Consider the following 115,343-nt stretch of genomic DNA (forward strand, 5'->3'; position numbering starts at 1 on the left):
AGCCAAAAGATTAAAATTTAAAGTGGATCATTTAGACTTTAAAGAAGGAACTTTTATTATCGATAATGAAGCAGCAACGATGTTAGATTTTAAAAACAGCAAATCAACTTACTACAATTATATCCTTTCAATATTGCCTAAAAACATTTACAACAGCGAGGAAAGCCCAATTTATACTGAATTAAAAAAATTAAAATTAAGATATGGTATAAAAGAAGATGATTTTAATATAAAAAAGGAAAATCAGCTAGTTGTAATTACAGCTCTAAATGAACCTTTAATTTTAAAAAAATATAAGGCCTACTTATCTGAATCGGAAGTTGGCGAAAATGATGTTATTGACGACGGAAAAGTTTATCACTCGCCTGATCATAAAGTTAGAATATTTGTATTCGAAGGGGAATCGTGCGGAGCACATTGTAACACCTATTACAAATCTTTTATTCATTTTAATCTTGACAAGAAAATTCCAAATTCTTTAGAGGCAGATTTTTTTCCAATTGATGCTATTTTAAAACTCAATAATGACAGCTATTTAGTTTTACAAACTGGTGTTGATGGCGGGGGTATAGATATAAATGAGAATAAAACAGCAACGCTCATACAATTTAAAAATGAAAAGATTAACATTGGAAAAACGTATGTTCTTCCTGATTTGCCTACATCAGAAAAATTAAAGAGCGTAAGTATTATCAGAGATACAATGTCTGAAGACGAAAAAAATAAAAATTATTTCTTAAAATTTGATTCAAAAACAAATATTTTAGAATATAAATACTGGAGATACATGAACGATGAGAAAACAAAGAAAAAGGTTTACTCAGGAAAATTTATTTTTGATGGAGATTCTTTCCGGATTCTCTAAAAAATATAGCCAAACATCAAATTAGTTAAACCACTCTTAATAAGAGAATACTATCTTTTTAATTCAATTTACCATTCCCATTATTCCATATCAATGATGCTTCTCTATTACAACCGCCAAAATAATTACCTAAAATATAAATAGTTTTTTCTTTGTGACTAATTTTCAAGATAATTGGAAAATTAGCAAGTTCGAATGTTTTAAAAGATAAGGAAGATTTTATTTTTCCTGCTTTGTTTATTTCGCTTAAATCTAATATTTTTTTTAAACTACTATTTAGTTCATCATTTTTTGCATCAATTATTTCATTAGCATATTGTTCCATAATAATTCCTCCAGTTTCATTAATTTTTTGAAAAAGATAATGATTTGGATTGTTTAGATTTTCTTTAACCATAACTTTGCTATAAAATTTTTCTTGTAATAATTCTTTTGAAACCGGGAAAATTTCATAGTCAAATTCTTCAATTTCTACTCCATTAAGAGTATATATATTGAATATTAGTATTCCTCCACCGCAAGCTTGTGAAAATCCATTTTGAGAAATTAAGATTACAACAAATAAAATCCATTTAATCATCTTTTTCATTTTAGTTTTGATTTTTATTTGGCATTGGCCATAACTTATTTATATGTTTTACAAAGCCATCCAAGTTTGGGTAGATATGCACGATAAATTTTACAATTTATTTGTTTTCAAATATATATTTTTTTCACTACAAACTGTCTAAAGGACATTAACTTTGATAGATGCTTTTTAGCACTTATACGAGTGGCTATACATAGAAAAATTAAGATGCACATGCTAAAATATTGTAATAATCCAAGATAATCTGGTTAGATATTTGAATGCTTCCCGCTACTAAAGAAAAACACCACTTGAAAAAGATGGTGTTTTTTTATTTAAAATCTTAACAGCTTGTCTGGCTCATATCCGCCGCAGCGGACACAGATTCGAGTCCTGTTCCCGCTACTAAAGTAAAGCTTCAGAAAAATCTGGTTTTTTTGTTTTCTAGACTTTCTCTAAAACTTTTTATATTCGTTGTGTTGAATTATTCCACAGAATGCAAATTAAACCCAACGTATTCAGCTCCTTACTTTTTCACTTTATAATTTCTCATTTCTATTCCAAGTCCGTGATCTCCTTCAAATGTAGAATTGAAACAAATTCCAAAATAACCTTCTTCTATTTTTCCTGCCATATGAATTGCTTTTGGTTTTATCATTAAATCGATAATTTGAGCATCATTATTCATTGGATTAGGATATTTAATATCATCTTCAAATTCATTCAAATAATCGTTCCACAGAAATGTGTAATAATCAAAAATACCTTTTCGGATGTCTTCTATAAATGATTCTTGATTTTTAAGAATATATTCAATTGTTGATTTATGGGTTTCTGAAATCTCTTCATTATCAATTATTAATTGACAATTATCACAATTAAAAATTCTAATTGGCAATCTGCACACTAATTGATCATCACTAATTCCGAAGTTTGGATACGTATAATTTTCCCAAATATATTGACTTGGATATTCTCTTCTATGCCATTCAGCAAATATCTCTTGTGTGCCCATTTATAGTTTTTAAAGTTTGGATTAAATTGTTTTCTAGATTAAAAAATATCAGACCACTATTTTATTTCCAATTCTGTTTCAGTATGCATCACACACGCCCATTTGTTATTTTCTTTAATCCAAGTAGAAGTACATACACATTTTATAGGCGCTTTTTGACTTTGATCAACTATTTCAAAATCGAGACGATATCCTATTACGGCAGTATTTTCAGCAATTAGGTTTTCTTTTACATCATAAATGTTCAGCACTTTTATTTTATTGGTCTGTCCAGAGTCAAACATATTTTTGAACTCAGCTTCGCTGATACTTTGAATACCGTTTTTTCCAGCAACTATACAAGGAAAGAGTGTCAGATTTCTTACCGTTTCATAGTCATTATTTTCAACGCCGTGCCAGTATTTTTTTTCCAATTCTATAATTTGTCCTTCCATATTATCTTGTTGTTAATTAGACATTTCACAAATTTCACATTAATATTGAAATAAAGCCGCTCTTTTAACATAGATTTAATTCAAGCTCCTTACTTACAAATCAGGTTTTGGCCCTTTTGAAATAATAGATCTCATCACCCCAGGAAACCATCTTTGCAACCATACGGCAAGTTTGCCGTGTCCCGTGAAGATGTAATTTCTTTTTCGTTTTAAAATAGCCTCTACCATCACTTTTGCAGCTTTATCAGTAGGCCACATTAAGTTTGAAGGTCGAGGATCTGACTGTTCAGGATGCCAAGTTCCGTCATTGTCAATTCGTGCAATTTCAGAAACTACAAATCCGGGATGCATCGTAGTACAACTCACGCTTGTCCCCATTAATTCAATCTGCAAAGTTTGGCCAATAGAGTTTACAGCAGCTTTCGAAGCACCGTATGCGCCCACATTAGGATTAGGAAGATATGCGCCTACGCTTCCAACCAAACCAATTCGTCCTTTGTTTTTCTTTAAATGTGGCAGTGCGTATTTTACCGTGAGAGCTAATCCCGTAACATTACCCTGCAATTGCCTGTTCCAATCCTTGGCTGTTAGGTTTTCGATACTTCCAAAAACGCCAAAACCAGCATTGGCGACAACCACATCCAAACGCCTCCACTCTTTAATAATTTGTTGGACGGCATTTTCAATAAAGGTTTCTTCCATTATGTCACACGGAACTACCAATGCCTCTCCGCCTGAATCTCTAATCGTGTCTGCAACTTCATCTAACAGTTCTTTACGTCTTGACGAAAGAACTACTTTATATCCTAACCTGCTCCACTCAAAAGCCATCGATTTTCCAATGCCAGATGAAGCTCCAGTTATCCATATTACTTCTTCTTTTGCTTTTGTCATTTTTGCAAGATTTATCTCAAAGATATAACTTATTCATTATAAATTACATAAGACAAAATCAGATTTTTTTATACTTATACGTTCACAAGAAGGATGTTTCGCAATAGCTATTGAATGGAATGCATTAGAAACTTTTTTTTGCTTGATTAAATTTACTACCACAAAACTCTATATTCATTATTGAGCTTATTTAGGTTTAACATTTTGAATTTAGAAATTAAATAGTAAATTAGCTACATATCTTCCTCGCCTTTAAACATTTGTGCATTTATAGTTTCATAAAAAACATAATCTAAGTTTAATGCTACTAGATAAACAAAACAACACCCGTTTAATTACATTTATAGATACCGAAATCGACTCGACTAAAGGTAAGGTTCTTGATATAGGTGCAATTAAAGAAGATGGCAATCGTTTCCACAAAGCATCTTTAAGCGATTTTACCCACTTTTTGAAAGGAAGCGAATATATCTGTGGACACAACATCTTAAATCACGATATTAAATATATAGGAAAAACAATTATTGACGCCAGAATTTCCACTTTTAATATTATTGATACCTTGTATCTTTCTCCATTATTATTTCCAACAAAGCCTTATCATGCACTATTAAAAGATGACAAACTTCAGACAGAAGACAAAAACAATCCTTTAAACGATTCAATCAAAGCCCGAGATTTATTCAATAGTGAAGTTGCTGCTTTTTGGCAAATTGATAAGACACTTAAAGATATTTTTTATCTCCTTTTAAATCATACAAATGAGTTCGGAGCCTTCTTCCGATTTATAAACCATAAAAACACAAGCTTTGATACAGAAGCTCAAATTAGATTAAAATTCCACGGTGAAATTTGTGAAAAGTCAGATTTAACCAAAATAATCTCTGAACATCCTATTGAATTGGCCTTTTGCCTGTCACTCATTAATTCATTTATCACCCATAAAAAAGTTCACTCCATTACACCTCCATGGGTTCTTAAAAACTATCCTGAAGTGGAACGTATAATGCTGTCATTACGAAACAAACCTTGCACAACTGGTTGTAGTTACTGCGATAATGCATTGAATATCTACAGGGGACTAAAAAAGTTTTTTGGTTTTGATTCTTATCGAACTTATGGTAGCGAACCGCTTCAGGAAAAAGCTGTCAAAGCCGCTATTAACAACAAGTCGGTACTGGCGGTTTTCCCAACGGGCGGCGGAAAATCAATTACATTTCAGGTTCCAGCACTCATGAGTGCTGAAAATTCTAAAGGATTGACAATTGTAATTTCTCCACTTCAGTCCTTAATGAAAGATCAGGTAGACAACCTTGAGAAAAATGGAATAACAGAAGCAGTCACCATTAACGGATTATTAGATCCCATTGAAAGAGCCAAATCATTGGAAAGAATTGAAGAGGGCTCTGCCTCTATTCTGTATATTTCACCTGAATCGCTACGCTCAAAAACTATCGAAAGACTAATTTTAGGCAGGAAAGTTTCTCGATTTGTAATTGATGAAGCGCACTGTTTTTCATCATGGGGACAAGATTTCAGAGTTGACTATTTGTATATTGGTGATTTTATAAAGCTAATTCAGGAAAAGAAAAACCTTGAAGATGCAATACCAGTATCATGTTTTACTGCAACCGCCAAACAAAAGGTAATTGAAGATATACGAGAATATTTTAGCGAAAAGCTATCGCTGGATCTTGAAGTTTTCACTTCCAAAGCATCAAGGACTAATCTTCAATATAAAGTTTTTGAAAAACAAAATGAAGAAGAAAAATATTTGACCCTCCGAGATTTAATCGAAGAAAAAAACTGCCCAACAATTATCTATACATCCAGAACACTCAAAGCTTATAAACTTGCCGAGCAGTTAGCTAAAGACGGTTTTAACGCAAAACCATATCATGGCAAAATGGATAAAAAAGAGAAAACTGAGAACCAAAATGCTTTTCTAAATGGTGACACGCAAATTATGGTGGCCACATCTGCATTTGGTATGGGAGTAGACAAAAAAGATGTGGGCTTGGTTATTCATTATGAAATTTCAGATTCACTTGAAAACTATGTACAAGAAGCAGGGCGCGCTGGAAGAGATGAAAATATTTCTGCTGATTGTTTTGTGCTTTTTAATGAAGAAGACCTCAGTAAACACTTTATTCTGCTAAATCAGACCAAACTTTCCATTAAGGAAATCCAACAAATATGGAAAGCCATAAAGGATATTACAAAATTTCGTTCTAAAGTATCCAATTCCGCATTGGAAATTGCACGAAAAGCGGGCTGGGATGACAGTGTTGTAGAAATAGAAACCCGTGTAACCACCGCAATTGCAGCTCTTGAAGATGCAGGGTATTTAAAACGCGGACAGAATACCCCTAAAGTATTTGCTAACAGCATCCTATCTAAAAACACACAAGAAGCTATTGACAAAATAAACTCTTCAACAAAATTTGAAGAAAAACAAAAAGAACAAGGAGTACGTATTATAAAAAAATTATTTTCAAGCAAAAACAGAAAGGAAACCAACAGTGAAGCTGCCGAGTCACGAGTAGACTATATTAGTGACCATTTAGGTATTGTGAGAGAAGAGGTAATCAATATAATTAATCTCTTACGCGATGAAAAAATTCTTGCAGATGCAAAAGATTTGACTGCATTTATAAAAAAAGCAGATAATAAAAACCGCTCTCTTGCCATTGTAGAAACATACAGTAAAATTGAAAACTTTTTACTTTCGACTCTAAAACAAGAAGAAAGCATTTTTCATTTGAAAGAATTAAATGAGGAGGCTGAAAAAAAGGGCTGTGAAGGCATAAACCTCAATAAACTAAAAACGATACTTAACTTTTGGTCTATTAAAAACTCCATTAAAAGAAAATATTTAGAACATTCTAAAAATCATATTACCATAGTTTGTCTTCAAAGTAAAGAGCAACTAAAAGACAAACTTGAAAAGCGTCATGAGCTTGCAACCTTTATCATTGAATTTCTTTATGACAAAACTATTCCCGAAACAATAAAAGACCAAGCAGATAGAGATGAAATCTTAGTAGAGTTTTCTGTGCACGAACTAAAGATCGCTTATGATAACAGTTCCAGTCTTTTCAAAAAAGAAATAAACATCGATGATATTGAAGATACACTGTTTTATCTTTCGCGAATTGATGCAATAAAAATTGAAGGAGGCTTTCTGGTCGTTTATAATGGTTTAAGCATTGAACGAACGGAACAGGATAACAAAAAGCGCTACACGAAAGACGATTATCAAAAGCTCAATCAGTTTTATGAAAGCAAAGTTCAGCAAATCCACATTGTAGGCGAATATGCCCAGAGAATGATTACTGATTATAAAAATGCACTACAATTTGTCGAAGATTATTTCCAACTAAATTATGGTTCATTTCTGAACAAGTATTTTAAAGGCAGCGAGAGACAGAATGAAATTAAACGGAATATTACTCCTGCAAAATTCAAACAGCTCTTTGGGGAACTTTCGCCAACACAACTAAAAATTATAAAAGACAATGAAACACAGCATATAGTTGTTGCCGCTGGCCCTGGTAGTGGAAAAACAAAAGTGCTAGTCCATAAACTGGCTTCACTCCTTTTAATGGAAGATGTTAAACATGAGCAATTGCTAATGCTTACATTTTCAAGAGCCGCCGCCATCGAATTTAAAAAGCGTCTGCTAAAACTGATTGGTAATGCCGCCAACTTTATTGAAATTAAAACTTTCCACTCTTACTGTTTTGATCTTTTGGGCAAAGTTGGCACTTTAGAAAAATCAACGGATATTTTAAACATTACGGTCGAAAGAATTAAAAATGGCGATGTTGAGGCTAGTAAAATTACCAAAACGGTTTTAGTAATTGACGAAGCTCAGGATATGAATGCAGATGAGTTTGCTCTTATTAATGCATTGATAGAGCAAAACGAAGAATTGCGGGTTATTGCTGTAGGAGATGATGATCAAAATATTTATGAGTTTAGAGGAGCGAGTTCTAAATACCTGGAACAATTCATTTACGATAACAAAGCAATAAAACATGAGTTAATAGAAAATTACCGCAGTAAAAGCAACCTGGTCACATTTTCGAATCAATTCGTACAGCAAATTCAACACCGCCTGAAAGAAACACCAATCATTGCTAACCAAACTGACAATGGAAAAATCAAAATTATTAGATACCAAAGTCACAATCTAATTACGCCGCTTGTTACCGATATCACTAATACAGATCTTTCTGGAACTACATGTGTCATTACAAAAACTAATGAGGAAGCAGCAAAAGTTACAGGATTACTTTTAAAAAATGGCATTACGGCAAAACTAATACAATCTAATGATGGCTTTAATTTATGCAATCTTGTTGAAGTTAGGTTTTTATTGAATAAAATAGATGTAGGAGCTAATATTTACATAATCAGTGATGAAATTTGGGACAATGCTAAACGAGAATTAATTAACACTTTCCGCAGTAGTAATAAATTGGAGATTTGTCTAAACATCATCAAAGATTTTGAAATTACAAATCCTTATAAGAAATACAAATCTGATTTAGAAGTTTTAATACGTGAATCTAAACTGGAAGACTTTTACAATGAAAATGGCGAAACAATTTTTGTATCAACCATTCATAAAGCCAAAGGAAAAGAGTTTGACAATATATTCCTGTTGCTGGAAAATTTTAATGTCGCTACAGACGAAACCAAACGGCAATTATATGTCGCAATGACAAGAGCTAAACGCAACATGCGCATCCATTTAAATGCTGACTATCTCAATCACTTGACCGCAGAAAATCTGGAACGAATAAGCAATTTTGAAATTTATAATGCCCCTGATAAAATTACAGTACATGCCACTTTTAAAGATATCTGGCTAGACTATTTCATTAATAGACAGGTTCTAATTTCCCAACTAACATGCGGGGAAACATTACATATTAAAGAAGATGAATGCTTCAATTCAAACGGACAATCTATACTGAAATTCTCAAAGTTATTTATTAAAAAAATTGAAGAAATGAAAGCAAAACATTATGAGTTAAAAAGTGCCAATGTAAATTTCATATTATACTGGCTTAAAGAAGGCGCTTCACAGGAAATCAAAATAATTCTACCCGAGCTTTATTTTGAAATTATTGATGACAAGCAAAAATAAACATAAAAAATAGCCGATGAAGCTTCCTACTGTCTTAACCATCTTTTTAAATTATACACTTCAACGTGCCTATGCTTAAAAAAAGCATAAAAATATTCTTTCAAATACAAAATCACTCAATATTTACAAAAAATATTTCCCATTAAAAAAAACAAACCATTTCTTCGCATACATACAAAACAACAAATTATTAATCAAACAAATACAAACACATTAACTCGATTAAAGCTCAAAAAACGATCATCTAAAACAATCTCCAATCAAAAAAAATCAAAAAGTTTTTTCAAAAAAGCTTTGTACATCTCAAAAATAGTTGCATTTTTGCACCCGCAATAGCAAAGCAGGTCCGTTCGTCTATCGGTTAGGACGCCAGGTTTTCATCCTGGTAAGGGGGGTTCGATTCCCCCACGGACTACTTACTAAGACAAAAGCTTCAGAGAAATCTGGAGCTTTTTTTGTTTATATTTACTCCGTTAAATGTTTTAAAAGAAGACAATCAAAAAAATCAACCCAAATCTTAAAATGAAACACAAATTAATAGCCCTTTTATTTGTATTCGCCTCTGCAAATATGTTTGGACAAGCGCCCGACAGCAAAACAAATTACACCAACAGCAAATTGCCCGCAGAAGAAGCTGTTACCAATAAGTCTTTAAAACCCCTAAAAAAGATTTCTCTAGACGACACTTCTATGTTAATTTACGATTACGATGGCTCTCTTTTTTCATGGGATCTAGAAGTAGAAAGTATTGTTTGGACTGTAAAAGCCTCAGATGCTCATACTGAAATGTGCGCCAATAAAATAACCCTACACGACGGAGTTGTTTTTATTCCGTTTATTAATGGCGAAATTTATGCAGTAGATAACGGAACAGGCACTATTTTCTGGAAATCAAGATTAGGAAACATTACAGACCAAATTGTTCTAAAAGACCAGACTCCGATTATAGCTAATGGAAAACTTTTTATAACCGCACAAAATCAAAATCAGAGCAGCAATTTATACGCTTTGGATTTAAAAGATGGAAGCTTGGCTTGGAACTACAAATTAGACACTCCAAACAACGATATTGAGCCACTTTATTTCGACAATAAGATCTTTACTCAAAGCGGAACAAATGTGTATTGTTTTGAAGCTAATACAGGAAAATTGCTTTACCAAAAAAGCTTTGACGAAACCATGACTGGAAAACCTGTTACCGATGGCGAAAGTGTTTTTATTGCTGGCGATAAGAATTGGCTGTATGCTTTAAAACCGAATAGCCTAGATGTGTTATGGCAGTTTAAAATAGAAGAAAATCAGAATAATGTAAAAGAGCGTATAGTATGCCACGACAAAAAACTATATTTTGCAGCACAAGGTCCAGAGGTTTCATCTATTTATGCTGTTGATTCTAAAACAGGAACTCAGCTTTGGAAAACAGATTTTAAAGGCGACAAGGTCCAATACATCGTTAAAGAAGTAGATAATCTTTGGGGATATACTCTTAACAAAAAACTTTTTGAATTGGATTTATCAAATGGTGAAATAGCTTTTGAAGAAAAACTAACCACTTTGCCTATTTCAAACATTGAATTTCCTGCCGATGACAACCTACTTTACTATTATTGCGATGCAGGCTTAATTCAATTTGATTTAAAAGAAAAAGACGAAAACGTATACTATATGCGAACTTCACTTAAAGATGATCCTTATAGCGCTTATTTGAAGATTATTCGATAATAGCTTCTCGCTTTTAGAAATAAAAAAAGACCATTTTTTCAAATGGTCTTTTTTTATCCTCTTTTGAGAAAAAATTACGCTCTAAACAAAGCATATTTATTGTAGTTGTACAAAACTTTATCATAAGGAACATAAAGTGAAACTATTTTCTCTGATGATTCATTGAATGTGATTCCGTTGTGTTTTCTGAACAAGTAGATTTCTCTTAAGCAATTAGAAAGACTTTGGTGAATTTCGCTTGTAAAAGTTGGAAGTTTTTTATCGCCAACCAAAAGATCAATCTGATAGTTTGAACTGCTTTTTGACAAGTTGTTTCCAATAATTCTAATTGTAAAAGTGGTTGGTTTTCCGTACTGCTCACCTTGATATTGTAGTGTCATGATTTCTTCTTATTAAGTAGTTAGTAATACCGCTGATTAATCGGTTTTTGGTTCTCCGGATACTTTTATTAAAGTTATAAAAATTTAGACAAACATAAAAAATTCAATTCTAAATTAAATGTTATTTTTTTTCAAAAGACGAAACCTCTAGAAACCATAAAACCGTAACATAGTTACGGTTTTGGCAATTAACTAAATATATTTAATCAACTTGTTTAACGAGTGTAAAATTCATTCATAAGCATCGATTAATTTTGGGTAAACTATTGTAATTTATTTTCTTGGTTTATTTCTAATAAAAACGGATTTCCGTTTTCGTCCATCATTGTCACATTTAAAGCATCTAATAAAGCTATCTTTTTAGAAACTTCGCCTGTAAATTTATTGTATGAAAGATTCAATTCTTCCAAATTGCTAAGCTTTTCAATTTCTTGCGGAATATCGCCTGTAAAATCATTATTAAACAAACTAAAATTCTGCAATGCATTCCAATTAATAATTTCGTTTGTCAAATTTCCTGACAGCTTATTATCGTTTAAAAGCAAAACTTTTAATCCCGAAATTTTATAAATAGACACAGGCAGTTTTCCATTAATTTCGTTATTAAAAACAGCTAAAATTTCTAGCTGGTTCAGTTTTCCAATCTCCGACGGAAGCTCTCCTGAAATAGCATTCGCAAAAAGCTCCAGATCTCTTAATTTTCCCAATTGGCAAATAGAAGCCGGAATTACGCCAGACAACTTGTTATTGGCAATATTCAGCAATTCTAATTCTTTCAGATTAAAAATAGAAGAAGACAAGCTTCCTTCAATTTTATTCTTTTCCAGATTGAGCGATTCTAAATTTACAAGATCATACAGCGCTTCAGGCAATTCTCCTTTCAGATTATTATTTGCCAAATTCAACGCAACTACTTTTCCATTTTCAGCTTTAACACCGTACCAGGTAGAAACAGACAGACTTAAGTCCCATTTGTTTTTCCATTGCAAACCATTTGTTGCATGATACAGTTTTATAAGCGCTTCTTTTTCTTTATCCGAAACGGTATCTGCCAAAACACTTAGTGAAAAAGCAAATATTAATGAAAAGGTAATTAAAATTTTCATAACAGATTTGGGATTTGTTATTAGTGTAAAATTATACAATTCATAGCTATAATACACTAAATATCGCTAAACTGTTGATAAAATTTTAACTGGTAAGATTTTGACTACTTTTTATTATTTTAAAAAACCTGCATTTTTTTTGATTACATTTGATCAACTAATTCTAAAAACCTCACATTATGCAAATTAACTTCGTTGCATTATTCATTGCAGCCATTACCACACTCGTAACCGGTTTTATCTGGTACAGCCCAAAAGTATTCGGAACTATCTGGATGAAAGAAAATAATCTTACTCAAGAAGAGCTAAGAAAAGGAAATATGCTTAAAATTTTCGGACTAACGTACGTTTTTTCCTTAATGATTACCATGACATTAATGTCTTTAACCATTCATCAGTCTGGCGCAATCGGAATGGTTGGCGGGCCGCCTTTAATAGATAGCGCAAAACCTTCATTTGCTGCTTTTATGGCAGATTACGGAATGGCATATAGAACTTTCAAACATGGTGCGCTTCACGGTTTTATGTCGGGACTATTTTTTGCATTTCCACTAATTGGAATTAATGGCTTGTTTGAAAGAAAATCTTGGAAATATATTTTCATTCATGCAGGATATTGGATTCTAACCTTGACTCTTATGGGTGGAATCATTTGCGGATTTGCTTAAATAACAATACATCAAAAACCCGTTTGAAAAAGTAACCTCAAACGGGTTTTTCTTAATAATAACCTAAAGCAGTTTAGTTATTATAAATATTACCTAATTTTGAAGAAATTAGCTCACACTTTTGAATACAACATATTCTTTCCAGATTTACAAAAGCGCATCATTACTGCCTGTAGAATGGAACTCGCTTGCTGCAAATAATATCTTTTTGACACGAGAATATCTCGAAGTGCTGGAAAACTCTTGCCCAGTAAATATGACCTGCCATTTCATTGGACTTTTTGAAGAAAAAAAACTAATTGGAATTGTTTTAACACAATTCTTATTTGCAGAAAAACTTGAGTCTTTTGGAGAGCGCGATAAATGCTTAAAAACTTCTGTTCGTAATTTTGCTTTAAAGAATTTTGCTTCGCATGTTTTATTCGTCGGAAACAATATGCTTACAGGACAAAATGCTTTTATTTTTGACCAATCAACCAACGAATCTAAAGCAATAAAAACACTTCATAAAGCAATTAATCAGCTAAAAAAAGATTTAAAAGAAAGCGGAAGAAAAGTTCACATTACAAGCATAAAAGATTTTACTGCAAAAGAAATCGAACCGCTTCAAGCTGAATTCAAAAACAATTACACCTTTTCTACCCAGCCCAATATGATTTTTGAAATCAATGAAAATTGGAAAACTGAACAGGATTATATTGATGCTTTGTCAAAAAAATATCGCGACCAATACAAACGTGCACGAAAAAAATCGGAAGAAATTGTAAAAAAGCAAATGTCACTTTCTGATATTAGACAATATGAAGACGTTATTTATAACCTTTATTTTCACGTTGCCAAAAATGCGCCTTTCAATACTTTTTTCTTAGCTCGCAACCACTTTAGCTTTTTTAAAGAAATAATGGTAGACAACTTTCTTCTATACGGTTATTTCTTGGATGAAAAACTAATCGGCTTCAATACTTTAATCAAAAATGGCGAAGTAATGGACACGTACTTTTTGGGTTATGACGAAAGCATTCAGCGCGAGAAAATGCTGTATTTAAATATGCTTTACGACATGATTGCATATTCTATCAAGAAAGGTTTCCGTGAAATCGTCTTTGCCAGAACCGCTCTTGAAATCAAAAGTTCTGTTGGTGCAAAACCTGTAAAAATGTTTGGTTTAATTACACACAGCAATGCTTTGATCAACCATAACATTTCTAGATTTTTCAATTATTTGGAACCCAAAACAGAATGGCAGGAGCGTAATCCGTTTAAATAAAAAATGCGTCGCTCCGCTGGAGCTTTTTTGTTTTACAGCTAATTTTTCTATAAACATTTCGCTCTTCCAGAGCTAAAAAAACTCCGTTAGGAGCAACATATTTGTAGAAAAGGTATGATTCACAAGTCCTAAAAGCTCCAGCACAGCGACATAATTCACAACACCAATATTTCTTCAATAAAATCACGGCACCGCAATTTTCATTTGCTTATGCAAAATATCAATTTCCAACGAAGTCTGCGCTCCACAATATTCTCCATCAATCTGAAAACTAACCGGATAATCGGTTTTTATTTGAGCTTTATTGGTTGAAATAATGACAATGTCATCAGAATCAATTGGCATGTTTCCGGTAATTATTTTTCCGATTAAAAGCAGATCGAGACTTTTTAAAATCACCAGCTCAAACTTTCCATCATTCATCGCGCCATTAGGATTAATGATTACGCCTGTTCCGTATTTCTGCGAATTTGCAATTACAATCATTCTCGCTACATATTTCACCGTTTTGTTATTGGCAGAGATAGTTGCAACAAAAGGTTCTTCAGATTCTTTGAGCGTTGTAAAAGCCTGGAGCGCATAACCCCAAAATCCTCGAACATCACTTTGCTCGTAGTTTTTGACCAGATTTGCGTTTAAACCAAGATCACTTAAATGAATGCTTTTTTTGCCGTTGATGCAAATCATATCCATTTCGATATAATGGTGCAAAAAGGCTATTTTAAGGTTCTCCTCTATTTCATCGGGAAGATTTAAGTCTACCGAAAGTCCGTTTGCAGAACCTGCTGGCAAAATCCCAATTATAACATCTTGCTCTTCTACAGCTTCGGCTACCATTTTTATGGTTCCGTCACCTCCCGCTACAATAATACGTTCTGGAGCAGATTCATTATACAAAGATTGTATTGCTCTTAAATCATTTTTCCCAGTTGTTTCATACACTTTCAGATCGAAATGATTGGTTGTCGCAAACTCTTCGACAGCATCAATCAAATCAGATTTATCCAAGTCTCCAGAAATAGGATTTACAACAAACAAAATATTCTTTTTCAAAATTTTACTTTTAAAACCAATTAAATTGAGTAAATTACAGTTACATAAATATACGTAATTAATGAAACCAATTCTACAATTATATCGCGGTTATGCAAATGAACAAGAGTTAATTGTAATGGGGCACGTTTTAAAAAGGGAAAACAAGTACAATTTTGAAAAAAGGAAATTAAAAAATGCCACTTCTATTCTCCGATTGTTCAGAATAAAAACCATTAAAAATTTTGATGTTTACCTGCATTACAATAACGAAGTCATTCACACCAAAACCTTAGATGATGGTTATTTTAATTTCTGTATTCCATTAGAAAAAGAAACTCATTTTGGATGGATGCCTTATGAAGTAAGCATTAAGCAACAAAACAACACCATAACCTGTAAAGGCAGTTTTATTAGGCCTCATAAAGGCAAACTAGGAATCATTTCAGACATCGATGATACTTTTTTGATTTCACACACCAATAATTTCTTTCGAAAACTTTATATCTTATTATTTAAAAATGTAAATGACCGAAAAGTATTCAAAGATGTTGTATCTCACTATCAAGCTCTAAGTTCTGCAGGAAGAGACAACGTAGAAGAGGTAAATGCTTTTTTTTACATTTCTAGCAGCGAATGGAATTTATACCGATTTATTGCCAAATTCACACGAATTAACAAGCTGCCAAAAGCGGTTTTTCTACTAAAGGATATTAAACGCGGCATCACCGATTTCTTTATGAGCGGAAGAGGAAATCACGATCATAAATTTGAGAAAATCAAGCATGTAGTTGAATTCTACCCTACTTTAAAATATGTTTTAATGGGCGACGATTCTCAACATGACCCAAAACTATACGAAAGAATCTGCAAAATTTTCCCCGTTACTGTAGTTGCCGTTTATATTAGACAAACCGGAAAATCTCAAAAAAAAGAAGTCAAAAAGATTCTAAATAATTTAGAAAACTTAAATGTTTCGGTTTGCTATTTTAAAGAGAGCAGCAAAGCGATTGAACATTCTCGATCTATTGGGATTATTAAGTAGTTTGTTTCAAGTTTCAAGTTTCAAGTTTCAAGTTTCAAGTTTCAAGTTTCAAGTTTCAAGTTTTGAACTGAATGACGGTTTTACCGCAAAGCACGCTAAGTTTTTTTGACCTTGAGGCTTTATAAAACGCAAAGTTCGCAAAGCTTTATCAACAGATAGCTTTGCGAACTTTGTACATTGTAAATGCAAACTATAAAAACTTAGCGTGCTTTGCGGTAAAAATTACTTGTCAAGATAAAACTTGAAACTTGAAACAAAAAAACTATGCATTAAAACTATCAATCTCTTCTGAAACAACTTCCCAGTCGATTAATAATTGCTCTAAATCTTGTTTCTTTTTATTGTAAGCCGTAAAAAATGAAGCATCTTCGATGTGTTTATCATAATTAGTTTCAAGCATTTTATCGTCATGCTGGATTTGCTTTTCTAACTGCTGAATCTGGCTTTCAATTTTACTTAACTTGTTCTGAAGTGCCTTTCCCTTTTTCTGATCTTCATAAGATACTTTTGCAACTTCTTTTTCTTTTGGAGCTTCTTTTTTCACAACATCCTTCTTCTCTACTTCACGCATGTTTTCAAGATTGCGCTGTTCTAAGAAGAAGTTGATATCTCCAAGATATTCTTTAATTTTTTGATCTTTAAATTCGTAAACGATATTTGACATTCCTTGAAGAAAATCCCTGTCGTGAGAAACCAATAATAAAGTTCCGCCGAATTTTTGAAGCGCGGCCTTTAAAACGTTTTTAGATTTAATATCCAAGTGGTTCGTAGGCTCATCCATCAGCAAAACGTTAATTGGCTGCAATAATAGCTTACAAAGCGCCAAACGGTTACGTTCACCTCCAGAAAGTACTTTTACTTTTTTCTCAACATCATCACCGCGGAATAAAAAAGAACCCAACATATCACGAACTTTCATACGATTTGTGTCCGTTGCTGCATCTTCCATTGTTTGAAGCAAAGTAATCTCTCCGTCAAGATATTCAGCCTGATTTTGAGCAAAATATCCTAATTGTACATTGTGCCCTAATTTGATATTTCCTTGGTATTCAAATTCGTTTACCAATGCTTTAATGAAAGTTGACTTTCCTTGTCCATTTTGCCCAACAAAAGCAATTTTACTTCCTCTTTCAACCAGTAAACTAATATCTTTAAGAATCGTTTTGTCTCCGTAAGCTTTTGTTACATGTTCAGCCTCGATAACTACTTTTCCTGGTTCTTTAGAAACTGGGAAAGAGATATTCATTACCGAATTATCATCTTCATCGACTTCGATTCTTTCTACTTTATCTAATTTTTTAATTAACGATTGCGCCATTGAAGCTTTTGAAGCTTTTGCACGGAATTTCTCGATTAATTTTTCTGTTTCTTCAATCTTCTTCTGCTGATTCTTTTGAGTTGCCAATTGCTTCTCGCGAATTTCATGACGCAGTTCTAAATATTGTGTATAAGGCTTATTGAAGTCGTATGCTTTTCCTAAAGAAATCTCAATTGTTCTGTTGGTAACATTATCCAAGAACATTTTATCGTGCGACACGATTACCACAACTCCAGGATAATTGCGAAGGAAATTCTCTAACCAAATAATACTTTCTATATCTAAGTGGTTGGTTGGCTCATCCAGAAGCAATACATCGTTCGATTGCAATAATAATTTAGCTAATTCGATACGCATTCTCCATCCTCCAGAAAATGTTTCGGTTTGGTTATTAAAAACTTCTCTTTTAAAACCAAGACCTAAAAGAATTTTCTCTGTATCTCCAACATAATTATAACCTCCAAGAAGATCAAAACGGTGTGTGTAATCAGATAGATCTTCTATAATTTGTCCGTATTCTTCACTTTCATAATCGGTTCTGGTAACCAATTGATGATTGATTTCTTCAAGCTTTTTTTCTACAATTTTAATTTCTGTAAAAGCCTCATACGCTTCTTCCAAAACCGTTCTTCCGTGTTCAAAATCAATATCCTGACGAAGGAATCCCATTTTGATATCTTTCTCTTGCGAAATAACTCCTGAGTCTGGTTTAAAATCGCCTGCTAACATTTTTAGCATTGTAGATTTACCTGCTCCGTTTTTACCAACAAGACCTACGCGGTCGCCAGCACCCAAACGAAAAGTAACTTCTTCAAATAAATAGGTTCCTCCAAAAGAAACGGAAAGATTGTGTATATTAAGCATAATGTATTGCTGTAAATGTAAAGGCTAGAAAACCTTCTTTATTCATTAAATAAATAAACTGTAAACAAGCGAATTATCCTGTTACAATTTTGAAAGTGCAAAAGTATAACTTTTAATCGAAGTTTTTGTACTGAAAAACAATAGCTTTTGCAAATTCCAAAATAAAAATCGGATTGAAAATTCTATTAAATTTTCAATCCGATTTTTTTAATCTTTATTCTTTTTTAAGTTTTAAAAAACTTTTAAAATTAAGCTTCTTTAGGTTCTGGCATTAAAATCGAAGCCATAACAGAGATTAAAAGTACGCCTCCAATTACCAATAAAGAATAAATAGATTCTATATGATAGAATGGAGAAATAATCATTTTTATTCCGATGAAGGACAAAATAATTGCCAAACCGTATTGCAATTTACTAAACAGGTGAATAAAATTATCTAGTAAAAAGAATAACGCTCTAAGTCCTAAAATGGCAAAAATATTAGATGTATAAAGAATGAATGGGTCACTTGAGATTGCAAAAATTGCAGGAATCGAATCTACCGCAAACAATAAATCTGTAAACTCAATTACCGCTACAACTACCAAGAGTGGTGTTGCTAATTTTTTTCCGTTTTCTATTGTAAAAAATTTATCTCCATCATATTTATCGCTTACGCTAAAGAACTTTCTAATCAATCTTGCTCCTCTTGTATTATTGTAATCTTCTTCATCGTCATCATCTCCAGAAGACCACGATTTAACACCTGCATAAACCAAGAACAAACCAAAAGCAGTCATAATTAAGTTTATATCATACTTAAATCCTTCGAATCCAACTAAACTTAGAAGTTTATTTAAATATGTTAATTCGATTAAGAAAGCACCAGAGAAAATGAATATTGCTCTAAGTACCAATGCTCCAATGATTCCCCAAAACAATACTTTATGTTTGTTCTGATTAGCAACGTCAAAAAACTTAAATACTAAAATAAACACGAATAGGTTATCTACAGAAAGTGCTTTTTCGATCCAATATGCTGATTGAAATTCGTAGAATTTAGCTGCCCCTGCAAAATAGTACACTAAACCACTAAAAATCATTGCTAAACTGATCCAAACTAATGACCAAGTTACAGCTTCTTTATTTGTTACTACATGACTTTTTTTGTTGAAGATTCCTAAATCCAACAATAGCATAATGACTACTGCAACCGCAAAAACGATAATTAAACCGGGGTGTTCTGAAAAGATTGGGTGTTGATTCATTTTAGATATTAATTAAGTTAAAATTTTAAAATTATGTATTAGCCATTGTTACCATGATAACTCTTCCTCCTTCTTCATTAGAAAGAAGTATTTTTTTTTCGTGAGTAAGTTCAACCATTGTTCCAATTGGAATTTCCTTATCCTCGGTTAAATCTTTGAGTGAAGTCAGTTTTTGATTGACCAATACCCACTTGCCATTAAAAAAAGTAAAATAACCTACTGGAACTTTATACTGCGGTGCTAATTTTTCATTTCTGACCACATTACGATTAACGTGCCATTGAAACAAATATTGATCATTGTAAACCATTAACCTATGGTTTTCAGGCTTCCAAGTCGTTTCCTGAAATTGATAATATAAATCCAAAATAGGAAGCGTACCTTGATGAGCCGTACCACAAAAAGGGCATTTTGGCGTATTTGTATTGTCGAAAACATACCATTTTTGCTCACAAGTTGGGTTATGACATTTCTGCATCAAATCGGTTGTTTTTAATAATGCTATTTCCCACTCTTCAGCATTCGGACGTTGCATCGGATTGTGTAATCCATCAACAAAAACTTTATCAAATAATGTTTTTAAATAAGGCCCTGTGATTGTATAAGGCAATTTAGTTATATCTGCCCAAGGCAAATCCCATTTAGAAACTTGATTGAGTTTAGGTCTATTCATGTCATCTGTTGGATGTTCAATAAACATAGCCTTCTCTCCCATCGACAATAAATCATCTTTTTCGGTATCCAAATCGTGTACCTTTCCTCCTTTTAATGGGTGCCTGTGTAACAAAAACATATAAATCAAGACAGGTAAAGCATGCAGATCTGTAAGCCTGCTTGGCAGTTTTCTGTTTGGATCATTTTTATCTAAATGTTTTGTTGAGAGTACTTCTGGAGCAATAAATTCTGCTGTACCAATTACTTCTGCTGGAAATAAACCTGGTACAACCAAACCGTCAAGATCTATCATACAAGCTGATCTTTCTATTGGATCTATCAATACATTATTATATGACAAATCTGAATGGGCAAGTCCCATTGCATGCATTTTCTTTACTCCTCTTGAAAGATTGACACAAACCTGAAAATAACTTAACCAATCTCCTAATTCTGAACTGGCAATTCTAAGCGGAAAGTGCGGATTTCTAAACTTTGCACCTGCAAACCATTTTCCGTTTTTTTCCTTGCCTTGAATTAATTCACTTGTTTGATATCCTTTTCTAAAAAAGAATTTTGGTTTATAAAGAGGTACAATTATTCCTGTAAGATTATTATGTTCTATAACATCTGTCGGCCATCTGAAAACTTCATTCAAATAATATTCTCCAGCCTCTCCGTTTTGAATTTGCGTGTAATATTTATTGGTAATTTTTTGAAGCCTTTCTTTTTGATTAAAGTCTAATTTATCTCTAAAAATAGCGACAACATATCTTTTATCTGGACTGAAATAAACATCTTTCACTCCACCACGCATAGGCTCGCCGTTATCAACAAATTGATACGTTTTTGATGGGTCGTTTATTGATTTTACTGTAACAGTACTCATATTTAGTAAATTATAGCAAGGGTTCTGTCATCATGATTTCCCGGACTCCAGAAATCCATCCATTTTAGAAGCTGTCCTGCAATATCATCATTTTCATTTTCAAAATCAATTTTTGAATTGTCCTCATTATTCCCTTTTAAATCTGACAAAAATTGATTCCAATTTTCTATTTTTTCTAGATTGGCTTCAACAACAAACTTTGGATCATAAATTCCGTCAGTCATTAACATCAAATAAGAGAAATCCTCTACTAATTTAAATCCGAAACGAGAAGAAAGTTTATCACTCTGAAAAATTTCAGGCATTGTAATAAATCTTGTTCCACCGCCAAATTCACCGACATCAATTGTATTCATTAATGAAATTTGTGTTAAATCTCTGTTCAGCAAACCGATCGGGCAATCACCAACTCCAAAAGTTAAAACTGCGTAACCGAAATCATATTTTTTTACCAAAGCAAAAATCAAAGTAGCATGAAATTTTTTCAACTCCTCATTATTCGCGATTGCAAATTCTTCAATTGTCTGATTTACAAAATGAGCCGCTTTTAATAAAGCGTTGTATACAAAATGACTTATTTTTTTTGATGATTCCGGATCTGTCTTTTGGTAATGATTGAATAAGATTTCGTCAAATTCTTTTAAATTTTCCTTCTCTAAATTTTCTTCAAAATATTCAACCAAAGTATTGCAAGCCAGTTGTGAGCCTTTTCTGGATAAAGCCGCTGAGCCCGCTCCATCAGAAACTGCTAAAACGCTCCATCCGTTGGTTGTGAAATTTTTGAAAGCAAAATCATCTTCTCTAAAAGAACCTACATTTGCATGACTGCGCCCACGTTTAGAAGCTGCAACAATTTTTTTATCTAAAAAAGAACTAGAAATTGCAACATTATCTTCCTTTGCAAAAGAAGCATTTTGATCACTTTCTAAATTCTTCCAAAGCGATTTTGGATCAGGGTTAATGATAACAGTCATAACTTTTTCATTGAAAGAAGATTCTTCAGATTCACCTTCAATTTTAAAAAGCAGTTTTATTTTTAAATCACCGCTTATTTCCGGATTTCCCGAAATAAGTTTTTTTTCATCATCAAATGAAAGTCCGGTATTTTCTAAATTTTCGATTTTATATTCTGAAAAATCATTCCAGCCTAATTGTGAAAAATCAATTTTTGCTTCGTACGGCTTATTAACTGTACCATTTGGCAGAAAAACAGATTGATTCGTAATATCATCTATTCGATTTATTAACTCCCAATTTTGCATAATCATCTGCTGTTTTTCCTTAATTATTTTTACTGCTGTTATATTCGTTTCATTAGTAATAAAATCTTCAAAAAGCGATTGTTTGCTTCTTGGAATATCGATTTTATTCTGGAATAAAAAAGACTGAAGATATCTTTTGGTCTCTTCCATGCGTATTATCCTTGTGTTCTGTTTACATCAAAACCACCTTCTCCATATCCGTAAGAACCTTGATTATTGCACCAAGGACAAGTGCTTACTTGCTCATCTCCAATGCAATGTATTTTTTCGCAAACGCACACTGCAAAAGCAATTTGATTTCCACAACATGGACATGTTGGGGCGCCAAATAATTCCTCTGTATTTACTTTATTATTAAAACTACTATTGTCTGCGAGTTCAAAATAATTATTATCTACCTGATAAGCACCAACCAGTTTGTAGTTTTTAGAAGCCAATTCAATTCCTGCATAAATAGATGGCGCAATATTTTTGCGGTATTTCATCAAATAAGGTCTTTTTGTGTTTTGACATTTTCCGCTTAAAACGACATAATTATCATCAACATATTGCTTATTTGGAGTTTCTTTTGTTAGGTCAATTTTAGAAAGTGTTTCTCCATCTAATTTTGCCAATTCAAAACCAGATGAATTATTTTCAACGCTGATACTGCTTGTTTTAATAGAATCTGTCACCCATTTAAAAAACTCTTTGTACGATTGTACATTAGTATTTTTAAAATGAAGCACGTTTTCTGTTAACTCGCCTAATAATTTTGTATCTGTTTCATTTCCAAACGAAACCGCAATTAGGTTAGCTGTTCTCTGCCAATTATTTTTCCATTCATTTATTGCTGCCTGAGTATCATCTGTTGGAACTCCGTCGGTAAATAAAAATACTATTGGTTTCCAATCTCCTTTTACTTCATAAGTCGTTTTAACGATATTACTTCTCAATTCATACATCAGATGGCCTAATCCTTTGCTTAGTGATGTTCCGCTTCCTATTGGAAATTTAGGCGGATAAAAACTCACTATTTCCTGTAAAGGCACCAATGTTTTAGGCTGACCTGCAAAAACTATAATGGATACATAAACTGTTTCCAACGCATGCGGATCTGTTTTTAACGCCTGAATTATAGTTGCTAATCCTTCTTCAACCTGTTGGATTGGCTCTCCAACCATTGACTCTGAAATATCAATTAAAAAATATATCGGTAATCTTCTCATTTTAAAGGAATTTTAATAGCATTAAAAAAATAATTAATAGTACAATTTGCGTCATATCCACCGCAAGTCCAACACCAACCTGAAAAGGCTTCACAAAGGATTTGAGGAAATTAAATATGGGAGAAAATATACTATTGAAAAAATCAAAAATTGTTTTGTATTGAGGATTTAATTTGTCTTTATATGGCAATAATTTAGAATAAAAAAATAATGCAATAATCAGAATTTCAATAAGAAATTTAAGTGAGGACATTATGAAATTACATTTATTAATTCGTTTGCTATTTCCTTAAAAACTAATTCTTCATCGGCATTTATTTTCTTTGATCCATATACAGAAACGCCATTATTTACAGTCATAAAATTGATTGAAAAAGCAGCACCATAACATTTATTCAAACTATTATACGGAATACCATGCATTACTTTTACGTACATGCAATTATGACGTACAATAGCATCCTGTATATAAAAATTAGTCTGTCCGTAATTATTTAGCAAAGCGTGACGTGCTTTTTCAATAGAAAAACCATTAATTCCGGCAGTTTTATAACAAATATTTAAACTGTCAATATTCATGTTTTCTAATTTTTCCTCTGGTGTAAATTCATGGACAACTTCATAAGTTACGTCTCTATAAGAACTTCTACCATTATCATTGCCATAAGAGGATTCATTAATTTTTTGAACAATATGTACAATTAAACTAATAACTGTTATCAAAGTACCTAGTATTTCCATAACTATATCACAACCGTTATTTCACTTGGAGGTGGTGGCAACGTTACGCTTTCTCCTGTTCCTTGGCTTTTGTTTCCTTGTTCGATAGTTTCAGAAACCCATTTAAAAAACTGCTTTAAAGTCGAACTATCAGCCGAATCTAAATGAACTACACTATCTGTAAGCTCTTTTAGAATACTGTCGTTTGCCATATGACCAGCCGCACAACCCACAACAGCTCCAAAATTCAATGCTTTTATTTCTTGAATTTTTTCTCTGTAAAACTGAATATCTGAAGGTTTTCCATCTGTAAAAACAAAAAGTAATGGTTTCCAGTCTCCCTTTTGGGTTGCAGATCCTGTTATAACTTCTCTTTTTACCTTTTGAATGACAAAATCTAAACCTGCACCTGTATTTGTAGGGCCGCTTTGCGGACAAGTTATTTCTGGAAGCTGAAAATGAACCAATTCTGTCAAAGGAACTATTTCTTTTACTTCTCTGTCAAAAGTTATAATACTTATCCAAAGCGAGTCTAATGCCTGTGCATCTGATCTTAAAGTATTAATCATCCCACTCAAAGCATTGTTAAGCGCTTGAATAGGTTCGCCATACATTGATCCGGATGTGTCTAATAAAAAATATACTGGTAATCTTCTCATACAACTTTCAAAAACAAGTAAATAATCGTTTAATCCTAAATTATTTTATAGCAGTTTCTTTTGATTTTTATAAAACAAAAGAACTCCCCCACCTCTAAAATTAAACTACGATGTTCAATTCAGATGGCGGCGGAGGCAATTCTTTTACATTTGTAAATTCCCTGCCTAAATCTTCAATTTTAGTTGAAGTTACTCCAATTGAAGCCGTTACCCATTGAAAAAACTTGCCAATACTAGAACTGTCTGCATTTTCAAGACTCACTACTGTATCTGTAATTTGCTTTAAAACATTGGTATCTGCACCTCCACCGGCTGCACATGCAACTGTGAAAGCTGTTTTTACTTTTTTAAATTCTGCAAGACCGCTTTCCCAATGATCCGTCGGAACTCCGTCAGTCATAATAAATACTAATGGTTTCCAATCTCCTTTTTGCTCTGTTGTTGTTTTAGCAACTTCAGTTTCTATCTTGGCTGCTGTTAATTTCAATGCTTCTCCGAAGGCAGTAACTCCACTAGCTTTAATATCTATCATTTGAAAAGAAGCCAAATCGGTTAATGGAATTATTTGCTGCGCAGTCGTATCAAAAGTAATCACGCTTAAATAAGCGGTTTCAATTGCTTGCGGATTTTGACGCAATGAACTAATCATCATTTGTACGCCATTTTTAACAGCTTCGATTGGTTCTCCAGTCATTGAACCAGATGTGTCTAATAATAAATATACAGGCAGTCTTCTCATAGTGTATTATTTATACAGGAATATTATAAGTAGGAGCTTCGGCAGCTCTATTTCCTTCATTAGAACTTTCAACTCCATCAATATTGTAAGTACTTGTATTAGCTTCTGGATCGTGCTGTCCTAGATGATTCATTATTTCCTGAGTCAAATCTTTACCACCACAAATGTGATGATACATAGAACCAATCGTATAAATTGGTCCCCATGGAAATCCCCACCATCCAATGAAAAAGTTCAGCAAAACATACCCGTAAGAATACTTAAAAGTATTTTCATCTGGTCTGATAAAATAAATATCAGAGCTTCTTTTTAAAGTCGCTACTAGAAATGAAACAGTATATGGAAATATTACAAATTTTCCACCTTGATCAACTAGGTCTCTTACCTGAGAAACTCTAAGTCCTTCAATGTTTTTAATTTGCATTATAGGTAAGATTTTACAATTTTATGAATCGTTTGTCCTAAAAATGTATCATCTGTTGGATCTCCAATTGCACTAAATTTCCATTCTCCATTGCGTTTGTACAATTTCGCCATAATAATGGAACGCTTATTTACGTATTGACTTTCTGCGGCTACATTATAAGAAGCAAACTCAGAAACTACTCTTGTTGGAGTTCCTTCGTACATTCTGATTTTTGCATAAGGAATCTGAGAGAAATCCTCTTTGCCTGCATTATTTAAAAAGAAAAATATCTGACTTACTTTAGCATCAACTTTAGAAAGGTCAACAGTAATAATTTCATTATCCAAACCATCGTCTCCACCCGTATCTCCTGCAAGATCATCTCCAGTATGTTTTAAAGCACCATCAGCACTTACAAGTTTTCCTTTTGGCAAACCAAATTGCTGTAATACTTCTACTCTATACAAAGGAGAATATAAATGATCGCATAATTTATTTTGATCATCAATTAAAACACAGCTTAAATCTAAGTCAATGTCTATTACATTTTTTGATAAGCCTAAGAAACCTTTTGTTTCAATTGCTCCCCAGTTTACTCCAATACAGAAGTTGGTTAATGTTTCACCCGTTGTTTTTCTTAAATCAATTTTTTGACCTTTGGTTAAGTTAATTGCCATTTGAGTTAATGTTTAAAATTAATTATATTTATTTAAGTAATCTTGTAAACCGCCTTTCATTCCAATTCCAACAGCTTCAAATTTCCACTCATCATTCCTTTTATAAATTCTTCCAAACTCTACAGCAGTTTCTATAGAAAAATCTTCATCAAGTTCATACTTTACTAACTCTACGTTAGATTCGTCTAAAATTCTAATAAATGAATTTCTGATCTGCCCAAAATTTTGTCTTTTTGTGTCTGCATGATGAATTGTAACCACAAAACAGATTTCAAAAACATCTGGAGAAATTTTAGACAAATCGATATAAATTTTTTCATCATCTCCGTCACCATCTCCGGTTAAATTATCTCCTACATGAGCAACCGCCTGATCTGGAGATTTTAAATTATTGTAATAAATAAAATGATTGTCATTTGGAATTTTTCCATTTGCACCAACTAAAAAAACCGAAGCGTCCAAATCAAAACTCGATCCAGTGTTGCTTGAATTGCTATCCCATCCTAATCCTACTGTAAATTTAGGAGCAGCTATACTTTGTCTCTGCCCTTTTTCTAAGTTAATTGCCATTTTATTTTTTTAATTAATATTAATATTTAACATTGTTTTTAAGATATTTGTCTGTTCATCAACATTCTGTAATTCGTCCAGAAAATCAACTGATGAAATCTTTTCATGATATTCTTGCAACACTTCCAATACATTTTCTGGCAATGTTGTTTTTATGGTACTGAGCTCATTTTTAAGTTCAGCATTTTTATTTTTAAGTCCTTTTATAATAATTTGTTTTGAAGAATCATTTTTAGAAAGATCAATTCCTTTCACTGCTTCTTCATTTAGAAAATAGAATGCTTTTTCGTTTGCGACAAAAACAAATTTATCGTTAGAATCCCTAAACTCATAAATTTCTATTATCTCATTGTTACAAACCAATCCGCAAGAGAACTTAATTTTAAAATTCAAAATATTTAACCGTCCTAAAAGTTTTCTTTCAAATTTAGCATGTGCATTTTCATAAACACTTTTGTTAAACTGCGAAAGCTTTTCGTATTGATCGATTGTTATCTCTCTGTAATATTCTGCCTGAATGCTTTGTGAAAAAGTCAAATAATCATTCCAGTTAAAAAAAACATCTTTGTCTGAAACAAATAACTGATAGAGTTCTTCTATCTTCCTTGACATATTCTGTGCATGCAATTGCAGTTGTTTTGCCAGTTTTGTTTCTCCAATTTCTTGTTTTAGCTTTGATAAAATATCTTCGTTTATATATATTTCATCCGAAATCAAAACATACTGCTGTTCTTTTGATTTTTTAATTTTTTGAAACAACGCTATAAGACTATCTGTATACTGAATATGAAACAATTCCAGTTTATTTATATCCAATATTCGGTTATTTTGAAAGAGCGTATGAATGATTTTTGTCCGTACCAAAACCCCGACAAGATCCTTGTGATTAAAGAAATTGGCTAGCAATTCTAAAATCACAAGTTTTCTATTACTTTCTTTTATTATCTGAAGATATCTATCCTCTTCTTCTTGCATTTATGTTGTTTCAAAAAAAATTTATTCTCTCAATAGTCTAGCTAACAACGCCTTTTTTCAATTCTTGCTCAAGGCTTTGTAAACCTGCATCAAGCTGTCTTCTGGTTTCTGTACCTTGCTCGTGAATTTGTTTCACTTCTGTCAGAGTATCAATTAAAGATTTTGTTGTCATTTTTAGAGTTTCAAGAGAAACGATTGTGTTTTCATTTTCTTTAGCCACTTCGATACTATTTTGTTTTAGCATTTCTGCATTTTTCTGTAAAATAGTATTTGTAGTTTCTGACACTCTTCTCTGTACTTCAATATTCTGTTTTTGTCTTTGTAAAGCAACCGCCAGTGTTAATTGATTTTTCCAAACCGGCAATGTTGTAGTCAAAATTGACTGTGCTTTCTCTGCAATTGAAGTATTGTTGTTTTGAACTACTCGAATTTGCGCCAAAGATTGCAACAAAATAAAACGTACAATTTTCATATCGGCAAGACGCTTGTCTAATCGATTTATGAAAGTTCTTTTGTCAGAAATCTGATAATCCTGATATTGTGCACTGTTTCCTTCCATTACTGCCAGTTCTTCGTTTAGTTCTTTAAAACGAATTTGTCCTGCAATAATATGTTTTTCCATTTCTTTGATAAGATTCACATTACCGTCAAACATTGTTTGAAGCGCACTGTTGTCTTTCACAGAATTGATCATTCCTGCTTTCACTTTATTACTGATTTTTTCAATATTTACAGTAATTCTGTCATATTCCTGGAATAACTTTTTTACATCAGTAATCAGTTTGTTAAGTAATGGAATTTTTGATAGAAATCTTTTAAATGGACTTTGTTCTAACTGATCAACATCTACATAATTTAGTTCTGTCAATAAATCATTAATCAGAGTTCCAACTTCTCCTGAATTGTAAGTTCTTACATTTGTTAAAAAAGTATCACTTTGTTTAGCTATAGAATTTTGAATATCAGCACCATAATTAAGAATTGAATTGACATCATTCTCATTCAATTGGTTCGAAATACTCTTATAACTATTTACTTCTGCTTCGGTAATTGAAGTTAAATTTACATTTCCGTCTTTATCAATCAAAGCAGTATTCTCTTGAGTAACTAATTGATTTTCCATAAATTTTTATAGATAATTCTCTTGAATTGTAACAATTGTTTGTTCTAGTTTTTTATCGTTTGTTGGCACACCAACTGCGCTAAACTTCCAATCGTCGTTTCTTTTATAAAAAACTCCTAAAACCATAGATACATTACCCGCAAAAGAAGCATCGTTTGCAACATCATAACGTGCGAATTCCTGACTTACACGCGTTGGAGTTCCTTCATATATTCTGATAGAAGCAAAAGGAATATCTTTAAAATCCTGACCTCTAAAACTATTTATAAAAAATGCAACATGACTTGCCGAAGGCGTTAACTGAGAAAAATCTAAAGTAATTACTTCGTTATCCAGACCGTCGTCACCGCTTAAATCTCCAGTTAAATCATCTCCGCTGTGTTTGATTGCACGGTCACTAGAGATTAAATTTCTAAAATTTACAGAATCAATATGATTTTTTTTATCATCATAAACTGCACAGCTAGCATCTAAATCTACTGCTTCTTTTTTTGTGCCGAAGAATCCTTTTTTCTCAATTGCTCCCCAATTTACACCTACACAAATATTTACTAATTTTGAACCGTTACTTTTTTCAAGATTAATACGTTGTCCTTTTTCTAAATTAATTGCCATCTTTACTATCTTAGTTATATTTATTTAAATAATCTTCTAATCCGCCTTTCATTCCAACACCCATCGCTTCAAATTTCCATTGACCGTCTTTGTCGTAAATTCTTCCGAATTCAACAGCAGTTTCAATCGAGAAATCTTCTTCTAATTCGTACTTAACCATTTCAGCATTGTTAGAGTCGTCAACAATACGAATGAACGAATTACGAACTTGTCCAAAATTTTGTTTTCTTCCCTCAGCATCATGAATGGTAACAACAATACAAATTTCTTTAACAGCACTATTAATCTTAGTTAAGTCTATTTTAATTTGCTCATCATCGCCATCTCCATCACCTGTTAAGTTATCTCCTGTATGAATAACAGACTCGTCCGGAGCTTTTAGGTTATTGTAAAAGATAAAATGAGAATCAGATAATATTTTACCATTTGCACCAACAATAAAAGCCGAAGCATCAAGATCGAAACTAGAACCTGTGCTGCTGTTATTGGTATCCCATCCTAAACCAATTGTAAATTTGGGTGCATTTATGTTTTCTCTTTGTCCTTTTTGCAAATTAATAGCCATAATCTAATCTATTTTTATTACGTTAATATTGTTTTTGTATTCTAAAATCTGATGATAATTATTACTTATCGCAAGGTGAAATAGTTCATTGCTTTTTTTTCTGGAAATATTAGAAATTAAATAAGCAAACTGTTTATCATCAAGACTTAATATAAATTTCACAATTCTAGTATTGTACTGAAAATCGTCGCTATTGATAATAGAAACTATATCTTCTACATTTTTAACCGCAAAGTAATTATAATGATTTTCAATTTTTGGATGAATTTCTTTGTTTGTCAGCTCTGCGTAGTAAACAAAAAGAAAATCTCCGTTAACATTATATTGGTCTAGAATTTTATTCACTGTATGTTCGTGGCTTCCTGTTATTTTAATGTCATCTACAAAAATGCATAGCTTTCCTTCAACAAAATTGCGATCTATGTAATAGGTATCATTTGATATCAATTTTACTCTTTGTTCAAAATCTAAGTTGCCATAATCAGTAACATAAGTCTGATTTCTATAAATTTTAGATTCGATACAGGCTTTTTTACCATTCCTAAATAAAAAGCTATTTAGCTCCTTTTTGAAATAGTAGCATAGAAAATTTGATGCTGTGGGAATAGATAAATAAGGACTTGGCAGAATAACAATATCTTTATCAGATAATAGTAAGTCTCTATTTTCTTCGGCAAATCCATCGAAAAGGTCTTCTGCAAATTTCTCTGCATAGAATTTATCTCCAAATTTAAATCTGCTGTATTCTGCTTCTTCAAAAGGACAACTGTCCTGGTCAGTAATTTTATGTAAGCTGTAACTTTTGTTCACTTTTATATTTTTAGTAGATGTGCATTAAAACCAAATTGCATTGCCCCATTGTAATCTGCAATACCATTATCTCCTATATGCAAAACATCCTTTTTATCTATCTTTTTATATTTATTGACTTCATCGAATACTAACTGAAAAATAGCCTTATTTGGCTTTGAGAACCCTACTTCATCAGAATAAATTTGAAATTTGAAATATTCTGCTAAATCATAATACTCTAGTAATTTTCTTAAAACCTTTCCTTTTATAAATGCGGTATTGCTCAAAATACTAATTGATTTATCCTGATTTGTAATCTCTTTAAATACTTTCTGTATATCAGGATAAATTAAAACAGGCTTGTAGTTCAAAAACAATTCTTCTGTCTGTTTATAGAACTCAAATAAACGATTTGTGTCATTCTTTTCAAGATCAACATCTAAAGCTGATAAAATGAGGTAATATATTTCGTAAGTATCAATGTTTGATCCTGTTTTTTCGTTAATACTATTACATAAAACATCGTAATACCTTACTACTTCGTTTACTTTGCCAATTCCGTGTCCTATTTCAAAAAATTCCTTAAATAATAAGTTTCTTTTTTGTTTAAATTCTGGATTTGATTTTATTAATGTAAGCCACAAATCAAAAGAAAGATGGCTGTAATTTTGATAATTAATTTTCAAACTTTTACATTTAAAACTTGCGTTGTGAACTAGAAAAATTCGCTAGCAATTGTGATTAAAGAAATTCTATTTTATAATTTCGCCTGAGTAATATTTCTCCAGAAAATAGCTTAGATCTGCTCTGTAACCGATTCCTGAAGCTTCAAACTTCCAGTTGCCATTACGTTTATATAATCTTCCAAATTCGACACCCGTTTCAATAGAGAAATCTTCGCCTAATTCATATTTAGCGATTTCTTGCCCATTTTCATCATTAACAATTCTGATATATGAATTTCTAACCTGACCAAAATTTTGTTTTCTTCTTTCAAAATCTTCAATAGTTACTACAAAAAGAATCTCCTCCACCGTAGGTTCGATCTTACTTAAATCGACTTTTATAGCTTCATCGTCATCACCATCACTATTTCCGCCAGTAGGATCATCTCCGGTATGTGCTAATGCACCATCAGGCGACGACAAATTATTATAAAAAACAAAGTAATTTTCTCCTAGAAGTTTTCTATTTGCATTAATCATGATTGCAGAAGCATCTAAATCAAAATCATGGCCAGTACCTTCATTTGGATCCCAACCTAATCCAACTGTAATATTAGATAGTCCGATATCTATTTTTTGTCCCTTTTGTAAATTTATAGCCATTGCGACATTTTATTTTTAAAAATTAGCCTACACAATGATAAAAAAAGAAAATCACTAAAATTTACGGGATTCCGTAAAAGAGGAAAATATTTATCAAAAAACACAATAAAACGAATAAATTGATATTCAATTAATACTTTCCTAATGCTAATCTTACTCACCTAAATGTTAAGATAATTTCAAATATTATTCTTTTACTGGCAACTCTTTTTCGCTGCATATCAAAAAAGAAACTAACAAGGTTATAAATTAAAAGTGATGACAGAGACCTCAAAAAGACAAAATTCTAATAAAATAAGTTTTTTTACACAATCAAACCGTAACAAGCTTGGCACGTAGTCGCAATAAATAATTACAAAAGGAGTCAAAAATCATTATCTTTGCAGAAGTAATTTCTTCTATACTATTCAATACAAAGTAATTATTCAATCAAGTCTTTTTTTGATTAATCAAATAAAAACATCAAGTACAATAATGTTAAAAAAAGGATCGAAACTAAATAGCATAATAACAGGAAGTTGTCCAAAATGCCAAAAAGAAAGCATGTATGAAGACACAAATCCGCTTCATTTAAGTAAAGTTCTGAAAATGAATGAGCATTGCAGCCACTGCGGGTTCAAATACCAAATTGAACCTTCTTTTTTTTATGGCGCTATGTATGTTAGTTATGGATTAAATGTTGCGGTTGGAATTGCAGCTTTTATTGTTTCTTTTGTGTTTTTTAGCGCAACTATAGAACAATCTTTTATTGCAATTATTCTAACATTAGTTATTTTGTTTCCTTTTGTGTTACGCCTTTCAAGAAACTTATACATTAATATGTTTGTTTCTTATGATCCTAAGGCTGGCCAAAAGTAAGGCCTTTCAAATATCTTTTATGAAATCGTTTAATGTCTGCTTCTCTGTCTAGCGGAACATTATTTTCAATATGATCATATAATGCTTTAGCCATTGCAGGACCAAGCATTACACCTCGTGTGCCTAATCCGTTTAAGATGTGTAGTGATTTATGTTTTTCATGAGTTCCTAGCAAAGGTCTTCTGTCTGCAACAGTAGGACGAACTCCAGCAAAGTGCTTTACTATTTCAAAATCACAAGTAATAATTTCTTTTATACGTTCTAAAAGTTCTTGCTTGCCTTCTTCTGTAGGCTCTGCTGTTTTGTCGTACCAATTGTAAGTAGCACCAACTTTGAACAAATCATCTCCTAGCGGCAAAATAAAAACGCTGGTATTTACAATTACATCAAGTCTTAAATCTGGTGCCTTGATGACAAAAAGTTCCCCTTTTGTTCCATCCAAAGGCAAATAATTAAAAAAGGGATTTTTATGCATTCCAAAACCTTCGGCAAAAATGATATTTTGAGCTTGGATATCCTTATACTTAATTCCTGAATCTAAAAATTCTATATCGCTAAAATTAAAAGTTTCTTCTCTCAATAAATCATTCTCAAGCAAATATTGTCTATAAGCATCTAACAATAAAGCGGTATCCACATATCCTGTATGCAAAACTTCTCCGTAATCATAAGGAGAATCAATGCTATTATATTTTTTTGAAATTAGTTTAGTCGACAAAAAAGGAGCTAGATTGATTTTATCTGAAGCTGCAAACCAATTGTTCTGTTCTTCGATGGAAAAGAACTTTCGCAAAACTGGCATTTTGTAATTAAACCGTTCTTTTAATTTGCCCTCTACCCGATCATAAAAGTCATTCATTAATACAAGTTGTTCTTTTGCATTCCAAACTTCACTAAAACGCTTTAAGATTACAGGATTGTACAAACCACCGGCAACTCTAGAAGAATTCTGAGATTTGTCGTCTAAAAGTAAAATAGTTTTGTTGTTCTTAAGGGCAACTTCGGCAAAAGAAATCCCAGCCAATCCAGATCCGACAATTAAATAATCAAGCATTGTGAAGTATATAAATAAAATAAAAAAACTCTTACTACAAAGGTAGCAAGAGTTTTTCTTATTATGAGTTTATGAACTTAGTAATTCCACATATCTTCTTCAAAATTACGAATCTTTTCTTTCACCCTTTCAGATTCCAATAGTTGGCTTTGCGCATTGTCTCTAATATAATCTTTAATCTCACGATCACCATATACATTTTCCTCTTTATATATTATAGAATTAAAACGTCGCGAATTTAAGATTTGATCAAATGAAATTGGTAACGCTGAATTTTGATCGTTGAAAGCTTTTCCTTCATGCAGCACCTCGCGTGCATTTGGAAAGAAGACCCAAAACAGTTCGATAAAGTCTTTCTCATCACTATTCATAGTATACACATCAGGAGTTATAGGACAAATTCCAAGCAAACGATATTTTAAATCACTTTGTCTCTTATCAAAATACCAAAAACCTTTAATCTTATACATACTCACGTCTGCAGCCGTAAGATCTTGTTTCAAAATATACTCGGCTGGAACTGTTCTTGTAGGTCCAACAGTTTGATCAACATAGTTAACTTTTTTATTCTTTCCTGTACCTGTAACGACTTTTTTCTTAACAACACGTGTTCTATAATCATCAGGATATTGATTGATTAGCTCCCGTCCTGCATCTGTTGTATCAACACGTGATAAAGCTCCTTGAATATCTTTCAAAGACTTTTTTGTATTGAAATAACTATCAGTATAAACCTCTGTTATTCTGCCTTCTCTAATCCCCTTCGTTAAAATATCATAAAGTGAGCGCCTATCTGGGCCAATATTGGCAGTATCTACTGGAAAATACAATGGAAAATTGATTTTTTCATTTAAATCGATAATTTCCCAAACCATTTTTCCCATCAAAACATCACGATCATCAACATAACCATATGCTAACGGCTTATCGTTATCCGATATCATTTGGGCTGGTGTCCTAACCCCAATCTGATCAGCAGTTTTGGCATTAAGTAAATTAGACTGAGCATTAGAAGACAAGCTTCCAAGAACAGTAACAATAGCAACTAATAAATTTCTTACTTTCATCATGATAATTTTTACAAGACATTAAACGAAATTTTATTACAAATATTGTTATTTTTCTTACATAAATAAAAAAATAATTCACCTTATCCTATCCCAGATAGTATTTTTAATTTATAGACATAAAAAAAACTCTTACTACAAAGGTAGTAAGAGTTTTTTAATTATTGTACTATGTATCAACTTAGTAGTTCCACATATCTTGTTCGAAGTTGCGAATTTTTTCTTTCACTCTTTCAGATTCTAACAACTGATTTTGTGCGTTGTCTTTCATATAATCACTAATTGCTCTGTCTCCATAAAGGTTTTCTTCTTTGTAAACAACAGCATTAAAGCGTCTAGAATTTAAAATCTGATCAAATGAGATTGGAAGAGCTGAATTGTTGTCATTGAAAGCTTTTGCTTCGTGCAATGCTTCTCTCGCATTTGGGAAGAAAATCCAAAACAATTCAATATAATCCTTTTCATCACTATTCATAGTATAAACATCAGGCGTTACTGGACAAAGTCCAAGTAAACGATACTTCAACTCACTTTGACGTTTATCAAAATACCAGTAACCTTTAATTTTATACTGAGTAACATCTGCAGCAGTTAAATCTTGTTTCAAGATATATTCAGCAGGAACCGTTCTTGTTGGCCCAACTGTTTCTTCAACATAAGAAACTGATTTATTTTTACCTTTACCAGAAACTACTTTTTTCTTCACAACACGTGATTTGTAGTCATCAGGATATTGGTTAATTAACTCTCTACCTGCATCTGTTGTATCAATACGAGATAATGATCCTTCGATGTCTTTCATAGATTTTTTAGTGTTGAAATAACTGTCAGTATAAACCTCAGTTATTTTTCCACTTTTAATAGCTTTAGTTAAAACGTCATAAAGAGAACGTCTGTTAGGACCAATATTAGCTGTATCTACCGGAAAGTACATTGGAAAGTTGATTTTTTCATTTAAATCAATGATTTCCCAAGTTGTTTTTCCCATCAAAATATCTCTATCATCTACATAACCATAAGCCAATGGCTTATCATTGTCAGATATTAATTGAGCAGGAGTTTTAAGTCCAATCTGATCAGGAGTTTTAGCGTTTAGCAAATTTGATTGCGCATTAGAAGCAAAACCTCCAGCGATAGAAACAATAGCTATTAAAAAATTTCTTACTTTCATCGTGGTATCGTTATAAGATATTGAATGTAGTTTACACTACTTTATTATTGTATTTCGTAAATTACAGGAGCAGTTCTTGGCAATAAATAGCTACCAGCTCCAACAAGTTTAGTTTTAATTTCAGAAATAGTAACTTGGTCTCCTTTACCTGCTCTTGAAAGTACTTGTTTACATTGTGCATTCATTTTGTTTCCTGAAACAACAACTGTAGGCTGTCCAGCAATTTTCATATTGAATCCAACAACATCTAAACCAACTTCAAAATCAAAATCAAGAAGTTTAGCTCCAATAGTAGCAATCTCTAAGTTAGATTTAGGACCTTTAACAACTCCCATCTCACCTCTAATTGTTCCTGTTGGACCAGGAATACCTTTAATTCTGAATGTTTTCTTATCAGTTACTTTATCACCATTTGGTAAAGTACCAGTTACAGAAATTGTAGTTTCAGTACCTTGACCTGGGCTCATGTTATATTTTCCTGGTTTTCCAGCAGAAGATAAACCTGGAGCACTTGCAACAATTTTATTAGCATCAACACCAGCAAAAGAAACAGAGATTGGGTTAACAACTCCTCTATATACTACGTTCATTTTGTCTGCAGAAATTGTAGCTGCGTTTGGTCTTGGAACAACAACGTATTTACCAGAGAATTTTAAAGGAATATTTTTTCCATCCTCTAAGAAAGTAAATTGTCCATTGATATCTTGTTCTCCAACTCCACCAGCAGTTAAAGAGATAACAGCTTGTCCGTTAACAATTTGTCCAGGACCTTGGAAAGAAGTTGGTGTAGTGTTTTCGTCATAACGACCTAAAACAACTTTACCAGTTACTTTTTCACCTTGGAAATAAGCATTTTTATCTAAAACAACGATTGCTTGGTAGTTGCTGTAAGAAGCAGCAGCAACTGCAGCTTTACCTAAAGCACTGTTGTAAACGTCTGCTTCAACTTTTTTAACGTCATTCTGCCAAGCAGAAAGTTTTGCAGCAGATGCGATAGCAGGGAATCCTTTAAAGTGATATGCTAAGTATTTTTCTTTAAGCCCTTCTTTGTTTTTAACATCAGAAACATCAAATTTCTTCTCAACCTCAGCAATAATTGCCGCGTATTTTTTGTCTGTTCCTAAAGCAGCTTTAATATCAGCTTTATATTTTTCGATTTTAGAGATAATTTCGTTACCTTTTTTAGTGTAACCGTCTCCTGTAAACCAGTCGTCGATATTATCTCCTCTATCCATTGACTCATAAGGCATTTTTCCAGTTGCTTTATCAACTTCGAAACCTTTAACTGCCTGAGCTTTTAGAGTAGCTATATAATCATAAAAATCTTTTGTAATTGTTTCAACTTTGTGAGCTGTAGTTGCTGCAATAGCAAACTCTCCTTTTGCTTCAGCTGCTTTTTGGTCTAAAGCTGTCAATAAACCAGCGTTAGCTTCAGTTGAAGTGGTATTAGCTCCTTCGAATTTTTCATTCATCAAACCAAAAGCAGAAATAACTTCTTTTGATACGTTCATTGCTAACATCGCGATGAAAACCAGATACATCAGGTTAATCATCTTCTGTCTAGGGGTTAATTTTCCTCCTGCCATTTTTTTCTAATTAGTTCTTTATTAATAAATTTAATATTAGTTAAAAACTAATTATCCTTTGTTACTCATTGCAGAAAGCATACCACCGTAAACGCTGTTTAAAGAAGCGATGTTTGCAGTCATAGATGCCATTTGTTCTTTTAATTTAGAAGCGTTTTCAGCGATTTCTTTGTTAGCTTCAGCATTTCTAGAAGCGCTTTCTAATTGAACTTTATATAAACTGTTTAATGATTCCATTTGAGCAGCTGCAACAGATAATTCTTCAGAATATTTCTTTTGTCCTGCGATTGAATCTACAGTTGGAGCAATTCCTTTAGCAGCAGATTCGAAGTTTTTGATGCTGTTTCCTAAACTTGACATTAATTCACCGTCAATTTTAGCTTCTTTTAATAATGTGTCTAATTTTTGAGATAATAATCCTTGAGCATCAGTTGGAGTTTCAGCTTTAGCCTTTTTCTCTCTAGCTTGTCCGTTAGCTAATTCTGGGTAAACTAGAGTCCAATCTAGTTCTTCTTCAACTGGTTCGAAAGCAGAAAGCGCGAAAATTAAAGCCTCAGTAACTAATCCTACTGAAAGCATAACTGTACCAGTTAATGGTCCAATCTCAAAGTGAGTAATTTTGAATAACGCTCCAACGATTACCACTGCCGCTCCCATACCATAAGCGAAATTCATTGCTTTTTTACTTAATAATGCCATAATACTTTTTTTTTAGGTTTAAAATAGATTTGTTGGATATTGAATTAATTATAAATTACTTTTTTCTGTTTCCTGTAACTTGAGTACCCATGTAATCTTGCACAGTTCTGAATCCGATGTAACTTCTAGCAGAATCAGCATATTCGTGGTCACGAGTGCTTACCTGTAGGAAATAAGCAACGTCTTTCCAAGAACCTCCACGAACTACTTTTCTTTGGTTTTTACCATCGATAACGTTTGGATTCATTGTTGATACATACTCGTAAGCGTTTGGATTGTAAGCTGAATCCGTCCACTCAGAAACGTTTCCTGCCATGTTGTATAATCCGTAACCATTTACATCGTATGATTTAGCTTCAACTGTATAAAGAGCTTCGTCAGCAGCATAATCTCCTCTACTTGGTTTGAAGTTTGCTAAGAAACAACCTCTATCACTCTTAGTATAAGGACCTCCCCATGGGTAAGTTGCAGACTCTAGACCACCTCTAGCAGCATACTCCCATTCTGCCTCAGTAGGTAATCTGAAAGCATTTACTAGGTCACGCCCTTTTTTCTTAGATTTAATATAGCTGTTTTTGTTTAAAGTTCTCCAAGCACAGAATGCTTTAGCTTGTTTCCAAGTTACACCCACTACTGGATAATCTCCATAAGCCTTGTGCCAGAAGTAATCATTGTGCATTGGCTCATTATATGAATAAGCAAAATCTTTAATCCAAACTGCAGTATCAGGATAAACATTTACCTGCTCAGTTTTTACGAAGTCACTTCTTTTTCCAACTTTTGCTTTTGCAGCAGCTTGAATATCCATCCAAGAATAACGGAATTTCAATTTATTTACATCAATTGTTCTTAAACCATTGTATGATTCCTCAATTGGCAAATACATAGAATCCATTACTTCAGCGTAATACTCATCTGGATATGCTTTTGTATCTTTAATTAACTTAACTTTTCTGTTTAATTTTCTTCCAGCATATGGATCATCTTTTGTACCAACACTATAGTAGTTGTCGTACATATATTTATCATAAGCTGTCATTTTTTCTGGATCAGAATCATTAAAAGCGTAGTCAGCAATGCTTCCTGCTTTTTTACCTTTTCCATCAGTAGCTTTTTGCCCTGTTTCGTCTGCTAAGATTGCTAAACGAACTCTCATTGTAGAGTCTTTTACCCACTCCACAAATTGACGATACTCACTATTTGTAATCTCAGTTTCATCCATGTAAAATGAACGAACAGTTACAGTTTTAGTTGGAGCATCTTCTACGTTAGCTAAATCAGCATCTGATTTACCCATAATAAAAGATCCACCCGGAACTAATGCCATTCCATAAGGCTTCTCAGGATGCCATTTCCCTCCTGTAACACCGACTAATTCACCTTTGTCACCAGACTTACCACAGCCGATTACTAGTGTTAACATTGCTGCAAATGCAATAAACTTCTTCATATAAATTTGGGATTATCTATTCATTATTAAAAGTCCGTAAACGTATTTATTATTTATCTAAAAAACAATACTACTTGCGAATTTATTTTACCGTTCAAAAATAATGTTAAATAAAATAAAAAAAAAATATTTTATCGATAAACTGTCGCAAAAAATCGATGTAAAACGTTAATTTTTATGTTATATAAATATTTTCTTACTAATTTATTTTAACCTTTTTAAACAGGTTTTAAAAACTTAAGAATTCACTTAATTTTTTGATCTATAAAGCATTTTTTCGTTGCGCTTTCCACCATCTTTCTGGCAATTCTTGATTGCAAGCCGACAAATATTCGTCGTAAGAACATGGTAATAACGTATTTCTTTTCAATTTATTGCTGCCGTTTGATTCAAATGGAATTTCGATCCACCAGCGATCAGTTTTATCACTTTTATAGAATATCAATTCCTCATCATCTAGCGGAACTATATACTTCAAATAGTTTGCTCGACTTCCAAACGGATATTCTTTTGAACGATAGTGATATCCTTCGATAAAATACCATACAATCTGAGCAATAATAACCGATTCAGCCAATGTGCTATTATGATTAAATACCCCAAAACAAGAAACTTTATCGCTAATACCGGCATATCTAGCCAAAGCGCAAATTTCTTTTCCGTTGAATCCGTTCGGCTCAAAAACAACCATATTACCTGAAGCAGAAGATTTTACAGAATTCAAATCTATACTAACCAAGTCTGCATCTCTAAAAACAGGCTCAGCCAAAGTAATTTTATTAGAAATCTCGCCTAATCGGTAAGCATCAAAAAATAACTTCTGGATCAAATCGATTTCTTCTTGTGAATTATAATAAGTCTGATATCCTATATTACAGTAATTGAAAAGATTATTTGGCTCATCAATAATAATTTTTGTCAGATATGAATTAGCCGAAACTGACTCATTTTCCTTACCAAAATCAAATTTATTATCAACTGCAACCAAATTTACCATCTGCTCCAAATCATCGTAAGCACGATACAAAGCATAGGTCAAATCCTGAGAACCTCCCAGGACTATAGGAATGACTTTATTCTTAATTAATGTAGCCGTAACCTTCTTTAATGCATAATAAGTATCCTCTATCGCATCGCCCGCAAGTATATCTCCTAGATCTGCGATTGAAGCATCCCAATTGCCTGGAAACATACTATAAAGCTTTTTACGCGTAGCAGAAAGATTAACTTCGTTAATCATATTAATATTGGTACGGTCTTCTAAAACGCCAATTATAGCAATATTAATCTGCGCAATATCAGGGAACTGATCTTGGGTATGAAAAACAACTTTGCTTCCAAGCTCTTGTGAAGACAGTGCGCTGACGAATTTTACAATTCCGTCATTAACTGGTTCTAGAAAATCAAATTCCATTTATATACTTATTTCTTTTTAGCAGCTGTTTTTTTAGCTGGAGCTTTTTTAGCCATTGTTGTTTTTTTAGCAGCGGTTTTCTTTGCTGGTGTTTTTGCCGCAATCATTTCTTGAACTTGAGCCAATGTTAATTTCGTTGCATCAACATCTTTACTTAATTCAATTTTGATTTTTCCTTTCAGAATCACAGATCGTCCCCAACGGGCTTTTTCTACTACAATTCCTTCTTCTTCCCAGTTATGAATAACCTTATCGATGTTTTTCTGAAGCTTTTCTTCAATCAATTCTTCAACATCAGCTTGAGAAAGATTATCAAAATTGTATTTCTTGCTCACATTTACAAAAAGACCGTTCCATTTAATGAATGGTCCAAAACGCCCCACTCCTTTTTGAACAGCTTCTCCTTTGTAAACTGCAATTGGCGCATCAGCAAGTGCTTTCTCGTCAATTAATTCTTGAGCTCTTTCTTTAGAAACATTAAGCGGATCTTCTCCTCTTGGCAATGAGATAAAAACACTTCCGTGGCGAACATAAGGTCCGTAACGTCCATTATTCACTTCAACTTCCTCTCCTTTATATTCACCTAAACTTTTTGGAAGCAAGAATAAATTCAAAGCTTCTTCAAGTGTAATATTTCCAATATTTTGGTCTGCCATTAAGCTGGCAAACTTTTTATCTTCATCATCCGCTTCTCCAATTTGAGCCATTGGTCCAAATTTTCCTAAACGAACAGAAACTTGTCTTCCTTCAGCATCTTTTCCTAAAATCCTTTCACCGCTTTCGCGCTCCGCATTTGCCTCAACTTCTTTTACATTTGGGTGAAATTTATTGTAGAAATCTTGCATCATTTTTGCCCAGTCAATGTTTCCTTCGGCAATTTCGTCGAAATCCTGCTCTACTTTTGCAGTAAAATTATAATCTAAAATGTTCCCGAAATTCTTTACCAAGAAATCAGTCACAATAGTTCCGATATCTGTTGGAACCAATTTTCCTTTATCAGAACCTGTATTTTCTTTTAGAAGCTTCTCTCCTACTTTACTGTTTTGCAAAGTAAGCTGTGTATAATTACGTTCTACACCTTCAAGAGTTCCTTTTTCAACGTAATTTCTATTAATAATTGTCGAAATAGTTGGTGCGTATGTAGATGGACGACCAATTCCAAGTTCCTCCAATTTTTTAACCAAAGATGCCTCAGTGTAACGCGCAGGTGGTCTTGAATATCGTTCTGTAGCTGTAATATACTTATTTACCAGTTTCTCATTTACTTTTAAAGCCGGAAGCATTCCCTCTTGCTCTTCCTCATCATCATCATGACCTTCTAAGTATACTTTTAAGAAACCTTCAAAAAGCAATACTTCTCCAGAAGCTGTAAAAACTTCATCATGATTATCTGCTTCAATTTTTACGTTTGTTCTTTCAAGCTGCGCATCGCTCATTTGCGAAGCCAAAGTTCTTTTCCAGATCAAATCGTATAAACGAGCTTGGTCACGGTCGATATTTACAGTATGGCGAGACATATCAGTCGGACGAATTGCTTCGTGTGCCTCTTGAGCTCCTTTACTTTTATTAGCAAAAACTCTCGGTTTAGAGAATTCTTTTCCGTAAGATTTGATAATTTCTGCCTGAGCAGCATCCATTGCTTCTTTAGAAAGGTTTACCGAATCGGTTCTCATATAAGTAATAAGTCCGGCCTCGTACAAACGCTGTGCTAACTGCATGGTAATTCCAACTGGCAAATACAATTTTCTCGCAGCTTCTTGTTGAAGTGTTGAAGTTGTAAAAGGTGCTGTTGGAGATTTTTTGGTAGGTTTAGTTTCTAAATCGGCTACCTTATATTTAGAACCGATATTTTGATTTAAGAAATCTTCGGCTTCTTTTTTAGTATTGAAGTTTTTTGGAAGTTTTGCTTTGAAAGCTTTTCCTGCTTCATTTACAAATTCTGCAACAATTGAATATGTTGCAACTGCATTAAAACTTTGAATTTCGCGTTCTCTTTCAACAATCAGACGTACAGAAACAGATTGTACACGACCCGCTGAAAGTCCGCCTTTGATTTTTCTCCATAAAACTGGAGATAATTCATATCCTACTAAACGATCTAGAACACGACGTGCTTGTTGTGCATTTACTAAGTTATAATCAATTTCTCTTGGATTATCAATTGCTTTAAGAATCGCAGATTTTGTAATCTCATGAAAAACAATTCGTTTGGTCTTTTTTGTATCCAGTTTCAACTCTTCCGCCAAGTGCCATGAAATAGCCTCTCCCTCGCGGTCCTCATCGGATGCTAACCAAACCGTTTCGGCATTCTTAGAAAGTGATTTTAGTTTCGTTACCAAGGCTTTTTTATCCGGAGAAACTTCATATTTTGGTTTAAAACCATTTTCTACATCTACTCCTATTTCCTTCGATGGTAAGTCCGCTATGTGACCATAACTTGACTCCACCTGAAAATCACTCCCAAGAAATTTCTCGATCGTTTTCGCCTTTGCAGGTGACTCCACTATTACTAAATTCTTTGCCATTGCTCTATTTTTCTGCAACAAAAGTATTTATTTTTTTTAAATATTAACCTTACGAATGCATTTTTGAAGTATTTTGATATTATGAAACTTAAAATTGCAGATTTATCTGTAATAATATCGATAATATATATAGGTATAACTTTTAGTAATTTTTAACCAAGGAATCCCTTTATTTTAGATTGCAGATTTTAGATTTTAGATTTTTTGCAGTTAAATTTAAACTTACAACTAGCACATATCAAATGATAAACAACACATATTCTAAAATCTAAAATCTGCAATCTAAATTTTTTAAAACATTGTTAATTCTTTATCTGACATCTTGTCATATTAGATTCAATTACCCTATCTTTGCACTTTGAATTTTTACAATGGAAAAGATTATTGAAGAAAGCAAACAGGGCGAAAGTCTTGTTTTGGAGAATAAACCTGAGAATACTAAAAAACTATTTATAGAAAGTTACGGCTGTGCGATGAATTTTTCGGACAGTGAAGTCGTAGCTTCGATTTTGTCTGACGGAGGTTATAACACCACTTCGGTTTTGGAAGAAGCCGATTTGGTTTTGGTGAATACTTGTTCAATTCGCGATAAAGCTGAACAAACAATTCGTAAGCGTCTTGAAAAATACAATGCTGTAAAACGTACCAATCCAAAAATGAAAGTGGGCGTTTTGGGCTGTATGGCTGAGCGTTTGAAAAGTCAGTTTTTGGAAGAAGAAAAAATAGTTGATCTTGTTGTTGGTCCTGATGCTTATAAAGATCTTCCGAATTTATTGGCGGAAGTTGAAGAAGGCCGTGACGCCATTAATGTAATTTTATCAAAAGAAGAAACTTACGGAGACATTTCGCCTGTTCGTTTAATGAGTAACGGAATCACAGCTTTGGTTTCTATTACTCGCGGATGTGATAATATGTGTACGTTCTGTGTTGTGCCTTTTACGCGAGGACGTGAGCGTAGTCGTGAACCACAAAGTATCATGAATGAAATTCAGGATTTATGGAATAACGGCTATAAAGAAGTTACACTTCTTGGACAAAACGTTGACAGTTATCTTTGGTACGGCGGCGGATTGAAAAAAGATTTTGTAAATGCTTCTGAAATGCAGAAAGCAACTGCGGTTGATTTTGATCAATTGCTTGAAATGGTTGCTGTTGGTTTTCCAAAAATGCGTATTCGATTTTCGACTTCAAATCCGCAGGATATGCATGAGAGTATTTTACATGTTATTGCAAAATATCCAAACATTTGCAAACATATTCACTTGCCAGTTCAATCTGGAAGTAACCGAATTTTAAAAGAAATGAATCGTTTGCACTCTCGTGAAGAATACATGGCTTTGATTGATAAAATTAAAGCGATTGTTCCTGATGCTTCGATTTCACAAGATATGATTGCTGGTTTCCCTACAGAAACTGAAGAAGATCATCAAGATACAATGAGCTTGATGGAATATGTAAAATATAATTTCGGTTATATGTACTCGTATTCTGAGCGCCCTGGAACTTTGGCTGGAAGAAAAATGAAAGATGATGTTGAAGAGGAAACAAAAGCTAGAAGATTACAGGAAATTGTCGATTTACAGCAAAAGCACGCTTGGTTTAGAAGCGAGGAATTTGTTGGAAAAACAGTTGAAGTTTTAGTTGAGAAAGTTTCTAAGAAATCTAAAGATGAATTCTCAGGAAGAAATTCTCAAAGTATAACGGTAGTTTTCCCAAAAGAAAATTATAAAATTGGAGATTTCGTAAACGTAAAAATCACAAGCTGCACTTCTGGAACTCTTAAAGGTGAAGCAGTTGGTTTGAGTAGCATGAATTAAGTTTTTTTAGCCACGAATTTCACTAATTTACACGAATTTTCTTTCAAAAATTTCTATAGATTTGTTTTAAAAAACAAATATGGAATTGTACAGAAAAGAAGAATACTATAAAATTGTTGGGATTTGCATGGAAGTTCATAGAATATTAGGAGGCGGACTTTTAGAAATTGTTTACAAAGATGCATTAGAATATGAATTTAGAAAACACAATATCCCCTATGAACGTGAAAAAGAATATAACATTCAATATAAAGAAATTGTTTTAGCGCATAAATTCTATGCTGATTTTGTGGTTTATGATGAAATCATTTTAGAAGTAAAAGCATCAAAAGAAATCATTGATGAATATACTACTCAAACAATAAATTATTTAAAATTAGCTGATAGTGATTTAGGAATTATCGTTAATTTTAATAAAAAGACATTACAACATAAAAGAGTTATTCATTGACACGATTTCAAAAATTCGAGAAATTCGAGAAATTCGTGGCAAACAAAAAATACAAGCCAAAGTTTTAGGCAAAACCTGAAACAAATAAAAACTTGAAACAAAATCTATATGGAAACAGTTCAAGCAATAAAACAGCGATTTGAGATTATTGGAAATGATCCAAAATTAAATCGTGCTATCGAAAAAGCCATTCAGGTTGCTCCAACTGATATTTCGGTTATGGTAACTGGGGAAAGTGGTGTTGGTAAAGAAAACATTCCTAGAATTATACATTCGCTTTCGCACAGAAAGCATGGTAAATATATTGCCGTAAACTGCGGTGCAATTCCGGAAGGAACAATTGACAGTGAACTTTTTGGTCACGAAAAAGGCGCTTTTACAGGCGCAACAAGCACTCGTGAAGGTTATTTTGAAGTAGCAGACGGCGGAACAATCTTCTTAGATGAAGTTGGTGAATTACCTCTTACTACTCAGGTAAGACTACTTCGTGTTTTGGAAAATGGTGAATTTATTAAAGTAGGTTCGTCTCAGGTTCAAAAAACCAATGTTCGTATCGTTGCTGCAACAAACGTGAATTTATTTAACGCTATCGAAAAAGGCAAATTCCGTGAAGATTTGTATTATCGTTTAAGTACAGTAGAAATTACTTTACCTCCTTTAAGAGAGAGAAACGATGATATTCATTTGTTATTCAGAAAATTTGTAGCCGATTTTGCTCATAAATACAAAATGCCTCCTTTAAGATTGGATGATGACGCTGTTCAGCTTTTGCAAAAATTCAGATGGAGCGGAAATATTCGTCAGCTTCGAAATGTGGCAGAACAGATTTCTGTTTTAGAAACTAATAGAGATATTACTTTAGCAACTTTACAATCGTACTTACCAGCTGAAGGAAGCAATTTGCCTTCTGTTATCAACGACAGTAAAAAAGAAAGTGACTTTAGCACAGAAAGAGATATTCTGTATAAAGTGCTTTTTGATATGAGAAGCGATCTGAACGATTTGAAAAAACTGACTTTGGAATTAATGAAAAACGGCACTTCTAAAGTACAAGATATTAATCCGAATCTAATTCAGAAAATATACGGAAATCAGCAAAACGACAGCGAAATTGATTTTGAAGAAGAACCAAGAACAGCTGTTATGACAACACCTTCTGTTCGTGAAGACAATTATCAAATGCAAGACGATAATTACTTATTTGCTGAAACCATCGAAGAAGAAGAAATTTTACGTTTGGAACAAAAAGAAATCGAAATGATCAAAAAATCATTAGAAAAAAACAAAGGAAAACGTAAAGCGGCAGCAGATGAACTGGGTATTTCTGAAAGAACTTTGTATCGTAAAATCAAGCAATTCGATTTATAAAAATAATTAAATTACAATTTCAAAATTCCAAATTCCAATTACTATATTTGACCACAATTGGAATTTGGAATTTTAAACTAATTGGAATTTCACCAATAAACATTATGAAAAAAATATATTCTCTTTTCGCATTATTAAGCCTTTTCATGTTGAGTGGCTGTTCTGTTTATAACTTTACAGGAACAGGAAAAATTGATGCAAAAACATTTCAAGTCAACTTCTTTCAAAACAATGCAGACTTAATCGAACCGGGAATCGATAGAACTTTTACCTTGGCTTTGCAGGATTTGATTATGAATCAGACCAACTTAAACTTGGTTAGCAATAGTGGCGATTTGGTTTATGAAGGCGAAATTACAGATTATCGAATTACACCAATGACAGCAACTGCAGATCAGCAAGCCGCACAAAACCGTTTATCGATTCGTGTCAATGTGAGATTTACGAATAAAAAGAAAGAAACAGACGATTTTGAAAAATCTTTTGAATTCTATTATGATTTCCCTGGGCGAGACCTTCCAACAGGATCTGTTTTAAACGAAGCAATCAGAGTAATTTTTGAAAGAATCACACAAGATATCTTTAATCAATCATTGGCAAAATGGTAGTTTTGCCTGTTTGTTTAATCGTTAAATCGTAAAACCGTTTAATCGATAAAACAACCAAAAACAAATAAACGATTAAACAATTAACTGATTAAACAAAAAACAAATAATGAACGTTAGCGATTATACCTACTTAATGAACAAACCCGATGCTATTACAGAAAAGCAGGCGGACGCATTAGGAAGTGTTTTGAATGAATTCCCGTATTTTCAAAGTGCACGCGCATTACGATTAAAAGGACTTTACAATCAAAACAGTTTTAAGTATAATTATGCTTTGAAAGTTACAGCAGCATACACAGCTGATCGTTCTATTTTATTTGATTTTATAACTTCTGAGGCTTTCACTTCTATCCAAAATGATTTTTACGAACAAAAACTGAGGGATCTTCTTGAGATCACTGTTTTTGACAGCGAAATCATTTCGCCAGAGCAAATTCAAAAAGCAATTGAAATAAAAACCGACATTGAAGATCTGCCTGTTTCAAATGCAATTAAAGAAGTACAAACTGCTTCTGTTGAAACGTCTCCAATTGTTGAGTCTGTAAAAATTGAAGAATTTGTAAAAACTGAAGAACCTGCACCTACTGAAGAAATAGAAACTCAAGAATCGGCAGTTATTGAAGAGCCTAAAAAGTTTCCGGAAATAGATCCTTCTATTTTTCTAGCAATAAAAGAAGCTCAAACTATAACTTTTGAAAAACCAATAGTAAAAGAAGAAGAGCCAAAACCACTTCCTGAAATAGACCTTTCTATTTTTGCTGCAATAAAAGAAGCGCAAACCGTAACTTTTGAAAAACCTGTAATAGAAGAAGTAGAACAGAAAATTGAGTCTGTCGAATCTACTATTTCTAATGAGATCGCAGAAACTGAAACAACTCCGTCTTCAGAACCAATACAAACTGAGGAACCTAAAATTGACCGTATAGAAAAGTCTATTTTAAGTTCTATAAAAGTTTCCGAAACACCTTCTGTTACTGAACCTGAATCGATAATTTCTATTGAAGAACAAAAATTTGATCGCATTGAGAATTCTATTCTAAGTTCTATAAAAGAAGCGGAATCGGCAACTGCTGTACAAGCTGAGGAATTAAAAGCCGATGCTGTTATAGAGGAACCTGTTTTAAACTCGGCTGAAGAAGAGGAAGATGACAGCGTTATCGAAGAAATGATTATTCCAGAATTTAAAATGAATCCTGTTGAACGATCTATTCTTTCTTCAATTAAAGAAGCTGAAACAAAAGCGCCTGAAGAGCCAAAAGAAGAGATTCTAGAAGTTCTGCAATCTGAGGATAAAGAAGAAGAGGAAATTCAAGAAGAAAATGAAGAACCAATTGAAGAAATAATCAAGGAGGAAGAGCCTAATGAACCTGCAAGAACTGCAGCGGAACATTTAGAGATAGGAAAGCCTTTGGATTTTTCTCTTAGCGAAAAACATTCATTCCAAGAATGGCTACAATTATCTCGAACAGAACCAATTGACCGCTCAAACGAAATTTCTCCAGAAGAACAAGCCAAAATTGAAGCTGCTAAAGAAGAAGAAAGACAAAAGAAGGCTGAAATTATCGATAAATTTATCGAAACCAATCCAAAAATCTCTCCAATAAAACCTGGAACAAGTGCTCCAGCAGTTCAAATTGAGGCTACTATAGAGGACAATTCGTATTTAATGACCGAGACTTTGGCTAGAGTTTATCTGGAACAAAAGAAATATACAAAAGCAATTCAAGCTTATGAAATATTAATTTTGAAATATCCAGAAAAAATTACTTTCTTTGCAGACCGCATATCGGATATAAAGATTTTACAACAAAATAACAATAACAATAATTAAGTAATGAGCACATTTTCAATTTTTTTAGTTTTAATCACAATAGTTTGTTTTCTATTGATCGTAGTTATCATGGTACAAAACCCTAAAGGAGGCGGATTATCGTCTACTATCAGCGGAACTCAAATGTTAGGTGGAGTACAAAAAACAACTGACTTTTTAGATAAAAGTACTTGGACTTTAGCTACTGTTTTAATTGTGCTAATTTTACTTTCAAGCTTAAGCTTCTCTGGATCTTTAAGCGATACAGAATCTAAAATCATTGACAAAACTGAAGCTCCTGTAAACGCACCAGCAGCTCCAGCGCAAGGAACTACACCAGCTCCTGCAACTCCAGCACCAGCTAAATAATAGAAGCTCTATATAAAATCTAATGCCAGCCTGTCAAAGCTGGCATTTTTTTTAAGAAATAATGTCAGTTTTTCTAGCATGGCATAGTTTCTGAAAGTTTATAGAACAGAAAAAAACGTATAACTTATAATAATATAAAATCATGGCTTTAAACATTAAACCGCTTTCAGACCGCGTACTTATTGAGCCTGTTGCAGCTGAAACTAAAACTGCCTCAGGTATTTTTATTCCAGATACTGCCAAAGAGAAACCACAAAAAGGAACTGTAGTTGCAGTAGGAAACGGAACTAAAGATCACACAATGACTGTAAAAGTTGGTGATACTGTTCTTTACGGAAAATATGCAGGAACCGAGTTAAAACTAGAAGGCACTGATTACCTAATCATGCGCGAGGATGATATTTTAGCGATTATCTAAAGATTGTGTAAGCCGTAAGCTTTAAGCTATAAGCTTTCACAAAATGCCTATAGCCTACTGCCTAAAGCTTAAAGCCAACAAAAAATGAGAGATTTTAAAAAATATGACATTTGGCAACTAAGTCATTCTTTAACTTTAGAAATCTATAAATTAACATCTCTTTTTCCAAAAGAGGAATTATACGGATTAACAAGTCAGATTAGAAGGGCATCTTCCTCAATTCCCACCAACATTAGTGAAGGATGCGGAAGAAATAGCGACAAAGAATTTAATCAATTTCTCAACATTGCTTTGGGTTCTGCCAATGAGACAGAATACTTATTGATTTTAGCTAAAGATTTGCAATATTTAAACAATGAAATTGCAGAAAAACAGATAGAAAAAATCAATAGCATAAAAAGCAAAATTTACAAACTAAAACAAGTATTAGTTCAGCAATAAGCTGTAAGCCATAGGCAATAAACACTATGCTGTAACTAAAACCCACAGTAGAAAAGCCTAAAGCTTAAAGCCTACTGCCTAAAGCATAAAAAAAATTATTAACAGCAGTAGAAAAAGCTTAAAGCTTAAAGCCTACTGCCTAAAGCAAAACAATTAAAATGGCAAAAGATATAAAATTTGATATTGAAGCACGTGACGGATTAAAACGTGGTGTTGATGCATTAGCAAATGCTGTAAAAGTAACTCTTGGACCAAAAGGTCGTAACGTAATTATCGGAAAATCATTTGGTGGACCTACAGTTACTAAAGATGGTGTTTCTGTTGCAAAAGAAATCGAATTAAAAGACGCACTAGAAAATATGGGTGCGCAAATGGTAAAAGAAGTTGCTTCTAAAACCAATGATTTAGCTGGAGACGGAACTACAACGGCTACAGTTTTAGCTCAAGCTATCGTAAAAGAAGGTCTTAAAAACGTTGCTGCAGGTGCAAATCCAATGGACTTGAAACGTGGTATCGACAAAGCTGTTGAAACTATCGTAGCTGACTTAGCAAAACAAGCTAAAGTAGTTGGCAGCGATTCAGATAAAATTCAGCAAATTGCTTCTATCTCTGCTAATAATGACGAAGTTATTGGTGAATTAATCGCTACAGCTTTCGCTAAAGTTGGAAAAGAAGGTGTTATCACTGTTGAAGAAGCAAAAGGAACTGATACTTTCGTTGACGTTGTTGAAGGAATGCAGTTTGACAGAGGATACCTTTCTCCTTACTTTGTAACAAATCCAGAGAAAATGGAAGTTGAATTAGACTCTCCATACATCTTATTATATGACAAAAAAGTATCTTCTTTAAAAGAATTACTTCCAGTTTTAGAGCCAGTTGCTCAATCAGGAAAACCATTATTGATTATTGCTGAAGATGTTGACGGTGAAGCTCTTTCTACATTAGTAGTAAACAAATTAAGAGGTGCTCTTAAAATTGCTGCTGTAAAAGCTCCAGGTTTTGGAGACAGAAGAAAAGCAATGTTAGAAGATATCGCAATCTTAACTGGCGGAACTGTAATTTCTGAAGAAAGAGGTTATACGCTAGAAAATACAACTATCGAAATGTTAGGAAACGCAAAAAGAGTTTCTATCGATAAAGACAATACAACTATCGTAAGCGGTGCTGGTGAAGCTGATATCATCAAAAATAGAGTAAACCAAATTAAAGGTCAGATGGAAACTACTACATCTGATTACGATAAAGAAAAATTGCAAGAGCGTTTGGCTAAATTAGCTGGCGGTGTTGCTGTTCTTTATGTTGGTGCTGCTTCTGAAGTTGAAATGAAAGAGAAAAAAGACAGAGTTGATGACGCTTTACACGCAACTCGCGCTGCTGTTGAAGAAGGAATCGTTGCTGGTGGTGGTGTAGCTTTATTGAGAGCTAAACTTGCTTTAGCTGACTTAAAAGCTGACAATGCTGATGAGGCTACTGGAATTCAAATTGTTTCTCGCGCTGTTGAAGCTCCATTAAGAACTATCGTTGAAAACGCTGGTCTTGAAGGTTCTGTTGTTGTAGCTAAAGTTTCTGAAGGAAAAGGTGATTTCGGATACAACGCAAAAACTGACGAATATGTAGATATGCTTACTGCAGGAATTATCGATCCTAAAAAAGTAACTCGTGTAGCTCTTGAAAATGCTGCATCTGTTTCTGGAATGATCTTAACTACAGAATGTGCATTAATTGATATTAAAGAAGAAAATGCCGGAGGCGGAATGCCAATGGGAGGCGGAATGCCAGGAATGATGTAATTCATTCTCTTCTTAAAACTTAAAAGCGCCAGATTTCTTATCTGGCGCTTTTTTTTGTTTGCCACGAATTTCACTAATTTCCACGAATTAGTTTTAATCTTTTGCGTATAGTTTAACTAGCCACAGATTACACAAAGCATTATTGGAAATTCGTGCAATTCGTGGCAACTCTTTTATTTAACATTCTCTTTTTCTTTAAAAAATCTGTTATCAATACCTTTGCAACTTCACAATAATATAAAAAATGAAAAAGTATTTTACTTCACTCCTATCTTTAGTTTTTCTTTCGCTTTCATTCTTTTTACAAGCCCAAAATGCTAAAGATAATTATGTAGTTTTAGTTTCGATGGATGGATTTCGCTGGGATTATGGCAAAATGTATAATCTTCCAAATCTGAAGCAAATTGAAAAAGAAGGTGTTCACGCAAAATCAATGAAACCTTCATATCCTAGTAAGACTTTCCCAAATCATTATTCGATCGTTACAGGACTTTATCCAGATCATCACGGAATTATCAATAATGTTTTTTATGATGCTTCTTTGAATCAATCTTTTTCATTATCTAGTAATGCTAAAAACGATTCAAGATTTTATGGCGGAAATCCAATTTGGAATTTAGCTGAACAACAAGGTGTAAAAACCGCTTCTTTCTTTTGGCCAGGTTCTGATATTGACAAAAGAAACCCAAGTTATTTTAAAAATTATGATGGCAAAATTCCGTATGGAGCTAGAATCGACACGGTTATAAAATGGTTGCAGCTTCCAGAAAAACAGCGCCCTCATTTGGTTACTTTATATTTTGACGAACCAGATCATACGGGTCATAATTTTGGTCCGCTTTCACCAAAAACTGAAAAAACAGTGATCAAAATGGATTCGATTATGGGCGAAATATCTAGAAGATTAGATCAGTTGCCTATTGGAAAACAAATCAATTTGATCATCGTTTCAGACCACGGAATGGCCACTATCAGTAATGATAAAAAAGTAGCGGTGTTAGATTATATAAAACCAGAATGGTTAGGTTATAAAGACGTTATTAATCCAATTATGAGTCTTCAGGCAAAACCGGGTTATCAAGATTCTATTGCCAATGCTTTAAAAAAAGTGCCACACATTAAATTCTGGAAATCGACTGAAGTTCCAAAAAGATTGCATTACGGAACGAATCCTCGCGTACATGATTTTGTTATTGAAGCTAAAAAAGGTTGGAGTTTAGTAAGCAAAGAAAGCACGCATATTAATGGAGGAACGCATGGTTATGACAATGAGGAAAAAGATATGCATGCTATTTTCTACGCAAAAGGACCTGCTTTTAAAGTCAATAAAAAAGTAAAAACGTTTCAGAATGTTTCGGTTTATCCTTTAATCGCTCATATTTTAGGATTGCAAGTAGGCGAAATTGATGGAAAACTGAGTGATGTAGAGTCGGCTTTAGCTAATTAGAAAATGTGGCAATTTGATAATTTGATAATTTTTGAATTGTAATAATTTGACAAACTGAATTGCCTCCAGCTTTAGCTGAAGAAAAAAATCAAACTTCATAAGAGAAAGGCTTTAGCCAAACTTTATCGTTTGGCTAAAGCCTTTTTTCTATTCTGAATACTACCTCCAGCTAAAGCTGAAGGCAATTCAAAAAAAAACAATTTCATACAGCATATATCTGTAGAGGCGCACCGCAGTGCGTCTAGTCTAGTATATCAATCATTGTGATTACGTTGCGTAGACGCACTGCGGTCCGCCTCTACAGATACACATTATCAATAGCAATATCTAATTATCAAATTGCCACATTTTCTAATTAACTAACCACTTTGTACGTTGGATCTTCGATTACATTTACATTAATAACCGCATCGGCATTTTTAAGCAACTGTCTGCAATCGGCACTTAAATGCTGCAATTCTACTGTTTTATTTAACTGATTGTATTTTTTCGTCAGATTATTTAAAGCTTCAATGGCCGACATATCAGAAACACGACTTTCTTTAAAATCGATTATAATATGATTTGGGTCGTTTTGGATGTCAAATTTTTCTAAAAAAATAGTGGTCGAACCAAAGAATAGCGGTCCGTAAATTTCATAATGTTTTACTCCGCTTTCATCGATATAATGTCTAGCGCGAATTCTTTTGGCACTTTCCCAAGCAAAAACCAAAGCAGAAATAATTACGCCAATTAAAACGGCCAAAGCCAGATTATGCAATACAATGGTAATTACGGCAACTAAAATTCCAACAAAAATATCATGTTTCGGCATTTTATTAATAATCTTGAAACTTGCCCATTCAAAGGTTGTAATGGCAACCATCATCATTACACCAACCAAAGCCGCCATTGGCAATTTTCCAATTATGGGCGCACCAAAAAGTATAATCATTAAAATAGTCAAAGCGCCAATAATTCCTGCAAGTCTAGCTCTCGATCCCGCGCCAAGATTTACCAAAGTCTGTGCAATCATAGGGCAACCTCCCATTCCGTAGAAAAAACCATTTAAGATGTTTGAACTTCCTTGTGCAATACATTCTCTATTGCTATTTCCTCTTGTTCCCGTAATTTCATCAACCAAATTCAGCGTAAGCAAACCTTCGGTCAAACCAACGGCCGCAACAATTACCGAATACGGAAATATCACTTTTAAAGTTTCAAAAGAAAATGGAATATTCGGAATATGAAACGGAGGAAATCCACCTTGAACTGAAGCAATATCTTCTACCGTTTTAGTTTCAATATTAAAAATAATGACCAGAGCAAAAACGACCATAATAGCCACTAAAGATGCTGGAACTGCTTTTGTAATCTTCGGAAAAACTAAAACAATAGCAATTGTCAAAGCAACCAACCCTAGCATAATATACAAAGGAGTTCCCTGAAGCCAAGAAATCTGGCCATTAACTACGGTTTTAAACTGCTCCAATTGCGACATAAAAATCACAACCGCTAATCCGTTTACGAAACCAAACATAACGGGTTGCGGAACCAATCGAATAAATTTTCCGAGTTTAAAAAGTCCGATACAAATTTGAACAACACCTCCAAGAGCTACAGCAGCAAAAACATATTCTATTCCGTGCGATTTCATCAAGGCAATCAAAACAATTACCGTTGCTCCTGCTCCGCCCGAAATCATTCCGGGTCTTCCTCCAAAAATAGCCGTAACCAATCCTGCAATAAAAGCTGCGTACAAACCAACCAGCGGGGGAAATCCAGCCAGAATAGCAAACGATAATGATTCAGGAATCATAGTCATTGCAACGGTTAAACCTGCTAAAATTTCATTTTTATAATTGACTTTCTGACTAAAATCGAAGAGTTGGAACTTTTTTTTCATGGCGTAAAATTAGAAAAATAATACGCAAAAGAACAGACCTTTTAGCTGATAAAAAGTTATTGGAAAAACACCTCAAAAAACAGTTAAATCAGATTAACTGTTCGAGAAGAAAAAGAAAGATAGAAAGTATAAAACTTAGCATTCCAGATTTATTTTTACAATTAGAATATCACACAAAATACTTACAAAAAAAGGAAATACAGCTGCGTATTTTTACCCGATTTAATTTTGATTTCCTTTAAAATATTATTCTAATCTTACGCAAGTATAGCCTAAACCAGAAACATGATTCACAACATTATCATACTGCAAATCAACACCTTCAATTCGTAAAATTTTATCACAATCTTCCAAATCAAAATTGATTTTATAATCTGGAAACTGATTCTGCATAACGGCTATAACATAATCACGATCAGATTCTTCCTGGATATTTGTTTTAAAAATTTCCACAACACTCTCTGCTTCTTGTAATTCTTTAAACTGGTACATTTTTATTTATTATTAAAAAGATTATAGAAACTTAAGATCAAAAATAATAGAGAAACCTTTATTTTAACAGCAATTTTATACCAATGGCGTATGATTTATACGAATGGCGTTGGTATAAATTTTTCTCTATAAACACTTATAAACTATACGATTATATTATTTTTGCCACTATGACAATTGCAAAAATCTATCAGAATTTTTTTCTACGAAACTTAATTGTAAATACACTTGTTTATTTGGTCATTTTGGCCTGTATTTACGACGAAATAAGACTGGACGGGCATAGCTGGTCTTATATTCTCAGTAAAATTGCCATGGGATATTTCCCTTGTATTGTATGGATTACGGTTTTTAATATCTGTATCATCAATCCTTTTTTATTTCATAAAAGATTTAAAATCTTTTTTACGCTTCTTGCGGTCTATTGGACTGGTTTTTACTTTTTTATGAATTGGTTTTTTCCGCTTGTCGGATTAGGAAATTTAAAGACACTTCAGATTGTATCTCTTATCATAAACGGTTGTTTCTTCTATTTTCTGCATATAGTGATTAGCAAAAAGATGAGTCAGGCAGATAAAGACATTATGAATTTTAAGTCGGAACTCTCATTTTTAAAACAGCAGCTGAATCCTCATTTTTTGCTCAACGCCATGAACAACCTGTATGGAGAAGCCCTAGCTGAGCCAGAAAAAGTTCCTGACCGAATACTGAATCTCTCAGACTTGTTGCGCTATCAGATTGAGGCTTCAAAAAGAGATTTTGTTTTAATGCAGGAAGAAATTGCTTTTATCAAAAAATATATTGAATATTATACGTTTAGAAACGAAAGACTGGCTGTAACGCAAAATATTGAAGGCGTACATGATCAAATCGAAATTCCGCCTTTGTTCTTTTTGCCTTTGGTAGAAAATGCAGTGAAGTTTTCTGCCGAAACCGCTGAACCATTTATTAATCTAGATTTGAAAGTACAATGCCGAAATTTATGTTTTACTCTCAAAAACAATTGTTTGGACACAGAATCACGGCTTTCGAGTACGGGAATCGGAATTGAAAACCTAAAAAGACGTTTGGAAGTATATGGTTTAAAACATACTTTAAACTGCAAAAAAGAAAAAAACATGTTTATTGTAAAACTGAGTATATGGCACTTACCTACCGCTGTCTGATAATTGATGACGAATCGCCGGCACATAAAGCCTTGATTTCTCACATCTCCAAATTTGACGAACTGGAACATTCCGGAAGCGCATTTAATGGTATGGAAGCCATAAAACTGCTTAACGAAAACCAATATGATATTATTTTTCTTGATATTAATATGCCTGTCATTTCTGGTGTAGAACTGATGGAACTGCAACCCAATCGTCCGCTGACAATTGTAACAACGGCTTATTCCGATTATGCACTTTCTGCTTATCAAAACGATGCTATTGATTATCTTTTAAAACCAATTTCACCCGATAAATTTGCCAAAGCCATAGAAAAAGCCAAAACTTATTTTTCTGGAAACAGTCTTAAAAAAGAAACTCAAACCAATACCAAAGTATTTTCGTATCGTCTTAACGGGCAAAATATAGACATGCCAATCTGTGATATTCTCTATATCGAAAGTCTTGGCAATTACATGAAACTATACAGCGCCAAACTCAATTTACCACATATTATTTACGGCTCACTTTCAAGTATTGCCTCAGAAATTGACAGTACTAATTTCGTTCAAGTACATCGTTCGTTTATTGTAAATACTGAAAAAATCAACGCTGTTACTTCAAAAACACTTACCATGTGCAATGGCGAAATGATTCCTGTGGGAAGAAAGTATCAGATTCTTCTAAATAATTTGCCAATGAGATAATTTCTCAATTTTTATAATTAAATATTTTTTGAAAAGCTCAACTTAAAAAAAGTTGAGCTTCATTTTGTTTGACCAAAATCTCTTATCTTAAGCAATTGTAAGGCTTACAGACTCTAGGAATTGTTATTTTTATTTGTTTTAAATCAACAACAATTATTCTAATTAATGATTTTGTTAATTATTTTCTTAAAAAAAACGGCGAACCAAGCAACTTTTCCTACTTAATTATTTAAATTCGCCACATAAGCAATCCCCTAAGCTATTTATAAACCAATGACCATTTTTAATTTCTTTAAAAGATCTACTACAAAATGCCCGAGATGCCTTGGAAAAAGATTTGTTGATTGGGATGATATCCGCCGTTTAAACCGACAATTGAAATGGGTTCCTGCTCCATGCGCCTACTGTGACGCAACAGGAAGAGTCCCCAAAGAGCTGCTTTCTAAAGTTGCCGTTGACTGCATGTATCTCACAATCGATCTGCCAGAATCTATAATAGAAAAAATAAAAGAAGGCGATCTAGAAACGATTGAAAAAGGAAAACAGCGCGAACTTTTTGTAGACCATCTTATACAATATACAGAGCATCATCACCTTACTCAAAATCTAGACGCCGAAAGCATTGCTAATTTATATTTGGAATTCGAGGCAGAAAAAGCTCCTTTTGCCGTTACCAAAGAAGAATTAATAAAATATATCCAAGGCGTAATCGAATTAAAGAAATCTGCATTAAGCTAATTTTTTTGCATTTTTGCACTTTTTAAAATGTTATAAGTTCACTCATTCGTGAGCATCTTTTCAAATCAATAAAACATGATTAAAACTTTAAAGCTTATTTTTATTGCAATTTCTTTTTTATTCTTTTTTGGCTGTTCTTCTGGAGATTGCACCAAAATAATTACTATTCCTGCACAAACTATACAAACACCATCTGGATCATCTTACATGCCAGCGTATGAAAGAGAAGTTTCTTGCGATTTTGAGATTGAACCTGTGGAAGAAAACACCAAAGAACTTGAAAATTTCTCGTACGAAATTTTGAATTTCATTTATACTCCAGACACTGGCAAAAATACTAACAGACTTCAAATGGAGATAAAACTAAACAACCTTAATGACTTTAATGTCACAGGGGCTCCATTAATTACTATTAATGTTGATGGAGCAGAATCGATTGGAAGTTTTGCATCAAAAGCCACGTCGCCATGTTATGGAATTAACGCTAAATCTAGTTGTATTTTTACATTTGATCAAGAAACTTCCTTAAGTTTTGGGCTGATAAAATCGGTGAAAATTGTTTCGGTAAAATATATCGTAGCAAAAAAATAGTTTCCCTCTTTTAAAATTTAAAGAAAAAGTTCTTCTAAAAAACAGGTATTAATACCTGTAATCATCACTTAATTTTAAACTAATATTGTTACTAATAATTTTTAGTTTAGGCAAGGTTTTCAAATAGAGAGCTTTTTAATTTTTTGTCACTTTTTTTTGAAACAGAAAGTGGGATTTCAAATCGCTGGTACCGATTGGAAATTTCACTTTTTTTTGTTTTTATCCGTGATATTTTTTTTAACGCAAAGAGCGCAAAGAATTTTTAATTAAAGACTTAATAAAACCGTAAAATTTGCAAAACTTTGTGTAGATAACGTTTTGCTTCCTCTAAAAAATCTCAAAAAAACTTAGCGAACTTTGTGTAATCCTTAGCACTCTTTGCGTTAAAAAAAACATCCCTTTTAAAGCTTAAAATCAAATTTCAGGCAGTATTTTTGCTTTCTGTAAAAGCCACGAAATTAAGTCCGCATGACTAGAGAACATTATATTCCGTTTAATAAAGAATTTTTACTGGAACAGCAAATTGCTGCTTTTTATGAAAATCCGCAAAAGGTTGACGATTTTAAGAAGCTGTTCGAAATTATCGAACACTATTATCATTACGAATCTTTTAACCTTAACAGAAATCTAAAACAGCATTACGCGCTCTACGATCCGGATTTGAGCGAAAAAGAACGTGAACAGTTTATCAATAAAAGCAATTTTCCAGTTTTTAAAGAAACATTGCTAAAAGTTCTCGAACGCGGCAATTACTACAGAATTAATCAGAAAGCATTAAACGACGCTTTTAATGAATCGGATTTGATCGGATTAAACCTTTCTATCGATTTTAATGCTTTTAAAGATTTTGAACTCTATGCGCGCGGCCATCATAAAGCGAAAGAAAAAGTCAAAAAATACTTTTTCTGGACCAAAGAAGTCGAAATTGAATATTATGATCGGGTGTTAATTTATCTTAATTATAGCGAAGCAGATTACCTGAAAGAAAAGAAAGTCAAATTAGGAAAAATGCCAATCGATCCAGGGTCTATTGCACTGAAAATCTTTAAACGTGTTCCTAAAAACGATCTTGAAACCATTTTTCCGAATGCCATTCCGAAAATGTCTCTTAAGGACAAATTGCTGCTTTGGGTTCCAGGAGTTTTTGGTGGACTTTCATTGTTAAGCGCCAAAGTAATTCCAGCTTTGATAAACATGTACGAAGCTTATCAGACTGGTGAAACAATCGATTTATTAAACAGCAAAACCTCCTTAAATCAAGGTTTAATCGCATTGGGGATTTTAGGAGCATATTGTTTCCGTCAATACAATAACTTCATAAATAAGAAGATCAGATATTCTAAAACACTTTCTGATAGTTTGTATTTTAAAAATGTCGGGAACAACAGCGGTGCTTTTTATTCTTTATTAAATTCTTCTGAAGAAGAAGCTTTAAAAGAAACGATTCTCGCTTATACTTTTTTACACGAAAGTGAAGATTCTTTAACAGCCGAAGAACTGGACAATCAAATTGAATCTTGGTTTCAAACCAAACTAAATACCGATTTGGATTTTGATGTAAATGATGCTTTATTAAAATTAAAAAGCATTGGCCTCGGAGTAGAAACTAATGGAAAATGGAACGTGATTCCGCTTAATGAGGCGCTTGTTGCCATTGATGAACTTTGGGATAATGTTTTTCAGTACAATCAGAAAGCTGATGCTTTAAAAATTTAAAAATGTATACCTACAAATGTTCCTGTTGCGGAGAAGTTTTTGACGAAATGCCTTTATGTTTCGGCAACGAATTCCCCGCTTATTATTTTGCTATTCCGCCAGAAGAAAGAGAAAAACGAGTTGAGTATGGAGGAAGCTGGTGTTATGTAGATAAAGAACATTTTTTTCATCGAGGAAGATTAACCATTCCGATAATCGACTATCATGAAGATTTGGTTTTTAATGTCTGGACTACGATAAGCGAAGATAATTTCTGTCTACGAATGGATTTATGGGAAGATCCCAATAGAATTAATCAAGAGCCTTATTTTGGATGGATGCAAACTGATGTCCCTACTTATGGCAAAACAATATCTCTAAAATCAATCGCCATTGAGCAGGATTTAGGGTTAATTCCTGAAATAAAACTCATTGAAGAAAATCATCCTTTAACCCTTGATCAAGAAAACGGAATTACATTAGAAAAAGCCATTTCGATTGTAGATGAAATAATGAAAATACAGCACGGTAAAAGCTAAAAGAAATTTTACTAGATTTACGCATCTAACCTTAAAACCACAAAAATGAGAACATTAGATCAATGGTTTGCAGAATATGCCGTAAGTCATCAGAACCCAAAAAATAAAGCAATACATTATATTTGCGTTCCTGCCATTTTCTTTTCTATCGTTGGATTATTAATGAGTATTCCCAGCGGAATTATTGCCAACACTTTAAACCTAAATTTACCTATTATCGAAAATTGGGCTTTTCCAGTTCTACTTTTCGTTTTGGTTTTCTACATCAGATTATCGGTTGCAATGGCAATTAAAATTGCTTTGTTTTCGGGTATCTGTCTAATCTTAAATTATTATATCGGGCAGGTTGTGCCGTTATGGGCATTCTCAATTGGCGTTTTTGCGATCGCTTGGATAGGGCAGTTTTACGGTCATAATATTGAAGGCAAAAAACCTTCTTTCTTAAAAGATCTTCAGTTTTTATTGATTGGTCCTGCTTGGGTTGTCGAAAATTTGTTTTCTAGAAAGTAAAAAGCTTAAAAAAAGAATAAATGAGTAATTACCAATTGCGATTTGGAGTTCCCTCTCTTGATATTATCTTAGAATTATTTATTTGCATTATATCTTTTTTAGCTTTTTCAATAACTATTTCTGTGATAGTGATAACTCTTTCTAGAAAATCGAGCATAATTAGTTTTTCAAGAGTTTTAAAATTTAACTCATCTTTATATCTACCCCTTATCGTCTTTTATCTTTTAAGCTTTAAACTAGGAGTATACTGTTTAAGTTTTAGCAGGAAAAATGATTGGATTGAAAAAGTTCTTTATGTATTATTCTTTCTTATTTTATTCTCTTGCCAAGCCTATTTCCTTTTTTACAAAAACACAGAAAATTCATTTACCAAAAGATATAAAATCATCATTTTATTCATTTATTTTATCTCTTTGACTTATATCATAAATCATTTTTTCCCAATTGATTCTTATGACAAATACCTAACACATTCTAAAACATACATTTATCTGCCCACAAAAAAGACAATTAAATTAAGGGATAATTCTATATTAAAGATTGATTCTGCAATTTCTATCAATGAATATTATAGCAATAAAAAAAACTTAGAGAAGGACTTAATGTTTACAATTTATTTCAACTCTCCGCATAAAGACCCTCCTTTTTCATTTAAAGCTTTAGATTCTCTAAACGAATTTGGAGGATCAAGCCATCAGCCAAAATACAAAGAACTTTTTCTAAAAAAAATAAACGATTCGATAAAAATCGTACTCCATAGTTACTCTGAAAAAGATATCGATACCATCTTATTTGTAAGACGAAAAATTAGAATTACGCAGTATCCTTAAATAATAACAAAGGGCAAAAATATTTTTTGTCCTTTTTTTATGACTAAAATGTATTGCAAATATTTTCTATATTAGCTCAATAAACCAAACCAGAAAATGAGAAAATTCTTCATAGTAATTACTTCCGTAATTTTACTTTCTTCATGCAAACAAACAGAAAATAAAAACATTCCACAGAAAAAAGAAACAAAGAAAGACAGTACTAAAGTTGAAGATTCATCTCAAACCGCACAAGTAAGTTCTGACTTATTGGAACAGTTTTCTAAAAACAAAAATGAAGTTATTCTCAAATTAAAATCTATTTCTGCTGAAGAGGCCAACACTCTTTATGAAAAATATTTTGAGGAAAACAGCGCTTTATTACAACAAATAGCCGGAAAAGAATCTGGAATATTGGATAAATTTTACAATGAAGATGAAGCTGATAAAAAAGCCGTCAAGCTTTTGGGCGAAAAACTTTCGAAACACAAATTACAGTTTTGGGAAATTGGAGAAGGATATGTCGAAATAGAGCCCTTACATGATTTCTATTATACCATTTTCAAAGATTATGTAACAGGCGATTACAAAGATTATTTGCATCTAAAAAGCGAAGAAAATAAAACGCTATATTCTGCAGATGCTGGACTTGTAATCTCTTTTAAAGATCTAGGCGATAGAGTAATTTCATGGGAAAATTTTATGACCAAATATCCTGATTCAAAATTAATTGCATCTGTAAAAGAGGAATACAAAAATTACCAAATGGATTATTTAGTTGGTCAAGACAATACGCCGACTGCAGAGCGAGCAACAGACGAAAACTATATTTATCCGGAAAATATTCAGGAGTTTAACCGATTCATGAAAAAATACCCAAAAAGCCCAACTGTTCCTCTAATTAACTTGTTTATGGAGAATTTCAAAAGCGAGAGTATTTTTGATCTATTAAGAGCTGAACAGGATAAACTATAAATATGAACCAAAAAATATTTAACAACCAACAATCTAATTATGGAAAATAAAAACCAACCTATTACATTCGTCTTTTGGATAGTAGCAATAATTTTAGGCGTAACCTTATATAAGCAATTTGACTTTCAGAATCTAAAATTTGAGAATCCGGCAATGGCAGTTATTTATAGCATTGTCTTTGTATTTTCGGTTTATTACATCGTTAAAAATTCTAAAAAGAAATAAAATGTAATTAATAATAAACCTCTAAAAGTTTATAAGATATATCTGCTAAATATTGATTAATATGTCTGATGTTTTCAGTAGTATTAACTCATTAGTGTCAAGCAAAAGCCAAAATTTCGCCTAAAAAATGAATTAAAAAAATACAGAATGGAATTGAATTTTAAAGATTTCCCTAAACTGATTACCGAAAGATTAGTATTAAGAAACATTGAAAACACTGATGTTGCTTTAATACATAAATTACATTCTGATGCAATTGTAAATGCGTTTGTTGGAAGAGACAATTCGTCAAGCTTAAAAAAAGCAGAAGAATATATAATCAAAATGCAAAATTTAATTGCGAAAAATGAATGCATTTATTGGGTTATAACAGAAAAAGAAAATAACAATCTAATTGGTTCAATTTGTTTATGGAATTTTGATCTTGAAAATGAAATTGTAGAAATAGGATATGAAATGTTGAGTGAATTTCAAGGCAAAGGAATAATGACAGAAGCAATCAAAAAAATAATAGAATATGCGTTTGAAAAAATAAAAGCAAAAATAATAACTGCTTTTCCCTCTTCTGACAATATTAATTCTGTATCAATATTAAAGAAAATGAACTTTGAACTGGAGAATAAAAAATATAATAATACCCATCAGAATATAAAAAATCTGGTAACTTACACTTTAAGAAACAGTAAAAATCAATAACTAGAAGAGACTCTTAAAATTTTAGAACCATAAAAAAGCCTGCAAAATATACGCTTTGCAGGCTTTTTTATTATTAACCTCGATTGTCTGAAATGTTCACATCAGTAATTATTCTATTGTTTGTCAATATCTTCTAATATTGAAATTCCGGTCAAATTTGCCTGGTTGTTTTTTAAAAATGCGTAAGTAATTTTGTCAACTTTACAATTAACAAATTGAACTTTTTTAAATCTATCATTATATTTAAAAAAGGTGTTTAAAATTGTCGCGTCCTGAAATTTAACTCCATAGAAGGAACAATTTTCAAAATGACAGTCCTCAAAAGCTCCTGTGAATACAATATTACTAATGCTTGATTTGAAAAATTTCGTAAACTTCCATACGACATCATTTACAGTACTGCTCTCTAAGTTTGATTCCAGAATTTCCGCACCCGAAAAGTCAGCTTCAGAAAAATTACATTTTTCAATATTACTTTTAAAAATATTAGCATCAATAAAATAGCAGTTGTTAAACTGATTGTTTGAAAGATTAGAAGACTGGATTTTGGTGTTTCTAATGTCCGAATTAGAGAAATCGCAAGCTTCAATATTGTTTTTTCCCAGAATTAATCCAGATAAATCAGATTTTATAAACTTACAGTTCTTCATATTTGAAGAGCTAAATTTTTCCTTTATGTTTTTTAAACCCGAAAAATCAGCATCAATCCAATTACCTTGAGACATATCCCAATTCCAGTCAAATTTTTCACTTGGACTGTTTTTTGCGCGCTCTCCTGTTTCTTTAGAAATCTTTTCAATAAATGGTGTTACATTTTTTTCAGTCTGAAAACTATCAGAGAAATAGTTAAGGTCAACACCCAGAATTTCCGCAAGTCGGTTTAATGTCGTGATATCCGGCATAGACTCACCACGCTCCCATTTGCCAACTGCTTGAGGACTTATAGATACCTTTTGTGCAAGTTCAGCTTGTGAAAGATTTACTTTCTTTCTTGCTGCGACAATTTTATTGCCAATTGATTGTGAATTTAGCATCATAATTTTTGTGTATTTGTGATGTCACAAAGTTATTTTGTCCATTAGTCCTGCTGCAAAAATAGCATCTACCTTTAGTTGCTTTTACACTACTTTCAGTTGTATTCTGGCAACTATCGGTTGTTTTTGTGTTTTTTTGCCTATTTGAGTCAATTATGCATCTTCATTAAAAATTATTTTAGCTGAATATGATTTTTCTTTTATGAATATCTTACCAATAAAAAAGACACAATTGTAATAATTAATTACAGAAGTTTAAGCTTTAAATTAGCGAGCTTAAATCACCAATAACTCACTCATAAACAAATATATCATTATTATTTTTACTACAAATTTAATATACTAATAAAAAACGGAGATCATTTAAGTAGTTATGGCATTACTTAAAACGAAAAAGTCTTGACAGCGTTTAAACTTAAATTCTACGTAAATGCAGACTATATTAAAATTAGATGATTTCTAAATCGATTTTCAAACCATAAAAAAATCTGAGAATCTACATTCTCAGATTTTTAAATTTTATTGAGACATTAACGATGCAGACTTCGAATCGTTACTAGAAGATCTAAGGATTTTAAATGGCTGCTTAATCTAATGCCTATTTTCTATTTAAGCAACATCTTAGTTTAAGTACTTTGATATAATATTTAAAAATAATTTATTCTAAAATTAAATCGTAAACCAATTTCCGTAAGGGAAAATGAGATCTTAAATGACAATTTCATAATTATCACAGTAATTTTATTGGTATATAAATATCAATAATGTGATGATTTTCGGGATGCAATTTAGGATCATTTAAATGACTCAAAAAGAAATTTCTATTATCTGGCTGATACCCATTTTCTTCAAACCATACTTCGTAAATATAACTCCATGTTTTAAAGCATTCAGACATTGGCGCTTCTTTATGGAAAATAGCATACAATCCACCACTTATTGTCGTATTGCCAATTATCCCTTCTCCTACTATTTTTTCAGGAACAGACAAACAAACATCTGCTTGAAGCATTCCTTCTAAATTAGCATTGCTTCTATAGACTGTTAATGCTTTCGTTTCAGGAAAATTTATCAAATTTCTCGGAGAAGCCCAGCTAAAAAGCTGTTTAAACATATCTTCAAATGTCTCGCTATCATGTTTGTGAATATTCAGATTTCGAATATAAATAACATTAAATGCATCCAGTTTTTTGACTTCAAAATCAAGTTTCATAGTTTCACTCATTTCAATATTTTTTAAATTATTTAATTTGAGTGCAAGGTAGTTTTCGATTTCGGACTGCATTTTTCCAATATTGCTATCTATTATACCGATATTGCTATTTTTATAGAACTTCCGCCATTCAGAAGGTGTTTGCTGTTTAACTTCGCGAAAAGCTCTTGAAAAGGATGAAATACTTAAAAAACCACAATCAGTTGCAATGTCGCCAATTGTTTTGGAAGGATTGTTCATTAAGAAGAATAAGGCTCTTTCAATTTTTGCATTTTTAATAAAATCATTAATTGTTCTCCCTGTAACTGACTTGAAAATTCTATGAAAATGAAATTTTGAAAAATTTGAAAGAACAGCTAATTGCTCTAAAGAAAGTTCTTCATGAAGGTTTTCTTTAATATAATCTATACTCTTATTGATTCTAAAATAATACTCTTTAATAGACTCTTCTTTTGTCATGCTTTTGGATCTATATTTCGTTTCAACTAAAGATTGGTGATATGTAAACCAATATTGAAACCAAAGTTAAGAATGTATTTTTGAATCATAAAAAAAGCCTGAGAATCAATATTCTTAGGCTTTCAAATTTTATAGTAAGTTTGCGGGAGAAAATTCGAATCAATTATTAGACGATTTAAGGATTTTAAGTAAAATCTAACGCTTTTGTAGAAAAATATATTTTTTCTAATTATAATAATCTATTTTTCTCTCAGCTACAAGAGTTGGCTCTCCTTCTTTTGTTCCTTCAAGGTACATATTACATTTTATCCAGTTATTATGACTGTCATATTCGTAGCTATAATATCGGACTTTTTCATTGAGGTTTTGTTCGGGAAAATCTGAAATAAATTCTTTTTGTATAATGTCACCTTGTTCGTTATATGTTTTCTCAAAATTCTTAGTTGGATACGCTATCCCTCCAGAACCAGTTAAATAACATTTTACCTTTTCTACATAATCTTTAACAGGGTGATAAATATATTCTTCTTTTACTACAGTTTTTCCACAACCATAAAGTACTATTTGTGTCATACGACCTAGTTGATCATATGTATATTTTAATTGTAAATCATTACAAAAAGAAACTTCGGTACCAAGATCTGAGTAAGATCTATCTCTTTCTTTTGCATACAAACCCTGAATGATTTTTTGATTTACCACCTGTCCTTTTGCATTGTATGAATAGATTTTACGGCTGAATAAATCTTCCTTTCTTTGAATCGTGTCTTTAAGTACTTCTCCTGTCCTGTTTACCACATATTCCAATTCTTCTTCTATTTTTCCTTTCCCGTCATAAACATAGACGTAAATCTCTTTGCTAAATTGCTGCCAAACTTTTCCTCCAATTTTGATTACTCTTTTATCACTTTTATCAACTCTCAAACGACTTAATTTGATTAGCAAATCATTATTTGATATGGGAAAATACTGCTTTAAAAAGGTTTTGTATTTACTTTTCTCCAGCCAGTCTTTTTCGTAATATTTATAATCAGTCGTTTTTTTAAAGTCAACATTTGTTAAATAGGTATCTCCGGCAAAACCACCCTCTCCAAGTTCTGATGTTATTCTTCCATGTTTATCAATACTTAAGTAAATAAAATTACGAACGTCATTATAAGTTATAAATTCATCTATTTCTAACTTAGACAAACTCTGTTTGGGTTTATTGATTTTGAAGTAAACTGTTTTTACAGAATCTTTTAAGTTCTTTCCGCTATATATACTGGATTTTTCCATCCACAAGCCACTATACTTTACTGAGTTTTGTGCATTTGAATCTATTAAAAAAAATGCAAAAAAAGCTAACGATACAAAAAATGTTCTCATAATTCAACGTCTTAATCTGATATCAAAACTTAAATAAAATTTGAAATAATATTGCTGAAGTTAAGAAATATTTACAGAATCAAATCTTTCTGTAGAAAATTAAATCCATGAAAGTATTCGAACCAAAATTTGTCATAAATACTGATGTTACAAAAACTGAAAATTTTGAGAATAATTTTCAAACCATAAAAAAAAGCCTGCAAAATATACACTTTGCAGGCTTTCAAATTTTATAGTGACCCCGGAGGGGTTCGAACCCCCAACCCTCAGAGCCGAAATCTGATATTCTATCCAGTTGAACTACGAGGTCAAAATGTTTTAATTTTCAATTTTTTAAAATCCCAAATTCCAAGTTTAGTATTGGAATTTGGAATTTATATAATGAGCTTTCCAATTTGGAATTTGGAATTTCTTTATTGGAACTTAAAAATTACGACAGTAATTTTTTCACAATTGTAGAAATGGTTTTTCCTTCAGCAGTTCCGCCTAATTGAGCAGATGCCAATCCCATTACTTTACCCATTGAAGCAATTCCAGAAGCGCCTGTTTCTGCAATGATTTTTGCAATTACAGCTTCTACTTCTTCTTCGCTCAACTGAGCTGGTAAAAACTTCTCGATTACAGCAACTTGAGCCAATTCTGGTTCTGCTAAATCTGGGCGGTTTTGCTCTGTAAAGATTCTTGCGCTTTCTTTACGAGTTTTAACCAATCTTTGAAGCAATTTAATTTCTTCATCTTCTTTTAAATCTTCTTTAGATCCTGAAGCTGTCGATGCTAATAATAATTCAGATTTAACTGCTCTTAATGCTTCTAATGCTACTGTATCTTTTGCTTTCATGGCCGTTTTGATCTCGTCCATGATCTTTGCTTGTAAACTCATGTTTTATATTTTATTTGAATAAGCTAGTGCTTATTAATTGATATATTAATTTGGAATTTGTTCTCGACTATTACTATAGTTTGTCAGGCTGAGCGGAGTCGAAGCCCTTTCCGACAAGAAGCCCTTCGACTACGCTCAGGGTGACAATATTATTTTAAAAGTACTATTTAAAAGTCAAATTTTGAAATTCTGTGCGAAGATAAAAAAAATAACCCGAAAATTAAATCCAATTTTCGGGTTACCTAATATTATGATTCTAAAAATTAATCTACGTTATCGTGCAAAAATGAATTGTTTGAACGTAATTGTAAATCATTATTACTGTCTGTTCCAACAGAGATTCTAGAATTTGTATTATTAGACTGAGAATTAGACAAATCTATTCCTAATCTTTTGTAAGCCGGCTCTTTTTCCAACTCATCAATTCTAGAAACATTGTTATGGAATTTATAGTTAAATTCTTTCAGTTTCTTTCTTCTTTCTTCTGCTCTTAAACGCAATGTTTCTTCAATAGTTAATTCTAAAGGAGAAACTTCAGAAGTAGTTGAAATATCAGGCTGACTTGTAAAATCAGGTCTTGGTTTCAAAGTAATATTCAATTCTTCTGGAATTGTAGGTTCAACTACTTTTTCAACTGGTTTAGAAGACAATAAATCGTTTTCAACTTCCATATATTCTTCTAAAGAATATTTAATAATTCCGTTATCTGAAACTTCAGTTACTGGAACAAATTGTACTGGATCGTTTACTTTAATATCACGAGTTTCATTTGTCAATTCAAACAGAACTCTATTATCTTCTACCACTGGTTCTCTTTTTACAGGCTCTTGTTTAAACAAAGGAAGATCAAAAGAAAAAGTTGTTTGTTCTTCTTTTTCAAAAACTCTCTGCTGTTGCACTGGCGGCTGTTGCATTTGTTGCACCACTTGCTGAACAGCTGGTGTTTCAGGCGCAGAAATTGTAAAATCAATATCTGTAATTGGTGAAACAATTTCGAAAGTCACATCCAGATTTTTGATAAACTCAGACATCACCACTAACTCTTCCTGATTGATTGCTGGAGCAACAGCTTGTGCAGTTGGAGTAAAGGTTTCATCATCGTCAATTAAATCAAAAACAACTTTATCTTCCGCTTTTGCTGTCGGTGTATCAACAGTTAAGTCAAAAGAAGCAAGCGGTTTGTTTGTTAAATTATGAACACTTCTCTGCTCATCTTCTAACGTATGAATGATTTTCTTTGGCTCAGTATTTACAATTTCATTTTGTTGTTCTACATCAAAACCTGTAGCAATAATAGTTACAGCAATTGCCTCACCAAGAGTTTCATCTTCACCAACCCCCATAATGATATTTGCATTGTAACCAGCTTCGTCTTGAATATGATCGTTGATTTCTCCAATTTCGTCAAGAGTAATCTCGTTAGTTCCAGAAACGATAAGCAACAATACGTTTTTGGCACCCGTAATTTTATTGTCATTCAATAATGGAGAATCTAACGCAGAAACAATAGCATCTTTAGCTCTGTTGTCGCCTTCCGCTACAGAAGATCCCATGATAGCAGTTCCGCTGTTAGCTAAAACTGTTTTTGCGTCACGTAAATCGATATTTTGAGTATAGTGGTGCGTAATTACTTCGGCAATACCTCTAGAGGCTGTTGCCAAAACTTCATCCGCTTTAGAGAATCCAGCTTTAAAACCAAGATTTCCGTATACTTCTCTTAATTTATTGTTGTTGATTACAATTAAAGAATCGACCTGCTTACGCAATTTCTCGATTCCAATAATCGCCTGCTCCTGACGCACTTTCCCTTCAAATTGAAACGGAATTGTCACGATACCAACAGTTAATATTTCTCTTTCTTTTGCTAATTGAGCAATTACCGGAGCTGCACCAGTTCCAGTTCCTCCACCCATACCAGCAGTAATGAATACCATCTTAGTATTTTTATCCAACATTTTTTCAATATCCGAAATACTTTCGATTGCCGACTGCTGTCCAACGTCTGGATTTGCTCCTGCTCCTAACCCTTCAGTTAAATTAACTCCTAACTGAATTTTATTAGGTACCGAACTATTTTGAAGCGCTTGTGAATCGGTATTACAAACGATAAAATCTACGCCTTTAATACCTTGTTTGAACATGTGGTTAATTGCGTTACTTCCGCCCCCACCTACACCTATTACTTTGATTACATTTGATTGATTTTTTGGTAAATCAAATGAAATACTTCCAAATTCTGAGTTGCTCATCATCTTTTTGGTTTTTTGAAATTCTTATTAAGTACATTTTTTACTTCTTGACTTGGGGCAAGAAATAATCCTTCTCTTTTTATTATTCTGCGTTGTCTAAAAATTCTTTGATTTTGTCGACATATCGATCAAAAAATGATCTTCTTATTTTAGTTTCGGTAGATTCATTTTTTGGAACCCTTTGACTTACGGTTTCTCTAGGTTCTTCAATGGTTTCTACTTTCTCAACGTAGTTTTCCTCCACTTCGTATCGCTGCACTGGCGGAACAGTTCTGTAAACAATTTTTGGCTGTTCTTGAACCATTTCCATTCTAACAGCACTTTGCGAACTGTTTTCGATACTGTTCATTACTAATCCTACTGCAGTTGCATATAATGGGCTAGAAATTTCTTCTCCTGAGTTTCCTGCTAAATGCTCATTTGGATAACCAATTCTAGTATCCATTCCTGTAATGTATTCTACCAACTGTTTGATGTGCTTTAACTGCGCACCACCACCTGTTAATACAATTCCAGCAATCAGTTTTTTACGAGGATCTTCGTGACCGTATGCTTTAATTTCTGCAAAAACTTGCTCTACGATTTCCACAACTCTCGCATGGATAATTTTAGATAAATTTTTAAGCGAAATTTCTTTTGGTTCTCTTCCTCTCAAACCTGGAATAGAAACAATTTCATTGTCTTTATTTTCTCCTGGCCAAGCAGATCCGAATTTTATTTTTAAAAGCTCAGCTTGTTTTTCGATAATTGAACATCCTTCTTTGATATCATCTGTAATTACATTTCCTCCAAAAGGAATTACAGCTGTATGGCGAATGATGCCATCTTTAAAAATAGCCAAATCTGTTGTTCCGCCTCCAATATCGATAAGCGCAACACCAGCTTCTTTTTCTTCCTGACTTAAAACAGCATCAGCAGAAGCTAATGGCTCTAATGTTAAACCAGACAATTCTATTCCTGAACTCTGAATACATCTTCCAACATTTCTGATAGATGATGCCTGACCCACTACAACGTGAAAACTAGATTCTAATCTTCCGCCGTACATTCCGATTGGCTCTTTAATTTCAGATTGCCCGTCGATTTTAAATTCTTGCGGCAAAACGTGAATAATTTCTTCTCCTGGTAACATCGCCAGCTTATTTACCTGATCGATTAGGAGCTGAATATCTTTTTCGCCAATTACTTCTTCTGGATTATTTCTGCTGATGTAATCAGTATGCTGAATACTTCTGATGTGCTGTCCGGCAATACCCACAACCACATCTTTGATTTTGTATCCTGAATTATTTTCTGCTTCGACGATCGCTTGCTGTATCGATTGTATCGTCTGCGTAATGTTGTTTACTACTCCTCTAGCAACACCCAAACTTTTGGATTTGCCAATGCCCAAAATCTCCAACTTACCATATTCATTTTTTTTGCCAATCATGGCAACGATTTTGGTTGTTCCAATATCTAGACCTACTGCAATGTTATCTTTTTCCATTTTCTATTATTTAGTGCAAACTACTTGTTCCGTAAACCTAAGGTCAATTTTTTTGTATTTGTATAACGAACTATCTAAAACTGCTTTTTGAAAAAAGGCTTTATAGTTTCTAAATTTCTTATCAACATTCATCGTTCTGCCAAAATCTATGAAGTAATCATAGTTGCGATTAAACATTTTTAAGCTTCCATTCGGCATAATCTCTATTGCAATGATGTTTTTTTTCAAAAACGCATCGTCAAAAATTGTGCGAAATAAAGCTGCTAAATCTTCGTTATTTTTTTCATTTATTGCCCCTGAAACAAGAGGAACTCGCGCAGTGAAATTGTCTGACAAGGGCATTTTATTCCCCTCATAGTCAATATAAAAAGAAGCAGCGCCATCATAAACTCTTGCTATGGGCGTCTTCTGTTTTACTACTGCTTTTAGAACTCCATCGATACTTACAAAAACATTTGACTTCTCAATCATCTCTTGCGTATCGAGGGTTTTCTCTATCTTATTCAAATCTAGTTCATCTTTTCTAATACTGGAAGCGTCTCTTTTATTTTCTATCAACAATTTATTAACCGTTTCTGGCTTCACAAAAAGCGTATTTTCTCCTACAAAAACAACCATCGATTTTTTCAATTTTCGATCTCCATTTCGATGTTGTGCGAAGGAATACAGAAACAAAACTAGTCCGAAAATAAGTACTAATCTTATATTTGCCCAATTAAATATTTTCATTTAAAACCTTTTTAATTGACGGAACCATCTCTCCCAGATCACCAGCTCCAATTGTCACAATAATAGGTGCATCACTGGCTTTGATTTCACCCAATAAATCTTCTTTTGCAACAATTTTTTTGTTCGAATTTGTCATTTTACCCAAAAGCCATTCAGAAGTCACTCCTTCCATCGGAAGCTCTCTTGCAGGGTAAATATCCATCAAAAACACTTCATCAAACTGTGATAAGCTTTCTGCAAATCCGTCAACGAAATCTCTTGTTCTGCTGAACAGGTGCGGTTGGAAAATTGCCAAAACTTTACGCCCCGGATATAATTCTCTAACTGCCTGATGAACAGCATTTATTTCTGTCGGATGATGTGCGTAATCATCAATATATACTAAATTTTCATTCTTAATCTGATATGAAAAACGTCTTCTGATTCCGTTGAATGAAGCAATGGCTTTTGCAATAGAATCGGTCGGGGTGCCGAAAGTTTTAGCCATCGCAATAGCCATCAATCCATTCATTAAATTGTGTTTTCCTGGCAGTCCGAAACGTAAATCTTTCATAATTTCTGATGGCGTCTGCACATCAAAAACATAAGCCCCATCTTCAATACGAACGTTATAAGCCTTATATACAGCATCTTCATTTATAGCACATTGAACACCATCTAAAGGCAATTCTTTGGTTATAAAAAGATTATTTTTATCTTCTACTTTAGAAGCAAATTCTCTAAATGAAGCTTGAATTGCATCGCTAGTTCCATAAATATCCAAGTGATCCGCATCCATAGAAGTCACACAAGCAATATCTGGGCGCAAATGCAAAAACGATCTATCAAATTCATCTGCCTCTACAACTGTTACTGTTTTTCCGCTTCCGATTAAATTAGAATTATAATTTTCAACAATTCCACCAATGAAAGCTGTTACATCAGCACCGCTTTGAAACAAAATATGCCCCAAAATGCTTGATGTAGTGGTTTTTCCGTGTGTTCCAGCAACCGCAAAACAAAAAGTGTCTTTACTTATAATTCCAAGAACTTCGGCACGTTTTTTAACCTCGAAATTTCTTTCAATAAAATAATTCCATTCCGAATGTGATTTTGGAACCGCTGGAGTGTAAATCACTAGCGTATTCTCTACATAATAATCTTTTGGAATTAGATTTATATCATCTTCAAAATGAATATCAATACCACTTTCAATCAATTCATTAGTCAGCATAGAAGGCGTTTTGTCGTAACCTGAAACTTGCTTTCCAATAAACTTGAAATAACGAGCCAGAGCACTCATTCCGATTCCTCCGATACCTATAAAATAAACGTTTTGTATTTGATTTAAATTCATTTCTTTTTTGTTTTTTGCTTTAAGCAATACGCTTTAAGCTTTAGGCCTTACTAACTTTGCCTTTATTATTCGATTCTTTTTTTTGCTTCAAGCCTAAAACTTATTGCCTATAGCTTACAGCCTATTTAATTAGCTTCACAATCTCTGCTACAATATCTTGAGTAGCTCTTGGTTTTGCCAGTTTTTTAATGTTATCACTTAATTGCTTCTGTTTTCCAAAATCTTTCAGCAGCGCTTCAAAAACAATGCTAAACTGACTGTCAAGCTCAGATTCTTTCAACAAAATGGCACCTTTTTCGTCTACAATTGCTTGCGCATTTTTAGTTTGGTGATCCTCAGCCACATTCGGTGATGGAATAAAAATGACTGGTTTCCCCACAATGCATAATTCTGACACCGACGAAGCACCTGCACGTGAAATTATGACATCTGATGCTGCGTAAACAAAATCCATTCTTTCAATAAAATCAACTACTTTTACATTTGGCTGATTGTATTTTTTATAATCTTCAAAATATAATTTTCCGCATTGCCAGATTACCTGAACATCTTGAGAAAGGAAATTTTGCAATTCTTTTTCAATTAACTGATTGATTCTTCTTGCTCCTAAACTCCCTCCTAAAACCAGTAATGTTTTCTTATTCGGATCTAAACCATAAAAAGCAATTGCTTCATCACGTTTACTTGCAATATCAATTAAATCTTGACGAACCGGATTCCCTGTTAAAACGATTTTCTCTTTCGGAAAAAAGCGTTCTAAATTTTGATACGCCACACAAATTGCATTAGCTTTCTTGCTCAGCAATTTATTTGTTATTCCTGGATAAGAGTTCTGCTCTTGTACCACTGTTGGAATTCCTGCCGAACCTGCCGCTTGCAATAACGGTCCGCTGGCAAATCCGCCCGTTCCGATTACCACATCTGGTTTGAACTTTCTAATTATTCTTTTTGATTCCAATAAACTGCTTGCCAATTTAAGTGGAAACATTAAATTTTGTAATGTCAATTTTCGCTGTAAACCAGCAATCCAAAGACCTTTTATTTCGTAACCCGCCTGAGGCACTTTCTGCATTTCCATTTTATCTTTAGCACCTACAAAAAGAAATTCTGCATCAGGAAATTGTAATTTTAATTCATTTGCAATTGCAATCGCAGGATAGATATGCCCTCCTGTTCCTCCTCCGCTAAGTATGAATTTATACTTTGTCATCTTTCTAAAAATTACAACTTTTTAAAAAATTTTTATATTCTAATTTTATTTGTTTAAAACCGCATTCATCGGGTTCCTCGAATTATCTTCTATCGAATACATTGGCTCTTCTTCATATATTTCGTCTGCAGGCAAATCCTCCTCTGCCATTTCTTTATCTATTAATCGCTGTAAGGCTTCTTTTCGTTTTTCCCTCTCAAGCTTATCCTCAGCAATTTCTTCTTCTTTTCTTGTCACACTAATAATAATTCCAAGTCCAAGACATGTCATCCAGATCGAACTTCCCCCGCTACTTATCAATGGAAGTGTCTGTCCTGTTACCGGCAACAACTCCACCGCAACCGCCATATTAATCATAGCTTGAAATATCATAGGAAATCCTACACCAACAACCACCAATTTTCCAAATATAGTTGGTGCTTTATGAGAAGCGATTACAAAACGGAACAATAACAATAAGTACAGAATTACTATCGAAACTCCTCCAACTAAACCGTATTCTTCTACAATAATAGCGTAGATAAAATCGGAAGAAGATTGCGGTAAAAAGTTTTTCTGAACACTTTTTCCAGGTCCTAATCCTCCTAATTTTCCAGATGCAATTGCAATTTTTGCTTTCTCAATCTGATAATCATCTTCGTCTGGTTTGTCTGTTGTAAAATTCGTAATACGGCTTTCCCAAGTTGAAACCCTGCTAAAGAATCTTGAATCTGGAAACGCTTTCGCCACCAAAAGGAAAAATGCCAACATTGCAACTCCAGAACCAATGATAAAAGCAATATACTTTAATGGATATTTACCAATAAATGTCAGCATCAAAACCATTGCAAAAATTAACGCCGTAGTCGAAAAGTTTGCTGGCAGAATTAATACTAATGTGATAAATACCGGAATCCAAAGCTGAATCAATGAAGTCTGAAAAGGTTCATTTTCATCTTTAGTTTTAGATAGATAGCGTGCCACATAAATAAACAAAACAATAGCTGCCAATGTTGATGTCTGAAACGTAATTCCGATAAAAGGCACCTGAATCCAACGGCTCGCATTTGCTCCAGCAATAACGGTTCCTTTCAACAGCGTATAAAGCAATAAAATCCAAACCACTGGAAGCGCAATCTTCGAAATTGCTCTAAAATAATGATACGGAACTCTATGCACCCAGTAAATAATTAAAAATCCAATACAAATGTGCGCCAAGTGTTTTACCAAGTACCCTAATGTATTCCCTGTTCCGTGCCCGATATAAGCCAGATTACTACTCGCACTAAAAACAGGCATAAACGAAAACAGCGCCAATAAAGCCACGAATGACCATATTACCCTATCTCCTTTTAGTTTGTTTACCAGCTCTTTCATAATTCTTTCGTTTCAGGTTATTCTTGTTTCATGTTTCACGTTCCTTCTAACTTGAAACATGAAACTTGAAACTCTTTATTTTCTACAAGTTATGGACAGCTTGTTTAAATTGTTTTCCACGATCTTCGTAGTTTTCGAATAAATCGAAACTTGCGCAGGCTGGAGACAATAAAACTACATCGCCCTTTTCTGTCAATCTTTGAGCAGTTTTTACTGCATCATTCATATTATTTACTTCAACCATAATATCAACAACGTTTCCAAAAGCATCGATAATTTTGCGATTATCGATTCCAAGGCAGATAATTGCCTTTACTTTTTCGCGTACTAACGACATTAATTCGTTGTAATCATTTCCTTTATCAACCCCTCCAACAATCCAAACTGTTGGTGAATTCATACTATCCAAAGCAAAGAAAGTAGCGTTTACGTTTGTTGCTTTTGAATCGTTGATATATTGAACGTTTTGTATTTTTAATACTTTTTCTAAACGGTGTTCAACACCTTGGAAATTAGATAGACTTTCACGAATCGTTGCATTTCTAATTTGCATCAATTTAGCTACAGAGCTTGCTGCCATGGCGTTTTTCATATTATGTTTTCCTTCTAACGCAATGTGTTCTGTATCCATTGTAAACTCTTCTTGGTTGATCTTTATTTCCATTTTGTTGTTATTTATAGAAGCCCCTTCATCAAATTTTTTCGTCAATGAAAAAGGAATTAGTTTTGCTTTTGTTTTGTTCTTCTTTAACCATTCTGTACTTGCTTCATCATCTGCATCGTAAATGAGATAGTCATTTTCAGTCTGGTTCATTGTTATTCGGAACTTCGAATTGATATAATTTTCATATTTATATTCGTATCGATCTAAATGATCCGGACTTATATTGGTTATTATCGCAATATCGGGTCTGTAATCTATTATTCCGTCTAACTGGAAACTGCTTAATTCAAGAACGTAGGCATCAAATTTATTCTCAGCCACTTGCCAGGCGAAGCTTTTTCCAATATTCCCTCCCAATCCTACATTTAATCCTGCATATTTCAGCAAATGATGCGTAAGCATTGTGGTGGTGGTTTTACCATTACTTCCCGTAATCCCAATGGTCATTGCTTCTGTGTAAGGAAATGCAAACTCGATTTCCGAAATCACTTTTACCCCTGCAGCAACAAGCTTTTTTACTATCGGAGATTTATCTGGAATTCCCGGGCTTTTCATTACCACATCAGCATTTAGAATTAAATCTTCCGTATGCTGTTCCTCTTCCCAAGCTATTTTATTAATGATAAGAACTTCTTTATAACTCTCTTTTATTTTTCCAAAATCAGATACGAAAACATCATACCCTTGTTTCTTACCGAGGATCGCGGTTCCTACCCCGCTTTCTCCTCCACCTAAAACTACTAATCTCATTTATCTTAATTTTAGGGTAATGATTGACAATATGGCTAACATTACAGCAACAATCCAGAATCGGGTTACGATTTTACTTTCGTGATATCCCTTTTTCTGATAATGATGATGAAGAGGTGACATCAGGAAAATTCTTCGTCCTTCACCGAAACGCTTCTTCGTATATTTAAAATAAGTTACCTGAATAATTACTGAGGCGCTTTCTGCCAAGAAAATTCCACAGAATAAAACAATCAATATTTCTTTTCGAACTGCAATCGCTAAAACCGCTATGATCCCTCCTATAGTCAAACTTCCCGTATCTCCCATAAAAACCGATGCCGGAAATGAGTTGTACCAAAGAAATCCAATAAGCGCACCCACAAAGGCAGAAATAAAAACCGTCATTTCTCCCGAATTGGGGATATACATAATGTTCAGATAATTCGAGAAAATGATATTACCAGAAACGAACGTAAATATTCCGAGCGCGAGGACGGATATTGCGGAGGTTCCTGCGGCGAGTCCATCAATTCCATCTGTTAAATTAGCTCCGTTTGAAACTGCAGTAATAATGAAAATTACAACTGGAATAAACACTAACCAAGCCCATTTCTCATATCCATCTCCCATGAAAGACAATACTTCAGCATAATCAAATTCGTTGTTTTTTACAAAAGGAATTGTAGTTGCTGTAGATTTTTCTTCAACTCCTGCAGGTACAATAACAGTCGAATTTGCAGCTGTCTTAAAAATATCTGCACGACCTGTATCTGTTCTTACTGTAACTGCTGGATTAAAATAAAGAACTGCTCCAACGATGATTCCAAGACCAACTTGACCAATTACTTTAAAGATACCTTTTAATCCTTGTTTATCTTTTTTGAATATCTTGATATAATCGTCAACAAAACCAATTGTTCCCATCCATAATGTCGTTACAATCAGCAAAACAATATAGATGTTATGCAATCTTGCAAATAATAGAACTGGAATAAGAGTAGCAAAAATGATGATTAATCCACCCATTGTTGGCGTACCTGCTTTTTCATTCTGACCTGCAAGACCAAGCTCACGGACAGTTTCTCCTACTTGCTGACGGCGCAAAAAGTTAATCACTCTTTTACCATAAATAGTCGACAGAAGCAACGAAAGCATAAATGCCAAAGCTGACCTAAATGTGATGTACTGGAAAACTCCTGTTCCTGGAAGATCCAATGTTTTATCAAAATATTCAAATAAATAGTACAGCATATTTTTCTATTTTTTTTTAAATTCCAATTTTGAAATTCCAAATTCCAATGTGTGGTGGTATTTGAACTTAAAAATTTTTTATTATTTATTCAGTTGATCTAAAATTTCTTTTACTGTTTCCATATCATCAAAATGATGGCGAACACCATTTATTTCCTGATACGTTTCATGCCCTTTTCCAGCAATTAGAATGATATCTTTAGGCTGAGCCAATTGACAAGCCGTTTTGATTGCCTGTTTTCTATCTGTAATTCGCAGCATTTTTTTATAATTGTGCGGTTCAACCCCTTGTTCCATTTCATCCAAAATAACTTCAGGATCTTCATTTCTGGGATTATCCGAAGTCAAGACTGCTTTATCACTCATATCCGAAGCAATCTTTGCCATAATAGGACGTTTTGTTTTATCACGATTTCCTCCACATCCAACAACAGTAATTAACTGCTCATTTTTGGTACGGATATCATTTATTGTTTTCAAAACATTTTCCAATGCATCTGGCGTATGTGCATAATCTACAACAGCTGTAATCCCTCCATCTGATACGATATACTGAAAACGACCTGAAACACTTTCTAAATCAGACAATAAACGCAACGCTTCAAGGCTATCAATCCCTAGCTCTACTGCAGTTCCGTAAATCGCTAAAACATTGTATGCGTTAAATGTACCAATCAGTTTTACCCATACTTCATTATCGTTAACCTTCAATAATAATCCAGACAATTGGCTTTCTAAAATCTGCGCTCTATAATCTGCATAAGATTTTAAAGCGTAAGTCAGTTTTTTAGCAACTGTGTTCTGAAGCATTACAGAACCATTTTTATCATCAATGTTCGATAAAACAAAAGCTGATTTAGGAAGTGAATCAAAAAATGACTTCTTAACATCTCTATATTCAGCAAATGTTGGATGATAATCTAAATGATCGTGAGAAAGGTTCGTAAAAATTCCGCCTACAAAATGCAAAGCTTCTGTACGTTTCTGATGAATTCCATGCGAACTTACCTCCATAAAACAATGCGTAACTCCGGCTTCAACCATTTCATTCAAATAATGATTTATAGTTAAAGAATCTGGTGTCGTATGCGTTGCAGGATATTCTGTCTGATCTACTACGATTTTTACCGTTGATAATAATCCAACTTTAAAACCTGCTTTTTCAAATAATTGAAATAACAACGAAGCAATCGTTGTTTTTCCGTTTGTACCAGTTACGCCAACTAATTTTAGTTTTGCAGACGGATCTCCAAAATAATTAGCGGCCATAAAAGCTAAAGCCGTATTGGTATCTTTTACCTGAATATAAGTAACATCGTTTACAACAATTTCAGGAAGCGTATCGCAAATAATAGCTTTTGCTCCCAGTTCGATTGCTTTTTCTATGTAATCATGCCCATCTGAAAGTGAACCGCGAATTGCTACAAAAACATCATTTGATTCTACTTTACGAGAATCAAATTCTATTTTAGAAATAGTAGTATCTGTTGAACCTTTTACAGATTCAATAGCTACTTTATATAATATGTCTTTTAATACTTTCACGATAATTCTAATACAATTGTTGTGTTTCTGCTAATACTGGTTCCAGCTTGAATCGATTGATTTTTTACTTTCCCCATTCCATTTACTTTTACTTTCAAACCTAAATTCTCTAGTAAAGCAATCGCATCCATTCCAGGCATTCCTTTTAAATTAGGAATCTGATTAAGCTTTTTGTTGGCTTCAGCCGTGTATTTATCATAACTAGCATCCTGTTTTGGAATTCTAGTATCTAATTTTTTAATTTTATTTGTCGAAGGCGCATCTGTAAAAATCTTTTGAGCGATTCTTTTAAAAACTGGCCCAGCAACATCTGCTCCGTAATAGTTATTTCGAGATGTATTTGGCTTATGAACCACTACGATACAAGAATATTTAGGATGATCAGCTGGAAAATAGCCTGCAAAAGAAGAAGCATAGTACATCCCTTCTCTTCCTGCATTACCATAATTCACCATAGCCGTTCCTGTTTTTCCTGCCATAGAAAAATCCTTTGAATACAACTTAGAACCTGTTCCTTTTTTTACCACATTTGCCAAAACTGCTTTTACTTTTTTTAGCGTTTCTGGCGAACAAACCTTTGGATTCATTACTTCTGTATCGAACTTTTTAATGGTTTTGTTCCACTCTTTAATTTCTGATACAAATTGTGGTTTTACCATTACTCCATTATTTGCAACTGCATTATATAATGTTAGAGTTTGCATTGGCGTAACCGAAACGTTATATCCAAAAGCCATCCACGGAAGTGTCGTTCCCGACCAATGTTTGTCTCCAGGCTGTGGAACATAAGGCCTTCCTTCTCCTTTAAAATGCAAGCCTAATGGTTTGTTTAAACCTAAATCATTGATATGGTTTACAAACTTAGAAGGGTTGCTTTTATAATTGTCATAAACCGCTTGAACCATTACTGTATTGGACGAAAGCTCAAATCCGCGTGCCAAAGTAACTTTTCCGTAACCCCCTTTATGCGAATCACGAACAGCTCTTCCATAGTATCTGATTTCTCCTCCATGGCTATCATAAACGGTACTTGTATCAGCTACTTTATCTTCTAAAATAGCCATTAAATCAACCAATTTAAAAGTCGATCCAGGTTCGTGAGATTCAGCAACCGCATAATTTGTTGTTTCGTAATAAGAACCATCTTCTGCTCTTCCTAAATTTGAAATCGCTTTTATGTATCCTGTTTCCGTTTCCATTACTACCACACAACCGTGATCTGCTTCATAATCTTCCAATTGTTTCAACAAAGCGTGGTGCGCAATATCTTGAATGAAAACATCAATTGTTGAAATTACATCGTAACCATCAATTGGATCCACTTCGTTAACATCACGAATTGGCTTCCATTGTCCTTTTGCAATTTTCTGTTTTAGAATTTTACCATCTTTTCCGTTCAGATAACTTTTAAAAGCCCACTCAATTCCTTTTCCTACCTCTATTCCAGTTGCTGGATCAATGCGGTCATAACCAATTGTTCTTTCTGCGATTTTCCCAATAGGATGTTTTCTAACTGTTTCTTGCTCAACAATAATTCCACCTTTAAAAGCCCCTAAACTGAACAAAGGAAAACCTTTAATTTTCACATATTCAGTATAGCTTAAATTTCGCGCAATCAAATAATAACGATTTTTATTCTCGCGTGCTTTTCGCAATTCTTTCTGAAAATAACTGCTTGGTTTGTCTAAAACTGTTGCCAATGAATCTGACAATGATTTTACATATTTTTCGAAAGTTTCCGTTTTTGGCGCTTTAGCATCAAAACGAATTTCATAATTCGGGATTGATGTTGCCAATAAACTTCCATCAGCAGAATAAATATTTCCTTTATTAGCAGGAATTACAAAGTTTCTTACAGTACGCTGTTTTGCTAATTTTCTGTAATAATCTCCTTCAACCCACTGAATATTGGTTAATTTAACGACAATAGCAATTGCCATCAAAAAGATGAAAACTGCTACGAGGTAAATTCTGTAGGATATATGTTTATCGTCTACTGCCATATTCTTTTAAAGAAACTTTTTTCTTCTTCTTTTTTAACTTCTATTTTCACTGGAGGAACTGTCGACGGAAAAATTTGCTTTTCTAACATTTTATCCGAAATAGTTGACTCCATTTTTAACTTCATCAATTCTGAACGTCGATCTACAAATTCCGATCTCAGCTCTTTTACTTCATTATTTAATTTCGCGATCTCAAAAACCTTTTGTTCGTATCGCTGTGTATTTGCAATCATCAAAATGGCCAACAGAATTATAAAGACAATAAATCGCCAATTTTTCACTGCATCTTCATGAATCAGGAATCTTGCTTTTAATATGCTAAATACGCCACTTTTCATTATTTCCTACCTTAATATATATTATAGCTTTTCTGCAACTCTTAATTTGGCACTTCTTGCTCTATTATTAATCTTGATTTCTTCGTTGTCTGGAACAATCAGTTTTCCGATAGTTTTAAATGGAACTGAAAAGTTTCCGTAAAAATCTCTTTCTGGCTCTCCTTCAAACATTCCGTTTTTAATGAATCTTTTTACCAAACGATCCTCTAAAGAGTGATAGGAGATTACAGAAAATCTTCCTCCTGGTTTTAAAATCTCCAATGACTGCTCAATAAATTCTTTTAGAACGTCCATTTCCTGATTCACCTCAATTCTGATTGCCTGATAAATCTGAGCCAATACTTTGTTTCTAACTTTCTCTGGCAAAAACTTTTTCAGAACATCTTTTAATTCTTCAGTCGTTTTGATTGGGTAATCTTTTCTCGCCTCAACAATTGTTCTTGCTAAAACTGGTGCGTTTTTCAACTCCCCATAATCAAAAAAAACACGACGTAAATCCTGTTCTTCATATTCGTTAACCACTCGATAAGCATTTAAATCATTTCTTTGACTCATCCGCATATCTAACTCGGCATCAAATCTTGTCGAGAAACCTCTCTCAGGAACATCAAACTGATGTGATGAAACTCCCAAATCTGCCAAGATTCCGTCAACCGCTTTTACCCCGTGAAAACGTAAAAATCTTTTTATGAACCTAAAATTCTCATTTATCAGAGTGAACCTTTCGTCTGGCAATGCATTGGCAAGCGCATCTTCGTCTTGATCAAATGCAAACAGCCTTCCGTTTGGCCCTAATCTTTTTAAAATCTCTTTTGAATGACCACCGCCTCCAAACGTAACATCTACATACACACCATCAGGTTTAATATTTAAACCATCTACTGTTGGATGAAGCAAAACCGGATTATGATATTCCATCTTCGTCGTCATTAATATTTCCCATTACTTCTTCGGCTAGATCTGCAAAATCCATATCTTCGCCGCTTATTGATTTCTCGTATAAATCCTTGTCCCAAATCTCAACTATATTAACCGCCGATGAAAAAACCACATCTTTAGAAATACTGGCAAACGTTACCAAATCTTTTGGAACAAGCAATCTTCCCAGTGCATCAACCTCAACCACTTTAACACCAGCAGTAAACCTTCTAATGAAATCGTTGTTCTTTTTTACAAAGCGATTAAGCTTGTTGATTTTTTTCATCATCGCATCCCATTCTACCATAGGATACAATTCTAAACACGGCTGAAAAACAGAACGCTTCAAAACAAATCCGTCTTGAAGAGAAGCCGTCAACTGCTTTTTCAAAGGTGCAGGCATCATTAGCCTTCCTTTAGCATCGACTTTACATTCATATGTTCCAACAATTGTGTTCAAAAAAACTAGTTAACATGTTATACAGCAAAAATATAAAAAATATTACCACATTTTACCACTTTATACCACTTTGTTAATAAGTTTAACCACTTTGCTACCACTTTCCATAATCAACAATCAATCAATACGTTAACTATTAATTAACAGATTCTTAAATACGTTATTCATTCAAAAAAATAATGCGCTAATTTTCTTAAAAAATTGATTATAATGCAGTTTTCTTAACATTTGAATATTTTAACAAATACCCGTTTAATTACTGATTTTTAATCATTTACAAGTTCTACTCAAATTATCTAGTTAAAAAATGACATCAAAAATTCATTTTTGTTGAATTAACCCTATATTTGTCGAAATTGAAATTGGCATTAGATTAGATGGACAAACACTATAAAAAAGAAGGCAAATACAGCTATTTCGAAGCTGGAGAAGGAACTCCGATCGTTATTCTGCATGGTTTAATGGGAGGTCTTAGTAACTTTGATGGTGTAGCACAATATTTCCCAACGAAAGGATATAAAGTTGTTATCCCAGATTTGCCAATATACACCCAAAGCATTTTAAAAACGAACGTAAAAAGTTTTGCGAAATACGTAAAAGACTTTATCACTTTTAAAGGTTTTGACAAAGTAATTCTTTTAGGAAATTCTCTTGGAGGACATATCGCTTTGTACCATACAAAACTTTATCCTGAAAAAGTTGCCGGACTTGTAATTACAGGAAGTTCTGGACTTTACGAAAGCGCAATGGGAGACAGCTACCCAAGAAGAGGCGATTACGAATACATCAAAACAAAGGCTGAAGCTGTATTTTATGACCCAAAAATTGCAACCCCAGATTTGATTGATGAAGTGTACGCTACAGCTAATGACCGCATCAAATTAATCAAAACTTTAACCATTGCAAAAAGTGCGATCCGTCATAATATGGCTAAAGATCTGCCGAAAATGGACGTTGAAACTTGTATTATTTGGGGTCGAAATGACTCTGTAACTCCTCCAAATGTAGCCGAAGAGTTTGATAAATTGTTACCAAATTCAACTTTATACTGGATTGACAAATGCGGACACGCAGCAATGATGGAACACCCTCAGGAATTTAATGAAATTCTTGAAAAATGGCTTACTGAAAAGAATTTTTAGCCATAAAATTTATTTTTTTTAGGAGGTTTTAAAACGAAAGATTATGAAAATTAACACCGCCGAATTTATTGTCAGCAATTCTGATGCATCAAAATGTCCGAAGGATTTTTTGCCAGAATATGCTTTTATAGGAAGATCAAACGTAGGCAAATCGTCTTTGATCAACATGCTTACCAACAATAAAAACTTAGCCAAAACATCTGGAAAACCAGGAAAAACACAATTAATAAATCACTTCAAAATCAACAACAATTGGTTTTTGGTCGATTTACCGGGTTATGGTTACGCTAAAGTTTCGAAGAAAACAAAATCAGTTTTTCAGCAATTTATTACTGACTATTTTGAAAACAGAGAACAATTGGTTTGCGCTTTTGTTTTAATTGACATTCGCCACGAAGCTCAAAATATTGACGTCGAATTTATGTCTTATATGGGCGAAAGCGAAATTCCGTTCTGTATTATTTTTACTAAAGCAGACAAAATCAGTAAAACAAAAATAGACTCGCATATTGCAGCTTACAAAAAACAGATGTTTGCAAACAACTGGGCCGAAATGCCACAGTATTTTGTAACCTCATCTACAGAATCTATCGGAAAAGAAGAACTATTGTCTTATATAGACCAAGTGAATCAGGAGGTTTTTAAAAATAACTCGGAATTTTAGAATTAAATTCCAAACTAAAAATTCCAAATTCCAAACTTTAGAAACTCAAAATATTAAATTCCAAATTCCAACTCTTAAAATTGGAATTTGGGATTTTTTTATTGGGATTTTTTTATTGGAATTTTTTATTGGATTTTTTTATTGAAGTTTTCTTTTAGTCGTTCTTCTAAAGTTTAAAGCTCTCCATTCTTTATAAATCAAAAATTGATATAGGATATAAAAGAGCGAATTGAAAAACCAAAAATCGATTACAAACGGTTCGGTAAGTATTATCGAATCGCTATTTCCAGATAAAAAAATACCCGCACTACTTGTCACATAAATAATCAATCCGTTGCAGAAATAGAAATAATTATGTTTATCGGTTTTTAAATTTGACACAATAAAATAAAACGCATAAAATAGCAGCGGAATAGAAGTTATTGCTACTTCTACTAAATTAAACTCCCAATAAAGCGAGGGTCTGTCATAATATTGATATCCTAAAAAAAGCAATACCGAAACAAACACTATTACCATAATCTGCTTCAAGACTTTACTTGAAAAACTTTTATAAAAGAATAAGTTTAGTGCAATAAACTGGAAATTAAAATAGTAATGTGAAAGGAAGAAATTAGAATTCGGATAAAGGAATCCGATAATATGGCAAAGCAACTCTACGCAAGACAATAAAACCAAGTAAACTGTAACAATACGATATAATATATCTCTGTTTTTGCAGGTCGTGTAAAATCTTATCGCATTTGCAAATAAAAAAAACAATCCGACAAGGCTTACCAGAAAAGGGAACAGCATATAATTTGTTTTACCCAGACAATGTACAAAATAAAAAATCCCAAACCCAATATTTAAGATTGGAATTTGGGATTTCTTTTATTTGAAATTTGACTATTTCGTAAGCTCTAATTTTTCTGCGAAGTAATCACAGAAATCTTTCATTGTGTCAGACATTTTTTCGTCGTCTGTTGCACGCTTGAAAGTGTCCGACATAGCCACTAAAGTCTGGTGGAAGAAAATCTTCATTTCGTCTACCGGCATATCTTTCGTCCACAAATCAATACGCATGGTTTCTTTTGCTTTACTGTCCCAAATTGACAGCATAATTGCTTTTGCCTCTTCGGCTTGAACTCCACCGTCTTGCGCACTCCATGTTAGTTTTTCTGGAACGCGGTTTTCGTCCAATTCTATATTAAATTTAATCTCTGAGTTTATATTTGCCATTATTTCTTAGGTTTATATTTAGATTTTTCGAAGATTTCTTTTGGCTCAAGCTTGAATAATTCAGCCAAAGAAACATCACTATTGTTTTTCATGTAAGAACGTACCATCTGCCAGCCAATCCAAGCTCCCACTCGCCCTGGAGAATCGTTATCTATTTCTAAAAAGAATTTAGAAAAAGGTGCCGGAGCTATAAATCGTGCTCTCAATTTAGGATCTTCATTGTAAAGCATTTCATTTTCTATAAAATAACGCCACATATAGGCTTCATTTTCTTCGCACCATTTTATCTGTTCAGGAGTATACCCCATTTTTTCTGCATCTGTATATTCAGGAATCAGCAAATCTTTTGCATAAAGCTGTTTTCCTTCAAAAATCATTTGAGCAACCAAACTCCTATCAATTGAATTTGGAATATTTCGATAAGAAAAACTAGAAACCACGTCTGGCATAATCTGTCTTTCTTCAAAATTCTCTTTTAAGTAATTTGGAAACTCATAAAACTTATGATCCTTTCCTAGATACAATTCCAAAGCCACCACTACAAGACTGTCTGCATAAATTGATTTTGCATTATAATCCATTTCTCCAATAACCGTAATTACTTTCGGAATTTTTGTTTTAGGAAAATAGTATTTTATGTGCTGGAAAAGCTCATTAAATTCTTTGCGAACAGGCTCAAAATTGCTGTATTTTTTTTGAACTTCTTCATAAACTTCTCTCCAGATCGGGTCGTTCATTTTCTGAATCCAGACATTATCATCATTGCCAGGAAAGAAAAAAGGATATTGTTTTTTTACTTTTGGAAGATCTTGCGGTTTGGTCTCAAAAAACACCTTATCAAATCGTTCTACCTTAATATCAACAGGAATTTCTTCTACTTCTTTTTCGACCTTACTTTTTTGATTGCAAGACAAAAAAAACAGGCATAGAACCACTGCAAAGCGATAAATTTTCATTTTATTTTAATTAGATTTGTGTTATCAGAATTTTAAGTAGTTGCGTACTCAAAATAGTTCTGCAAATATACATCCCTACATCTTAAAACTTAAACTATTATGGCTAAAAAAAGCACAATTCAGACAGAAAAAGTAAATACGCACATTGTAGAGTGGTTAAAAAATTACGCTACTAACGCAAAAGTAAATGGTTTTGTAATTGGAATCTCTGGAGGTGTAGATTCTGCAGTAACATCAACTTTATGCGCGCAGACTGGACTGAAAGTTTTATGTGTAGAAATGCCAATTCATCAGGCAGAAAGCCAAGTTTCAAGAGGAAGAGAGCATATTGATCAGCTTAAAAAACGTTTCCCAAATGTTTCTGATGTTAAAACTGATTTGACTGGAGTTTTTGAATCTTTTAAAAGCAGTGTTCCTTCAACCGATGATCAAGCTAAAGTAAATTTAGCTTTGGCAAATACTCGTGCACGTATCAGAATGACTTCATTATATTATTTAGCAGGAATTCATGGTTTACTTGTCGCAGGAACTGGAAATAAAGTTGAAGATTTTGGCGTAGGTTTTTACACAAAATATGGAGATGGCGGCGTAGATTTAAGTCCGATAGCTGATTTAATGAAATCTGATGTATATGCTTTAGGAGAATTTTTAGAAATTCCAAAGTCAATTTTAACAGCAGCACCTACAGACGGATTATTTGGTGACAATCGTACTGATGAAGACCAATTAGGCGCAAGTTATGACGAATTAGAGTGGGCGATGCTAGCCGCGGAGTCAGGAAAGACGGCGTCTGACTTTGAAGGGAGAGAAAAATCTGTCTTTGAAATCTATAAACGACTAAACACCAACAACAAGCATAAAATGGATCCAATTCCGGTTTGTTTAATACCAAAAACGTTAAAATAACACATTTTAACATTCTCTGCGAGTTATTACAGAATTTATTTATTAATTTTACCATTCCAAAAACATGAACAATTCTAAAAAAGGTAAAAATTATGATTAAAGTATGTCTAGCAGACAATCATCCTGTTACGCACTTTGGCGTTAAGTCTTATTTTAAAGACCACGATCAAATTTCAATTGTTGCCAACGTAGGCAATTTTTCAATGGTTAGAGATATTCTTCAAACGAAGGAGATCGACATTTTAATTCTAGATTTAGAGTTAGAAGGTCTTTCAAGCATCTTTGAAATTAAATCTATCCTAAAAAATTTCCCAAAAACAAAAATTGTTATTTTCAGTGATCTTGCTGAGCAAATGTACGCTCCAAACGCAATTAAAGCAGGAGTTTCTGGGTATGTACACAAAACAGAAAAACTTGAAACATTAGGTCATTCTATCATTAAAGTACACGAAGGAAAAATTATCATCAACGAAACGGTACGCAAAAACATGGCGCTTATTGCTAAACAAAGCAAAAGCGAACGTCTGTACAGAAAACTTTCTAACCGCGAAATCGAGGTTTTACGCTATTTAAGTGATGGTAAGAAAAACAACGAAATCTCTAAAATCTTAAATCTAAACGAAAAAACAATCAGTACTTACAAACTGAGATTATTAACAAAATTAAATGTTACTAATCTAGTGGACTTAGTTAACAAAGCTAAGACTTTAGAAATTATTTAATCACAAGCCGAAAATCTTAACTTTTTAAGAGAATCGAAAAACTTTATAAAAACTCTATCTGCTTTGATTTATCAAATGAGATAGAGTTTTTTCATTTTTAATATTTTTTTTAGTGATAAGGCACCACTACTCGTCCTAATTTCTTAGAAAAATTATTCAGTAATTTTGAATAATCAATAACCATACTCAAAGTTTCTGAGTTGTCATCTTGCGGATCGGTTAAAAGAGAATTCTTTAATTCTGCAATAATTCCCGAAACCAAATACCATCGCATAGAAAATATGGTATCAGAAACATTCTGCTCGATAGTTTCGCTTTTATGCTTTGGAAAAATATTCTGCCCTTCCCAATTATGAATGGTCAATCTTTCATCTTCCATTAAAATATTGGTAACTTCCTGAGCAAATTCAGGCTCCAAATGCATCAAATATTTATCTAAACTAAATGTCTCATTTTGATTATAAAAATCAATGATGTTTGTGTAAATATTCTGAAACAAAATATTTGACAACTGCACTTCATCTTCTTGAAGACTTAAATATATTTTTTCGAATACTTTATATTGTCTTTTTTCCGAAACCTCTTTTACATTTCCTTCTTCATCAGCTTTTAAGAAAACATCTTCAAAATTTTCTACTACACTTCCGTATAATAATAATATCTCAATAACCTTTCTTTCAAAACCATATAAAATATCCACTTTTTGATTTTGCTCTTGCGGATAATAACCTGAATCTCCAGGATAATCATAACCTTCCGGCGGACCAGTTCTTGGATCTTCTGGATCTCCACCTGAAAACGTACCTGCTTGCGGAGGCTGATTTCTAACTACTTCAAAAGGCTTTTGCTCTTGTTTCTGCTTTTTATTAGCGTCAGCTATATCTTTCTGAATCAGCTGCGCCAAAGTACTCGTTAAGACCTGCTCCGAAATATCCATTATACGTGCGCATTCCTGAATATAAACCTCACGTTGAATGCGATCTGGTATTTTAGAAATACTCGTAACCATATCACGAATTAGATCAGCCTTTTTTATCGGGTCGTTTTTAGCTTCGCCCATTAAAATCGAAGCCTTAAACTGTATAAAGTCTTTACTATTATTTTCTAAATAAGCGACTAAATCGCTGTGCGAATTTTTACGCGCAAAACTGTCTGGATCTTCTCCCTGAGGAAAAGAACAAACACGAACATTCATACCTTCTTCCAAAATCAAATCAATTCCTCGAATGGCTGCTCGCAAACCGGCTGCATCACCATCAAAAAGAACGGTGATATTCCTAGTAAGACGATTGATCAAACGAATCTGATCTGGTGTTAAAGCTGTTCCAGACGAAGCCACAACGTTTTCTATTCCAGCTTGACTGAACTGAATCACATCGGTATAACCTTCTACCAAATAACAGTTGTTTTGCTTCGCTATAGATTGTTTGGCATGATAAATTCCGTAAAGGACTTTACTTTTATGGTAAATATCACTTTCCGGCGAATTCAGGTATTTTGCAGCTTTTTTATCATTGGTTAAAATACGCCCTCCAAAACCTAAAACACGGCCCGACATACTTTGAATTGGAAACATCACACGACCTTTAAATCGGTCAAACGGACGGTCTTCTCTCGGAATTGTTAAACCTGTACTTTCTAAAAATTCTAATTTATAACCTTTCCCAAGGGCTTCTTTCGTCAAAGCATCCCAAGTTTCTGGAGAGTATCCTAAATTGAATTTTTTAATGGTTTCGTTGGTAAATCCTCTTTCTTTAAAATAAGATAAACCGATCGCTTTTCCCTCTTCAGAATTAACCAAAACATCCTGAAAATATTTGGCTGCAAATTCAGAAACCAAGTACATACTTTCTCTAATATCTGTATTTGCTTTTTCTGCTTCTGTCTGTTCGGTTTCTTCAATTTCGATATTGTACTTTTTAGCTAAATATCGAATGGCTTCTGGATAGGTAAATTGTGAATGTTCCATTAAGAATTTAACAGAATTCCCTCCTTTTCCTGTACTAAAATCTTTCCAGATTCCTTTTGCGGGCGATACCATAAACGATGGCGAACGCTCATCTGAGAACGGACTCAACCCCTTAAAATTACTTCCTGCGCGTTTTAAATTCACAAAATCGCCAATAACCTCCTCTACTCGAGCAGTTTCAAAAACAGAATCAATGGTGTTTTGTGAAATCAATGTATACTAAATTTTAAAAGTTGAGAGCTTGCAAAAATACGCAAATCTTGTTGGATTTTTAATCATTTTAAATCAAAAAAGCATCTCAAAAAAGATGCTCTTTTACTAACTAAACTTAATTTTATATTTAATTGAAATCGAAGCGCAATCCCAAAGAAATATTATTTTGATCAACACTGTTTTTTTCAAATAAAGGCTGCAAATCATATTTCAAATACAAACTTGTTGATTTGTAACCAACATATGTACTAAGTCCATAATTAAAATCATTTACATTAAAATTCCCCTTTGTTTTTTGCTTCACATCATTTCCAACCGCATCTTCAAAACATAAAATTTGTTTTGATTTCACTCTAAATCCGGCATAACCTCCTATACCAAATCTGGCACTTTTATGTGATTTAAAATAATTAACGCCATCTCGAATTTCTTTCTTAGTAAAATCAAACTCCAAATGTAATGGCACCATTACATATACATTTCTAAATCGGGATTCGTCTAAATGTACGGGGCTCGTCACTAAATCGGTTTGTGCGCCATTTTTTTCAAAATAGCGATCATCTGTAGCTCGCAGATTATTATACATCAGAGACATTCCGTATTTAAAATGCAGCAAATTATCTTCTTTAAAAATTCTAGTATTCCCAGTTACCCCCCATTCATAAAAGTGAGATTGCAAATACTTAAAATCTGAATGCGCAACTTGGCTATCAGTCACTAAATTATTTACTCCAAAAGCAAAAACAAATTGAGTCGTAGTTCTTTTTGATTGGCGTTTATCAACATCTTTTTGCCCGTGATACACTTTCATAGAAGTAAGATTAATGATTGTTTGGTCTCCTTTATCACAATCATTGCAATCGCCAATTATAATTTTTGTCCCTTTTCTTTTATTTGCATCTTCGGCCTCAATTTTTCCATCAACTCTATCTTGAACCAATTGACTTAATTTATTTTCTTCGATAGTGACATTTGTCTCAATATTAGCAGCGTGAACTTTAGCTTTATTCAATTTAAGCTCTTCCGCTTTTTCTTTAGAAATTTTTCCTTTTGAAACTTCATTATCTAATGAATCCACTTCCACTTTTAAAGCCTTTTTTTCATCCTCTGTTATTTTTTTAATTTGGTCAGCAATCGCTTTTGCTCTTACTTCAAATGGAATTTCTTTAGGCTCACGTCCTTTATTTAACCCAGTTTCTGGAACAGTATCATCAACTACTTCTAGCTTTACATCTTTAAACCAAATTTTCCCAGGCCCATCTAATAAAACTCCATAAGTAATGGATGTTGCATCTTTTGGAACAAATAGAACAACTTCATATTTTGTCCAATCAGTTGAACCTTTTATAGGCCTGTTCTGCATGTTATCAAAAGCAAGCACACGAGCAGAATAATAATCGACACGCATCCAAAGTCCCGCCCAAGAATTTACGTTTTCGGTCTTTACATAAGCAGTCATTTTAAGTGTTTTATCCTGATATAATTCAGATTTTGCGGACTTTCCAAGACTGCCAAAACCTTTTATTTTACTTTGAACTGATTTTATGGTAAAGATATTTTGATCAGCGGATTCTGGATCTTTCTCAAAATTCATTTCATATTTTACAGGTTCATGTTGCCAATAAGACCAGTCTAAAACTTTTTTAAAACTGCCACTCTCTTGTGCTGATAATTTAGTTGCCATAGCAACTATCATCATTGCAATTAATATAATTTTTTGCATGATTTTCGTTTTTTGATTGATGATTGATGATTTTTTATTTATTCTTCGTAATTCCTATTTGCTATAGCGCTTTTTACAGCCTTCAAATTTTTATTAAATTTATCTAGCGCTGACTCTCTATAAGATTGATTTAATTCTGTTTCAGCATTTAGCAGCAAATCATTAGGATTTACAGAAACCGCTTTTCTGTTTTTTTTAATTATTTCGTCAGTAGCTTTTGTATCCGCTTTACCATTGACTTCTGCTAATAATTGTTCTGCCGAAATGTATTTGCTTTTATTCTCAGTTTGGTGATTCTTATTTTCAAACGAATTAACTATCGCATTATCTTCTTTTAAATCATTTTTAACCGAAAGCTCTACATTGCTCTCAAGCTGTTTTGAATTCTTGTTTTGATTATGAATATCAACAACAGCCGAAGCATTTTTCGTTATTGGTTTCGGATTATGATTATTAACACTTATGACATCGTCTTCATTTACTCCTACCGCATTTAAAGTGTCTTTATTTATTTTTTGCTCTAAGACTATTGGTGTATCCTTTTTTATTTCTACAATTTCAGAACGATTAAAATAAATTGTACCAACCAATAAAAACCCCACAATACTTGCTGCTATATACAGCCATTTTCTGTTTTTCTTTGGCTTTTTCTCTTCTGCTACACTCAACATGGCATCCAATCGATCCCAGGCGTTGTTGCTTGGTTCAATCTCACGTTGGTTTAGTTTTTCACGGAAATCCTTTTCAAAATTATTCGGTTCCATTATCTTGTTTTTTTAAAATAGTAATTTGTGTTTGCAGCATTTTCCTAGCGTGCGATAATTGCGATTTCGATGTTCCTTCATTAATCCCTAACATCTTAGCAATTTCATTATGTTTGTAACCTTCAATCGCGTATAAATTGAAAACCATTTTATAGCCATCGGGCAAAGCATCAATTAAATATTGGATCTGTTCTACGGTAAATTGGCTATCGATTTCATTAAAACTTTCTTCAACAAAAAATTCGTCTTCGGCAAATTTTACTTTTTTCTGAACTCTTAAATACGAAATGCATTCGTTAACCATAATTCGGCGGATCCAGCCTTCAAAACTTCCTTTGTGTTCAAAGTTTTTGATATTCGTAAACACTTTCATGAAAGCCGTTATCATTACATCTTCTGCCAATTGTATGTCCTTTATATATTGACGGCATACGCTTAACATTTTAGAAGAAAACCTACTGTAAATCTGCTGCTGAGCCTGACGATTGTTCTCGACAGCCAGCTTTATGATTTTAGTTTCTTCTTGATGTAACGAAATAATTTTCATTAATAAGCTTTTCGGTTTGGTTTTGGTTTTAGAAACAGACTTCTATTAGCATAGACGATTGTCGATTTGAAATGGTTGCATCTGGTTTGAAAAATTTCAATAAAAAAATCCAAATTCCAACCACAAGAAATACATTACTGATTTACAACAAAGTAAATCAATTATCAAATTGACAAATTTTCTGATTATCTAATTAAAAAAGATTATTTTTTTCTCTCAATAACATAATTCACCATCAAAGTCAAAGCGTCTTTGTATTCTGAATCTTCGAAGTTTTGAAGTAGAGAAAGTGCTTCCTGCTGGAATTGCACCATTTTGTTTTCGGCGTAAGCCAAACCATTGTTGTTTTTTACAAAAGCAATAACTTCTTTTACGCGTTTTTTGTCTTTGTTGTGGTTTTTGATGGAGTTTATCAGCCACTTTTTTTCTTGCGGAGTACAAGTATTTAAAACATGAATTAAAGGCAATGTCATTTTTTGCTCTTTAATATCGATTCCGGTTGGTTTTCCGATAGCTTCTTCGCTATAATCAAATAAATCATCTTTGATCTGGAAAGCCATTCCTATCAGCTCACCAAACTTACGCATGTTTTCGACCTGAGCATCGTCTTCTATTACAGCTTTCGCGCCAAGCGCACAACAAGCGGCAATAAGCGTTGCCGTTTTCTTTCTGATGATTTCGTAGTAAACATCTTCGGTAATATCAAGTCTTCTTGCTTTTTCTATTTGAAGCAATTCTCCTTCGCTCATTTCGCGAACGGCTACAGAAATAATTCTCAATAAATCAAAATCGCCATTATCTATAGAAAGCAATAAACCTTTAGACAATAAATAATCTCCAACCAAAACGGCAATTTTGTTTTTCCAAAGCGCATTGATTGAGAAAAATCCGCGACGGCGATTGCTGTCATCTACTACGTCATCATGTACTAAAGTTGCGGTGTGAATAAGCTCGATTACCGAAGCTCCACGATAGGTTCTTTCGTTTACAGTACCGCCAGAAACCATTTTTGCAGTAAGAAAAACAAACATCGGACGCATTTGTTTTCCCTTGCGGTTTACTATATAATAAGTGATTCGGTTTAATAACGCAACCTTGGAAGTCATCGACTCATGGAACTTTTTTTCGAAAAGTTCCATCTCGTTAAAAATGGGCTGCTTTATTTGAGACGTAATATTCATTTAGACTCCAAATATACTATTTTAAATAAAAATACGTTGTGTATTTTAGGTTACGATTGTAATATTTTATGTCTAAACCTAAAAAACCCCACCAAAAATAGCTCTAACTAATACTGATTTGAATTCATTAACGTAAAAGAAAACCCAAAACTATTTATTTATGAAAACAAAATTTTTATTAATTGGAACATGTATAATTACATTGTCTTTTTTCATTAGCTGCAATTCTGATGAAAAAACAAATGACGGATCAACAGCTAAGATTACAAACGACGAAATTGTAGCTAATTCTAAAATCGACGCTTCGGTAGAGGACGTTACTAATATTGCTGAAGACCAGTTTAGTTCTCAGCTTAACGTAAATTCAAAACCAAGCGGACCTATAAAAAATTATCTTCCAAGCTGCGCTACAATTACTACAGTTTTAACCAATAATACTTGGACAAAAACGGTCGATTTTGGTGTTGAAGGCTGTACTTTGAATAACGGAAATACCGTCAAAGGAAAAATGGTTGTTTCTTTTTCTAACGATTTTACTTCTTCCACACAAACCATCAGCTATACTTTTGAAGGATTTTATCATAACGGCAAAAAAATTCAGGGAAGCAAAAGTATCATTAGAACGATTAAAGAAACCAGTTTATTGGTAACGCCACACCCAGTTTCGACAGCCGCCATAGATTTAACGATTACTTTTGATGATGGAAAAGTTTATTCTAGAAAAGGAACTTTGGTAAAAGAAATGACTTCTGGCTATGACACATGGTTTGATTGGGATGATAACGTATTTGTTGTAACAGGAAGCGGTTCGACAACTTTTCCTAACGGTGATACTTTTTCGGCAGAAATCACAACTCCTTTAGAATTTAACGCTTCTTGCAGAAAATCTATTGCTGTAAAAGGAATTGTTTCTATTACAAAAAATGGCGCTTCGGCAACTATAGATTATGGAAACGGAGAATGCGATACTCTTGCAAAAGTGACCAAAGATGGTGTTACTGAAGAAGTAGATTTGAAAAAATAAGCATCCTTTTTGTCCAAGAAAAAAGCATTAAGAACGAGAAAAAAATCTTGTTTTTAATGCTTTTTTTATCGTTTAAAACCAATCAAATGTCCCTATGGGACATAATTATCATTATGAATATTTTTTTCTACCAACGAGATATTCCTAACGGAATATTTTTTAGCAAATATTATTCTGCTTCTTTATTCGCTAATTGTCCGCAAGCTGCGTCGATATCTTTACCTCGACTTCTTCTTACTTTTACTACCACTCCAATATTTTCTAATGCTTTTATATAGGCCATAATCGATTCTTCTGAAGCTTGCTGGAATTCGCCATCATCAATTGGATTATATTCAATCAGATTGACTTTGCAAGGCACATATTTACAGAACTTAACCAAAGCATCAACTGAAGCTTTATCATCGTTGATTCCTTTCCAAACTACATATTCGTATGAAATCTTGCTTTTGGTTTTTCTATACCAATATTCTAAAGCTTCTCGTAAATCTTTTAAAGGAAAGTTTTTGCTAAAAGGCATAATGCGGGCACGTGTCTCGTCTATTGCTGAATGCAGAGAAACTGCCAGTTTAAACTTCACATCGTCGTCTGCCATTTTTTTGATCATTTTCGGAATTCCTGAAGTCGAAACCATGATTCGTTTCGGAGACATTCCTAAGCCTTCTTCTGATGTAATCATGTCAATCGCTTTAATGACATTATTATAATTCATTAAAGGCTCTCCCATTCCCATAAAAACAATATTCGAAAGTGGATGATTATAATATAAACGGCTTTCTTTATCGATAGCTAGAACTTGATCGTAGATTTCGCCCGGTTCTAGATTTCGCATTCTTTTTAATCTTGCTGTCGCGCAGAAATTACAATCTAGACTACAACCAACCTGACTAGAAACACAAGCAGTAGTTCTTGTTTCTGTCGGAATTAAAACCGATTCAACCACAAGTCCATCATGAAGACGAACGGCATTTTTCACAGTTCCGTCACTGCTTCTCTGCATGGTATCAACCTTAATATGATTGATTACAAAATTATTTTCAAGCATTGATCTTGTAGCTTTTGCTACGTTTGTCATGTCTTCAAAACTGTGAGCACCTTTGCTCCATAACCACTCATAAACCTGATTTCCGCGGAAAGCTTTATCTCCATTTTCAACAAAAAAATCGCGAAGCTGGTCTTTTGATAAGGCTCGTATGTCTTTTTTCTCCATTTGCATGCTGCAAAGTTAATCACTTTTGTCATTTTTTGTTTGGTTTTTACATTCATTCTTAATTAAACCTCAAAAAAAGCCGATCAAAAAATGATGTTGATTTTTTTCGACAAAGAACACAACAACCTAACAAGCAAACAGTTAACCCTTAATTTTATTTTACAAAATCAAATCCCTAGGAATAACAAGGCTTCGCACTCTTTACTATAACAATTTAATAAAACTTTCGCCATGATTTTTATCATTCCTTTTTCTTCACGCGCGCGATAATTTTGGTCTAAGAAATAAAGGAAGCCACTACTTCATTAACCACTAACTGAATTTTAAAGCTTCCTCTTATTTAAATGATTAACCTATACTTTATCAACATGAAAACAATTCAATCCTTTTTACTGACAGTGATTTTTACAACAATGGCATTACAGGCAAATGCTCAAAAAAATTATAGTGTAGCTGCAAACTCAACTTTTGAAGTAGCGGGAACTTCTACCGTACACGATTGGGTAATGAAGTCTACAGAAGGAACAGGAAATGCAAGCCTAATGGTTAAAGATTCTAAACTTGCAGGAATAAATAGCTTGACTGTTTCTTTATTGGCAGAAAGCCTAAAAAGCTACAAAGTAAGCATGGACAAAGTCGCTTATGAAGCCATGGATACCGAAACACATAAATATATTGAGTATGTTCTAAAATCTGCTGAAAAAATTGATGAAAACACTTGGAACCTAACTGGAATTTACACAATTGCCGGCGTAAGCAAAGAATATAAAACTCAGGTAAAAGTAACCGCAAGTAAAGTAGGTTTCATTCTGCAAGGTTCTAATCAAATTACTTTTGGAGATTTTGAAATGACACCTCCTAAAGCAGCTCTTGGAGTCGTAAAAGCAGGAAAGGACTTAACTGTAATCTTCAATATTATTTTGAGTTAGAGTTCTTACCGAAAATGTTAAAGAAGCCCCCTTTTTTAACTTTTTGCTAATTCTAACCAAATGTTAAAAAATATCAATTTAACAAAATCAAACCTTCCTTTTTGCTTTAGTTATCGATGCTATAAAAAATGAAAACGTTGTAGTTATTAAATACCTATTTAATAAAATTTTAACAATGATTTTTATCATATATAAAGCTGACTTATAGAAGGATCTTTGATACAAGTTAAAACAACATTCTTAGTACTAAATAGAAACTGGCCGACTATTAACTTATTTTTTCACAATATAAACATGACAAAAATGAAAACAAATACATTAAAACTTTTCGCTATTGTAACAGCTTTTTTAGGAATCAGCACATTTGCGACAGCACAAAAATCATATGCCCTAGATGGTAAATCAACTTTTTCTGTTGCAGGTACTTCTACACTTCACGACTGGGAAATGAAGTCTGCTTCTGGAACCGGAACAGCAACTCTAAATATTGCTAACGGAAAACTAACAGATATTGATGCTTTGACCGTAACTCTTTTGGCTGAAAGCGTAAAAAGCGAGAAAAAAAGCATGGATAAAGTGGCTTACGAAACTTTAAAAACAGATAAAAACAAAAACATTAAATATGTTCTTAAATCTGCTGAAAAAGTAAACGAAACAACTTGGGAACTTACAGGAACTTACACCATTGCCGGAGTTAGCAAAGCTTACAAAACTACTGTAAAAACAACGGTTACAAAAGATGGTTTAAACCTTCAAGGAACTAACAAAATCACTTTTACAGATTTCGGAATGAAATCGCCAACGGCAATGCTTGGAACAATAAAAACAGGTCAAGACCTAACAATAAAATTCAATTTAACCTTTAATTTATAAACGCCATGAAGAAAATTTATATTCTATTCGTCACATTAATCAGCACATTTGCTGTTCAGGCACAGGTCAGTTTTGGAAATATGCAAAATCAAATCTCTAGAGGAAAAGACGGTATCAACGTTTTCGACGTACAAAAAGACAATAGAGAATTTAAAGGTCTTAGTATTGATGTTGGTGGCGCTTTCAATATGGATTTCCAAGCAACAAATTCATTCAACAACCAACCTGCTACCATTACGACTACCACTACTACGCCTACTGGGACTACCACTAGATCAATTACAGGGTATCGTTTAATGAATACTGAGAACAATTTTACTCTTCCTGCTGCTGATATGTATATTGGTGCTCAATTGTTTGATGGAGTAAGAGTAAATTTAGATGTTTATTTAGCTTCAAGACACCACAATGATTCTTATGTAAAAGGTGGATACTTACAAATTGACAAGTTAGACTTCATCAAAAAAGACTTCTTGGCTGATGTAATGAAATATGCTACCATTAAAATCGGACAAATGGAGAACAATTTTGGTGATGCTCACTTTAGAGGTTCTGATAATGGTAATACAATAAAAAATGCGTTTGTTGGAAACAACATTATGTATTCTTTCACTACAGAAATGGGTATGGAAGTTTACTACAACAGAAAAGGATTGGTAAGTATGCTTGGTGTTACAAATGGCAATTTAAATCAAAGTAACGAAGAAGTTTTTTATCCTAATGGACCAAATGCTAATACAACACATAGCCCTTCAATCTTAGCTAAACTTGGTTATGATAAACAGCTTAATGAAGATTTAAGAGTAAGATTAACTGGTTCTTATTACCATAATGCAAATCTTGGCAACGCAAACATTTATTCTGCTAATAGATCAGGATTTGGTTATTGGGGTATTTTGAATAATAACGCTTATAAAAATACTATTACTAAGACCGATGCTAATGGTACTGTTATTTCAACAACTACTACTGATGTTCCTACTAGTTTCAGTAAAACATCTACTCCGGAGGCAACGTTCAACCCTAATTTCAAAAATTGGGCTACTACATACATGATTAACCCTTTTGTAAAATATAAAGGACTTGAATTCTTCGGAACAATAGAATTGGCTTCAGGAGGAGATAAAGCTGGTACAGACGATAAACGTACTGCTAATCAATATGCTTCAGAGCTTATTTACAGATTTGGAGGAACTGAACAATTCTATATCGGAGGAAAATACAATACTGTATCTGGAAAATTATCTAATGCTGACGCTAAAAAGGTTACCGTAGATAAATTTGAAGCAAGTGCTGGCTGGTTTATGACCAAAAACATCTTAGCTAAATTAAACTACGTTAATCAAAAATATAAAGATTATTCACAATTTACAGGAGATCCTGCTACTGGAAACCTAAACAACTTTTATGGTGGTAAATTTGAAGGTCTAGTATTTGAAGCAACAATTGCTTTCTAATGTAAAAAAAAATGAAAACGAGATTTTCAATCTTAATTATGGGTTTAGTAGTTTTCTTTTTCTTAGGAAGTGCTAAACCCACTTTTTTTCCAGAAGATACAGCTGTGGTAATAAATAAAATAAAAATAGAAATCACAGGCCTATCAACTGTGGGCAAATATAATTGCTCAAACACTTTTAATATAAAAGATACTGTCTATGTAAACTCAGTTAAAAAAAACACTTTTAATACCGACATCAAAATGTCAAACTTTGATTGCGGCAATAAAATAATGACAAAAGATTTACAAGGAACAGTAAAAGTGAAAAAATTCCCCAACAGTACAGTTTCTATCAGCGATATAAAACCAATGGGAAAAAATTACAAATGCAGACTCAACTTTTTCATAACTGATAAAACACTCAAATACAAAGATTTTATACTCTATAACACCGATGATAAAATTCAAGGAACACTTAGTTTAAAGTTTTCTGATATTGAATTGGAGCCACCAGTAAAAATGGCTGGTCTCATTAAAGTTAAGGATGATATTGTGATTAATTTCAGTTTATACAAAAACTAATTTTCACATTAAAAAAAATCAAAATAGTAAATACACAAAAATCAAAATTTGGCACAAGAATTGTTTTGCTCTAAAAAGAAAACATAATCTTACAAAGAGCTCAATCATTTTAAAATTTGTAATTTTATTTTTCAGCCATTTAACCTTTAAGTTTTATCAACCTAAAAAAAATTAAATTATGAAAAAACAAATTTTGAGTTTAGCTGTAATCGCTTTATTAGCATTCGCTGTTCAATCATGCGAGAAAAAAGAAAACAAACCTGCAGAAGATGAATTAACTCTTGGCAACAAAGTTGATTCTCTAACATCGGATATCGAAGAAGTGAAAGATACTGCAGTAAGCAAAGCCGAAAGTGCCGCTACTAAAGCTAAAGATGCTACAGAAAATGCAGCAAATGACGTAAAAGACGCAACTAAAAAAGCAGCTAACGATGTGGAAGCCGCTGCTAAAAAAGGTGCTGAAAAAGTAGAAAATGCTGCTAAAGCCGCAAAAGACGGAACTGTAAAAACAGCTAAAGATGTAAATGAAGCTTTGAAAAAATAAATTTCATCTAAATCTGAAACCGAAACCATTCGCCGTGAGCGGATGGTTTTTTTTATGCCTAATAGTAAGGGCATATTTTTGTATTTTTGCAACTAAATTACAAGATACTACAATATGCATTTTATATCTCAAGAATTAGAAGATTATATCGAACAGCATTCTGAAAAAGAACCAGAATTGTTGGCAAAACTCAACAAAGAAACGTATCAAAAAATACTTTTACCTAGAATGCTTAGCGGCCACTTTCAAGGCCGTGTGTTAAGCATGCTTTCAAAATTGATTCGCCCAGTTAATATTCTTGAAATCGGAACTTACACTGGTTATGCCGCTTTGTGTTTGTGCGAAGGAATGCAAGAAAACGGGCAGTTGCACACCATCGATATCAAAGAAGAATTAATTGATTTTCAACGAAAATATTTTGATATGTCTCCTTGGGGAAAACAAATTTTTCAGCATTTAGGCGAAGCTGTAAATATTATTCCAGATTTAGACTTAAAATTTGATTTAGTTTTTATTGATGCTGATAAAGAAAACTATTTGAATTACTGGGAAATGATTGTACCTAAAATGAATAAAGGAGGCATCATTTTATCGGATAATGTTTTATGGAGCGGAAAAATCCTAGAACAAGTTCATCCAAATGATGTCAGCACAAAAGTACTTTTAGAATACAATCAGCTTTTAAAAGACGATCCTAGAGTAGAAACAGTTTTATTGCCAATTCGTGATGGATTAACGGTTTCAAGGGTATTATAAGCTTTAGCTTCTAAGATGCTGAGCCGCTAAGGTTCAAAGTTTTTTAAACTAAAAATCTATTGAATTGCCTCAAGCTTTAGCTGGAGGAACATAATTTAAGATTAAGGGCTTTAGCCAAATTAAGTAATCCTTAATTTGGCTAAAGCCTTTTTATTTACTCATAAAAAAAAACCTCCAGCTAAAGCTGGAGGCAATTCAATTATATGATTTTCAAAATCCTAAAGAAAAAACCTTAGAACCTCAGTTCCTTAGCAACTTAGAACCTTTCTAAAAAAATCTATCCTGGAAAATACTGTGGTTTTAGCTTTCTATAAACTAAATAAAGTAAAAATCCGAAAAGTGCTCCAAAGAAATATCCAGCAAGGATATCACCTGGGAAATGCAATCCTAAATAAATTCGGCTGTAGGCAAAAACTAAAGGCCATAAGAATAAAAGTCCGAAATATTTGAAATAGCGTTTTAAAATCAAAAATAAGAATGTTGCAACCGCCATAGTATTGGCCGCATGTCCAGAGAAAAAACTATATGATTTTCTAACCTGAACCACTCTAATAATTGAGTTTACTTCAGGATCATTACAAGGACGCAAACGCTGGAAAGTGTGTTTGAATAAGTTGCAGGTTTGATCTGTAAAGGCAATCAAAACAGCTATAAAAAGCAATAAATACAGTGTTTGTTTTCCTCCTATTTTTTTATAAATAAGATAGAATAGAAATAAGAAAAATGGCGTCCAATACAATTGATTTGTGATGATAAGCCATAATTTATCGTATGTTTCAGAACCTAATCCGTTAAGAAATATTAAAAGATCTTTATCTAATTCCTGTATTTTTTCAAGCATTACATTTGGCGTTTAATAGGTCCAGAAAGAGTATCAATATCTTCTTTTACTTTTTCAATTTCATTTGCAGTATCTCCTAAAAGATTTCCTGTATCTCCAAGTAAATTCGATTTTGCATTAGTAATTTCTGCATTGATATTTCCAGTAATATCATTCAGAGATTTTGAATCAAGACCATTAGCCTCTGCTCCTTTCTGAATTTCGCTTTTAATATCATTAGTTGCATTTTTTAATTGAGCCATAGCTTTTCCCATTGTACGCGCGATTTCCGGCACTTTATCTGAACCAAAAAGCATTAGCACTATAAACAGTATAAAAACTAATTCTCCTCCTCCTATACCAAACATAACTTTTAATTTTGTAGTCGCAAAGATATTAAATTTTGCAGCTTAGAGTTTTAAAATTAACTTAAAAAGTCCTTGAAAATTCATTTAATTAAAATAAAAAAGCTCATCACGCTTTTATAAACCTGATGAGCTTTTTATAGATTTTTAACTTATTTAGTCAAATTTCGACTTCGTTTCTACTTTTGGCCAAGAGTTATTGCTTACATCAATGTCTGCCGTTAGCAATTGCGGGTCAACTTGAATACTCTTAATTGCTTTTGTTGTAGCATAAACTTTCCTAGCCGTTTCATTACTTTTTCTCCAAATTTGAGCTGGGTATTTGTAATTGTCTTTAGAACCATCTTCATAAGTAATTTCAACTAAAATAGGCATAATCATTCCGCCTGGTTTATTGAATTCTACTTCGTAGAAATACTTAGGAGATTTGATACTAGCTTTTTCTTCAGCAGTAAAAGTCTGATCTACGTAATCTGCCAAAGGTTTGAAATCTTGTACCTTTAAAGCTTTTTTCTTAGAATCACTTACTTCTGCATTATCTCCAGAAACTAAGTAAACAAAAGGCCCTTTTTCAAAACCAAAACGTCCTTTTCTAATTTTTACATCTTTAATATCTGCAGTTGGAGTATCTGAAACATAATATTGTTTTACATCTTTAATTCCGATATCTACAAAATCTGTTGAGTAAAACCAACCTCTCCAGAACCAATCCAAATCTACTGCTGAAGCATCTTCCATTGTTCTAAAGAAATCTTCTGGGGTTGGGTGCTTAAACTTCCATCTGTTTGCATATGTTCTGAATGCGTGATCAAATAATTCTCTTCCCATAACTACTTCTCTCAAAATATTAAGACCTGTAGCTGGTTTTCCGTAAGCATTATTTCCAAATTGGTGGATTGTTTCAGAGTTAGACATAATAGGCTCTAAAAACTTTTGGTCGCCGCTCATGTAAGGAACAATATTTTTTGCAGGTCCTCTTCTTGAAGGGAAATTAGAATCTAATTCCTGTTCAGCCAAATATTCTAAAAATGAGTTTAAACCTTCATCCATCCAAGTCCATTGACGCTCATCTGAGTTTACAATCATCGGGAAGAAAGTGTGTCCAACTTCATGGATAATAACGCCTATCATTCCGTTTTTAATTTCTTTGCTAGTTACACCATTTTCGTCAGGACGACCATAGTTCCAACAAATCATTGGATATTCCATACCTTGATCTTCTGCAGAAACTGAAACTGCTTTTGGATAAGGATAATCAAAAGTATGAGAAGAATAGCTTTTTAATGTATGAGCCACAACCATTGTAGAAGTTTCTCCCCAAAGCGGGTTTGCTTCTTTTGGATAAACAGATTCTGCCATAACAATTCTGTTTCCAATTTTTACAGCCATTGCATCGTAAATAAATTTTCTAGAAGAGGCAATTCCAAAATCACGAACATTTTTAGCACTAAATTTCCACGTTTTTTTCTTTTCAGAAAAACCTTTTTCAGCTGCTTCTGCTTCTGCTTGCGTTACAATTACAACTGGTTTGTCAAATGATTTTTGTGCTTGTTCGTATCTTTTTACCTGTTCAGCTGTAAATACTTCGCTTCTGTTCATTAATTCTCCAGTTGCATCAATTACGTGATCTGCAGGAACTGTAATGTTTACATCAAAGTTTCCGAAAGGAAGAGCAAACTCTCCGCTTCCCCAAAACTGCATGTTCTGCCATCCTTCAACATCATTGTAAACTGCCATTCTTGGGTAGAATTGTGCAATTACATATAATTTATTACCGTCTTTCTCGAATAATTCATATCCAGAACGACCGCCTTCTTTTCTGTAGTTATTGATATTGTACCACCATTTTATTGAGAAAGAAATTTTTTCTCCAGGTTTTAAAGGCGAAGTCAGATTAATACGCATCATGGTTTCGTTGATCGTATAAGACATTGCACTTCCTTTAGCATCTTTAACTTGTTCAATATTAAAACCGCGCTCTAAATCTTTTTTCAAGTATTTCGAAGAAAAACCATCAAGAGGCAAAACCTGACTGATTTTATCGCTTTCTGCCAATGAAGTCTGTGTATTTGCCTTTGCCTGATTCTGATCTAATTGAATCCATAAATACTCCAAACTATCTGGCGAGTTATTTGTATAGGTAATGGTTTCAGATCCGCTTAATTTTGAATTTTTATCATCCAACTCAACATCAATTTTGTAATCTGCTTGCTGTTGGTAATAAGCCGGTCCAGGAGCCCCAGAAGCTGTACGAAACATGTTTGGCGTTGCCAGCAAATCATACATTTGGCTAAACTTGTTTGTATCGTACTTTCCTTGTTGTTTAGTAGGTGTGGTTGTTGCTTTATCCTGCGCTACTAACATTGCAGGAAAAAGTAATAATAATGAAAGTTTTTTCATAAATTTTTAATGGTAATTTCTTTAGGCTGTGAAAATAGTAATTAAAATATTAATTTTATCAACGCATTAATATTTTAACAATTCCTTCCTTGAAGATTCTGTAAAAAGAACACTTCTTTTTGTATCAAATGCTGAAATATGTGTAATGTTTTGCTGTTCTGAATTCCAATCGACCAACACAGTGTTTGAAATTTCAAGCGTTTTGAACTTATCAATATCCTTAATTCTGGAATAACAGACCAAAACATCATCTGCTTCGACTTCTTTAGATAAAAAAGTTATCGCTTTTGACTGCCCATTTACTTTAATCAGAAAGTGTTCTGATAAATATTTTTTTAATAATTCAACATCTGCGGAAGTCTCTTTGCTTGTACCAACAAATGTCTTTTTGTGATACTTTTTCTCCATTGCATTATTCAAATCATCAATAAAAATGCGGGAAGTAATTTGCAGCATTTTCTTTTCTGCCGCATAATTTACCTGAAAAACGCCAACATAAAATTTATGAAATGCAAATGCAGAAGACAATACAAACAAAACTCCCAGCAAAGGGAAAACTAACTTTTTTTTCATTTTTGATTAGCCTCGGCTTTCTTAAACTCTTTATTCTTATTGATCATGAAATCCATTAACTGAAATTTTTGATCTGGATCTACTAAGTCTTTAGAATGCGGATCGTTTGAGCAATACATCAAGAAAAGCTCTACTTCGTCATCTTTAAGATTAAGTGTTTTAGAATAAAAATCTTTTGTGAAATTATCTTTAGCATATTCTACAAAAGCAATATCTGTAATTTCTTCTTCTCTAACTTCGTCTTTTTTACTTAAAAGTTTTTTGACGTCCTTAAAGATTCGAACAAAATCAGTCCCATATTTTATAGTCTGATCAGAAAGCATGGCATTATTTTTTGCAGTAGACTGATTATCGTCTTCAAACTGCATATCGACATATTTCTGCGAACCGCCTTGCAGCGCTTTTACCTTTAATTCTTTATGAACAACAACTTCTTTAAGCTGATTATTAACCAAGTCCAGCTTTATTTTCAAAAGAATCTCATCACAATCTTTTTCTGTTAAAACAACTTTTTTTGATTGAAATGTCAGACCAGAGAATAGCAAAGTGTCTTTGGGTTGCGCAACAATATCAAATAAACCGCCAGAACCAATAAATGTTCTAGTATTAGCATTAATATTCATTACATAACCACTTTCTATGGCTAAAAAATCATTGATAACCTGACCGTGTAATGGCTTCCTAAAACCGTTTTGCCCTAATACAAATTGACAAAATAAGCATACAACGAGTACTCCTAATTTATTTTTCATTTTCGAGAATTGTTAGATATTTTCTTGCTAGATCTGTGATTAAAAACATACTCATTGTTTTGTTTTTCGTATTCAAAGATAGAGCAAATTCAGTATCATCTACACAAAATAATTGAAATCCTTTTATATCATCTACCGGAATTTTCAATCTATCTGTATAATAATTCTCTTCAAAAAGATACTCAAGTTTTCTAAAAAGCATTTCTTTTTTCTCGACATTCACTTCTTTTTTCAGCATCGCAGTTCGTCCCGAAATCGCATTTAACAACTTATCTACAGAAGTCGAATTTGCCGTATAAACCTTTCGCTCAGCAGGTGTGTATTTTTTTTGTCCGTACGGGATAATCCCCAAATTTTCTGCAGTTATATTTGCATTTTCATTCACCACCACTTCTTTCAACTCTACTTCTTTAGCAGTCATTTTTACAACCAAAGAATTGACAGCCATATCTTCTGAAGTAATTCTATGCTTAACAGGATCTAAATTTACCGCAGAAAAAACCAAAACATCTCCCTCTCGTACAGTAATCGAGAAATTACCATCAGAATCCGAAACTGTTGCAACTTGAGTAGCATTATTTATAATATTCACCCCTTCGACAGGAGTAGATTGCTCCTGCACCTTCCCTATTAATAGCTTAATATCACTTTTTTGCCCAAAACTTATTTGAACCAAAAGAAAAACAACAATCGATATAACTCTACTTATTTTCACCAGCAATCATTTCTTTATACTTTACAGCCAACTCTCCAAGCAAAAACTCCGTAGAAGTTTTATTTTTAGAATTCAAAATCACAGTAAATTTCTCATTCTCTACAGCATAATATTCAAAACCTTTAACATAATCAGCCGGGATTTTTAATCTTTCAACAAAATGCTCCAGACTAAACATATTTTCTAAAAGCCTCATAAAAAATTCCTTTTTTTCTACAGCAACTTCTTTTTTAAGCATAGCCGTTCTCCCTGAAAAAAAATTCAGCAATGGATCTGCAGAAATAGATCCTCCAGCCATTGTCCCTCCATTTGCAGTTGCATTTAGCGCAGTTGCAGTTTGCAACTTACGTTCTGCCGCAGTATATTTTTTCTGCCCCATAGGAATTACTCCTAAACTTTCGGCATTAATATTATCATATCGCTTTACCACAACCTCCTGCAATTGATACATAATCATAGTAAGATTGACAGAAAAATTGAGATTTGAAAAATCTTCCTGTTTCAATAAAACTCTTTTTTCTTTAAAACTTATAGAAGAGAAAACCAGAACATCATCTGCTTTTGCAGAAATAGAAAAAGACCCTGAAGCATTGGTCGTTACAGTTTCTTCTGTTTGTGCATTGATTACATAAATCCCTTCTAAATCTGAAGTATTTGAAATCACTTTACCGTTAAAAACAGAGCGATCTTGGCTTTGTGACCAGCAAACTTGCCCTGCTGCAATAATTAAAAAACAAGTAATTTTTTGAAACAAAATAAAATAATTTAAAAATATTCTTAAAACGGTAAAAATATCCTAAGTCATTCCAAATTTAATATTAATGACTTGGTAAAAATTTGTTAATTAAAACAGGAAAGGCTAAAACAAAAGCAGAGTTTTTTAATATCTTTAACAAACAAAATTTGAGTTTAAAAATCATGAAAAGTATTATTATTGCAAGCACTTCTACATTACACGGAGGCAACTACTTAGAATATATTTTACCTACTTTAAAAACGCATTTTAAAAACTGTAAAACAATCTTATTTATTCCGTATGCACGCCCTAGCGGAATTTCGCATGAGGAGTATACCAAAAAAGCTGCAGAGGCTTTTAAGACAATTAATATAAACGTTAAAGGAATTCATGAATTTGAAAATCCGCAAGATGCTGTAAAAAATGCAGAAGGAATTTTTACTGGCGGAGGCAACACTTTTTTACTGGTTACTCAGCTTTATAAAAACAATATTATGCAGTTACTTTCTGAAACCGTAAAAAACGGCACTCCTTATCTTGGATCAAGTGCAGGAAGTAATATCTGCGGTTTATCAATGCAGACCACAAATGATATGCCTATTATCTACCCTCCAAGCTTTCAGACTTTAGGATTAATTCCTTTCAACTTAAATCCGCATTATTTAGATGCCGATCTACAATCTAAACATATGGGAGAAACGCGCGAAACGAGAATCAAAGAATTTCATGCATTCAACACAATTCCAGTTTTAGGTTTGAGAGAAGGAAGCTGGCTAGAAGTTAAAGGAGAAAAAATCACCTTAAAGGGAGATCTACCTGCTCGTTTGTTTCAACAAAATCAAGAAGCTCTAGAATTAGAAACAGAAAGTGATTTAAGCGATTTGAAATAATTTTTAAACCATATAAGTGATATAAGTTCATTTTAAAAGTTCAATAAAAAACTTTTATTTTTCTTATACCACTTATACGGTTCAAAAAAAACACAAAAACAAAAAAGCCTCAAACAATGTTTGAGGCTTTTGAAGAGCGAAAGACGAGGCTCGAACTCGCGACAACCAGCTTGGAAGGCTGGAGCTCTACCAACTGAGCTACTTTCGCATTAATCGGGTGCAAACTTAAAAAATTTAATTTTTAAAACAAAATAAAAATCAAAAAATTTATTTTCACATAAGTAAAACGTGTTTACTTTTAGAGCGAAAGACGAGGCTCGAACTCGCGACAACCAGCTTGGAAGGCTGGAGCTCTACCAACTGAGCTACTTTCGCATTGGTTGTGCAAATATAGAAAGAAAGTTCAGTTCAAAACAAGCTTTTGGGCAAAAAAAATCAATAAAAATCAACATTTTTTTATAACTTATTTAAAATTAAAAAGTTATAAAAGCAATATTTTTTCAAAAAATCATGATTACAATTAAAGAAATTCCATCAAAAGAAACTTATGCCGTTCGTCAACCTGTTTTAAGAAAAGGAAAACCCATAGAAAGTTGCGTCTTTGAAGGCGACGATTTAGAATCCACCCATCATTTCGGCCTATTTGAAGGTGAAAATTTAACAGGAATTATTTCGTTATTTGAAAAAATCAATCCTATATTTGCCGCTCAAAATCAAGCGCAAATTCGCGGGATGGCAGTTTTAGAAACCCACCAGAAAAAGGGGTTTGGAGAGGCTTTGGTAAAACATTGCGAAACTTATTGCAATGAAAACCAAGTAGATTTGATTTGGTTCAACGCCAGAACTGCCGCTGTCGGATTTTATCAAAAAATGAACTATCAGCCACTAGGTGAAGCATTTGAGATTAAAGATGTCGGCGAACATTATTTGATGTTTAAAAAATTATAAAATGAGAATACTTTACTCTTTAGTAGTAATATGCCTTTTAGTGGGCTGTAAAAAAGAAAACCCAAAACCTACACCTATTATCAAAAAAAAGGTGCCGGCAATTATACTTACTAATGAGAGAACTGTCGAAATAGACACAGCATTAATAGGAACTTTTAAAAGTGAAACCTTAAAACAGTTTTACGTTGGATCTGAAAATCAAACCGTATGGGGCAATCTTAAAAAAAGAACTTTTGTTTTAGCTCAATTAGAAAAATCAGAAGAATTAGGCTTAGAACCGGAAGATTACAAAATTTCCCAACTAAAAGAATTCGAAAGCAAAGTCGCTTCTCTTAGCAATAAAGACTTGGCTATGTACGACATTTTACTGACCTATAATTTTGAGAAATACCTTAATCACATACATAAAGGAAAGCTAGACCCTAAAA

The 115,343-nt window shown here is 33.1% G+C and carries 109 protein-coding genes and 4 tRNA genes (2 of these 113 only partly in view); 42 read left to right on the forward strand and 71 right to left on the reverse strand.

Features of this window, described 5'->3' with window-relative positions; genetic code table 11:
- Positions 1-865 carry the 3' portion of a hypothetical protein gene (locus RB618_RS00975; protein WP_308067091.1) on the forward strand. 326 nt of this gene lie to the left of the window's left edge, so only the last 865 of its 1,191 coding nucleotides appear in the window; its start codon lies beyond the left edge, outside the window; it ends in the stop codon at positions 863-865.
- 58 nt (positions 866-923) lie between these two features.
- On the opposite strand, the gene RB618_RS00980 is transcribed toward RB618_RS00975, so the two are convergent.
- The 4 genes from RB618_RS00980 to RB618_RS00995 form a co-directional block, all read right to left on the reverse strand.
- Positions 924-1,454, reverse strand: coding sequence for a hypothetical protein (locus tag RB618_RS00980; RefSeq protein WP_308067092.1), 531 nt, complete (start codon positions 1,452-1,454; stop codon positions 924-926).
- A 505-nt stretch (positions 1,455-1,959) separates the two neighbouring features.
- Positions 1,960-2,448: a hypothetical protein gene (locus RB618_RS00985; protein WP_308067093.1), complete on the reverse strand. Its 489-nt coding sequence runs from the start codon at positions 2,446-2,448 to the stop codon at positions 1,960-1,962.
- 56 nt (positions 2,449-2,504) lie between these two features.
- Positions 2,505-2,882 carry a nuclear transport factor 2 family protein gene (locus RB618_RS00990; RefSeq protein WP_308067094.1) on the reverse strand — a complete coding sequence of 126 codons (378 nt, stop codon included), beginning with the start codon at positions 2,880-2,882 and terminating at the stop codon, positions 2,505-2,507.
- A 93-nt stretch (positions 2,883-2,975) separates the two neighbouring features.
- The gene (locus tag RB618_RS00995) at positions 2,976-3,776 is read right to left on the reverse strand and encodes an SDR family NAD(P)-dependent oxidoreductase (protein ID WP_308067095.1); all 801 of its coding nucleotides are present in this window, start codon (positions 3,774-3,776) and stop codon (positions 2,976-2,978) included.
- 301 nt (positions 3,777-4,077) lie between these two features.
- On the opposite strand from RB618_RS00995, the gene RB618_RS01000 reads away from it, so the two are divergent.
- From RB618_RS01000 to RB618_RS01010, 3 genes are all read left to right on the forward strand, one after another.
- Positions 4,078-8,934, forward strand: a complete 4,857-nt coding sequence (locus tag RB618_RS01000; protein WP_308067096.1) for a RecQ family ATP-dependent DNA helicase — start codon at positions 4,078-4,080, stop codon at positions 8,932-8,934.
- A 343-nt stretch (positions 8,935-9,277) separates the two neighbouring features.
- A tRNA-Glu gene (locus RB618_RS01005) sits at positions 9,278-9,349 on the forward strand.
- Positions 9,350-9,456: 107 nt separating this feature from the next.
- Positions 9,457-10,656: a PQQ-binding-like beta-propeller repeat protein gene (locus RB618_RS01010; RefSeq protein WP_308067097.1), complete on the forward strand. Its 1,200-nt coding sequence runs from the start codon at positions 9,457-9,459 to the stop codon at positions 10,654-10,656.
- A 74-nt stretch (positions 10,657-10,730) separates the two neighbouring features.
- On the opposite strand, the gene RB618_RS01015 is transcribed toward RB618_RS01010, so the two are convergent.
- Together RB618_RS01015 and RB618_RS01020 are read right to left on the reverse strand one after the other, a co-directional pair.
- The gene (locus tag RB618_RS01015; RefSeq protein ID WP_111365111.1) at positions 10,731-11,036 is read right to left on the reverse strand and encodes a hypothetical protein; all 306 of its coding nucleotides are present in this window, start codon (positions 11,034-11,036) and stop codon (positions 10,731-10,733) included.
- Positions 11,037-11,299: 263 nt separating this feature from the next.
- The gene (locus tag RB618_RS01020; protein WP_308067098.1) at positions 11,300-12,142 is read right to left on the reverse strand and encodes a Two component regulator three Y domain protein; all 843 of its coding nucleotides are present in this window, start codon (positions 12,140-12,142) and stop codon (positions 11,300-11,302) included.
- Between the two features lie 179 nt (positions 12,143-12,321).
- Here RB618_RS01020 and RB618_RS01025 point away from each other — a divergent pair, with 179 nt between their 5' ends.
- Positions 12,322-12,810: a DUF1761 domain-containing protein gene (locus RB618_RS01025; protein WP_308067099.1), complete on the forward strand. Its 489-nt coding sequence runs from the start codon at positions 12,322-12,324 to the stop codon at positions 12,808-12,810.
- Between the two features lie 121 nt (positions 12,811-12,931).
- Positions 12,932-14,077 carry a GNAT family N-acetyltransferase gene (locus tag RB618_RS01030; protein WP_308067100.1) on the forward strand — a complete coding sequence of 382 codons (1,146 nt, stop codon included), beginning with the start codon at positions 12,932-12,934 and terminating at the stop codon, positions 14,075-14,077.
- A gap of 183 nt (positions 14,078-14,260) precedes the next feature.
- On the opposite strand, the gene RB618_RS01035 is transcribed toward RB618_RS01030, so the two are convergent.
- A complete protein-coding gene (locus tag RB618_RS01035) occupies positions 14,261-15,130 on the reverse strand; it encodes a diacylglycerol kinase family protein (RefSeq protein WP_308067101.1) in 870 nt (289 codons plus the stop codon).
- Between the two features lie 61 nt (positions 15,131-15,191).
- Between RB618_RS01035 and RB618_RS01040 the strand changes: the two genes are divergently transcribed.
- Positions 15,192-16,154, forward strand: a complete 963-nt coding sequence (locus RB618_RS01040; RefSeq protein ID WP_308067102.1) for an App1 family protein — start codon at positions 15,192-15,194, stop codon at positions 16,152-16,154.
- Positions 16,155-16,416: 262 nt separating this feature from the next.
- Here the strand turns inward: RB618_RS01040 and RB618_RS01045 are convergent, their stop codons facing one another.
- The 18 genes from RB618_RS01045 to RB618_RS01130 all read right to left on the reverse strand — a co-directional run bounded on the left by RB618_RS01045 (position 16,417) and on the right by RB618_RS01130 (position 32,765).
- Positions 16,417-18,336 carry an ABC-F family ATP-binding cassette domain-containing protein gene (locus RB618_RS01045; RefSeq protein WP_308067103.1) on the reverse strand — a complete coding sequence of 640 codons (1,920 nt, stop codon included), beginning with the start codon at positions 18,334-18,336 and terminating at the stop codon, positions 16,417-16,419.
- Between the two features lie 248 nt (positions 18,337-18,584).
- Entirely contained in the window at positions 18,585-19,583 is a 999-nt protein-coding gene (locus tag RB618_RS01050) for a TerC/Alx family metal homeostasis membrane protein (protein WP_308067104.1), read from the reverse strand.
- Between the two features lie 31 nt (positions 19,584-19,614).
- The gene (locus RB618_RS01055) at positions 19,615-21,126 is read right to left on the reverse strand and encodes a serine/threonine-protein kinase (RefSeq protein WP_308067105.1); all 1,512 of its coding nucleotides are present in this window, start codon (positions 21,124-21,126) and stop codon (positions 19,615-19,617) included.
- Between the two features lie 2 nt (positions 21,127-21,128).
- Positions 21,129-22,538, reverse strand: a complete 1,410-nt coding sequence (locus tag RB618_RS01060; protein ID WP_308067106.1) for a PP2C family serine/threonine-protein phosphatase — start codon at positions 22,536-22,538, stop codon at positions 21,129-21,131.
- A gap of 5 nt (positions 22,539-22,543) precedes the next feature.
- Entirely contained in the window at positions 22,544-23,596 is a 1,053-nt protein-coding gene (locus tag RB618_RS01065; RefSeq protein WP_308067107.1) for a TerY-C metal binding domain-containing protein, read from the reverse strand.
- Positions 23,597-23,848: 252 nt separating this feature from the next.
- Positions 23,849-24,337: a hypothetical protein gene (locus tag RB618_RS01070; RefSeq protein ID WP_308067108.1), complete on the reverse strand. Its 489-nt coding sequence runs from the start codon at positions 24,335-24,337 to the stop codon at positions 23,849-23,851.
- 2 nt (positions 24,338-24,339) lie between these two features.
- The gene (locus RB618_RS01075) at positions 24,340-24,975 is read right to left on the reverse strand and encodes a VWA domain-containing protein (RefSeq protein ID WP_308067109.1); all 636 of its coding nucleotides are present in this window, start codon (positions 24,973-24,975) and stop codon (positions 24,340-24,342) included.
- Between the two features lie 100 nt (positions 24,976-25,075).
- Positions 25,076-25,714, reverse strand: a complete 639-nt coding sequence (locus RB618_RS01080; protein WP_308067110.1) for a VWA domain-containing protein — start codon at positions 25,712-25,714, stop codon at positions 25,076-25,078.
- Positions 25,715-25,724: 10 nt separating this feature from the next.
- The gene (locus RB618_RS01085; protein WP_308067111.1) at positions 25,725-26,138 is read right to left on the reverse strand and encodes a hypothetical protein; all 414 of its coding nucleotides are present in this window, start codon (positions 26,136-26,138) and stop codon (positions 25,725-25,727) included.
- Positions 26,138-26,797 carry a TerD family protein gene (locus RB618_RS01090; protein ID WP_308067112.1) on the reverse strand — a complete coding sequence of 220 codons (660 nt, stop codon included), beginning with the start codon at positions 26,795-26,797 and terminating at the stop codon, positions 26,138-26,140. The genes RB618_RS01085 and RB618_RS01090 overlap by 1 nt, the downstream gene beginning before the upstream one ends.
- A gap of 18 nt (positions 26,798-26,815) precedes the next feature.
- On the reverse strand, positions 26,816-27,367 hold the full coding sequence (locus RB618_RS01095) for a TerD family protein (RefSeq protein ID WP_308067113.1): 552 nt from the start codon (positions 27,365-27,367) through the stop codon (positions 26,816-26,818).
- A 9-nt stretch (positions 27,368-27,376) separates the two neighbouring features.
- Positions 27,377-28,342 (reverse strand): hypothetical protein, encoded by a 966-nt coding sequence (locus RB618_RS01100; protein ID WP_308067114.1) that lies wholly within the window; start codon positions 28,340-28,342, stop codon positions 27,377-27,379.
- Positions 28,343-28,379: 37 nt separating this feature from the next.
- Positions 28,380-29,465, reverse strand: a complete 1,086-nt coding sequence (locus RB618_RS01105; protein ID WP_308067115.1) for a toxic anion resistance protein — start codon at positions 29,463-29,465, stop codon at positions 28,380-28,382.
- 6 nt (positions 29,466-29,471) lie between these two features.
- Positions 29,472-30,080: a TerD family protein gene (locus tag RB618_RS01110; protein WP_308067116.1), complete on the reverse strand. Its 609-nt coding sequence runs from the start codon at positions 30,078-30,080 to the stop codon at positions 29,472-29,474.
- Between the two features lie 10 nt (positions 30,081-30,090).
- Positions 30,091-30,645, reverse strand: a complete 555-nt coding sequence (locus tag RB618_RS01115) for a TerD family protein (RefSeq protein ID WP_308067117.1) — start codon at positions 30,643-30,645, stop codon at positions 30,091-30,093.
- Between the two features lie 3 nt (positions 30,646-30,648).
- Positions 30,649-31,455 (reverse strand): phosphoribosyltransferase family protein, encoded by an 807-nt coding sequence (locus RB618_RS01120; RefSeq protein WP_308067118.1) that lies wholly within the window; start codon positions 31,453-31,455, stop codon positions 30,649-30,651.
- 2 nt (positions 31,456-31,457) lie between these two features.
- A complete protein-coding gene (locus RB618_RS01125) occupies positions 31,458-32,123 on the reverse strand; it encodes an HAD family hydrolase (RefSeq protein ID WP_308067119.1) in 666 nt (221 codons plus the stop codon).
- A gap of 66 nt (positions 32,124-32,189) precedes the next feature.
- Complete coding sequence (locus RB618_RS01130; protein ID WP_308067120.1) at positions 32,190-32,765, reverse strand: TerD family protein; 576 nt, start codon at positions 32,763-32,765, stop codon at positions 32,190-32,192.
- A gap of 474 nt (positions 32,766-33,239) precedes the next feature.
- On the opposite strand from RB618_RS01130, the gene RB618_RS01135 reads away from it, so the two are divergent.
- Positions 33,240-33,623 (forward strand): DUF983 domain-containing protein, encoded by a 384-nt coding sequence (locus RB618_RS01135; RefSeq protein WP_308067121.1) that lies wholly within the window; start codon positions 33,240-33,242, stop codon positions 33,621-33,623.
- On the opposite strand, the gene RB618_RS01140 is transcribed toward RB618_RS01135, so the two are convergent.
- The 8 genes from RB618_RS01140 to topA all read right to left on the reverse strand — a co-directional run bounded on the left by RB618_RS01140 (position 33,604) and on the right by topA (position 44,589).
- Positions 33,604-34,677 carry an FAD-binding oxidoreductase gene (locus RB618_RS01140; protein WP_308067122.1) on the reverse strand — a complete coding sequence of 358 codons (1,074 nt, stop codon included), beginning with the start codon at positions 34,675-34,677 and terminating at the stop codon, positions 33,604-33,606. The two genes, RB618_RS01135 and RB618_RS01140, sit on opposite strands and share 20 nt — an antisense overlap.
- A 77-nt stretch (positions 34,678-34,754) precedes the next feature.
- Positions 34,755-35,744: a gliding motility protein GldN gene (gene gldN / locus RB618_RS01145; RefSeq protein WP_308067830.1), complete on the reverse strand. Its 990-nt coding sequence runs from the start codon at positions 35,742-35,744 to the stop codon at positions 34,755-34,757.
- A gap of 181 nt (positions 35,745-35,925) precedes the next feature.
- Positions 35,926-36,915, reverse strand: coding sequence for a gliding motility protein GldN (gene gldN / locus RB618_RS01150; protein ID WP_201998341.1), 990 nt, complete (start codon positions 36,913-36,915; stop codon positions 35,926-35,928).
- 44 nt (positions 36,916-36,959) lie between these two features.
- Positions 36,960-38,501 carry a gliding motility protein GldM gene (gene gldM / locus RB618_RS01155; RefSeq protein WP_308067123.1) on the reverse strand — a complete coding sequence of 514 codons (1,542 nt, stop codon included), beginning with the start codon at positions 38,499-38,501 and terminating at the stop codon, positions 36,960-36,962.
- Between the two features lie 51 nt (positions 38,502-38,552).
- Positions 38,553-39,200, reverse strand: a complete 648-nt coding sequence (gene gldL / locus RB618_RS01160; RefSeq protein ID WP_008467092.1) for a gliding motility protein GldL — start codon at positions 39,198-39,200, stop codon at positions 38,553-38,555.
- Between the two features lie 55 nt (positions 39,201-39,255).
- The gene (gldK, locus tag RB618_RS01165; RefSeq protein ID WP_308067124.1) at positions 39,256-40,650 is read right to left on the reverse strand and encodes a gliding motility lipoprotein GldK; all 1,395 of its coding nucleotides are present in this window, start codon (positions 40,648-40,650) and stop codon (positions 39,256-39,258) included.
- A 262-nt stretch (positions 40,651-40,912) separates the two neighbouring features.
- A complete protein-coding gene (locus RB618_RS01170; RefSeq protein ID WP_308067125.1) occupies positions 40,913-42,064 on the reverse strand; it encodes a formimidoylglutamase in 1,152 nt (383 codons plus the stop codon).
- Between the two features lie 8 nt (positions 42,065-42,072).
- On the reverse strand, positions 42,073-44,589 hold the full coding sequence (topA, locus tag RB618_RS01175; RefSeq protein ID WP_308067126.1) for a type I DNA topoisomerase: 2,517 nt from the start codon (positions 44,587-44,589) through the stop codon (positions 42,073-42,075).
- A gap of 371 nt (positions 44,590-44,960) precedes the next feature.
- Between topA and miaB the strand changes: the two genes are divergently transcribed.
- The 10 genes from miaB to RB618_RS01225 all read left to right on the forward strand — a co-directional run bounded on the left by miaB (position 44,961) and on the right by RB618_RS01225 (position 55,108).
- The gene (gene miaB, locus RB618_RS01180; RefSeq protein ID WP_308067127.1) at positions 44,961-46,406 is read left to right on the forward strand and encodes a tRNA (N6-isopentenyl adenosine(37)-C2)-methylthiotransferase MiaB; all 1,446 of its coding nucleotides are present in this window, start codon (positions 44,961-44,963) and stop codon (positions 46,404-46,406) included.
- Between the two features lie 79 nt (positions 46,407-46,485).
- Entirely contained in the window at positions 46,486-46,857 is a 372-nt protein-coding gene (locus RB618_RS01185) for a GxxExxY protein (RefSeq protein WP_308067128.1), read from the forward strand.
- 108 nt (positions 46,858-46,965) lie between these two features.
- Positions 46,966-48,225, forward strand: a complete 1,260-nt coding sequence (locus tag RB618_RS01190; protein WP_308067129.1) for a sigma-54 dependent transcriptional regulator — start codon at positions 46,966-46,968, stop codon at positions 48,223-48,225.
- Positions 48,226-48,329: 104 nt separating this feature from the next.
- Positions 48,330-48,833: an LptE family protein gene (locus RB618_RS01195; protein WP_095928622.1), complete on the forward strand. Its 504-nt coding sequence runs from the start codon at positions 48,330-48,332 to the stop codon at positions 48,831-48,833.
- Between the two features lie 106 nt (positions 48,834-48,939).
- The gene (locus tag RB618_RS01200; RefSeq protein WP_308067130.1) at positions 48,940-50,664 is read left to right on the forward strand and encodes a hypothetical protein; all 1,725 of its coding nucleotides are present in this window, start codon (positions 48,940-48,942) and stop codon (positions 50,662-50,664) included.
- A gap of 3 nt (positions 50,665-50,667) precedes the next feature.
- Positions 50,668-51,012 carry a preprotein translocase subunit SecG gene (secG, locus tag RB618_RS01205; protein WP_177210784.1) on the forward strand — a complete coding sequence of 115 codons (345 nt, stop codon included), beginning with the start codon at positions 50,668-50,670 and terminating at the stop codon, positions 51,010-51,012.
- Between the two features lie 142 nt (positions 51,013-51,154).
- Positions 51,155-51,430 (forward strand): co-chaperone GroES, encoded by a 276-nt coding sequence (gene groES, locus RB618_RS01210; RefSeq protein WP_008467105.1) that lies wholly within the window; start codon positions 51,155-51,157, stop codon positions 51,428-51,430.
- Between the two features lie 84 nt (positions 51,431-51,514).
- Entirely contained in the window at positions 51,515-51,871 is a 357-nt protein-coding gene (locus tag RB618_RS01215) for a four helix bundle protein (RefSeq protein WP_308067131.1), read from the forward strand.
- A gap of 158 nt (positions 51,872-52,029) precedes the next feature.
- Positions 52,030-53,661, forward strand: coding sequence for a chaperonin GroEL (groL, locus tag RB618_RS01220; protein WP_111365082.1), 1,632 nt, complete (start codon positions 52,030-52,032; stop codon positions 53,659-53,661).
- Between the two features lie 244 nt (positions 53,662-53,905).
- Complete coding sequence (locus RB618_RS01225; protein WP_308067132.1) at positions 53,906-55,108, forward strand: ectonucleotide pyrophosphatase/phosphodiesterase; 1,203 nt, start codon at positions 53,906-53,908, stop codon at positions 55,106-55,108.
- 355 nt (positions 55,109-55,463) lie between these two features.
- On the opposite strand, the gene RB618_RS01230 is transcribed toward RB618_RS01225, so the two are convergent.
- Together RB618_RS01230 and RB618_RS01235 are read right to left on the reverse strand one after the other, a co-directional pair.
- Positions 55,464-56,993: a SulP family inorganic anion transporter gene (locus RB618_RS01230; RefSeq protein ID WP_308067133.1), complete on the reverse strand. Its 1,530-nt coding sequence runs from the start codon at positions 56,991-56,993 to the stop codon at positions 55,464-55,466.
- A 246-nt stretch (positions 56,994-57,239) separates the two neighbouring features.
- On the reverse strand, positions 57,240-57,485 hold the full coding sequence (locus RB618_RS01235) for a hypothetical protein (protein WP_308067134.1): 246 nt from the start codon (positions 57,483-57,485) through the stop codon (positions 57,240-57,242).
- A gap of 83 nt (positions 57,486-57,568) precedes the next feature.
- Here RB618_RS01235 and RB618_RS01240 point away from each other — a divergent pair, with 83 nt between their 5' ends.
- The 10 genes from RB618_RS01240 to RB618_RS01285 all read left to right on the forward strand — a co-directional run bounded on the left by RB618_RS01240 (position 57,569) and on the right by RB618_RS01285 (position 66,118).
- Positions 57,569-58,651 (forward strand): histidine kinase, encoded by a 1,083-nt coding sequence (locus tag RB618_RS01240; protein WP_308067135.1) that lies wholly within the window; start codon positions 57,569-57,571, stop codon positions 58,649-58,651.
- Positions 58,627-59,340 (forward strand): response regulator transcription factor, encoded by a 714-nt coding sequence (locus RB618_RS01245; protein WP_308067136.1) that lies wholly within the window; start codon positions 58,627-58,629, stop codon positions 59,338-59,340. The genes RB618_RS01240 and RB618_RS01245 overlap by 25 nt, the downstream gene beginning before the upstream one ends.
- 273 nt (positions 59,341-59,613) lie before the next feature.
- Positions 59,614-60,078 carry a hypothetical protein gene (locus RB618_RS01250; protein WP_308067137.1) on the forward strand — a complete coding sequence of 155 codons (465 nt, stop codon included), beginning with the start codon at positions 59,614-59,616 and terminating at the stop codon, positions 60,076-60,078.
- Positions 60,079-60,153: 75 nt separating this feature from the next.
- Positions 60,154-60,669 (forward strand): hypothetical protein, encoded by a 516-nt coding sequence (locus RB618_RS01255; RefSeq protein ID WP_308067138.1) that lies wholly within the window; start codon positions 60,154-60,156, stop codon positions 60,667-60,669.
- Positions 60,670-61,137: 468 nt separating this feature from the next.
- The gene (locus tag RB618_RS01260; RefSeq protein ID WP_308067139.1) at positions 61,138-62,385 is read left to right on the forward strand and encodes a TMEM143 family protein; all 1,248 of its coding nucleotides are present in this window, start codon (positions 61,138-61,140) and stop codon (positions 62,383-62,385) included.
- A 2-nt stretch (positions 62,386-62,387) separates the two neighbouring features.
- Entirely contained in the window at positions 62,388-62,903 is a 516-nt protein-coding gene (locus RB618_RS01265) for a DUF2199 domain-containing protein (RefSeq protein WP_308067140.1), read from the forward strand.
- Positions 62,904-62,948: 45 nt separating this feature from the next.
- On the forward strand, positions 62,949-63,413 hold the full coding sequence (locus RB618_RS01270; RefSeq protein ID WP_308067141.1) for an Mpo1-like protein: 465 nt from the start codon (positions 62,949-62,951) through the stop codon (positions 63,411-63,413).
- Between the two features lie 413 nt (positions 63,414-63,826).
- A complete protein-coding gene (locus RB618_RS01275) occupies positions 63,827-64,243 on the forward strand; it encodes a hypothetical protein (RefSeq protein ID WP_308067142.1) in 417 nt (138 codons plus the stop codon).
- A gap of 96 nt (positions 64,244-64,339) precedes the next feature.
- A complete protein-coding gene (locus RB618_RS01280) occupies positions 64,340-65,197 on the forward strand; it encodes a hypothetical protein (protein ID WP_308067143.1) in 858 nt (285 codons plus the stop codon).
- A gap of 372 nt (positions 65,198-65,569) precedes the next feature.
- On the forward strand, positions 65,570-66,118 hold the full coding sequence (locus RB618_RS01285; RefSeq protein ID WP_308067144.1) for a GNAT family N-acetyltransferase: 549 nt from the start codon (positions 65,570-65,572) through the stop codon (positions 66,116-66,118).
- A gap of 113 nt (positions 66,119-66,231) precedes the next feature.
- On the opposite strand, the gene RB618_RS01290 is transcribed toward RB618_RS01285, so the two are convergent.
- The 18 genes from RB618_RS01290 to RB618_RS01375 form a co-directional block, all read right to left on the reverse strand.
- Positions 66,232-67,155 carry a helix-turn-helix domain-containing protein gene (locus RB618_RS01290; protein WP_308067145.1) on the reverse strand — a complete coding sequence of 308 codons (924 nt, stop codon included), beginning with the start codon at positions 67,153-67,155 and terminating at the stop codon, positions 66,232-66,234.
- A gap of 727 nt (positions 67,156-67,882) precedes the next feature.
- On the reverse strand, positions 67,883-68,824 hold the full coding sequence (locus RB618_RS01295; RefSeq protein ID WP_308067146.1) for an AraC family transcriptional regulator: 942 nt from the start codon (positions 68,822-68,824) through the stop codon (positions 67,883-67,885).
- Positions 68,825-69,049: 225 nt separating this feature from the next.
- The gene (locus tag RB618_RS01300; RefSeq protein WP_308067147.1) at positions 69,050-70,102 is read right to left on the reverse strand and encodes a hypothetical protein; all 1,053 of its coding nucleotides are present in this window, start codon (positions 70,100-70,102) and stop codon (positions 69,050-69,052) included.
- 326 nt (positions 70,103-70,428) lie between these two features.
- Positions 70,429-70,502 (reverse strand) — tRNA-Arg (locus RB618_RS01305).
- Positions 70,503-70,622: 120 nt separating this feature from the next.
- A complete protein-coding gene (locus RB618_RS01310; protein WP_012023891.1) occupies positions 70,623-71,072 on the reverse strand; it encodes a GatB/YqeY domain-containing protein in 450 nt (149 codons plus the stop codon).
- 263 nt (positions 71,073-71,335) lie between these two features.
- On the reverse strand, positions 71,336-73,324 hold the full coding sequence (gene ftsZ / locus RB618_RS01315) for a cell division protein FtsZ (RefSeq protein ID WP_308067148.1): 1,989 nt from the start codon (positions 73,322-73,324) through the stop codon (positions 71,336-71,338).
- Positions 73,325-73,403: 79 nt separating this feature from the next.
- A complete protein-coding gene (gene ftsA / locus RB618_RS01320) occupies positions 73,404-74,810 on the reverse strand; it encodes a cell division protein FtsA (protein ID WP_308067149.1) in 1,407 nt (468 codons plus the stop codon).
- 6 nt (positions 74,811-74,816) lie between these two features.
- Entirely contained in the window at positions 74,817-75,539 is a 723-nt protein-coding gene (locus RB618_RS01325) for a cell division protein FtsQ (protein ID WP_308067150.1), read from the reverse strand.
- Positions 75,526-76,875, reverse strand: coding sequence for a UDP-N-acetylmuramate--L-alanine ligase (murC, locus tag RB618_RS01330; RefSeq protein WP_308067151.1), 1,350 nt, complete (start codon positions 76,873-76,875; stop codon positions 75,526-75,528). Before murC ends, RB618_RS01325 begins: the two co-directional genes overlap by 14 nt.
- 121 nt (positions 76,876-76,996) lie before the next feature.
- The gene (gene murG / locus RB618_RS01335) at positions 76,997-78,085 is read right to left on the reverse strand and encodes an undecaprenyldiphospho-muramoylpentapeptide beta-N-acetylglucosaminyltransferase (protein WP_308067152.1); all 1,089 of its coding nucleotides are present in this window, start codon (positions 78,083-78,085) and stop codon (positions 76,997-76,999) included.
- A gap of 45 nt (positions 78,086-78,130) precedes the next feature.
- Positions 78,131-79,441 carry an FtsW/RodA/SpoVE family cell cycle protein gene (locus tag RB618_RS01340; RefSeq protein ID WP_308067153.1) on the reverse strand — a complete coding sequence of 437 codons (1,311 nt, stop codon included), beginning with the start codon at positions 79,439-79,441 and terminating at the stop codon, positions 78,131-78,133.
- An 82-nt stretch (positions 79,442-79,523) separates the two neighbouring features.
- A complete protein-coding gene (murD, locus tag RB618_RS01345) occupies positions 79,524-80,855 on the reverse strand; it encodes a UDP-N-acetylmuramoyl-L-alanine--D-glutamate ligase (protein ID WP_308067154.1) in 1,332 nt (443 codons plus the stop codon).
- A complete protein-coding gene (gene mraY, locus RB618_RS01350; RefSeq protein WP_308067155.1) occupies positions 80,856-82,088 on the reverse strand; it encodes a phospho-N-acetylmuramoyl-pentapeptide-transferase in 1,233 nt (410 codons plus the stop codon). It lies immediately after the preceding gene.
- An 81-nt stretch (positions 82,089-82,169) separates the two neighbouring features.
- Positions 82,170-83,633 (reverse strand): UDP-N-acetylmuramoyl-L-alanyl-D-glutamate--2,6-diaminopimelate ligase, encoded by a 1,464-nt coding sequence (locus RB618_RS01355; RefSeq protein WP_308067156.1) that lies wholly within the window; start codon positions 83,631-83,633, stop codon positions 82,170-82,172.
- The gene (locus RB618_RS01360) at positions 83,630-85,636 is read right to left on the reverse strand and encodes a penicillin-binding protein (RefSeq protein ID WP_308067157.1); all 2,007 of its coding nucleotides are present in this window, start codon (positions 85,634-85,636) and stop codon (positions 83,630-83,632) included. The genes RB618_RS01355 and RB618_RS01360 overlap by 4 nt, the downstream gene beginning before the upstream one ends.
- Complete coding sequence (locus tag RB618_RS01365; RefSeq protein ID WP_008467159.1) at positions 85,627-85,974, reverse strand: FtsL-like putative cell division protein; 348 nt, start codon at positions 85,972-85,974, stop codon at positions 85,627-85,629. Before RB618_RS01365 ends, RB618_RS01360 begins: the two co-directional genes overlap by 10 nt.
- 21 nt (positions 85,975-85,995) lie before the next feature.
- Positions 85,996-86,904, reverse strand: a complete 909-nt coding sequence (gene rsmH, locus RB618_RS01370) for a 16S rRNA (cytosine(1402)-N(4))-methyltransferase RsmH (protein WP_308067158.1) — start codon at positions 86,902-86,904, stop codon at positions 85,996-85,998.
- Entirely contained in the window at positions 86,879-87,352 is a 474-nt protein-coding gene (locus RB618_RS01375; RefSeq protein WP_035691746.1) for a division/cell wall cluster transcriptional repressor MraZ, read from the reverse strand. Before RB618_RS01375 ends, rsmH begins: the two co-directional genes overlap by 26 nt.
- 377 nt (positions 87,353-87,729) lie before the next feature.
- Between RB618_RS01375 and RB618_RS01380 the strand changes: the two genes are divergently transcribed.
- Together RB618_RS01380 and yihA are read left to right on the forward strand one after the other, a co-directional pair.
- On the forward strand, positions 87,730-88,494 hold the full coding sequence (locus tag RB618_RS01380; RefSeq protein WP_111365039.1) for an alpha/beta fold hydrolase: 765 nt from the start codon (positions 87,730-87,732) through the stop codon (positions 88,492-88,494).
- A 43-nt stretch (positions 88,495-88,537) separates the two neighbouring features.
- Positions 88,538-89,158 (forward strand): ribosome biogenesis GTP-binding protein YihA/YsxC, encoded by a 621-nt coding sequence (gene yihA, locus RB618_RS01385; protein ID WP_308067159.1) that lies wholly within the window; start codon positions 88,538-88,540, stop codon positions 89,156-89,158.
- Positions 89,159-89,296: 138 nt separating this feature from the next.
- Here yihA and RB618_RS01390 read toward each other — a convergent pair whose 3' ends face one another.
- From RB618_RS01390 to gldB, 3 genes are all read right to left on the reverse strand, one after another.
- Positions 89,297-89,953 carry a hypothetical protein gene (locus tag RB618_RS01390; protein WP_308067160.1) on the reverse strand — a complete coding sequence of 219 codons (657 nt, stop codon included), beginning with the start codon at positions 89,951-89,953 and terminating at the stop codon, positions 89,297-89,299.
- Positions 89,954-90,046: 93 nt separating this feature from the next.
- Positions 90,047-90,379, reverse strand: a complete 333-nt coding sequence (gene gldC / locus RB618_RS01395; protein ID WP_008467164.1) for a gliding motility protein GldC — start codon at positions 90,377-90,379, stop codon at positions 90,047-90,049.
- Positions 90,379-91,335: a gliding motility lipoprotein GldB gene (gene gldB / locus RB618_RS01400; RefSeq protein ID WP_308067161.1), complete on the reverse strand. Its 957-nt coding sequence runs from the start codon at positions 91,333-91,335 to the stop codon at positions 90,379-90,381. Before gldB ends, gldC begins: the two co-directional genes overlap by 1 nt.
- A 99-nt stretch (positions 91,336-91,434) precedes the next feature.
- Here gldB and nadE point away from each other — a divergent pair, with 99 nt between their 5' ends.
- On the forward strand, positions 91,435-92,241 hold the full coding sequence (gene nadE, locus RB618_RS01405; protein ID WP_308067162.1) for an NAD(+) synthase: 807 nt from the start codon (positions 91,435-91,437) through the stop codon (positions 92,239-92,241).
- Positions 92,242-92,333: 92 nt separating this feature from the next.
- Entirely contained in the window at positions 92,334-92,963 is a 630-nt protein-coding gene (locus tag RB618_RS01410) for a response regulator transcription factor (protein ID WP_008467169.1), read from the forward strand.
- Positions 92,964-93,072: 109 nt separating this feature from the next.
- Here the strand turns inward: RB618_RS01410 and dnaG are convergent, their stop codons facing one another.
- The 5 genes from dnaG to RB618_RS01435 form a co-directional block, all read right to left on the reverse strand.
- The gene (gene dnaG, locus RB618_RS01415) at positions 93,073-95,145 is read right to left on the reverse strand and encodes a DNA primase (RefSeq protein WP_308067163.1); all 2,073 of its coding nucleotides are present in this window, start codon (positions 95,143-95,145) and stop codon (positions 93,073-93,075) included.
- A gap of 127 nt (positions 95,146-95,272) precedes the next feature.
- Positions 95,273-96,868 carry a hypothetical protein gene (locus RB618_RS01420; protein ID WP_308067164.1) on the reverse strand — a complete coding sequence of 532 codons (1,596 nt, stop codon included), beginning with the start codon at positions 96,866-96,868 and terminating at the stop codon, positions 95,273-95,275.
- Between the two features lie 38 nt (positions 96,869-96,906).
- Positions 96,907-97,632 (reverse strand): hypothetical protein, encoded by a 726-nt coding sequence (locus RB618_RS01425; RefSeq protein ID WP_308067165.1) that lies wholly within the window; start codon positions 97,630-97,632, stop codon positions 96,907-96,909.
- Positions 97,619-98,179, reverse strand: coding sequence for an RNA polymerase sigma factor (locus tag RB618_RS01430; RefSeq protein ID WP_308067166.1), 561 nt, complete (start codon positions 98,177-98,179; stop codon positions 97,619-97,621). Before RB618_RS01430 ends, RB618_RS01425 begins: the two co-directional genes overlap by 14 nt.
- Positions 98,180-98,382: 203 nt before the next feature.
- The gene (locus tag RB618_RS01435; RefSeq protein ID WP_111377266.1) at positions 98,383-99,360 is read right to left on the reverse strand and encodes a polyprenyl synthetase family protein; all 978 of its coding nucleotides are present in this window, start codon (positions 99,358-99,360) and stop codon (positions 98,383-98,385) included.
- A 160-nt stretch (positions 99,361-99,520) separates the two neighbouring features.
- Between RB618_RS01435 and RB618_RS01440 the strand changes: the two genes are divergently transcribed.
- Positions 99,521-100,384: a hypothetical protein gene (locus RB618_RS01440; protein WP_308067167.1), complete on the forward strand. Its 864-nt coding sequence runs from the start codon at positions 99,521-99,523 to the stop codon at positions 100,382-100,384.
- A gap of 169 nt (positions 100,385-100,553) precedes the next feature.
- Here RB618_RS01440 and rlmN read toward each other — a convergent pair whose 3' ends face one another.
- Positions 100,554-101,600: a 23S rRNA (adenine(2503)-C(2))-methyltransferase RlmN gene (rlmN, locus tag RB618_RS01445; protein WP_111284635.1), complete on the reverse strand. Its 1,047-nt coding sequence runs from the start codon at positions 101,598-101,600 to the stop codon at positions 100,554-100,556.
- Positions 101,601-101,962: 362 nt separating this feature from the next.
- On the opposite strand from rlmN, the gene RB618_RS01450 reads away from it, so the two are divergent.
- From RB618_RS01450 to RB618_RS01475, 6 genes are all read left to right on the forward strand, one after another.
- Positions 101,963-102,523: a YceI family protein gene (locus tag RB618_RS01450; RefSeq protein WP_308067168.1), complete on the forward strand. Its 561-nt coding sequence runs from the start codon at positions 101,963-101,965 to the stop codon at positions 102,521-102,523.
- 303 nt (positions 102,524-102,826) lie between these two features.
- Positions 102,827-103,396: a YceI family protein gene (locus tag RB618_RS01455; RefSeq protein ID WP_308067169.1), complete on the forward strand. Its 570-nt coding sequence runs from the start codon at positions 102,827-102,829 to the stop codon at positions 103,394-103,396.
- Positions 103,397-103,401: 5 nt separating this feature from the next.
- Positions 103,402-104,853 (forward strand): hypothetical protein, encoded by a 1,452-nt coding sequence (locus RB618_RS01460; RefSeq protein ID WP_308067170.1) that lies wholly within the window; start codon positions 103,402-103,404, stop codon positions 104,851-104,853.
- A gap of 11 nt (positions 104,854-104,864) precedes the next feature.
- Positions 104,865-105,416 carry a hypothetical protein gene (locus RB618_RS01465; protein WP_274255481.1) on the forward strand — a complete coding sequence of 184 codons (552 nt, stop codon included), beginning with the start codon at positions 104,865-104,867 and terminating at the stop codon, positions 105,414-105,416.
- A 178-nt stretch (positions 105,417-105,594) separates the two neighbouring features.
- Positions 105,595-105,960, forward strand: coding sequence for a hypothetical protein (locus RB618_RS01470; protein WP_308067171.1), 366 nt, complete (start codon positions 105,595-105,597; stop codon positions 105,958-105,960).
- Between the two features lie 114 nt (positions 105,961-106,074).
- Entirely contained in the window at positions 106,075-106,716 is a 642-nt protein-coding gene (locus RB618_RS01475) for an O-methyltransferase (RefSeq protein WP_308067172.1), read from the forward strand.
- A 277-nt stretch (positions 106,717-106,993) separates the two neighbouring features.
- Here the strand turns inward: RB618_RS01475 and RB618_RS01480 are convergent, their stop codons facing one another.
- The 7 genes from RB618_RS01480 to RB618_RS01510 all read right to left on the reverse strand — a co-directional run bounded on the left by RB618_RS01480 (position 106,994) and on the right by RB618_RS01510 (position 113,095).
- Positions 106,994-107,557, reverse strand: coding sequence for a phosphatase PAP2 family protein (locus RB618_RS01480; RefSeq protein ID WP_308067173.1), 564 nt, complete (start codon positions 107,555-107,557; stop codon positions 106,994-106,996).
- Complete coding sequence (locus RB618_RS01485; protein ID WP_308067174.1) at positions 107,557-107,904, reverse strand: twin-arginine translocase TatA/TatE family subunit; 348 nt, start codon at positions 107,902-107,904, stop codon at positions 107,557-107,559. The genes RB618_RS01480 and RB618_RS01485 overlap by 1 nt, the downstream gene beginning before the upstream one ends.
- Before the next feature lie 153 nt (positions 107,905-108,057).
- Complete coding sequence (locus RB618_RS01490; protein WP_308067175.1) at positions 108,058-110,301, reverse strand: M1 family metallopeptidase; 2,244 nt, start codon at positions 110,299-110,301, stop codon at positions 108,058-108,060.
- Between the two features lie 66 nt (positions 110,302-110,367).
- On the reverse strand, positions 110,368-110,874 hold the full coding sequence (locus tag RB618_RS01495) for a DUF6702 family protein (RefSeq protein WP_308067176.1): 507 nt from the start codon (positions 110,872-110,874) through the stop codon (positions 110,368-110,370).
- Positions 110,871-111,626 (reverse strand): hypothetical protein, encoded by a 756-nt coding sequence (locus RB618_RS01500; protein WP_308067177.1) that lies wholly within the window; start codon positions 111,624-111,626, stop codon positions 110,871-110,873. Before RB618_RS01500 ends, RB618_RS01495 begins: the two co-directional genes overlap by 4 nt.
- Positions 111,616-112,341 carry a carboxypeptidase-like regulatory domain-containing protein gene (locus RB618_RS01505; protein ID WP_308067178.1) on the reverse strand — a complete coding sequence of 242 codons (726 nt, stop codon included), beginning with the start codon at positions 112,339-112,341 and terminating at the stop codon, positions 111,616-111,618. Before RB618_RS01505 ends, RB618_RS01500 begins: the two co-directional genes overlap by 11 nt.
- A complete protein-coding gene (locus RB618_RS01510; RefSeq protein ID WP_308067179.1) occupies positions 112,328-113,095 on the reverse strand; it encodes a carboxypeptidase-like regulatory domain-containing protein in 768 nt (255 codons plus the stop codon). The genes RB618_RS01505 and RB618_RS01510 overlap by 14 nt, the downstream gene beginning before the upstream one ends.
- Before the next feature lie 164 nt (positions 113,096-113,259).
- Between RB618_RS01510 and pepE the strand changes: the two genes are divergently transcribed.
- Positions 113,260-113,967, forward strand: a complete 708-nt coding sequence (gene pepE / locus RB618_RS01515; protein WP_308067180.1) for a dipeptidase PepE — start codon at positions 113,260-113,262, stop codon at positions 113,965-113,967.
- A gap of 135 nt (positions 113,968-114,102) precedes the next feature.
- Here the strand turns inward: pepE and RB618_RS01520 are convergent.
- Both RB618_RS01520 and RB618_RS01525 read right to left on the reverse strand, forming a co-directional pair.
- A tRNA-Gly gene (locus RB618_RS01520) sits at positions 114,103-114,175 on the reverse strand.
- A 94-nt stretch (positions 114,176-114,269) separates the two neighbouring features.
- Positions 114,270-114,342 (reverse strand) — tRNA-Gly (locus RB618_RS01525).
- A 135-nt stretch (positions 114,343-114,477) separates the two neighbouring features.
- On the opposite strand from RB618_RS01525, the gene RB618_RS01530 reads away from it, so the two are divergent.
- Together RB618_RS01530 and RB618_RS01535 are read left to right on the forward strand one after the other, a co-directional pair.
- Positions 114,478-114,915, forward strand: coding sequence for a GNAT family N-acetyltransferase (locus RB618_RS01530; protein WP_308067181.1), 438 nt, complete (start codon positions 114,478-114,480; stop codon positions 114,913-114,915).
- 1 nt (position 114,916) lies between these two features.
- Positions 114,917-115,343: the beginning of a L,D-transpeptidase family protein gene (locus tag RB618_RS01535; protein ID WP_308067182.1), read on the forward strand. 1,157 nt of this gene lie beyond the right edge of the window; the window shows 427 of its 1,584 coding nt (coding positions 1-427); it begins with the start codon at positions 114,917-114,919; its stop codon lies beyond the right edge, outside the window.

This window comes from Flavobacterium sp. LHD-85 (assembly GCF_030929595.1).
Lineage (GTDB): Bacteria > Bacteroidota > Bacteroidia > Flavobacteriales > Flavobacteriaceae > Flavobacterium.

What these genes read in the sequence shown, in the direction of transcription:
- RB618_RS00980 (WP_308067092.1), bottom strand. Translation starts at nt 1,454, where the DNA reads ATGAAAAAGATGATTAAATGGATTTTATTTGTTGTAATCTTAATTTCT.
- RB618_RS00985 (WP_308067093.1), bottom strand. Translation starts at nt 2,448, where the DNA reads ATGGGCACACAAGAGATATTTGCTGAATGGCATAGAAGAGAATATCCA.
- RB618_RS00990 (WP_308067094.1), bottom strand. Translation starts at nt 2,882, where the DNA reads ATGGAAGGACAAATTATAGAATTGGAAAAAAAATACTGGCACGGCGTT.
- RB618_RS00995 (WP_308067095.1), bottom strand. Translation starts at nt 3,776, where the DNA reads ATGACAAAAGCAAAAGAAGAAGTAATATGGATAACTGGAGCTTCATCT.
- RB618_RS01000 (WP_308067096.1), top strand. Translation starts at nt 4,078, where the DNA reads ATGCTACTAGATAAACAAAACAACACCCGTTTAATTACATTTATAGAT.
- RB618_RS01010 (WP_308067097.1), top strand. Translation starts at nt 9,457, where the DNA reads ATGAAACACAAATTAATAGCCCTTTTATTTGTATTCGCCTCTGCAAAT.
- RB618_RS01015 (WP_111365111.1), bottom strand. Translation starts at nt 11,036, where the DNA reads ATGACACTACAATATCAAGGTGAGCAGTACGGAAAACCAACCACTTTT.
- RB618_RS01020 (WP_308067098.1), bottom strand. Translation starts at nt 12,142, where the DNA reads ATGAAAATTTTAATTACCTTTTCATTAATATTTGCTTTTTCACTAAGT.
- RB618_RS01025 (WP_308067099.1), top strand. Translation starts at nt 12,322, where the DNA reads ATGCAAATTAACTTCGTTGCATTATTCATTGCAGCCATTACCACACTC.
- RB618_RS01040 (WP_308067102.1), top strand. Translation starts at nt 15,192, where the DNA reads ATGAAACCAATTCTACAATTATATCGCGGTTATGCAAATGAACAAGAG.
- RB618_RS01045 (WP_308067103.1), bottom strand. Translation starts at nt 18,336, where the DNA reads ATGCTTAATATACACAATCTTTCCGTTTCTTTTGGAGGAACCTATTTA.
- RB618_RS01050 (WP_308067104.1), bottom strand. Translation starts at nt 19,583, where the DNA reads ATGAATCAACACCCAATCTTTTCAGAACACCCCGGTTTAATTATCGTT.
- RB618_RS01055 (WP_308067105.1), bottom strand. Translation starts at nt 21,126, where the DNA reads ATGAGTACTGTTACAGTAAAATCAATAAACGACCCATCAAAAACGTAT.
- RB618_RS01060 (WP_308067106.1), bottom strand. Translation starts at nt 22,538, where the DNA reads ATGGAAGAGACCAAAAGATATCTTCAGTCTTTTTTATTCCAGAATAAA.
- RB618_RS01065 (WP_308067107.1), bottom strand. Translation starts at nt 23,596, where the DNA reads ATGAGAAGATTACCGATATATTTTTTAATTGATATTTCAGAGTCAATG.
- RB618_RS01070 (WP_308067108.1), bottom strand. Translation starts at nt 24,337, where the DNA reads ATGGAAATACTAGGTACTTTGATAACAGTTATTAGTTTAATTGTACAT.
- RB618_RS01075 (WP_308067109.1), bottom strand. Translation starts at nt 24,975, where the DNA reads ATGAGAAGATTACCAGTATATTTTTTATTAGACACATCCGGATCAATG.
- RB618_RS01080 (WP_308067110.1), bottom strand. Translation starts at nt 25,714, where the DNA reads ATGAGAAGACTGCCTGTATATTTATTATTAGACACATCTGGTTCAATG.
- RB618_RS01085 (WP_308067111.1), bottom strand. Translation starts at nt 26,138, where the DNA reads ATGCAAATTAAAAACATTGAAGGACTTAGAGTTTCTCAGGTAAGAGAC.
- RB618_RS01090 (WP_308067112.1), bottom strand. Translation starts at nt 26,797, where the DNA reads ATGGCAATTAACTTAACCAAAGGTCAAAAAATTGATTTAAGAAAAACA.
- RB618_RS01095 (WP_308067113.1), bottom strand. Translation starts at nt 27,367, where the DNA reads ATGGCAATTAACTTAGAAAAAGGGCAGAGACAAAGTATAGCTGCTCCT.
- RB618_RS01100 (WP_308067114.1), bottom strand. Translation starts at nt 28,342, where the DNA reads ATGCAAGAAGAAGAGGATAGATATCTTCAGATAATAAAAGAAAGTAAT.
- RB618_RS01105 (WP_308067115.1), bottom strand. Translation starts at nt 29,465, where the DNA reads ATGGAAAATCAATTAGTTACTCAAGAGAATACTGCTTTGATTGATAAA.
- RB618_RS01110 (WP_308067116.1), bottom strand. Translation starts at nt 30,080, where the DNA reads ATGGCAATTAATTTAGAAAAAGGACAACGTATTAATCTTGAAAAAAGT.
- RB618_RS01115 (WP_308067117.1), bottom strand. Translation starts at nt 30,645, where the DNA reads ATGGCTATTAATTTGCAAAAAGGACAAAGAGAAAACATAAATGCACCC.
- RB618_RS01130 (WP_308067120.1), bottom strand. Translation starts at nt 32,765, where the DNA reads ATGGCTATAAATTTACAAAAGGGACAAAAAATAGATATCGGACTATCT.
- RB618_RS01135 (WP_308067121.1), top strand. Translation starts at nt 33,240, where the DNA reads ATGTTAAAAAAAGGATCGAAACTAAATAGCATAATAACAGGAAGTTGT.
- RB618_RS01140 (WP_308067122.1), bottom strand. Translation starts at nt 34,677, where the DNA reads ATGCTTGATTATTTAATTGTCGGATCTGGATTGGCTGGGATTTCTTTT.
- gldN (WP_308067830.1), bottom strand. Translation starts at nt 35,744, where the DNA reads ATGAAAGTAAGAAATTTATTAGTTGCTATTGTTACTGTTCTTGGAAGC.
- gldN (WP_201998341.1), bottom strand. Translation starts at nt 36,915, where the DNA reads ATGAAAGTAAGAAATTTTTTAATAGCTATTGTTTCTATCGCTGGAGGT.
- gldM (WP_308067123.1), bottom strand. Translation starts at nt 38,501, where the DNA reads ATGGCAGGAGGAAAATTAACCCCTAGACAGAAGATGATTAACCTGATG.
- gldL (WP_008467092.1), bottom strand. Translation starts at nt 39,200, where the DNA reads ATGGCATTATTAAGTAAAAAAGCAATGAATTTCGCTTATGGTATGGGA.
- gldK (WP_308067124.1), bottom strand. Translation starts at nt 40,650, where the DNA reads ATGAAGAAGTTTATTGCATTTGCAGCAATGTTAACACTAGTAATCGGC.
- RB618_RS01170 (WP_308067125.1), bottom strand. Translation starts at nt 42,064, where the DNA reads ATGGAATTTGATTTTCTAGAACCAGTTAATGACGGAATTGTAAAATTC.
- topA (WP_308067126.1), bottom strand. Translation starts at nt 44,589, where the DNA reads ATGGCAAAGAATTTAGTAATAGTGGAGTCACCTGCAAAGGCGAAAACG.
- miaB (WP_308067127.1), top strand. Translation starts at nt 44,961, where the DNA reads ATGGAAAAGATTATTGAAGAAAGCAAACAGGGCGAAAGTCTTGTTTTG.
- RB618_RS01185 (WP_308067128.1), top strand. Translation starts at nt 46,486, where the DNA reads ATGGAATTGTACAGAAAAGAAGAATACTATAAAATTGTTGGGATTTGC.
- RB618_RS01190 (WP_308067129.1), top strand. Translation starts at nt 46,966, where the DNA reads ATGGAAACAGTTCAAGCAATAAAACAGCGATTTGAGATTATTGGAAAT.
- RB618_RS01195 (WP_095928622.1), top strand. Translation starts at nt 48,330, where the DNA reads ATGAAAAAAATATATTCTCTTTTCGCATTATTAAGCCTTTTCATGTTG.
- RB618_RS01200 (WP_308067130.1), top strand. Translation starts at nt 48,940, where the DNA reads ATGAACGTTAGCGATTATACCTACTTAATGAACAAACCCGATGCTATT.
- secG (WP_177210784.1), top strand. Translation starts at nt 50,668, where the DNA reads ATGAGCACATTTTCAATTTTTTTAGTTTTAATCACAATAGTTTGTTTT.
- groES (WP_008467105.1), top strand. Translation starts at nt 51,155, where the DNA reads ATGGCTTTAAACATTAAACCGCTTTCAGACCGCGTACTTATTGAGCCT.
- RB618_RS01215 (WP_308067131.1), top strand. Translation starts at nt 51,515, where the DNA reads ATGAGAGATTTTAAAAAATATGACATTTGGCAACTAAGTCATTCTTTA.
- groL (WP_111365082.1), top strand. Translation starts at nt 52,030, where the DNA reads ATGGCAAAAGATATAAAATTTGATATTGAAGCACGTGACGGATTAAAA.
- RB618_RS01225 (WP_308067132.1), top strand. Translation starts at nt 53,906, where the DNA reads ATGAAAAAGTATTTTACTTCACTCCTATCTTTAGTTTTTCTTTCGCTT.
- RB618_RS01230 (WP_308067133.1), bottom strand. Translation starts at nt 56,993, where the DNA reads ATGAAAAAAAAGTTCCAACTCTTCGATTTTAGTCAGAAAGTCAATTAT.
- RB618_RS01235 (WP_308067134.1), bottom strand. Translation starts at nt 57,485, where the DNA reads ATGTACCAGTTTAAAGAATTACAAGAAGCAGAGAGTGTTGTGGAAATT.
- RB618_RS01240 (WP_308067135.1), top strand. Translation starts at nt 57,569, where the DNA reads ATGGCGTATGATTTATACGAATGGCGTTGGTATAAATTTTTCTCTATA.
- RB618_RS01245 (WP_308067136.1), top strand. Translation starts at nt 58,627, where the DNA reads ATGGCACTTACCTACCGCTGTCTGATAATTGATGACGAATCGCCGGCA.
- RB618_RS01250 (WP_308067137.1), top strand. Translation starts at nt 59,614, where the DNA reads ATGACCATTTTTAATTTCTTTAAAAGATCTACTACAAAATGCCCGAGA.
- RB618_RS01255 (WP_308067138.1), top strand. Translation starts at nt 60,154, where the DNA reads ATGATTAAAACTTTAAAGCTTATTTTTATTGCAATTTCTTTTTTATTC.
- RB618_RS01260 (WP_308067139.1), top strand. Translation starts at nt 61,138, where the DNA reads ATGACTAGAGAACATTATATTCCGTTTAATAAAGAATTTTTACTGGAA.
- RB618_RS01265 (WP_308067140.1), top strand. Translation starts at nt 62,388, where the DNA reads ATGTATACCTACAAATGTTCCTGTTGCGGAGAAGTTTTTGACGAAATG.
- RB618_RS01270 (WP_308067141.1), top strand. Translation starts at nt 62,949, where the DNA reads ATGAGAACATTAGATCAATGGTTTGCAGAATATGCCGTAAGTCATCAG.
- RB618_RS01280 (WP_308067143.1), top strand. Translation starts at nt 64,340, where the DNA reads ATGAGAAAATTCTTCATAGTAATTACTTCCGTAATTTTACTTTCTTCA.
- RB618_RS01285 (WP_308067144.1), top strand. Translation starts at nt 65,570, where the DNA reads ATGGAATTGAATTTTAAAGATTTCCCTAAACTGATTACCGAAAGATTA.
- RB618_RS01290 (WP_308067145.1), bottom strand. Translation starts at nt 67,155, where the DNA reads ATGATGCTAAATTCACAATCAATTGGCAATAAAATTGTCGCAGCAAGA.
- RB618_RS01295 (WP_308067146.1), bottom strand. Translation starts at nt 68,824, where the DNA reads ATGACAAAAGAAGAGTCTATTAAAGAGTATTATTTTAGAATCAATAAG.
- RB618_RS01300 (WP_308067147.1), bottom strand. Translation starts at nt 70,102, where the DNA reads ATGGAAAAATCCAGTATATATAGCGGAAAGAACTTAAAAGATTCTGTA.
- RB618_RS01310 (WP_012023891.1), bottom strand. Translation starts at nt 71,072, where the DNA reads ATGAGTTTACAAGCAAAGATCATGGACGAGATCAAAACGGCCATGAAA.
- ftsZ (WP_308067148.1), bottom strand. Translation starts at nt 73,324, where the DNA reads ATGATGAGCAACTCAGAATTTGGAAGTATTTCATTTGATTTACCAAAA.
- ftsA (WP_308067149.1), bottom strand. Translation starts at nt 74,810, where the DNA reads ATGGAAAAAGATAACATTGCAGTAGGTCTAGATATTGGAACAACCAAA.
- RB618_RS01325 (WP_308067150.1), bottom strand. Translation starts at nt 75,539, where the DNA reads ATGAAAATATTTAATTGGGCAAATATAAGATTAGTACTTATTTTCGGA.
- murC (WP_308067151.1), bottom strand. Translation starts at nt 76,875, where the DNA reads ATGAATTTAAATCAAATACAAAACGTTTATTTTATAGGTATCGGAGGA.
- murG (WP_308067152.1), bottom strand. Translation starts at nt 78,085, where the DNA reads ATGACAAAGTATAAATTCATACTTAGCGGAGGAGGAACAGGAGGGCAT.
- RB618_RS01340 (WP_308067153.1), bottom strand. Translation starts at nt 79,441, where the DNA reads ATGAAAGAGCTGGTAAACAAACTAAAAGGAGATAGGGTAATATGGTCA.
- murD (WP_308067154.1), bottom strand. Translation starts at nt 80,855, where the DNA reads ATGAGATTAGTAGTTTTAGGTGGAGGAGAAAGCGGGGTAGGAACCGCG.
- mraY (WP_308067155.1), bottom strand. Translation starts at nt 82,088, where the DNA reads ATGCTGTACTATTTATTTGAATATTTTGATAAAACATTGGATCTTCCA.
- RB618_RS01360 (WP_308067157.1), bottom strand. Translation starts at nt 85,636, where the DNA reads ATGGCAGTAGACGATAAACATATATCCTACAGAATTTACCTCGTAGCA.
- RB618_RS01365 (WP_008467159.1), bottom strand. Translation starts at nt 85,974, where the DNA reads ATGAAAAGTGGCGTATTTAGCATATTAAAAGCAAGATTCCTGATTCAT.
- rsmH (WP_308067158.1), bottom strand. Translation starts at nt 86,904, where the DNA reads ATGACGACGAAGATGGAATATCATAATCCGGTTTTGCTTCATCCAACA.
- RB618_RS01380 (WP_111365039.1), top strand. Translation starts at nt 87,730, where the DNA reads ATGGACAAACACTATAAAAAAGAAGGCAAATACAGCTATTTCGAAGCT.
- yihA (WP_308067159.1), top strand. Translation starts at nt 88,538, where the DNA reads ATGAAAATTAACACCGCCGAATTTATTGTCAGCAATTCTGATGCATCA.
- RB618_RS01390 (WP_308067160.1), bottom strand. Translation starts at nt 89,953, where the DNA reads ATGCTGTTCCCTTTTCTGGTAAGCCTTGTCGGATTGTTTTTTTTATTT.
- gldC (WP_008467164.1), bottom strand. Translation starts at nt 90,379, where the DNA reads ATGGCAAATATAAACTCAGAGATTAAATTTAATATAGAATTGGACGAA.
- gldB (WP_308067161.1), bottom strand. Translation starts at nt 91,335, where the DNA reads ATGAAAATTTATCGCTTTGCAGTGGTTCTATGCCTGTTTTTTTTGTCT.
- nadE (WP_308067162.1), top strand. Translation starts at nt 91,435, where the DNA reads ATGGCTAAAAAAAGCACAATTCAGACAGAAAAAGTAAATACGCACATT.
- RB618_RS01410 (WP_008467169.1), top strand. Translation starts at nt 92,334, where the DNA reads ATGATTAAAGTATGTCTAGCAGACAATCATCCTGTTACGCACTTTGGC.
- RB618_RS01420 (WP_308067164.1), bottom strand. Translation starts at nt 96,868, where the DNA reads ATGCAAAAAATTATATTAATTGCAATGATGATAGTTGCTATGGCAACT.
- RB618_RS01425 (WP_308067165.1), bottom strand. Translation starts at nt 97,632, where the DNA reads ATGGAACCGAATAATTTTGAAAAGGATTTCCGTGAAAAACTAAACCAA.
- RB618_RS01430 (WP_308067166.1), bottom strand. Translation starts at nt 98,179, where the DNA reads ATGAAAATTATTTCGTTACATCAAGAAGAAACTAAAATCATAAAGCTG.
- RB618_RS01435 (WP_111377266.1), bottom strand. Translation starts at nt 99,360, where the DNA reads ATGAATATTACGTCTCAAATAAAGCAGCCCATTTTTAACGAGATGGAA.
- RB618_RS01440 (WP_308067167.1), top strand. Translation starts at nt 99,521, where the DNA reads ATGAAAACAAAATTTTTATTAATTGGAACATGTATAATTACATTGTCT.
- rlmN (WP_111284635.1), bottom strand. Translation starts at nt 101,600, where the DNA reads ATGCAAATGGAGAAAAAAGACATACGAGCCTTATCAAAAGACCAGCTT.
- RB618_RS01450 (WP_308067168.1), top strand. Translation starts at nt 101,963, where the DNA reads ATGAAAACAATTCAATCCTTTTTACTGACAGTGATTTTTACAACAATG.
- RB618_RS01455 (WP_308067169.1), top strand. Translation starts at nt 102,827, where the DNA reads ATGAAAACAAATACATTAAAACTTTTCGCTATTGTAACAGCTTTTTTA.
- RB618_RS01460 (WP_308067170.1), top strand. Translation starts at nt 103,402, where the DNA reads ATGAAGAAAATTTATATTCTATTCGTCACATTAATCAGCACATTTGCT.
- RB618_RS01465 (WP_274255481.1), top strand. Translation starts at nt 104,865, where the DNA reads ATGAAAACGAGATTTTCAATCTTAATTATGGGTTTAGTAGTTTTCTTT.
- RB618_RS01470 (WP_308067171.1), top strand. Translation starts at nt 105,595, where the DNA reads ATGAAAAAACAAATTTTGAGTTTAGCTGTAATCGCTTTATTAGCATTC.
- RB618_RS01475 (WP_308067172.1), top strand. Translation starts at nt 106,075, where the DNA reads ATGCATTTTATATCTCAAGAATTAGAAGATTATATCGAACAGCATTCT.
- RB618_RS01480 (WP_308067173.1), bottom strand. Translation starts at nt 107,557, where the DNA reads ATGCTTGAAAAAATACAGGAATTAGATAAAGATCTTTTAATATTTCTT.
- RB618_RS01485 (WP_308067174.1), bottom strand. Translation starts at nt 107,904, where the DNA reads ATGTTTGGTATAGGAGGAGGAGAATTAGTTTTTATACTGTTTATAGTG.
- RB618_RS01490 (WP_308067175.1), bottom strand. Translation starts at nt 110,301, where the DNA reads ATGAAAAAACTTTCATTATTATTACTTTTTCCTGCAATGTTAGTAGCG.
- RB618_RS01495 (WP_308067176.1), bottom strand. Translation starts at nt 110,874, where the DNA reads ATGAAAAAAAAGTTAGTTTTCCCTTTGCTGGGAGTTTTGTTTGTATTG.
- RB618_RS01500 (WP_308067177.1), bottom strand. Translation starts at nt 111,626, where the DNA reads ATGAAAAATAAATTAGGAGTACTCGTTGTATGCTTATTTTGTCAATTT.
- pepE (WP_308067180.1), top strand. Translation starts at nt 113,260, where the DNA reads ATGAAAAGTATTATTATTGCAAGCACTTCTACATTACACGGAGGCAAC.
- RB618_RS01530 (WP_308067181.1), top strand. Translation starts at nt 114,478, where the DNA reads ATGATTACAATTAAAGAAATTCCATCAAAAGAAACTTATGCCGTTCGT.